This window comes from Acidovorax sp. ACV01, assembly GCF_014851495.1.
GTDB classification, from domain to species: Bacteria; Pseudomonadota; Gammaproteobacteria; order Burkholderiales; family Burkholderiaceae_C; genus Acidovorax; species Acidovorax radicis.
This window is the reverse complement of record NZ_JACUZT010000001.1, coordinates 852,612-967,954: the sequence shown is the minus strand read 5'-3', so window position 1 is coordinate 967,954 and position 115,343 is coordinate 852,612. Positions and strand designations below refer to the sequence as shown.

Below are 115,343 nucleotides of genomic sequence, written 5' to 3'. Positions count from 1 at the left end.
CCGCATCCGCTTTGGCGTGGAGCAGTGGATGGCCGCCATGGCACCCAGCAACTTCCTGGCCTTCAACGCCGAAGCGCAGAAGAAAGCCATCGAAACCAAGGGCGAAAGCATTGCCAAGGGCATGCAGAACCTGCTGCACGACATCACCCAGGGCCACGTGTCGATGACCGACGAAAGCCTGTTCGAGGTGGGCCGCAACGTGGCCACCACCGAAGGTGCCGTGGTGTTCGAGAACGAATTGTTCCAGCTGCTCGAATACAAGCCTCTCACCGCCAAGGTCTACGAGCGCCCGTTTCTGCTGGTGCCGCCGTGCATCAACAAGTTCTACATCCTCGACCTGCAGCCCGAGAACTCGCTGATTCGCTACGCCGTCGACCAGGGCCACCGCACCTTTGTGGTGAGCTGGCGAAACCCCGACGACAGCCTGGCCCACAAGACCTGGGACGATTACGTGGAAGACGGCGCCATGGCCGCCATCGACGTGGTGCAGAACATCACGGGCACCGATCAGATCAACGCACTGGGTTTCTGCGTGGGCGGCACCATCCTGAGCAATGCGCTGGCCGTGCTGGCAGCGCGTGGCGATGAGCCCGTGGCCAGTGCAACGTTCTTGACCACGCTGATCGACTTCACCGACACCGGCATCCTCGACGTGTTCATCGACGAGGCTTTCGTGAAGTTCCGAGAGATGCAGATGGGCAAAGGCGGCCTCATGAAGGGGCAGGACCTGGCCTCGACCTTCAGCTTTCTGCGGCCCAATGACCTGGTGTGGAACTACGTGGTGGGCAACTACCTCAAGGGCGAAACGCCACCCCCGTTCGACCTGCTGTACTGGAACAGCGACAGCACCAACCTGCCGGGCCCGTTCTATGCGTGGTACCTGCGCAATTTCTACCTGGAAAACAGCCTGGTAAAACCCGGCAAGCTCACGGTGTGCGGCGAGAAGATGGACCTTGGCAACCTCACGCTGCCCGTCTACATCTACGGCTCGCGCGAGGACCACATCGTGCCCATCAATGCCGCTTATGCATCCACCCAGGTGCTGCCCGGCAAGAAGCGTTTTGTGATGGGGGCCTCGGGCCACATTGCGGGCGTCATCAACCCACCCGCCAAAGGCAAGCGCAGCCACTGGATCCGCACCGATGGCAGGCTGCCCGCCACGCTCGACCAATGGCTGGACGGCGCCACCGAGCACTCCGGCAGCTGGTGGACCGACTGGGCCGGCTGGCTCAAAGGCCATGCAGGCAAGCAGATTGCAGCGCCCAAGGGCTATGGCAAGGGTGCCAAATTCAAGGCCATCGAGCCCGCACCTGGCAGCTATGTGAAGCAGAAATCCTGATACGCAAAAGTCCTGACTTTCAGCACTGCGAGAATTACCAAGCAACCAACAACCTCCAACCACAAGGACATTCCATGGAAGACATCGTCATCGTTTCGGCCGCCCGCACCGCTGTGGGCAAGTTTGGTGGTGCGCTGGCCAAGACGCCTGCGACCGAACTGGGCGCCATCGTGATCCGCGAAGCCATCGCGCGCGCGGGCCTCTCGTCCGACCAGATTGGTGAGGTCATCATGGGCCAGGTGCTGGCGGCTGGCGTGGGCCAGAACCCTGCACGCCAGGCCTCGATGAAGGCCGGTGTGGCCAAGGAAACCCCGGCGCTCACGATCAACGCGGTGTGTGGCTCCGGCCTTAAGGCCGTGATGCTCGCCGCCCAGGCTGTGGCCTGGGGCGACAGCGAAATTGTGGTGGCCGGTGGCCAGGAAAGCATGAGCCTGGCACCGCACGTGCTGCCGGGCTCGCGTGACGGGCAGCGCATGGGCGACTGGAAGCTGATCGACACCATGATCGTGGACGGCCTGTGGGACGTGTACAACCAGTACCACATGGGCATCACGGCTGAAAACGTGGCCAAGGCCCATGGCATCACGCGCGAAATGCAGGACGCCCTGGCATTGGGCAGCCAGCAAAAGGCCGCAGCCGCGCAAGACGCCGGCAAGTTCGTGGATGAAATCGTGGGTGTGAGCCTGGCGCAGAAGAAGGGCGACCCCATCCTGTTCAACGCGGATGAATACCTGAACCGCAAGACCAACGCTGAAGCGCTGGCAGGCCTGCGTCCCGCGTTTGACAAGGCGGGCAGCGTGACTGCTGGCAACGCATCGGGCCTGAACGATGGCGCAGCCGCCGTGGTGGTGATGAGCGCGAAGAAGGCTGCCGCCCTGGGCCTCAAGCCCCTGGCTCGCATCGCAGCCTTTGGCACCAGCGGCCTGGACCCCGCCACCATGGGCATGGGCCCCGTGCCCGCATCGCGCAAGGCCTTGCAACGCGCGGGCTGGAACGCTGCCGATGTGGATCTTTTCGAACTGAATGAAGCCTTTGCTGCGCAAGCCTGCGCCGTGAACAAGGAGCTGGCGATTGATCCGGCCAAGGTCAATGTGAATGGTGGTGCCATCGCCATCGGTCACCCCATCGGCGCCTCGGGTTGCCGTATCTTGGTGACGCTGTTGCACGAAATGCAGCGCCGCGATGCCAAGAAGGGTCTGGCGGCGCTGTGTATTGGTGGCGGCATGGGTGTGTCACTGGCCTTGGAGCGTTAACACGCGCCTTTTCGCACCTGTGGTTTAGCTGTTTCTCGGGTGCAAGGCCAAAATCAAAGCCGCGTTGCAACGCGGCTTTTTTGTTCCTGGTGGCGGCAGCCCCAACTTCAGGGGAGAACGTTGTCGCAAGATGTTTCTCTTTTCTGTCCGATGAACTGCAAGCTGCAGCCTGCACCAAAACCGTGATTGGAAAAGAGGCCTAGTACGTCAGGTGTGCGATGCATGGCGATATGCCAAAAAGAAAAGGGCTTCAGTGTTTTCCTTCACGGCAGTGGTTAATTTCTTCGGTAGAGTGGCTGCTGAGCAAATCACCAACAAGGAGAAATCACATGAGCCAGAAAGTTGCATACGTCACCGGCGGCATGGGCGGCATCGGGACTGCCATTTGCCAGCGCCTGCACAAGGAGGGCTTCAAGGTCATCGCAGGTTGTGGCCCTACCCGTGACCATGCCAAATGGCTGGCGGAGCAAAAAGCCCTGGGCTACACCTTCTATGCGTCGGTGGGCAATGTGGGCGACTGGGACTCCACGGTGGAGGCTTTCGGCAAGACCAAGGCCGAGCACGGCACCATCGACGTGCTGGTGAACAATGCTGGCATCACCCGTGATCGCATGTTCCTCAAGATGTCGCGCGAAGACTGGGATGCAGTGATTGAAACCAACCTCAACAGCATGTTCAACGTCACCAAGCAGGTCGTGGCCGACATGGTGGAAAAGGGCTGGGGCCGCATCGTCAACATCAGCTCGGTGAATGGCGAAAAGGGCCAGGCGGGCCAGACCAACTACTCGGCAGCCAAGGCCGGTATGCATGGCTTCTCGATGGCCCTGGCACAAGAACTGGCCACGAAGGGTGTGACGGTCAATACGGTGAGCCCTGGCTACATCGGCACTGACATGGTCAAGGCGATCCGTCCTGACGTGCTCGAAAAGATCGTGGCCACTGTTCCTGTCAAGCGCCTGGGTGAACCCAGCGAAATCGCTTCGATCATTGCGTGGCTGGCTTCGGAGGAAGGTGGCTACGCGACCGGTGCCGATTTCTCGGTCAACGGCGGTCTGCACATGGGTTGATGCCCCTGAGGCTTCAGAAAAACAAAAACCCCGCATTGCGGGGTTTTTTGTTGAAAGGAGCAAGAGGGAAGGGGCTGCCGGGTATCTTGCTTCGATGGGCCTATGAAATGGGCCATTCGGTGGAAACACATACCGTGCCTTGGTACGTTTTGTGCTTCACTTTGGTGGCGGGCATTGGATTGGCCTACGAATTTCGAGAATTGGCTGCCACGCCTTCAGAAGCGGGCTGGAGCGCGCTTGCGATCGCGTTCGTCTTCGGGCCAAGCGGACAAGATTGCGGTGGTATTCATGCTGAAAAACTCCTGTGATGTACCAACAACGCGGTCAATCCACAGTCCGTTGACAGCGCTTCGCAAAAAAATGCAACCGCAAGTGCCCGCACATTGAGAATGTAGCTTGCTACCAAAAAAGAAGCATAAAATTGTTTCTACATAAGCGAAAGGGCCACAAAATGTGGCCCTTTTAATTACATCAAATTACATTTTTATCCTGCAACCGACGCCGAAATTTCTTCCAGTGCAGAAGAAATTTCCAGCCACCGCTCCTCCAGTTGGGCCGTCTCGTCATTTCCCGCCTTGAGGGCGCGGCCACATTCTGCGATCTCGGCAGGGGCAAGGGCTTGGGTGAGCTTGTGCTCCAAAGCGGTGCGCTCAGCCGCCAAGGCAATCAGGCGCTTGTCGATGTGTTCCAGCTCTTTTTTGAGGGGCCGGGTTACTTCCGCCTGCTGTTGGCGCGCCTGGGCATCGAGCTTGCGCTGCTCTCGTCCATCCCGCGACGGTAATGCGGCCGGAGCTGGCGCAGGCACCGGTGCGGCGACAGGGGCTGGATTGGCAGTAGGTGACGGTGCAGCGGCCAATGGAGGCGCAGAACTCGCCACCGAGGTCTGTGCCTGCTCGGCCAGGCGTGCCTCTTCGCGCAGGCGCTTGGACTCTTCGAGCAGGTAGCGCTGGTAGTCGTCCAGATCGCCATCGAAGGGGCCTACAACACCTCGTCCCACCATCCAGAAGTCCTCGCAGACCGAGCGCAGCAGCGAGCGGTCGTGGCTGACCAGCATGACGGTGCCGTCGAAGTCGTTGAGCGCCATGGCCAACGCCTCGCGGGTGGCCAGATCCAAGTGGTTGGTAGGCTCGTCGAGCAGCAGCAGGTTGGGGCGCTGCCAGACGATCATGGCCAACACCAGGCGGGCCTTTTCGCCACCGCTCATGGTGCCCACGGCCTGCTTGACCATGTCGCCCGTGAAATTGAACGTGCCCAGATAGCTGCGCAGGTCCTGTTCGCGGCTCGGCTGTTTGAGGTCGGGGCCTAGCTCCTTGGCGAGGCGGATCATGTGCTCCAGCGGATTTTCTGCAGGGCGCAGCACGTCGAGTTCCTGCTGCGCAAAGTAGCCGATGTTCAGTCCCTTGCCCTCGGTCACGCTGCCGCCCAGGGCTTTCATGGTGCGGGCGATGGTTTTGACCAGGGTGGACTTGCCCTGGCCGTTGGCCCCCAGGATGCCGATGCGCTGGCCGGCCAGCACCGAGCGGTTGACGCCCGTGAGGATGGTGGTGGGCGTGCCTTCGTCGTCCACATAGCCGAACGATGCATCGCTGATGGCCAGCATCGGGTTGGGCAGGTTGGCCGGTTCCTTGAACTCGAACGTGAAGTCGGCCTCGGCCAGCACCGGTCCAATCTTCTCCATGCGTTCGAGCTGCTTGACGCGGCTTTGTGCTTGCTTGGCTTTGCTGGCCTTCGCCTTGAAGCGGTCGATGAACTTCTGCAGGTGGGCCATCTTTTCCTGTTGCTTGGAGAAGCTGGCCTGTTGCAACTCGAGCTGCTGGGCGCGCAACTCTTCGAATTTGCTGTAGTTGCCGCCGTAGCGGTTCAATTCGCCCTGCTGAATTTGCAGTGTGACGTTGGTGATGGCATCCAGAAACTCGCGGTCATGGCTGATCACGATCATGGTGCCTGCGTAGCGCTTGAGCCAGGCTTCGAGCCAGACCAGGGCGTCCAAGTCCAAGTGGTTGGTCGGTTCATCCAGCAGCAGCAGGTCGCTGGGGCACATCAGCGCGCGTGCCAACTGCAGGCGCATGCGCCAGCCGCCAGAGAAGCTATTGACCGGCTGGTCCAGCTCGCTGACCCGAAAGCCCAGGCCCAGGATCAGTGCCTGTGCGCGTGCGACCGCATCGTGCGCGCCGGCATCGTGCAGGTCCGAGTAAGCATGGGCGATGGCCATTCCATCGTCGCTGGCCTCGGCTTCTACCAGTTGGCGCTGCACCTCGGCCAAGCGCGTATCGCCCTCCAGCACAAACTCGGTGGCCGGCTGGTCGGTCTCGGGCATGTTCTGCGCAACCTCTGCCATGCGCCAGCTGGTGGGGATGTAGAAATCCCCCCCGTCTTCGTGCAGTTTGCCGCTGAGCAAGGCGAACAGGCTGGACTTGCCCGCGCCATTGCGGCCTACAAGTCCAACGTTTTCGCCAGGGTTGATGGTGGCGGAAACGCTGTCGAGCACGACTTTGGCGCCGCGTCGCAAGGTAACGTTCTTAAGGGTGATCATCCGGAGCTCAGAAAAAAGCGCACCCGCGCTGGGCGGGTGGCATGAAAAAGCAGGGGGCCAGGGCCGTTGCAAACGGTGCAACCGATGCAAAAGGCGGTGGCGCGCAACCCTCTATTGTGCCGTGAGCCGGGATTGGGCGGTCAAAGCCTGCCGGGTCACCAGTAAAACCTGGTCTTCGCCAGCACTGGTATCGAGCCAGAAAACAGGCAATTGGGGGAACGCGGCTTCGAAGTAGGCGCGCTCGTTGCCGATCTCCAGAATGATCACGGCATCCTCGCTCATGCAGGCCGGAGCCGCAGCGAACAGCTGGCGCACGAAGTCCATGCCATCGTTGCCACCGGCCAGGGCCAGCTCGGGTTCTGCGCGGTATTCGGCGGGCAACGCTGCCATGCTGGCCGCGTTCACGTAGGGCGGATTGCACAGGATCAGGTCCCAGGGCCCAGGCAGTGCAGTGAGACCATCGGAGAGTTGCAGCTGGATGCGGTCTTGCAGGCTGTGTCTGTCCACATTGATGCGTGCCACGGCCAGCGCATCGGCTGAAATGTCAGCGCCCGTCACCTGCACCTCCGGCCAGGCCATGGCCGCCAGCACGGCCAGGCTGCCGTTTCCGGTGCAAAGGTCCAACACCCGGTGGGTGTGGTCGCTCAGGTACTCGTCCGCACCACCATCGACCAGCAACTCTGCGATGAAGCTGCGCGGGACAATGGCGCGCTCATCGACGTAAAAGGGCACGCCTTGCAGCCAGGCCTCCTGCGTGAGGTAGGCGGCGGGTTTGCGGGTGCGGATGCGCTCTTCAAAAAGTATAGCTACTCGCGCTTGATCGGCGGGCGCTACGGGCTGATTTTTGATGGAATCAGGGGCGTCCGACAGGTCACTGTCCAGCGGCAGGCCCAGGCGCCACAAGACGAGCCAGGCGGCTTCGTCGTGCGCGTTGGTTGTGCCGTGGCCGAAGGAGACGCCTGCTGCCACCAGGCATTGCGCACCGGATTCCACCAGGGCACCCACGGTATTGCCCGCCGGAATGAGGGGTTGCTGCTGCACACTCATGCCGACACCTTGCCCAATGCAAGGGCCTGGGCCTGCAGGTTCTCTAGCGTGCGGCGGTAGATGTTCTTGAGCGGTTCGATGTCGGCCACAACGATGTGCTCGTCGATCTTGTGGATGCTGGCGTTGGGGGGGCCGAGCTCAATCACCTGGGGACACACCTGGGCGATGAAGCGGCCGTCGCTGGTTCCGCCGGTGGTAGAGAGTTCGGTGGTCAGGCCGGTCTCTGCCGTAATGGCCTGCTGCACGGCCGTGACCAGCTCGCCCGGGGTGGTCAGGAAGGGTTGCCCGCCGAGCGTCCAGCGCAGGTCGTATTCGAGACTATGGCGGTCCAGCAATGCGTGTACACGCTGCTGCAGGCCTTCGGCGGTGGATTCGGTGGAGAAGCGGAAGTTGAAGTCCACCACCACATTGCCTGGAATCACATTGGTGGCGCCGGTACCGCCATGTATGTTGCTGATCTGCCAGCTGGTGGGCGGGAAAAACGCGTTGCCTTGGTCCCACACCGTAGCCGCCAACTCCGCCAAGGCGGGCAGGGCCTGGTGGATGGGGTTGCGCGCCAGCTGCGGGTAGGCGATGTGCCCCTGGATGCCGCGCACGGTGAGCTTGCCGCTGAGCGTGCCGCGCCGTCCGTTCTTGATCATGTCGCCGGTTTTTTCGACAGAGGTGGGTTCCCCCACGATGCAGTAGTCGAGCTTTTCGCCGCGTGCCTTGAGCTGCTCGATCACGACCTTGGTGCCATCCACCGAGGGTCCTTCCTCGTCGCTGGTCAGAAGGAAGGCCAGCTCGATCTGCGGATCGGGCGTGGCCGCCAAAAACTCCTCCACGGCCACGACGAAGGCAGCGATGGAGGTTTTCATGTCGCTGGCGCCCCGGCCATAGAGCTTGCCGTCTTTGTGGGTGGGGATGAACGGGTCGCTGCTCCATTGGGTCAGGGGGCCCGTGGGGACCACATCGGTGTGTCCTGCAAATACTATGTTTTTGATAGCCATTTGCGCTTTTCCATCAAGCGCTACGGGCCTTTTTGCCCATAAATTGCTGACCCGGAAGTCTGCCGGGCCACTGTCCAGCCGTTCACACACAAAACCCAGTGGCACCAGTCGCGCCGCCAGCAGGTCGAGGCAACCCGCATCCTCCGGGGTGATGGAGGGCAGGGAGATGAGCTGTTCGGCGAGGTGCAGGGTGCGGGACATCAGAGGCGTCGAAAAAAGGGGGAGGGAGGGTGCCGAAGGCGACTCAGGGAGTCACGCTGCGGGCTTGACATCCAGCACGATCTCGGTGAACGAAGGTGCATCGTCGGGTGTGTCCCGCGCTTCCTTCTGAGCCTTGGCAGCGTTGGCGGCCAGGGAGAAGTCGTTTTGCAGGCGCCACATCAGGTTGGTGGGCGAATCGGCATACGACATACCTTCCTTGCGGTCGATCTTGGCATCCATGATGAGTCGGGCCAGCGCTTCCTCAAAGGTCTGCGAGCCTTCCGCCATGGATTTTTCCATGGCTTCCTTCACGCCGGAGAAATCGCCTTTTTCGATCAGGTCGGAAACGAGCTTGGTGTTGAGCATGACCTCCACCGCAGGTGCGCGGCTCCCGTCGATGGTGCGCACCAGCCGCTGGGAGATGATGGCCTTCATGGCGGATGCCAGGTCCCCCAACATGGTGGGGCGGACTTCGACGGGATAGAACGACAAGATCCGGTTGAGCGCGTGGTAGCTGTTGTTGCCGTGCAGCGTGGCCAGGCACAGGTGACCCGACTGGGCGTAGGCAATGGCGGCCGACATGGTTTCGCGGTCGCGGATTTCGCCGATCAGGATCACGTCGGGCGCCTGGCGCAGCGCGTTCTTCAGCGCTGTTTGCAGCGACTGCGTGTCGCTGCCAATTTCGCGCTGGTTGACGATGGACTTCTTGTTCCTGAACTGGTATTCGACCGGGTCTTCAATGGTGAGGATGTGGCCCGTGAGCGCTTCGTTGCGGGTATCGATCATCGACGCCAGCGACGTGCTCTTGCCCGAGCCCGTGGCGCCGACCATCAGGATCAGGCCACGTTTTTCGAGGATCAGTTCGCGCAGCACGGGCGGCAGGCCCAGGGAGTCGAATTCGGGAATCTGCTGCGAGATGAAACGGATCACCACCGCATAGCTGCCACGCTGGCGCATGGCGCTCACCCGGAAGCGGCCCACACCACTGAGCGGCACCCCCATGTTGAGCTCGCCGGTTTCTTCCAGCTCCTCAATGCGGTCCGGGGGAACCACCTCGGAGAGCAGGTTGCGCGGCGCGTCGGGCGGCAGGATCTGGTTGTTGATCGGCACGCACTCGCCGTTGATCTTGATCAGCGCCGGGGCATTGGCCGACAGGTAGACGTCTGATGCCTTCTTTTCGCTCATCAGGCGAAGAATCCGCTCCATCGTGCTCATGGTGTTTCCCTCTTGTTGTCGGTATCTGTCGGGGGGCAGGCGGGAGGGCCTGCCCCCAGGGTGCGCTGTCAGTCGCGCAGCAGGTCGTTGATGCTGGTCTTGGAGCGGGTCTGCGCGTCCACCTGCTTGACAATGATGGCAGCGTACATGCTGTACGGCGTGCCGTTGGCAGCGGTCTTGGGCAGGTTTCCGCTGACCACCACCGAACCCGATGGCACGCGGCCATAGCTGATTTCGCCTGTGGCGCGGTTGAAGATGGGGGTGCTCTGGCCCAGGTATACGCCCATGCCCAGCACCGAGTTTTCTTCGACGACCACGCCTTCGACCACTTCGGAGCGGGCCCCGATGAAGCAGTTGTCTTCAATGATGGTGGGGCCGGCCTGCAGGGGCTCCAGCACGCCGCCAATGCCCACACCACCCGAGAGGTGCACGTTGGAGCCGATCTGTGCGCACGAGCCCACAGTGGCCCATGTATCAACCATGGTGCCTTCGCCCACATAGGCGCCGATGTTCACGTAAGACGGCATCAGGATCGCGCCCTTGGCGATGAAGCTGCCACGGCGGGCCACGGCGGGTGGCACCACACGCACGCCAGTGGCCTTCATTTCTTCTTCGGTCAGGTGCGCGAACTTGGTCTGCACCTTGTCGTAAAAGCCCAGGTCACCGGCCTTGACGACTTCGTTGTCCTTGAGTCGGAACGACAGCAGCACGGCCTTCTTGATCCACTGGTGCACCGTCCATTGGCCCACGCCCTCGCGCGTGGCCACGCGCAGGGTGCCGTTGTTCAGCTCGGCGATCACATGCTCGACAGCGTCCTGGATCTCCTTGGGGGCGGCGGCGGGCGAGAGGCTGGCACGGTTGTCCCAGGCGTTGTCGATAAGGGTTTGCAGTTGTTGGGTCATGTTGTTGTCAGTCAGTCTCTAGGTCTGTCGGTCAGGCAGTACGGGATTGGATGAATTGCACGATGCGCAGCGCGGCTTCCGCGCATTCTTCGGTTTCTGCCACGAGGGCCATGCGAATGCGTTGGGCACCAGGGTTGCTGCCCTGGGCCTCGCGGGCCAGGTAGCTGCCAGGGAGCACCGTGACATTGTATTGAGCCAGAAGGGCTCGCGCGAACTCGGCGTCATCCATGCCCAGCGCGTCGGGAACCTTGGCCCACAGGTAGAAGCCGGCATCCGGAAGGGCGACTTCCATCACGCTCGCCAGCAGGGGGGTGACTTGGGCGAACTTCTTGCGGTAGCGCATGCGGTTTTCCACCACATGCTGCTCATCACCCCACGCGGCAATGCTGGCTGCCTGCACGATGGGGCTCATCGCGCTGCCGTGGTACGTGCGATACAGCAGAAAGGACTTGATCAACGCAGCGTCGCCTGCCACAAAACCGCTGCGCATGCCGGGAACGTTGCTGCGTTTGGAGAGGCTGGTGAAGGAGATCAGGTTTTTGTAGTCGCTGCGGCCGAGCTGGTCTGCAGCCTGCAGGCCCCCCAGCGGTGGTTCATCGCGGAAGTAGATTTCGCTGTAGCACTCGTCCGAAGCGATGACAAAGCCATGGAGGTCGCTCAGTTCAAACAGCTTCTTCCACTCACTCAGCGGCATGACGGCGCCGGTAGGGTTGCCGGGCGAACATACGAAGAGCAACTGGGTCCGCTGCCACACCGTCTCCGGCACTGCGTCCCAGTCCACGGCGAAGTTGCGTTCCGGATCGCTGGCCGCGTAGTAGGGTTCGGCGCCCGCCAGCAGGGCTGCGCCTTCATAGATCTGGTAGAACGGATTGGGGCAGACCACCAGTGGTCGGCCCCGCGAAGGGTCGATGACGGTCTGGGCAAAGGAGAAAAGCGCTTCGCGTGAACCATTCACGGGCAGCACCTGGGTGGCTGGGTCCAGCGTAATGGCATACCGCAAATCCAGCCAGCGGGTGAAGGCCTCGCGCAACCCCAGTTCACCTGCCGTGGCGGGGTAGCTCGCCAGTCCACTGAGGTTGTTACTGAGTGCATCCTTGATGAACTGCGGTGTAGGATGGCGTGGCTCGCCCATGCCCAGACTGATGGGGCTGTAGGCGGCTGGGGGCGTGACCCCCGCAAAGAGCTGTCGCAGCCGCTCGAAAGGGTAGGGCTGGAGATGGGAAAGCAGGGGATTCATGGGGCGCCATTATGGGCGATGGTCCCCCGATCAGTCCGGTGCTGGAGCGGGTGTGGCCTGCATGGGCTGGCCGACAGGAACCCCCGCAGCTGCGATACACCTTGTGGTCTGTCAATCCGCCGTAAGTGCATGCACCTAGGATTCGTGCCATTTGGCAAGAACGATAAGAGGAGACACGATGTCAGGATTCCTACCGCTGCGTCCGGGGCTCTGGTGGATGCGCAGGTGGCATTTGCCTGGCAAGCTGCTCTCGCTGAGCCTCCTGGTAGGGGCTGCGTTGGCCATTGCTGCGTTTGGGGCACCCTGGTGGTTGCTTGCGCTGGGTGGGCTCGTCGTGGCGTATGCGCTGCTGGTGCTTTACATCAGCCTTTCGACAGACCTCGCAGGCTTGGCACAAACCATTGAGTTGACCCAGGTCGGAGATCTGCGTGCGCAGCCCCGCCGAGACTACGGGCAAGACGAGGTGGGCGATATGGCGCAGTCGCTTGAGCGCATGGTGATCACCCTTTCATCGATGGTGGCCGATATCCGCAGCAATGCAGCGCTGGTCGCCCATGCTGGGCAGAGCCTGGCCGAGGGCAACCGCTCGCTGGCCGACCGCACCGAGCAACAGGCCGCCAACCTGGAGCAGACCGCAGCCAGTGTTGAGCAACTGTCATCTGCGGTGCAGAACAACGCCCAGACCGCCCACAGTGCGGATGCACGGGCCGCGCAGGTGCGGGACGCGGCCGACGTGGGCGCCCAGGCCATGGCGCGCGCTGTGCAGTCGGTCGAAGCCATTCAGCAAGGCGCGCGCCGCATGACCGAAATCATCGGCGTGATCGACAGCATTGCGTTTCAGACCAATATCCTTGCCTTGAACGCTGCAGTCGAGGCTGCGCGCGCAGGAGAGCAGGGCCGTGGTTTTGCCGTGGTGGCGGCGGAGGTGCGCACGCTGGCCAAACGATCCAGTGACGCGGCGCACGAAATCCGCGAGTTGATTGGTGCCTCGGTCAGCCAGGTGGAAACCAGTGCCGGCCTGATCCGGTCGGCCGGGGAGGGCATCTCCGACATGGCAGGGGGCATTCGCAGCGTTGCGGCCAGCATGAGCGAGATCTCCGGATCGAGCGCCGAGCAAAGCACGGGGCTGCGCGAGGTAAGTGCTGCGGTGCAGCAACTGGACCAGATCACCCAGCACAACGCCCAGATGGTGGGCCATGCCGTGCAACAGGCCGAGGCCCTCGAAAACCGCGCATCCACCTTGTCGCGTGCGGTCTCCGCATTCCGTTTGCAGCAGGGCACAGCCGAGGAGGCCGTGGTGTTGGTGGGCAGGGCCGTGGCATTGCACAAGAGCAGCTCGCGGGATCAGTTCCTGCGCAGCGTCACTGACAAGAACCAGCCGTACCACGACCGGGATATGTACGTGTTTGTGCTCGACACGGCAGGTACCTACCTTGCCTTTGGGGGCAACACCGCCAAGGTGGGGACGCGTGTGCAGGACATCCCCGGCATTGCGGGCGACCGGCTCGTGAGTGACATTGTTTCCCAGGCGGACCGTGAGCCGGGATGGGTGGAATACGACATCACCAATCCCTCCACGGGCGTGGTGCAGACGAAGATGTCTTATGTCAGCCGCGCAGGCGATCTGTATGTGGGATGCGGGGTGTACAAGGCACTTGCCGCACGCTGAGTTGCCGGGTCTTTGGCACGGACAAATTCACCCAAGCAGCCTGCGATACCAGGCTGCAGGTGGCGGCACAGGGTTTGTTGCGCTGGGCGCCTCAGGAGCCACTTTGGGTGTACCAATGGGCACGAGCGCTATTCGGTGAATTCCCAATCCAAGGGAGCGCTTGTCCGTGCTCTCCGGATTCAGATCGCAGGGTCGTACCAGGGATGAACCCAGGAGTGCCACCCGCACCCGGTCGGTACGGCTTCGCAAGATGGCGTCGGGAACGTGTGCCTCCAGGACGAGCGTATCACCCACCTGTTCGTGTCTGAGGGGAATCGCTTGCCCATTCACCATCAACAGAAGCTCGCTGACGGCCGCCATCGTCAGCATGTGAATGACCTCTAGCCGCAGCCGATGATCGCCGCCAGCCGTGGGGCGGAAGTCAATCCACGCCTCGGGCTCCAGACCTGTCCAAGCGAAGTGGCGTTGCCCCTGGGCCTCGCGCACATGCCAGCCCCGTCCCGGGATGGGGCGGTCAAAGAGGTAGTCTTGCCCTGGTGGCAATGAATCGAGCCAATGGGAATCGGGTTCGTCCAAGGGCGCTTGAAGGTACCGGTTGAAGCCCATGCGGTCTTCGCCCCGCAACATGACGCAGGGAAAAGGTTCGCTGACCTTTGCGATGGGGACCGTGACTCTGACAGCCAATCCAAGCCTGTGTTCCGTAGTCCGGTTGGGGTTGGAGTGATGTAGCAGCCGTTCGTTGAAGAGAAAAAACTGACCGGGTTCCAGCACCATGGCCAACTTGCTGGTCTCGTCCACGTAGTCAGGGTCTGAAGCGATGCCTCCGAACCGAAGGCTTTTGGCAGGATCGGTATCGACGGCCGGAGGGATGATCTGCCGGTGCGAACCCGGGATGATTTCCACACACCCATTTTCCAGCGTTGCCGGCGTAATCGCCAGCCAGGCTGAAATGTTCAGGATGGGTTCCATGTTCCAGTTGTAGTGATCCTGGTGCCATGGGTATTCCTCTTGCTGTTCTGGCCGGGCAGGCGGCTTGTTGAACAGGTTGGAATTCCACAGAACGAGATCCGGCCCATAGAGAGAAGCCATGCGCTCCACAATGGCCCGAGCCGAGCACATTGCATAGACCGCCTTGCTGTCGAGATGCCGCACGCGCAGGCCAAACGGGCAATAGGGCGTAGGTGTCGGCAACACCCGCTCAGACACCGTTTTGCGGAATTGTTCCATTTCGTGGGGCGTGAATGCCGTGAACGGCCCCACATAGCCCTGTGTCCGGAATTGCTCAATTTCTTCGGGAGACAAAGAGAAAGAGACTTCAGCGGTGTCTTTGTTCATGGGTGCTTGCGTAGAAATGTCAGTCAATTGCGGCGTCGCGCTGTCGTGCTGGTTGGCAGGAACGCGCTCCATCAGCTCGGCCAATCGCGCGTAGGCGGCCCGCCCCACACTGACCTGCTGCCGCGCCGCTTCCAGCAATCGCGGCCGTTCGGACACGGCTGCACCCCACACATCCTGTATGGCGGTGGCCAGGTGCGCAGCAGTGTCCTCCCGATCCAGAAATACGATGCGGCAGGCGGCGCCAAACTGGGCTTGAAGCCCTCGCATTTTCGACCGGTAGTGCGGAGACGCCACCAGCGCGATCACCGAAACGCCTTGCGATAGCGCGAACACCGCTGCGTGGTAACTGCCGGTAATGACCATTCGGCATGCACCGATCTCCCGCACCACGTCCTGCGGCGTCGAGACGAGGCTGGGGACGTATTGGATACCTGCAATGCCCTGGAGGAGAGAGGCAATGGCGTCAGGGTCAGAAGGCCCGGAAAGCGAAATGGGCACACCGGTAACGGGCACACCCAGGCGTGCAATGGCAAGGCCCAAACCTTCGCGCAGACGCAAAAGGGTACTGGCATCAACACCAGCGTAGTCCGCTTGGCGGACATTGATGCCCAGAGATTCGCCCAACATGGAAGGGCGCAAGTCAAACGCCAGTTCAATCGCCTCGTCTGCGGCCACGATAAAGCGTTGTTCTGGAACACCATAGGATCTCGCCACCATCGGACTTTGCTGGGATTCTCGGCACACGACCAGACTCAGAAGAGGAAATACGCTCACCATCTTCTGAGAAAGGCTGCGAACGCTGAGAGGTTCAAATCCACAGCTCAGAATAATTGCCGGCTTGCCAAGCTGGATACCCGCTTCCAGCGTATGCAAAATGGCTTCTGCCTGGTTGGAAAAATCATCACTGAAATATCCGCCCCCCGTCGCTATCACCATGTCGCAGTCCATCAAGGCGGACACAATGCGCGCGGTGTCAGAGGATGCTTGGGTTTCCGGGTTCTGTGAATTCGCATCGAGGCTGATCAGTGACAGGGGGGCGCGTTCCTCGGTCAGCTCCAATGCCATGACCTCGGGACAGTCCTTCTTGAGCAAGGCAGCATTGCGAGTTATCCAATGGATTTGACAATCAGGCCAGAGATACCGCAAGCGCTGAAAAATGACTTGGTAGATTGCCCTGTCTCCCAAATTGTCATTGTTGGAAAAATAGTTTCCAGAATCGACCAGAATTCGATGAGATGCCATTTTATGGTGTCGAAACTAATTTGAAATCAGTGTTTCATCATGGATCGATACCAAACCGAGTATGGTTGGGCGATCCACCACTTTAGGGGCAATCGACCATAATGTCGACGCACTACGCCCATGGCCTCCCGATAATGCTCCTTGCGCCGAGTGCTGGTCTTTGTGGCATCGTGCTCACGGTTGGTTGCGACAAAGGAATCCACAAATTTCAATGGCCCCAATATTTTGTAGAGGCGCCACCAAAGGTCGTAGTCCATGGTCATATGCAATGACTCGTCCACGCCTCCAACGGCATTCCATGCCGTTCGGCGAATCAATGCCCCGGGTTGCGAAACAATACAAAATTGAGCCATCCACCACTCGCTAAAAGGTCGGACCAGCACAGGGCGGGTTTTTCCGGTACTTTCCGCATAGTTCCACACCCGCCCATAGACCATTGGAGCGGCAGGGTTCAATTGCAACGCTTCGACCAGATTTTTCAGAGCACCTGGCAATAACCAATCATCGCTATTGAGCCAGCACACAAAAGGCGCGCTTCCTTTTGCAATTGCCTCATTGATGGCCGATGATTGCCCCATATCCTTGCAACTTCGCCAACCCGCAAGTTGTGTTTCCCAACGGCGGATGACCTCGATCGATTCGTCGGTGGAACCGCCATCTGCGACATAGACCTCGACCGGGACGTTTTGCGCAAATATGGACTCCAGCGCCGCATTCAGGTAGCGCCCCTGGTTATAGGAGGGCACGGCTACCGTCACCAAAGGCTTATCCACAGGATCATCCATTGGCACGTTGCAGCGTTGAAACGTAGTCCTGATAGACCATGGTCAACCCGTGCTGTAGCCCAACCTGGGCACGCCAGCCCAATCCTTGCAAGCGGCTCACATTCAGGAGCTTTCGCGGCGCGCCATCCGGCTTGGCGGAGTCAAATTCGATCTTCCCTGTGTATCCCACCACTTCGCCGATCAACTGGGCAAGCTCTCGAATGGGCAGGTCTTCGCCAGTCCCTAAATTGATGTGGGACAACCGGGGTTGTGTGCAGGCGTTATAAACCGATTGATCCAGATTCATGACATGGATGCAGGCTGCTGCCATGTCGTCGACATAAAGAAATTCGCGTCGCGGCGCACCAGTTCCCCAGATCACAACACTGGAGGATCGGGCTAATTTTGCCTCGTGAAAACGACGGATAAGTGCCGGTATGACATGGCTGTTTTCTGGATGGTAGTTGTCGCCCGGGCCATAGAGATTGGTGGGCATCACGCTGCGATAATCGGTGCCATATTGCCGGTTGTAGGACTCACACAGCTTGATGCCTGCAATCTTGGCGACGGCGTAGGGTTCGTTGGTCGGCTCCAAAGTACCGGTCAGCAGCGCCTCTTCAGCCATAGGCTGGGACGCAAGCCTGGGATAGATGCAACTGGACCCCAGGAACATCAGGCGTTGAATACCCGCACGCCATGCCTCATGCACGACATTGGCCTCAATCATTAAGTTTTGGTAAATGAATTCTGCGGGATAGGTATTGTTGGCATGTATGCCCCCCACCTTGGCCGCCGCAAGATAGACATGAGCGGGTGCTTCAGCCTGGAAAAAGGAACGCACATCGGCCTGACAGGTCAGATCGAGTTCGGCATGGGTGCGTGTGATGATCTCGACATTGTCCCGTTGCTCCAGCGCCCGCACGATGGCTGAGCCGACCATGCCGGAGTGGCCGGCCACATATACCCTCTCGGACCGGGTCGTTGGGCTTAACTTGATCGCGTTCATAGGCCGGACCCCGGTGCTTCTTCTCCAGATTGGAGCAGTCCAGTCATCTTCCAATTTGCTTCACTTCTCATTTCCAATTCCTTGGTCTTGGACTCCGTCCAATTCGCCTATCACTGCGTTGATGTCCTGCAACGACTGGAACAAACACTGCCGTTTTGATGGGCACCCAGATCAGCGCACCCGCTTGAGAGGTTGGCGTACGCGGAACGCCAAATCTCGAAGCATGTGCCTAGACAGATAAGGAAGCACCGCACTTCGTATCTCCTTATAGTCAGGAACTCTGCCGAGAATTTTCTCGCGTATCCGATTCATTTCCTGCTGGCCAATATCGTTGATATTGGCAGAGGTTTTTTGGTGCTCATGAACCCGAAAGGCACCCAGAAAAAGGGGTATGTGAGCAAACTTCGCTCCAGCGTCTCGAAAGCGTATCAGCAAGTCCCAATCCATCGCGAACCTGAATGATTCGTCGACTTGGCCTCCAGCCTTGTCCCAGATATGTCGCCGCCAGAAGAGTGTCTCCTGCGGAATATAGTCTGCCCATGACAACACGACACTGTCATGCCCAGGCATGATCCAACGGCCAATCTCCATCCCATTCCGGTCGATGAGCAGTCGGTCACCATAAACCACATCTACCTCTGGATGGCGCACGAAGTAATCCGCGACCGTATTCAATGCGCCCGGCAAAAGCAGGTCGTCAGAATTAAGCCAGGCCATGATCTCACCCTCAGTCCGGGCAAACCCTCTGTTGATCGCTTGCGACTGCCCTGTGTCTTTTTCTGATACCCATCCAGATATTTTTCCTTCGAATTTTTCCAGGATGGAAACGGTTTCATCTGGAGATCCGCCATCTTGAATGAAGTATTCCAAATTTGAATATCTTTGATCAAGAACACTGGTTATTGTTTTTTCAATAAAAGTGCCTTGCTTGAATGAGGGTGTAATCAATGAAATTTTTGGTGCAGTTGGAAGTTGCTTTGCATTTTGGCAGAATTTCAAATGCATCATTGGCCGCGGTGGATACTGGTTGAGATTGCCCAGTCTCGGCATGAAGGGGGTCGTGATATATCGAACAATGGGGTTTGAAGACCCAAATGCTGACGAGGCGATATGCAAAATTGCGCGACAAGCCCCAAGCATTTGACGGTAGATTTTAATTATTATCATTATTTTGCAGATTTCAGTTTTATGCTTGGGAAATTGACGGTTTGCTAAAATTATTTGAATTCCCATCAAGCGCGATGAGGACTTCTATGTATTGGTGAATGTCGCTATGGATAAAATTCCTGCTCGCCGCAGCTTGCTATGAATTCGCCGCTTGCCGGAAGTCCAAACATGCCCAAAAATGGGGCTGATTCCGTCTCATAGCTCCAGTCAATTCGAAATGGCCCAAACCAGCCGGTGGTATCAAGTTCTCGACCTTTGTTGATTTCAGTGGGTTGATGAATTCCGATTTTCAAGGAATAAAGTCCCGCCTCGATATTCAATGTTACCTTGAACACAAAGACCGCGTTGCGCCCGTCTTCTGTGTCGCAGTTTTCTATGCCAAGACGGCGCGCATTGGTTACAAAGATGACTTGATCAAACCTATTTTTAATGGCCAATGCAACTGTCGTTCCCTCATCGCCTACAAGGCTGTGATAATATACTTTGATGTATATATCAGAACCCATTTGAGTGCGTTCAGTTTTATTATTATTCTGATCCTGGATGCTCACTGCAATCAGGCGGCCCGGATGGTTTTGAGGTCTAGACCACAGCGCATCACTGAAAATTGCAGCGAATCGAACATCAGAAGACTCCGGGACGTAAGAGAGAGGTGCGGGTATTTCTGCTGTATTGGCGGGCTGGGATGGTGCATCCTCGTTGAAATAATGCCGTATTGCAGACCCGCTGTCCCCAGTGAATTCAGCCGAGCCGTGGCGTAAATAAATGGCTCTCTTGCAGAGATCGCGCACCGTGCCCATGTCGTGCGACACAAAAAGCAGGGTCAAGCCGTCCTCTCGCATCTTGCGAAGGTGCCCAAAGCACTTTTGCTGGAAAAAATAGTCTCCCACGCTCAATGCCTCGTCGACGATCAATATGTCGGGTGTCAGTGCCACCTGCACAGCAAAGGCCAAGCGTACGAGCATGCCACTGGAGTAGGTTTTGACTTGCCGATCCAGCACATCGCCAATGTCTGCAAACGCAGCAATATCGTCGAATCGGTGCTCTACCTCTTCCCGCGCCAAACCCATCAGCAGGCCATTCAGGAGGACGTTCTCCCGTCCTGTGTACTCTGGGTTGAAACCGCTACCCAGTTCCAGCAATGCCGCCACACGGCCATTCACCTGCACTTCGCCGGTTGTCGGCGTGAGGGTCTGGGTCACTATTTCCAGTAATGTGCTTTTCCCGCTGCCGTTGCGACCGATCACGCCCAGCGATTCTCCTCGAGCGACTTCAATGTTAATGTCCTTCAGGGCCCATATTTCCTGCATTCCTCGGGTGTGTCTGGGGGTCAGTGCATGCAAGAGGCGTGAGCGCTGATCGTCGAATATTCGATAGCACTTACTGACGTTTTTCACGGAAATGACAATATCCGACATTGCTCAAACCATATCCGCAAATGTGGTGCGCAGGCGCCTGAAGAGCGTTAGCGATGCCCATGAGAAAACACTGGCGAGACCGATATAGACGGCAAGTCCCAAGAAGGAGGGCATGCCTCCCGCCAGAAGTACGAGGCGAAACTGCTCCACAATGAAAGTCAGGGGATTCAGCATCAGCAAATTCTTGATCACGTCAGGGGCGGAATCCATGCTGTAGAAAATGGGGGTCAAGAAGAGAAGGCTGTGGCTGAGCATGCCTGTGAGTTGACCGATGTCTTTCACCGCGACACCAATGGCCGAGAGAAGCCATGCGAGTCCGAGCAGTACGGGAGCAAAGCACAGCAGGACGAGCGGGAAAAGAAATACTGTGGGCCGGGGCATCCCCACGAAGATCACATACCCCGCCAGCAAAATCCCCGTGCCCAATAACGCCTGCAGGTAGGCAGCGGCCACCGTGACGATGGGCAAAAGCTCCAGTGGAAAAACCACTTTTTTCACAAAATTGGGGTTGCCGGTGATCAGGAGCGGAGATTTGCTCAGGACCTCAGAAAATGCGTTGAACACGATCAGGCCAGCGAACAGCATCAACGCATAGTCCACCGCACTGCCCGAGTTGTTCCAGCGGGACTGGAGAATTACCCCAAATGCGATGGTATAGATGCCTAGCAGAAAGAGGGGGTGGGCCAGTGACCAGAAGACTCCACCCAAAGAACCCCGATATTTGCTGGAAAATTCGCGTTTGACCAATTCAAAGACCAAACTGCGGTGGCGCCACAATGTGAAGGCAAGGCTAGATTGCATTGATTGCACATCCCTTGTGAAACTCTCGGTGCGGCAGTATTTTTTTCTTCGGCACGGGCGGTCATCCACACTGGGCTATTGCGCGATGCGCATTGTTGAGAAGATCCATGCAGGATTGTCTTCTGGGAGGGCACTTATTGAAGCATTGCACATTAACTTGCCCGGAGGCCCGCATGTAGGGCACATGGGCTGAATGTGAAAATTTGCACCAATGTGCTCGATTTTGAGGTGTTTGTCTTCTCTGAACTTGCACCTGAGGGCTTGGCCTCAGGGTCTCCTGGTCTCTGAGGGGCGTGGGCCGGGAGTCAAACCTCCCAGAAGCCACGCCTAGTGCGGTGCTTGGGATCGGCGCTGACGGGCCCGCTCCAGAGCCGCTGCAATGGTGGCCTGGCGGGTGGCCTGAGCGGCTGTGGGATCGGCGGGGCCCATGGGTACGGAGCCGTCACCAGTGGAGACTGGCGCATCGATGGCTGCTGTTTGAGAGGTTTCATTATCTCCGTCCGCGGCGGCCTCCAGCGGCAGGCGCCCACGGTGCGCGTGGTAGCGCAATTGGGACTGCAGCGCCAATGGAGCGGACCATGCGGCCCAGCCGGTGGCGTTGCCGCTGACGTTCTCAAGCTCAATGCAATCCACGGGGCACACCGGGATGCACAGTTCACAGCCGGTGCAATACGGCTCGATGACGGTGTGCATCTTCTTGTGGGAGCCCACGATGGCATCGGTCGGACAGGCCTTGATGCACAGCGTGCAGCCAATACACCACGCTTCGTCGATATAGGCCACGGCGCGCGGTGCTTCCAGGCCGTGCTCAGCGCTCAGCGGCAGCGGCGCCTGCCCCGTGATGGCGGCAAGGCGGGCAATGCCCTCGGCGCCTCCTGGAGGGCACTGGTTAATGGGCACGCCGTCCTTGGCAATGGCCCGGGCGTACGCGGAGCAGTCCGGGTAGCCGCAGCGCGTGCACTGCGTTTGGGGCAAGGCTGCGTCAATCCGCGCCGCAAGCGTCGACACGGCGGCGGATGGCGTAGAAACCGGCGGCTGGGGCTCGGTCAAGCCTTGCGCGCCGCACTGCGGCGGGTGCGGGAAGCGGCTGCTGCTGTCACCGTGGTGGCCTTCGCAGGCGTGGCCGCGACCACCTCGGCGGGCGCGGCAGCCCCGGTGGCGGGCTTTTTGCCCGTGCTGGCTGGTGTCGGAGTCACCCAGCGGGTGGCCACAGCCGCCGTCGCCTGGGTTGGGGGCTTGGCGGCCACTTTGGCGGCCGTTTTAGCTTCCGGTTTGACGGCTGCTGCTTTGGCCACGGGTTTTGCGACGGGCTTGGCCACAGCCTTGGGGGCGGGGGCTGTGGCTTTTGGGACTGCGCGCAGAGGCGGGTTGTCGTCCGGGGTGTCCATCACAGGTGCTGCCGCCTTCGTCTGCGGCTTTTCGTGCTGCAGGATGAAGGAGCGTACCTGGGGGTAGACCACTTCGCGCCAGCGCCGGCCGCTGAAGATGCCATAGTGGCCTGCGCCCTTGGCCTCCAGGTGGCGTTGCTCCTTGCGCACGATGCCGCTGCACAGGTCATGCGCGGCTTCGGTCTGGCCTGAGCCGGAGATGTCGTCGAGTTCGCCTTCCACCGTGAATAGTGCGGTGGTGGTGATGTCCTGTGGGCGCACGCGCTCGATCTTTCCGTCGGGGGAGCGCACATCCCAGGTGCCGTGGACCAGCTTGTACTCCTGGAACACGGTCTCGATGGTCTCCAGGTAGTAGTCCGCGTCCATGTCGAGCACGGCGTTGTATTCGTCATAGAACTTGCGGTGGGCCTCGACGCTGGCATCGTCGCCCTTGATCAGGTCCTTGAAGTAGTCGTAGTGGCTGCTGGCGTGGCGGTCAGGGTTCATGGCCACAAAGCCGGTGTACTGCAGGAAACCAGGGTACACGCGCCGCCCCGCGCCCGGGAAGTTCTCGGGCACGCGGTAGATCACATTGTTCTCGAACCACTCGAAGCTGCGATTCGTGGCCAGGTTGTTCACCGACGTGGGTGATTTGCGGGCGTCGATGGGGCCGCCCATCATGGTCATGGTCAGCGGTGTGGTTTCGCCCCGGCTCGCCATCAGGGACACGGCTGCCAGCACGGGCACCGTAGGCTGGCACACGCTGATGACGTGGCAGTTGCCGTAGATGCCTTGCAGGTGGCGGATGAACTCCTGCACATAGTTCACGTAGTCGTCCAGGTGGAACTCGCCATCGGCCAGGGGCACCAGCCGTGCGTTCTTCCAGTCGGTGATGTAGACCTTGTGGTCCTTGAGCATGGTGCGCACGGTGTCGCGCAGCAAGGTGGCGTAGTGGCCCGACAAGGGGGCCACGATCAGTACCACGGGCTGTTCCTTGAGCTTGGTCAGGGTGGCGGTGTCGTCCGAGAACCGCTTGAAGCGGCGCAGTTCGCAAAACGGCTTGTCGACCTCGATGCGCTCGTGCACTGCCACACCGACACCGTCCACATCTACCGAATGGATCTCGAAGGCAGGCTTTTCGTAGTCCTTGCCCAGGCGGTACAGCAGTTCGTAGCCCGCAGACATGCGCTGCGCCAGGGGGCTTTCGCTGAAAGGCGACATCGGGTTGCTGAACAGCTTGGCAGCAGCCTGTGCGAAATCGGTAAATGGCTCCATCAGGGAGCGCTGGGTTTCGTAGATGTGATACAGCATGGGCGAAACTCCGTTATGTTGCAGTGCAATATAGCAGCACTTGGTAACAAGCGCATGGAGGAAAACCACCAGTCCCTAGTCACCTATGCGACAAATTGGTGTAGCCGGCAGGTGCCTTGCCCCACAAGAGGGGGAAATTGAGTTGCTATAAAATAAATAGCAATAAATCAAATATAGATAAGCGATAGGGCCTTTTTAAAGCAAACTATTGCAGCTTTGATTCGGTCTGCTCCTGCAGCCATGCCTCGAAAGACTCCCGGGCCGAGTTGCGCAGTGCGGGGCGGAACGCAGCCTTGTTACTCAGGTACAGGCAGTGGCGGATGACCGTGTACGGATTGAAGCTGGCCTGGGGGTTGTGTTCTTCAAAGTGCTGCTTGTAGCGCTTGACCACGCCCACGGTCTCGCGCATCAGCGCATTGAAGCGTGCCCGCGTCATGCCACGGGACCACGCCTGGATGTCGTCCACAAAACCGTCCACCTTGGAGGGCTCGAACTCAAAATCCTTGAAGAAGTGCGTCGCAATCTTGAGGAAGGTGAACGCATTGAGCTCGCTGCTGGGAGCCTGCGCCTTGCTGGGGGCCTGGGGGTTGTCGACGGCAGCGGGGTCGGGCAGCGGCTCTGCGGTTTCGTCGGGTGCCTGCAGCAATTCAGCGGCCGTGGCGTCGCGGATCTGGCGAAACTCGCGGTCGGCCAGCTCGAACAGGGCAGACAGCACGTTGATGCGCCGCTTGAGTTCGCTGGGAATCGACTTCTTGTATTTGATCCGGTGGTCCAGCACGCTCCAGGAGTCCTGGATGATGGTGCGCACCTGCAGCTCGAAGGGCAGGTGGGCATAGGCTGCGTGCTCGGGCTGGGTGCGCTCCGTGGTGCTGAGCTTGAGGTCCAGGTGCAGGCCCTTGTAGCCAAACGAGGCCTCGGTGCTCTCCACCGCCGTCACTTTGTCGGTGACATCGATCACGGCAAAGTGCCCGCGCACGATGGCCGCGATCTTCTCCAGCTCGTCCTCGTACAGGCATACCACCCGCACGCCGACCAGGTCGGTGATGTAGCTCTGGATCTCATAGGGCGTGTTGTTTTCCTCCAGTGCCGGGCGGTACTTGCGCACAAACTTGCGGATGCACTCGTCCGCATCCTTGACGCGGCCCTCCACCTTGGCGACTTCCACGCCGCCCGCACGCGTGACCACGGCGGCGACCATGTCGGTAAGGGCGGCGCAGGCCGCGTCCAGCGCCACAGACTGCTGCGCGTAGAACGCACGGAAATGGGATTCCTCCAGGTCGAAATCAAGCGATGGCATGCCAGGTCTTTGGTGTGCGAGGGTGGTTGGGGGGAGCCGCGCTCAGGCTCCTGGAAAGTGTTGACGACGTGCGAAGGAAGCATATCCAACAATGCCGACCATGCGCTGCGCCTGGGTGAAAAGTGTGTGCGCAAATACTGCTTTTTTGTGCGGGACAGGTGCTCATAATGGTGGAGTTCGCCCACGGTGGCGGCTTTCGCTGACCGCAGCGGAATCACCCCCCAGAACGCCATGACGCAACATTCTCACCAAGGGACCGAGGTAGCCGCTGAGTCGGCGCGAGCCGTACCGTCCCCGGATGGATGGAGTGGGGCCACCAACCATCGGTGGCTGCCCGTGTTGCTGCCGCCCCTGGTGGGGCTGCTCACCCTGGGATTGACCTTTCTTTATTGGCAAAGCGAAGAAGGCGGCGCCCGCGCCAAGCGGGAGCAGAACTTTCAGGCCGCGGCCGACCAGATCGCCTACAACCTCAAGGACCGAATGGCCACTTACGAGGTGGTGCTTCGTGGGGTCAAGGGGTACTTTGAAGGGTCCGAGCGCATCGACCGGGCCGAGTTCCAGGCCTATGTGGGCGCCCTGCAATTGCGGGAAACGCGCCCGGGCCTGCAGGGCGTTTCACTCATCCTGCAGTTGCCTGCGTCCGCGCTGGCTGCGCACCTGGATGACATGCGCCAACGTGGGTACGCCCAATACACCGTGCGCCCCGAAGGCGCACGCGAGGTGCTGGCCCCCATCACCCACATGGAGCCCCTGGAGGGCAACAACCTGAAGGCGCTGGGGTTTGATGTGCTGACCCTTCCCCCCGCCAAGGAAGCGCTGGACCGCGCCCGCGACACCGGGATGCTGGCGTTGTCCGGCCAGCTGACATTTCTGCAGGACAACAGCCCAGGCCTGGTGATGTACATGCCGCTGTATGGCGCGGGCGCCGATGCGCGCACGGTGGATGGCCGGCGCACCGGGCTGGCCGGTTGGGTGTCGGCGCCGTTTCGGCTGGAAGACGTGGTCCGCGGCATGTCGCGCGAGTTCGATGCCGACATCGGTTTCCGGATCTCTGACGGCACCCAAGCTGGCGCCGCCGAGACCCTGCTTTTCACCAACGTTGCGCGGCCGGCGAAGGGCACAGAAACCGCCACCCCGGCTTTGCAGGCCCGGCGTGTGCTGGAGCTGGGCGGCCGGCGCTGGGTACTGCACATGTCGCCCCAGCCAGCGTTTGCCGAACGCTTCCAGGACGAAGGCCACCACCCCGTGGCCCTGATGGGCTCGGTGCTGAGCCTGCTGCTGGCCTGGTTCACCTGGCTGCTTGCCACCGGGCGCGAGCGGGCTGTGGCGCTGGCGCGCGACATGACGGCGGAGCTGCGCGCCACGCGCGATGATCTGGAAAGCACGCTCAACGCCATCCCCGACCTGCTCTTTGAGCTGGGTCTGGACGGACGCATTCACCACTACCGATCGGCACGCTCTGAAGAGCTGGCCGTGCCCCCTGACATGCTTCTCGGACGGCTGCTGCGAGACGTTGTGCCCCCCGAAGCCGCCGCCGGTTGCCATGCAGCGCTGGAGGCCGCGCACCGCACGGGCTATTCGGCAGGCCACCAGTACCGCCTGGAACTCCATGGCGCCACACACTGGTTCGAGCTGTCCATTGCCCGCAAGGAAAGCGCTGCGCCCGGCGACGAACCCCGGTTCATCGCGCTCTCGCGCGACATCACCGAGCGCAAGCGGGCCGAGGCGCGCACGCACCAGCTGGCCTATTTCGACGCGCTCACTGGCCTGCCCAACCGGCGCATGCTGCTCGACCGCATGGAGCACGCTTTGTTCAGCGCCCAGCAAACGGCGCAGGTCGGCGCCGTGCTGTACATCGACCTCGACAACTTCAAGCAGATCAACGACGCGCGTGGGCATACGCTGGGCGACACGCTGCTCATGCAGGTGGCGCACCGCCTCACGCAGCAATTGCGCCCCGGCGACACCGTGGCCCGCCTGGGCGGGGACGAGTTTGTGGTGCTGGCGCACAACGTGGCGTCCGACATGGAGGCCGCTGGGCGCCAGGCCTTGCTGGTGGCCGAAGAGATCCGTACTGCGCTGGAGGCCCCGTACACCATCGACACCCACCTCTACAGCACCACGGGCAGCATTGGCATCACGCTGTTCCCCAAGCGCGGCGAGGGTGTGGAAGACCTGGTGCGCGAGGCCGACACCGCCATGTACCGCGCCAAGGACCTGGGCCGCAACCGCATCCGCTTTTATGAAGCGGCCATGCAGGCCGACGTGCAGGAGCGACTGGCGCTGGAGCAGGACCTGAAGAAAGCCCACGCCCTGGGCCAGTTGGCCGCCTTTGTGCAAAACCAGGTGGACGCTGCGGGCACCGTGGTGGGCGGCGAGCTGTTGATGCGCTGGGACCACCCCGTGCGGGGCAACGTGCCGCCCAGCCGCTTCATCCCCATCGCCGAGGCCTCGGGCCTGATCCTGCGCATGGGCGACTGGATGATCCAACAGGCCTGCGAAACCCTGGCGCGCTTGCAGGCTGCGGGGCGCAAGCTGTCGCTGTCAGTCAACGTCAGCGAACGGCAGTTCCGCCAGGACGATTTTGTCGAGCGCGTGCGCCATGTGCTGGCCCACACCGGCGCCCATCCTGCCAACCTGATCCTGGAAGTGACCGAAAGCCTGCTGATCGAAAACCTGGATGACACCATTGCCCGCATGACCGAGATTGTGGGCCTGGGCGTGCGGTTTTCCATCGATGACTTTGGCACCGGCTATTCGAGCCTGGCCTACCTCAAACGGCTGCCACTGTACGAGCTCAAGATCGACAAGAGCTTTGTGGATGACACCCCCGACGACCCGAGCGACACCGCCATCGTGCAGTCCATCATCTCGGTGGCCCGCCATCTGCACCTGCGTGTGGTGGCAGAGGGCGTGGAGACACGCGCCCAGGCGGATTTTTTGGTGGAGAGCCAGTGCGAATGCCTGCAGGGCTACCTGTTCGGTCGGCCGGAGCCGCTGGCGGTATGGCTGGGGCGATTGACCCCACCACCCTGAGCCGCAGAGCGCGCTGAATGAGGGGCTACACCGTGCGATCAGATGTGCGAAGTGGCCCCATCGGCCACGATGGCCCAGCGCTCATGGTCGCGCCAGCGGCCGTTGATCTTGAGATAACGGCGCGAAAAGCCTTCTTGTAGAAACCCACAGGCTCGAACCAGCGCGATGGACGCTTCGTTGCCGGGCTGGATGTTCGCCTCCAGCCGGTGCAGCTTCAATGGCCCAAAGGCGTGGCGCAGCAGCTGTTGCAAGCCTGCACGCATCACACCTTGGCGCTCGCAGCCTGCAAAGACGTAGTAGCCCAGGTAGGCGCTGCGAAAGTTGCCCATCACGATCTGTGAGAGATGGAAGGCTCCCGCGATCTGATCCCCACCGCCATCCTTGTCCGGCAGGCACACCAAAAACCCCTGGTTCGCAGGCGCGTCCATTTGCGCCAGGTAGGCGGCAAACGCCTCGGGGGTTGATGGCGCCGAGGTCCAGGGCGCATGCAGGACGCGGCTGCGCTGGGCCAGCGCGATAAAACGCTCTTCATCGGCCGCTACGGGGGCGCGCAGGGAGACGGGCACGGGGGGTTTTACGCGCATCTGCTCGCGCTTGTGCATTTGCTCTGTACCTCGGCGGCCACCGCAGGGCGGCGTCAGACCGGCAAGGCCTGGGCTGTTTGCTCGGACGCAGGCTCAGGTGCAGCGCTGGCATACGACTGCACCGCCAGCACATGCACCTCGCGCGCAGGGCGGTCCTTGAGCAGATGGTTGCTCCAGACCTGGCGCCAGATGCGGGCGCCGGGCAGGCTGTGGCGCAGGCCCAGCATATGGCGGGCAATGTGGGGCCAGGGCGTGCCGTACTGGGCGGCCTCACGTTCCATGTATTCGACCATTGCCAGCTCCACCTCCTCGCGGGTCAGAGGGCAGGGGGCGCCGCCGTAGTAGAGCTGGTCCCAGCGGGCCAGCCACCAGGGGTTGTGGTACGCCTCGCGGCCGATCATCACGCCGTCGAGATGCTCCAGCTGCTCCTGCACCACGGCATCGGTCGCGATACCGCCATTGATGGCGATGGTGAATTGCGGAAACTCGGCCTTGAGCTGGTGCACCACTTCATACCGCAGCGGTGGGATGTCGCGGTTTTCCTTGGGGCTCAGACCTTGCAGCCAGGCATTGCGCGCATGCACGATGAACACGGTACAGCCGGCGTCGGCCACGGTGCCGATGAAGTCGCGCACAAAGCCGTAGTCCTCCACCTTGTCGATGCCGATGCGGTGCTTGACCGTGACGGGCACGTCGACCACGTCCTTCATGGCCTTCACGCAGTCGGCCACCAACTGGGGCGACTTCATCAGGCTGGCACCAAACGCGCCACGCTGCACGCGGTCGCTCGGGCAGCCGCAGTTGAGATTGATCTCGCCGTAGCCCCACTGCGCACCCAGGCGCGCGGCCTCGGCCAGCCTGTCGGGCTCGTTGCCGCCCAGTTGCAGGGCCACGGGATGCTCTTCGGCGTTGAAACGCAGGTGCCGTTCGGTGCCGCCATGGATGATGGCACCCGCGTTCACCATCTCGGTGTACAGCAGGGTCTGGCGGGTCAGCAGCCGGTGAAAATAACGGCAGTGGCGGTCGGTCCAGTCCATCATCGGGGCGACGGACATGCGCCAGGGGCTCAAAACGGGGGATTCCACAGCAGGCAAAAGGGGCAAACGAAAGACAAGTACGGGCTGCAGCGGCGCGCCCTGGTCGGGCCCGCCACGAGGCTACAGGGGAGGAGGGCCCGATTATCCCATCGACCCACAAGCTGCGCCAGTCTGTGGATATGGGGGAAAATAAGCCCTTCCGCTTGATGGATAAGCACTGATAGCTATAAAAATAATAGTAAAGCAGTGTGCTCGTTCTGGGAATGGCGCCAGCCCTTGTCCTGCCGCAAGGCAGGGCCAAGGCGGCATCGGCGATACTCGCGGCGCTTTTCTGATGTGCGACCCGATGCCGATGTGGCCGGTCGTGCTGCCGCGTCCTGCGGGCCCTGTCTGCCGCTGTATCCCCCATGCACCACACGATTTTTGACACGCCGGTTGTCAACACCTTGCTGCGCGCCTTGTCGCGCGCCACCTTGCGCCTGACGGGCTGGACGGTGGAAGGCGCCTTGCCCGCCCACGCCACCAAAAGCGTGCTGATCGCCGCCCCGCACACCAGCAACTGGGACCTGCCGTACACGCTGATGCTGGCGTTTTCGCTGCGCCTGCGGGTGTACTGGATGGGCAAGCAGAGCCTGTTCCGTGCGCCGTTTGGCGGGGTGATGCGCTGGCTGGGCGGCATTCCGGTGAATCGGGAGCAGGCGAACAACCTGGTGGCCAGCTCCGCCCAGGCCATGCGGGATGCGGACGGGCCCATGCAGCTCATCGTGCCGCCCGAAGGCACACGCGGCAAGACGCGGCATTGGAAGACGGGCTTCTATTTCATCGCCCAGCAGGCGGGCGTACCCATCGTGCTGGCCTTTGTGGACTACGGCCGCAAGGTGGGCGGCCTGGGCCCGGTGTTCGAGCCCACGGGCGACCTGGACAGCGACATGGTGCGCATCAAGGCGTTTTATGCGCCGATCCAAGGGAAAAACCCGAAGCAGTTCGAGGCCTGATACTGGCGATCGAAATTTGAATTAGATTGGCCTCTGGCGCTTATCCCTCAAGCGCTAATAGCTATAAAAAGTGGAGTGAATGCGGGGCGCAACCCGTCCTCATGCACCCACACTGCGCCGGTCAATCTTGCGGCTGAGCACGATGCTGGTCTGGGTCTGGTGCACGCCGTCGAGTTGCCCCACCTTGTCGAGCAGCGCATCAAGCTGCTCATGGCTCGTGCAGCGCAAGAACACCAGGTAGTCAAACGGCCCGCTCACGGCAGACACCTCTTCGACCTCGGCCATGGCCTCTAGCGCGCGCAGCACGGCGGGCGCAGTTTTGGGCAACACGCTGATGGAACACCAAGCGCGCACGGTGGTGGCGTCGAGCCGGGCGCCCAGCCGCACCCCATATCCAGCGACCACGCCCGAGCGCTCCAGCCGTGCGATGCGCGCCACCACGGTGGTGCGGGCCAGTCCCAGCTTGCGCGCCAGCTGTGCCGTGCCCTCGCGGGCGTTGGCCTGCAGCAGGCTCAGCAGTTGGCGGTCGGTGTCGTCCAGGGCCTGGGTCATGGGCAATTCCTCAAAAAGTCATAACGGCCATCATATTCGCCGTTGTGGCGAGACAAAGAGCGGTTTTCGACGCTATAGGTGCTACACATTGACAGCATCATTGCCTAGCATCAAGGCATCTACAACACCTATCACCGCTGCACGCAGTGAGCACTACCGGGAGCGCCGCCATGACCACCTTTTCCACCCAATCCCACAGGACTGTTCGCCGCGCCATCACCATCCTGGGCGCAGGCCACATCGGCTTTGCCATGGCACTGCTGCTGCAGCAGGCCGGCGACTACGACACCCTGGTGGTGGACCGCGACCCTGCACGCCTGGCCGAAGTGGCGGCTCTGGGCGTATCTACCCAGTTGGCCACCGACGATGCGAGCTTGCAGGCCGCTATCGACGGCCGTTTTGCCGTGCTCAATGCACTGCCGTTTCACCGCGCTGTGCCGGTTGCGACGCTTTGCGTCGCAGCGGGAGTGCATTACTTTGACCTGACCGAAGACGTGGCCAGCACCCAGGCCATCCGCGCCCTGGCCGCCAACGCCCGCAGCGTGCTCATGCCGCAATGTGGCCTCGCCCCGGGCTTCATCGGCATCGTGGGCAATGACCTGGCCCGGCGTTTTGACACGCTGCACACGCTGCGCATGCGCGTGGGGGCGCTGCCCCGCTACCCACAGGGTGCCCTGCGCTACAACCTGACCTGGAGTACCGAGGGCCTCATCAACGAGTACTGCAACCCCTGCGAAGCCATTGTGGACGGCGTGCGCACCACGGTGCCTGCGCTGGAGGGGCTGGAAACCTTTGCGCTGGACGGCGTGGAGTACGAGGCCTTCAACACCTCGGGCGGGCTGGGCACGCTGACAGAAACGTTGGCAGGCAAGGCGCGGCAGGTGGACTACCAGTCCATTCGCTACCCGGGCCACAACGCCATCCTCAAGCTGCTGCTTAACGACCTGCGCCTGCGCGACCGGCGCGATCTGCTCAAGGACATTCTCGAAACCGCCATCCCCACCACGGACCAGGACGTGATCGTGGTGTTTGCCACCGCATCAGGCCTCAAGGGCGGGCGGCTGGTGCAGGACTCGTACTCGGCCCATATCGTGGGCACGCAAGTGGCCGGGCACACGCTGAGCGCCATCCAGCTCACCACGGCCGCAGGCATCTGCACGGCGCTGGATCTGGTGGCACAGGGGCAGTTGCCGCAGCAGGGGTTTGTGGGGCAGGAGGCGGTGGGGCTGGCGGATTTTGTGGCGAACCGGTTTGGGGTGGTGTATGCGGGAGAGGGCGAGCTGGTGCTTTGACTTGACACCCCGGGGTTCAGCGCCCCGGCTTCTGGTACATCCCGTCAATCGCTTGCGCAAAGTTCGCCATCAGGTTGTTGCGCTTGAGCTTGAGCGTCGGCGTCATGAAGGTGTTCTCAATCGTCCAAGGGTCCAGCGTCAGGTGCACGGCGCGCGGCACGGCATAGCGGGCGAAGCTGGCGGTGTTCTTCTCGATGCGCGCCAGCACGGCGCGGTGCACGCTGGGGTGGTTCAGGCTGTCGGTATCTTGCGCAGACAGGCCCAGGTCCGCCGCCAGACGCTGCCATTCACCCGCATTGAGCACCGCCACGCAGGCGATGAACGGGCGGTTTTCGCCCACCACAAAGGCCTGCTCCAGCAGCGGGTCGGCCAGCAGTGCCAGCTCCAGGTCGCCCGGAGGGATCTTTTCGCCGGTGGATGTGACGATGATTTCCTTGATGCGGCCCTTGATATAGATGCGGCCGTTCACGAGCTCAGCCTGGTCGCCCGTGCCCAGCCAGCCGTCGGGGCTCAGGATCTTGGCCGTGTCTTCGGGGCGCTTCCAGTAGCCCTTCATCACGATGGGGCCACGCACCTGCAGCTCGTGGTTCTCGCCGATGCGCACTTCCACGCCCGGCAGGGCCTTGCCCACGCAGGCCGGGTCGTTGTCATCGAGAGAGTTCACCGACACCACGGGCGCGGTTTCGGTCATGCCGTAGCCCTGGATGAGCGGCAGGCCCAGGCCCAGGAAGCACTTGGCAATGGTGGGTGACAGCGGCGCGCCACCGCTGACCGCCACGCGCACGCGGCCGCCAAACTGGGCCAGCAGCGGCTTTGCCACCAAAGCCTGCAGCACCGGCCAGGGCAAGGCGGCCATCCAGCCTGCGGCGCGGCTGTCCTCGGCCGCAGGAGCGGGCAGCCCTTGCATGGCGCAAAAACGCGCCCAGCCCCTGTGCTGTGCGGCTTCATACAGTTGCATCTTCCAGGGCGTGGGTGACAGCTTTTCCAGCAGCTTGGCGTGGATGCGTTCGTAAATGCGCGGTACTGACACCAGCACCGTGGGGCGCACGGTCTTCAGGTCTTCGGCCAACTGGGGCACCGAACGGGCATAGGCCACGCAGCTGCCGGCGGCAATCGGCAGGTAATAGCCGCCCGTGCGTTCAAAGGTGTGCGACAGCGGCAGGAACGACAGGAACACGTCGTCCACCGTGGGTGCAATGCGGTCGAGCACGGCCTTCACGTCGCTGACCACGTTGTGATGCGTCAGCATCACGCCCTTGGGTTTGCCGGTGGTGCCGGACGTGTAGACGATGGCAGCCAGGTCGTCCGCATCCGGGGCCTTGGGTGCTGGAGCGCCGTCTGCATGTGCCGCGCCCGCCAGCCACTGGGCGAGCGAGCCCACCGCAGGGTCTTCACCAGAGCCGGCTGCGGCCTTGACAGATGGCGTGTCGTCATCGGTGATCACCACCGCGCGCAAGGCCGGAAACCGCGTGCCCACGGCGCGGATCTTTTCCCACTGCTCGGCGTGACTCACGATCAGCATCGATGCTTCGCAGTCGGCCAGGATGTAGGCGATGCTGCCGGGGTTGTCGATGGCATGCAGGGGCACGGGAACGCAGCCAGCGGCTAGCGCAGACTGGTCGGCGCACATGGCGTTCAGCCCATTGGGCAGCAGGATGGCCACGCGCGCCGCAGCCGGAAGCTGCATGGCCGCCAAGGCCTGTGCCCAGGTGCCGACGTGCTGTGCAGCTTGCGCCCAGGTCAGGCTCATCCAGGATTGGGTGGTGGGGTCGAAGGCGCGGTACGCCTCGGCGTTGGGGGTGCAGGCAGCGCGGTAGGCAAGGAGCTGGGGCAGCGTGTGGACGCTGGCGATATCGGAGGGGATGGGAGACATGGAACCTGCGGTGAAGGCTGTGCGCGCCAAAGGCGCACAGCCTCAGTGAAAACCCGCAGAATCATACCGATCGAACCTGCTGGAAACGCACGCGCCGAGACCTCTTGTGTTGCAAATGGTGCGGTCCGATTTTCGGAATGCTCCGCGCCTGTGCTTTGGCGCGCTGTGGGGCGGGTCGCTGTGCTTTCTCCGTAGTGCGTTGGGTGACGCCAAGGGGTTCGGTCGACCCCCGGAGCCGGGCTGCCGAAGGGCATTCGCACGATGCGCGGGCTGATTGCAAGCCGGGTCGGCCACAATGTCCCACTTTCCGCCGATATCAAAAGGGGAAGCCACCTCGTCGTTCGCCACCCCGCCGTAAACCGCCATTTCGCTCCCGCCGCCATGGATCCCGTCACCATTTTCATTGTTGCCACGCTGATGATGCTGGCCAACGGGTGGGTGCTGGGCCTGATGCGCAAGAGCTTCCCTGTGGCCTTGCGCACCTGCACCGAAACCTGGCGCATCGCTACGCTGCTGCTGGCGGGCAGTGCCGTGATGTACGCGTCGCGCGACCATATGCCCCTGGGGCTGGCGTCGCCGCTGGCCAACGGGCTGGTGCTGCTGGGGTGCACGGGTTACTGGCGTGCGCTAAGGCAGTTTTATGGCCTGCCGGATCTGCGCTGGATGTTGGCCCCGGCTGCGGTGGGCATCCTGGGAATACTCTGGTTCGCGGTGCTCCGGCCGGACACGCGCATGCGTGTGTTCATTCTTTCGACCTGCTGCGTGTTCTTGCTGCTGGCAAGCTTTGTGTTGCTGGTGTCGCAGAAATCACCCGATGGTGCGCACAGCCGCCGCGTGATGGCGAGCCTGTTTGCCTTTGTGGCGGGGTTCACAGTGTTTCGGGCGGCTTATTTTTTGGGGCGTGGCATCAGCCCGTCCTTTGACATCACGGGCGACGGGGCCTGGATCAACATGGCCAGCCCCATGATCACCGCATTGCTGCCCGTGGTGGGGACGACGGCCTTTTTGCTGATGTGCTCCGAACGCATTGGCCGCCAGTGGGAGCTGGCAGCCTCCACCGACTACCTCACGGGCCTTCCCAACCGCCGCACGCTGGTCACGGTGGGGGAGCGGCGATTTGCAGAGAGGCCACAACAGGCTCGGGGTCTTGCCCTGGCTGTGATCGATATCGATCACTTCAAGGCCATCAACGACTGCCATGGACATGAAGTGGGGGATGTGGCGCTGCGGCATGTGGCCGTACACCTGCGCACAGCATGCCGGGGCAGCGATCTGGCGGCACGCCATGGTGGCGAGGAGTTTGTGGTGCTGTGGGAGGGGCTGGACACTGCTGCCGCCCTGACGGCTGGCGAGCGCCTGCGTGCGCTGGTGGCTGGGGAGCCTCTGTATGCGGGCGGGGTGTTCATCCCCATGACCATTTCCTTGGGGGTGGCCGCGGCGGGCGAAGGGGATCGCAGCTTTCACGACCTGCTTCGCCGCGCCGACGAGGCGCTCTATGCCGCCAAGGCCGGTGGGCGCAATCGTGTGGAGCCGGCCAAAAACTGAGCCGACACAGCTTAAGCCCGCGACAAGCCGGCTTGTGCTGGTGGCTTTCAATCAGGTCGCCGCTTCCAATCCCTGCGCAAAATGCGCCTGCATGGCCTTCACCGTGCCCTTGGCATCGCGTGCCACCATCGCAGCCAGGATGGTGCGGTGTTCGTTCAGCGAGTCTTCAATCCGCCCCTGCTTGAGCAGCGAGTTGTGGCGGTTGAGCTTCATCACCTTGCGCAGGTCAGCCACCATCTGGCTGCGCCAGCGGTTGTCGGCCAGCTCCAGCAGCAGCATGTGAAAACGCTCGTTCACCGCAAAAAAACGCTCGCGTTCGCCAGCGGCGGCCTCCAGTTCAGCATGCAGGTCTTGCAGCGTTTGCAGCTGGGCCGGTGTGGCGGTGGTGGCCACCACGCCTGCTGCATCACTCTCTAGCAGGCTGAGCAGGTGGTACACGTCGCGCAGGTCTTTTTCGCTCATTTCGGTCACATAGGCGCCACGGCGCACCTTCATCGTGACCAGGCCTTCGGCCGCCAGCACCTTGAGCGCCTCGCGCAGGGGGGTGCGGCTGATGCCGAATTCTTCGGCAATCTTCAATTCGTCGATCCAGCTGCCGGGCTCCAGTTCGCGGCGGAAGATGCGCTGGCGCAATTGCTCCGCCACTTCTTCGTAGAGTGCACGGGGCGTGAGGGTGAGGGCAGACATGGGCGGATTGTAAGCTGTGTGGAATATTTTGAATCAATAATTATGAATGATGTAAACTCGCCGCCACATCAATGCAAGTGGGCGGCAGCCGCCCGCGCGTCGTGTTTGACGCACTAACTTGACGCACCAACGCCATCTTCGGAGAAGCCTTCGCCATGAGTGACACGCCCCCCAACAATGCTCCCGAGTTCGCTGCCGCTTCGCTGGAGGCATGGGCCAAGGCCGCAGCCAAGTCCGCCCCTGGTGGCAATGTCGAAGCGCTCAACTGGGTGACGCCCGACGGCATCACCGTCAAGCCGCTGTACACGGCCGAAGACACCGCCAGCCTGCCGTACGCCAACACGCTGCCGGGCTTCGAGCCCTACCTGCGCGGCCCCCAGGCCACCATGTATGCCGTGCGGCCCTGGACGATTCGCCAATACGCCGGTTTTTCGACCGCGGAAGAGTCCAATGCCTTCTACCGCAAGGCACTGGCCGCAGGCGGGCAGGGCGTGTCGGTCGCTTTCGATCTGGCCACCCACCGGGGCTACGACAGCGACCACCCCCGCGTGACCGGCGACGTAGGCAAGGCCGGCGTTGCCATCGATTCGGTCGAGGACATGAAGATCCTGTTCGACCAGATCCCGCTGGACAAGGTCAGCGTGTCGATGACCATGAACGGCGCCGTGCTGCCCGTGCTGGCGGGCTACGTGGTGGCAGCCGAAGAGCAGGGTGTATCGCAAGACCAGCTGTCGGGAACCATTCAGAACGACATTCTGAAAGAGTTCATGGTGCGCAACACCTACATCTACCCGCCAAAGCCCTCGATGCGCATCATCGGTGACATCATTGGCTATACGGCACGCAACATGCCCAAGTTCAACTCGATCTCGATCTCGGGCTACCACATGCAGGAAGCCGGTGCCAACCAGGCGCTGGAGCTGGCCTTTACCTTGGCCGACGGCAAGGAGTACGTGAAGACCGCCATCGCCTCGGGCCTGGACGTGGACGAGTTCGCCGGGCGGCTGAGCTTCTTCTGGGCCATCGGCATGAACTTCTACCTTGAAGTCGCCAAGATGCGCGCCGCGCGCCTGTTGTGGTGCCGCATCATGAAAGAGACCGGCGCCAAGAACCCCAAGAGCCTGATGCTGCGCACGCACTGCCAGACCTCGGGCTGGTCGCTGACGGAGCAGGACCCGTACAACAACATCGTGCGCACCACCATCGAGGCCATGGCGGCCGTGTTTGGCGGCACGCAGAGCCTGCACACCAATGCGCTCGACGAAGCCATCGCGCTGCCCACCGAGTTCAGCTCGCGCATCGCGCGCAACACGCAGCTCATCATCCAGGAAGAGACGCACATCACCAATGTGGTCGACCCCTGGGCCGGCAGCTACATGATGGAAAAGCTCACCCAAGACATGATGGACGCCGCCTGGAAGATCATCGAAGAGGTCGAGGCCATGGGCGGCATGACCCAGGCCGTGGACAGCGGCTGGGCCAAGCTCAAGATCGAGGCTGCTGCGGCAGAGAAGCAGGCGCGCATCGACAGCGGCAAGGACGTGATCGTCGGCGTCAACAAGTACAAGCTGGCCAAGGAAGACCCGGTCGACATCCTGCAGATCGACAATGTGAAGGTGCGCGACGGGCAGATAGAGCGCTTGAAGAATATCAGGGCAAAACGCGATCCAGCGCTTGTCCAGCAAGCGCTGGATGCTCTCACTTCTGCAGCAGAAGATGGCAGCGGCAACCTGCTGGATTTGGCCATCAAGGCGGTGCGCCTGCGCGCCACCGTGGGCGAAGTGTCTGACGCGCTCGAAAAGGTGTTTGGGCGCCACCGCGCCGATACGCAAAAGGTGACCGGTGTGTATGCAGCAGCCTATGACTCGGCCGAAGGCTGGGACAAACTCAAGACTGAAATCAACGCCTTTGCCGAAGAACAAGGCCGTCGCCCCCGCGTCATGATCGCCAAGTTGGGCCAGGACGGCCACGACCGGGGCGCCAAGGTGGTGGCCACCGCGTTTGCCGACCTGGGCTTTGACGTGGACATGGGCCCGCTGTTCCAGACCCCCGAGGAGTGCGCGCGCCAGGCGATTGAAAACGACGTGCATGCCGTGGGCGTGAGCACGCTGGCCGCGGGGCACAAGACACTGGTGCCCGCCATCATCCAGTCGCTCAAGGACCAGGGTGCCGACGACATCATCGTTTTTGTGGGCGGGGTGATTCCGGCGCAGGACTATGAGCACCTGTACGAAGCGGGCGTGAAGGGCATCTATGGCCCTGGCACACCGATTCCGGCCAGCGCCAAGGATGTGCTCGAACAGATTCGCAAGGCTGTGGCTGCGTGAGTTTGGTGGAGTCGTCCATGTTGAGCTTGGGCAGCGTCGCCGCCGGGGACTTCGAGTCCATGGCCGCTCTTCGCGCCGAAGCCCTGCGCGAAAGCCTGGAGCGCCTCGGCCGTTTTGACCCGGTGCGCGTGCGGGAGCGCTTGCGCAGCGCGTTCGAGCCTGCGTGCATGCGGCACATCCTCATCAGCGGCGAGCGTGTGGGCTACCTCACGCTCATTCCGCACGCAGGATCAAACAGCCTGCGCTTACATCACCTCTACATCCACCCGGCTTCTCAGGGGCAGGGTGTGGGCGCCTGGGCGCTGGAATGGGTCAAGGCACAGGGTCGGGCTGCGGGTCAGGACATCACGCTGGGTGCGCTGCGCGGCAGCGACGCCAACCGCTTTTATCTGCGCCATGGCTTCCGGCTGGTGGAGGAGCAGGAGTTCGATCTGGAGTACCGGTGGAGCCCGGAGTTCGATGCACGCACGGCGGAGGTTGCACCATGAACCTCTACCAAGGAGTCGTGGGCCAACCCGGCCCCCTTCAACGCCGCGCCATGTCCAAAGCCATCACCCTGCTCGAATCCACGCGGGCAGACCACCGCGCGCAGGCCGATGAGCTACTCACCCAATTGCTCCCCCACACCGGCAAGGCCTTCCGCCTCGGCATCAGCGGTGTTCCCGGCGTGGGCAAATCCACCTTCATCGAAGCCTTGGGCCTGTACCTGATCGCCCAGGGCCATCGCGTGGCCGTGCTCACCATCGACCCCTCCAGCACCGTCTCGGGCGGCTCCATCCTGGGCGACAAGACGCGCATGGAACACCTGTCGGTGCATGAAAAGGCCTACATCCGCCCCAGCCCGTCGAGCGGCACCCTGGGCGGAGTCGCAGAGAAGACCCGCGAAGCCATGCTGGTCTGCGAGGCGGCGGGTTACGACGTGGTCATCGTTGAAACCGTGGGCGTGGGCCAGAGCGAGATCGCGGTGGCGGGCATGACGGACATGTTTGTGCTCATGCAGCTGCCCAACGCGGGCGACGACCTGCAGGCCATCAAGAAGGGCGTGATGGAGATAGCGGACCTGGTGGTCATCAACAAGGCCGACATCGACAAGAACGCCGCCACACGGGCCGAGGCGCAGATCACATCGAGCCTGCGCCTGCTCAGCCAGCACGGCAACCCCGAGAACGCGCACCACAATGAAACTTTGTGGCACCCCAAGGTCGTGCAGATGAGCGCGCTGCTGGGCCAGGGCGTGGACAGCTTCTGGGCCGCCGTCGCGCAGTTTCGCCAGCTGCAAACCGCCAATGGCCGCCTGGCCACGCGGCGCGAGAAGCAGGCGCTGTCCTGGATGTGGGAGCGCATCGACGCGGGCCTCAAGCTCGCGTTTCGCCAGCATCCGCAGGTCAAGGAGCTGCTGCCCCAGATGCAGGCCGATGTGGCAGCCGGGCGCATCGCGGCATCGACTGCAGCACGAAATTTGCTGCTGGCGCAATCCCATCAAGCGCAAGCAGCTATCAAATAAATAGTAAACAAACCCATTCACCAAAGGACGACCATGCAAGACATCCTGGATCAACTGGAGAAAAAGCGTGCGCTGGCACGCCTGGGCGGCGGGCAAAAGCGCATTGATGCGCAGCACGCCAAGGGCAAGCTCACGGCGCGCGAGCGCATTGAGCTGCTGCTGGACGACGGTACGTTCGAGGAATGGGACATGTTCGTCGAGCACCGCTGCACCGATTTCGGCATGGAGGACAACAAGATCCCCGGCGACGGTGTGGTCACCGGCTACGGCATGATCAACGGTCGCCTGGTGTTCGTGTTCAGCCAGGACTTCACGGTGTTCGGCGGCGCGCTCAGCGAAACCCATGCGGAGAAGATCTGCAAGGTGATGGACCAGGCCATGAAGGTCGGCGCACCGGTCATCGGCTTGAACGACTCGGGCGGCGCGCGCATCCAGGAAGGTGTGGCGTCGCTCGGCGGCTATGCCGATGTGTTCCAGAAGAACGTGCTGGCCAGCGGCGTGATTCCGCAGATCAGCATGATCATGGGCCCGAGCGCCGGCGGCGCCGTGTACTCGCCCGCCATGACGGACTTCATCTTCATGGTCAAGGATTCGAGCTACATGTTCGTGACCGGTCCCGAAGTGGTGAAGACCGTGACGCACGAAGAAGTGACTGCCGAAGAGCTGGGCGGCGCCGTGACGCACACCACCAAGAGCGGTGTGGCCGACATGGCGTTTGAGAACGACGTGGAGGCGCTGATGATGCTGCGCCGCCTGTACAACTACCTACCGCTCAACAACCGCGAAAAAGCCCCCGTGCGCCCCAGCAACGACCCGGCCGACCGCATGGACCTGAGCCTGGACACCCTGGTGCCCGAGAACCCCAACAAGCCCTACGACATGAAGGAGCTGATCCTCAAGACCGTGGACGACGGGGACTTCTTCGAGCTGCAGCCCGAATACGCCAAGAACATCCTCATCGGCTTTGCCCGCATGGAAGGCCAGACCGTGGGCATCGTGGCCAACCAGCCGCTGGTACTGGCGGGCTGCCTGGACATCAAGAGTTCCATCAAGGCCGCGCGTTTTGTGCGCTTTTGTGATGCGTTCAACATCCCGGTCGTCACGTTTGTGGACGTGCCCGGCTTCATGCCCGGCACATCGCAAGAGTACGGCGGCATCATCAAGCACGGTGCCAAGCTGCTGTATGCGTATGCCGAGTGCACGGTACCCAAGATCACCGTCATCACCCGCAAGGCCTACGGCGGTGCGTACGACGTGATGAGCTCCAAACACCTGCGCGGCGACGTGAACCTGGCCTGGCCCAACGCCGAGATCGCGGTGATGGGCGCCAAGGGCGCGGTGGAAATCATCTTCCGCGAAGACAAGAACGACCCGGTGAAGCTGGCCGCGCGTGAGGCGGAATACAAGCAGCGTTTTGCCAACCCGTTCGTGGCCGGTGCTCGCGGCTTTATCGACGACGTGATCCTGCCGCACGAGACACGCAAGCGCATCTGCCGGTCGCTGGTGATGCTGCGCGACAAGAAGCTGGAAAACCCATGGCGCAAGCACGGGAACATCCCGCTGTAAGCAGGGCATCGGCAGCAGGCAAATGGCACAGACCCGCGCGTTCTTCCCATCCAGAGTGGACTCATGGCTTGTCGCCATCGGCCCACTCGCTGCGTTGACGGCGACAACCGCAGTAGCAGGGATTACTGGGCCGTTGGTGCTGAATTCGGGCGCCACGCCACCGGTGCTTGCGCTGGTGGCGGTGATCTTGGCCTGTGCGCTGGTACTGCCGCTGTGGGTGGCGCTTGACACCAACTACACATTCACGGCGGAGGAGTTGCTGGTTCGCAGTGGTCCGTTCCGCTGGCGCATAGCCTTGGGCGATGTATGCGAGGTCTCGCCATCGCGCAGTTGGATTTCCTCGCCCGCCCTGTCGCTGGACCGCTTGTGCATTCGCTATGGGGCGGGTCGAAGCGTTTTGGTGTCGCCGCGTGAAAAGCAGCGCTTCATTGACACGTTACTTCAGCGCTGTCCTTCCGTCCTAGTTACTGGTTTTTGAAATTTCCTTTTGAGGAACTTGTTATGTTCACCAAAATCCTGATCGCCAACCGTGGCGAAATTGCCTGCCGAGTGATTGCAACGGCCAAGAAAATGGGTATCGCCACCGTCGCCGTCTACTCCGACGCCGACAAGGAAGCCCGCCACGTCAAGCTGGCCGACGAGGCCGTGCACATCGGCGCCGCGCCCAGCCGCGAGTCGTACCTGCTGGCCGACAAGATCATTGCCGCCGCCAAGCAGACTGGCGCACAGGCCATCCACCCCGGCTATGGCTTCCTGTCGGAGAACGAAGCCTTCGCCAAGCGCTGCGAGGACGAGGGCATTGCGTTCATCGGCCCCAAGGCGCATTCCATTGCTGCCATGGGTGACAAGATCGCGTCCAAGAAGCTGGCCAACGAAGCCAAGGTCAACACCATCCCTGGCTACAACGACGCAATTGCAGGACCAGAGCAGGCGGTGGAGATCGCCAAGGGCATTGGCTACCCCGTGATGATCAAGGCCTCGGCCGGGGGCGGCGGCAAGGGCCTGCGCGTGGCGTTCAACGACAAGGAAGCGTTTGAAGGCTTCACCAGCTGCCAGAACGAAGCCCGCAACAGCTTTGGCGACGACCGCATCTTTATCGAGAAGTTCGTGCAGGAGCCGCGCCACATCGAGATCCAGGTGCTGGGCGACAGCCATGGCAACGTGATCTACCTGAACGAGCGCGAATGCTCCATCCAGCGCCGCCACCAGAAGGTGATTGAAGAGGCTCCGTCGCCCTTCATCAGCGACGCCACCCGCAAGGCCATGGGCGAGCAGGCCGTGCAACTGGCCAAGGCCGTGAAGTACCAGAGCGCGGGCACGGTGGAGTTTGTGGTCGGCAAGGACCAGGACTTCTACTTCCTCGAAATGAATACCCGCCTGCAGGTGGAGCACCCGGTGACGGAATGCATCACCGGCCTGGACCTGGTGGAGCTGATGATCCGCGTGGCAGCAGGCGAGAAACTACCCCTGACGCAGGCCGATGTGAAGCGCGACGGCTGGGCCATCGAGTGCCGCATCAACGCCGAAGATCCGTTCCGCAACTTTTTGCCGTCCACGGGTCGCCTCGTGCGCTTTCAACCACCCGAGGAGAGCATGTTCCAGGGCGACGCCGACAAGAAGCACGGTGTGCGTGTTGACACTGGCGTGTACGAAGGCGGCGAGATCCCGATGTACTACGACTCGATGATCGCCAAGCTCATCGTGCACGGCACGGACCGCAACCATGCGATCGCCAAGATGCGTGCGGCGCTCAATGGCTTCGTGATCCGCGGCATCAGCAGCAATATTCCGTTCCAGGCGGCCCTGCTGGCCCATCCTAAATTCGTGACCGGCGAGTTCAACACCGGCTTCATCGCAGAGCACTACGGCAAGGGCTTTCACTCTGAAGACGTGCCCCACGAGGACCCTTTGTTCCTGGTGGCGCTGGCGGCCTTCATGAACCGCCGCTACCGCGCGCGCGCCTCGGGCATCAGCGGCCAGCTGGCTGGGCACGAAGTGAAGGTGGGCGAGCAATTTGTGGTGGTCACGCTGGGAGCCGAGGGCCAGAACGAGCACCATGCGGTGTCGGTCACCGACTTCCAGGACAAGTCGGGCTCCAGTGTGGTGGCCGTGGGCAACAAGAGCTACCAGATCAGCAGCGCCGCCACGCTGGGCCAGATCCGTGTGCAGGGGCAGTGCAATGGCGCGGGTTTCACCGCCCAGGTGGAGCGGGGCGCTGGCAAGAACCCGCTGGCCCTGCGCGTTGCGCACAACGGCACGCAGATTGACACCATCGTGCTGTCGCCGCTGGGCGCACGCCTGCACCAATTGATGCCTTTCAAGGCACCGCCGGATCTGTCCAAGTTTCTGCTGTCGCCCATGCCTGGCCTGCTGGTGGATGTGGCGGTGCAGCCCGGCCAGAAGGTGCAGGCTGGCGAGAAGCTGGCCGTGATCGAAGCCATGAAGATGGAGAACATCCTCTTTGCCGCGCAAGATGGCGTGGTGGGCAAGGTGGTGGCGGGCAAGGGCGAGTCGCTGGCGGTGGACGACGTGATCATTGAGTTTCAGTGATGCGGCAACGCACTGCGGCTGCGGCCCGAACAATCCGTCACCTGGGTCCATTCCCGCAATGACGAGGGCCTTGCGCATGCTGCTCGCGCTGGCTGGCGGCGCGCTGGTGTTGGATGGTGCGGTGCTGATGGTTCTGGGGCACTTCAACCTGGGCACCATGCTGCCCGTTGCGCTGGGAGCACTTTTTCTGGCTTTGGCGGTGTGGTGGGCTCCGCTGGAGCGCTGGCGGCACCATGACCGGCGGCGCCAGCAGTGGTGGTATGCCGGCTGGTGTGGTCTGGCGGCATGGATGCTCAGCGTGGCGGTTTTCTGGGCCTTTTTGCTGGATGCTGGCGTGTCTCCGGCCGAGGCGCCGCCGGTGCAGGCCATTGTGGTGCTGGGGGCTGGCATCCAGAACGGGCAACCGCGCCCGGCGCTGGCAGCGCGGCTGGACACGGCGGCCGCGCTGGCGCGATTGCAGCCCGCCGCCCTGATCGCGGTGTGTGGTGGCCAGGTCTGGGGCGCAACGGACACGGAAGCCGAGGTGATGGCGCGCTACCTGCAAGAACGCCACGGGATTTCACCTGAACGCCTGGTGCTGGAAAAGGCAAGCACCAGCACCGAACTGAATCTGGCATGGAGTCGCCCCTTGCTGCAGGCGCGCGGTGTGGCCGCCACGGCCCCCTTGGCGCTGGTGACCAGCGACTTCCATCTGCCGCGCGCCCTGCGCATTGCCCAGCGCCACGGCTTTACCCACATGGTGCCGGTGGCAGCACCCACGCCCCTGGCCACACGCTACAACGCCTGGCTGCGCGAATACTTCGCCACGCTGAGCAGTTGGGTGTTGCGCGAGGGGTAGGCACCAGGTCGCAAGCCACTCAAGTCGGCCATTTTTTGAATGAAATTGGCCCCTGGCGCTTAATGGGACTCTATTTTTAGCTATCAATCAAGGAGCAATCAGCATGACCGCATCCCACAGGCCCTTCCGAGTCCTGGGTATCCAGCAGGTCGCCATTGGCGGCACCGACAAGCAGCGCATGAAAACCCTGTGGGTGGACATGCTGGGCCTGACGCAGACCGGCACGTTCCAGAGCGAGCGCGAGAACGTGGACGAAGACATCCTGGCCATGGGGCAGGGCGTCCACAAGGTCGAGGTGGACATCATGCAGCCACTGGACATTGACAAAAAACCCGCCGTGCACGCCACGCCGCTCAACCACATCGGCCTGTGGATCGACGATTTGCCCAAGGCTGTGGAATGGCTGACTGCGCAGGGCGTGCGTTTTGCGCCCGGCGGCATCCGCAAGGGCGCGGCGGGTTACGACATCACGTTTTTGCACCCCAAGAGCAATGACGAGTTTCCGATTGCGGGCGAGGGCGTGCTGATCGAGCTGGTCCAGGCCCCGGCCGACGTGATTGCTGCGCTGGGCTGACGGAGGGCTGCAGGCAAAAGCCTGAACGTCGGCCATCTTCAGGCGTATGTCCGGCAGATCGCGCGCCTGTTAGGTACAGATAACGACCGCCGCCGGAATTTTTATGCAGGCAAAAAATTCAACGCACGAAAACCTGGCAAATATCTCCAAATCACCGTCTTCTGTGCTCAAAAAATTCTGAATTTGACGGCTATTGGCACCACGGTTTTCTTGGCACCTTTTGTGACCCTGTGGTGTGTGTTTGTGCCTTTTTCTCGTCCAGAATCCGCCCACCTCGCTGCGCACCGTGTGGGACCACCCCGTTTCGGGCGGTGCGCGCTGTGTAACCAACCTCTTGCTCCCTCGCGGCCCCGTGCCACGTTGGGGCAGACGCCTTGAAGGGAATTGACCGCCATGTCCTCCACGACCCTTGCCGCTCCCGCCGCGCAACCTGTGCAACCCCTGCACCTGCACCGGCGCGCCACACCCGTCCCCGCGCCGCAAGGCCCCTGGACGGTGAATGCTATCCAGGCGTTGCTGGACAAGCCGCTGATGGACCTGCTTTTTGAGGCGCAGACGGTGCACCGTCTGCATTGGCCCGCAGGAGACATCGAGCTGGCCACCCTGCTGTCCGTGAAGACCGGCGGCTGTCCAGAGAACTGCGGCTACTGCCCGCAAGCCGCCGAGTTCGACACCGGTGTGAAGGCCGACAAGCTGATGGAGGTGGACGAAGTGGTGCGCGCCGCCCAGGCGGCCAAAGACGCCGGTGCCACACGGTTTTGCATGGGGGCCGCCTGGCGTGCGCCCAAGGACCGCGACATCGAAAAAGTCAGCGCCCTGATCGGCGCCGTGAAGGGCCTGGGCCTGCAGACCTGCGCCACGCTGGGCATGCTCGAATCGCACCAGGCGCAGGCGCTCAAGGACGCGGGCCTGGACTACTACAACCACAACCTGGACACCGCCCCCGAGTACTACACCGATGTGGTCAGCACCCGCGCCTACCAGGACCGGCTGGACACGCTGCAGCATGTGCGCAGCGCGGGTATCAGCGTGTGCTGCGGCGGCATTGTGGGCATGGGCGAGGCGCCGGTGCACCGCGCTGGCCTGATCGCCCAGCTGGCCAACCTGCAGCCGTACCCCGAGTCGGTGCCCATCAACAGCCTGGTGCGGGTGCCCGGAACGCCGCTGGCTGACAGCGAACCCATCGACCCGCTGGACTTTGTGCGCATGATTGCCGTGGCCCGCATCACCATGCCCAAGGCCCGGGTACGCCTCTCTGCAGGGCGCCAGCAAATGGGTGAAGCGGTGCAGGCGCTGTGTTTCCTGGCTGGTGCCAATTCGATCTTTTATGGTGACAAGCTGCTGGTGACCGGCAACCCCGATGTGGAAGCCGACGTGCAACTGCTGGCCAAGCTGGGCCTGAATGGACACCGCACCACCACCACCTCGGAGGGTGGGGCGGTAGAAAGCGCAGCAGGCGCCTGCGGCTGACCGCCTGGTGGTTAACTAACCGTCGCTGCCACTGCGGTCGCCGCCTTCGCCGATGACCGCACTGTCGGTGGAGAGGTCTTGGGCAATGCGGTCGAGCTGCGCCTGCAGGGCATGCTCCCCGTCGGCAAAACGCTGCGCGATGCGCCGGAACTCTTCGGACAGTGCCAGGAAGGCGTCCACCATGTCGGGGTCGAAGTGGCTGCCCCGGCCGTCGCGGATGATCTCGACCGCGTGTTCATGGGTGAAGGCGGGCTTGTATACGCGCTCAGAGATCAGCGCGTCGTACACATCCGCCACGGCCATGAGCCGTGCCGACAGGGGAATTGTGTTGCCCACCAGCCCTTCGGGATAACCTGAGCCGTCCCACTTTTCCTGGTGGCTGTAGGCGATTTCTTTGGCGTAGCGAAAGAACGGGTTGTTTTGAGTGGTTTCGGTTTCTGCCGCCACGATGGCGTCCCGGCCCAGCGTGGTGTGGGTCTTCATGATCTCGAACTCCTCCACCGTGAGCTTGCCCGGCTTGAGCAGGATGCGGTCGGGGATGCCCACTTTGCCAATATCGTGCAGCGGGGCGGACTTGAAGATCACCTGGATGGCGTCTTCCGTGAGTTCGTCGCGAAAGCGCGGATGGTCTTGCAGCTTGCGGGCCAGTGCTTCCACATAGTGCTGGGTCCGACGGATGTGATTGCCCGTCTCGTTGTCGCGTGTTTCGGCCAGCGATGCCATGGCGCGGATGGTGGCGTCCTGCAGCTCGGCCAGGGCGCGCGTGCGGTTGGCCACTTCCTGCTCCAGAAAGTGGTTGTGGTGGGCCAGCAGATCCCGGGCACGCTTGAGCTGCAGGTGGTTGCGCACCCGCGCCATGGTGATGGCGGGGTTGACGGGTTTTGTGATGTAGTCCACGGCGCCCAGCTCTAGCCCCACGGTTTCGTCGTCGGTGGCACTCATGGCCGTCAGGAAGATCACCGGGATATCCTCGGTGTCGGGGTTGAACTGCAGGCGCCGCAGCACCTCGTAGCCGTCCATGTCCGGCATCATGATGTCGAGCAGGATCAGGTCGGGTTTTTCGGCCGCCACGATTTGCAGCGCACGCTCGCCGGTGGGGGCCAGCTTGACCTTGTAGTCGGGGCGCAGGAGGTCGCTCATCAGCGACAAATTGCCGGGTGTGTCATCCACCACCAGCACCGTGCATTTGCCGCTCAATTCCAATGGACTATTCATGAACTGGGTCCTCCTTGTGTTGTGTGTTGTTGTTCCCCGCCTTGCGCAGCACGTCCAGCGCATCGGCAAAGAGGTAGTTGTCCAGCCGCTGTTTCATGTCGACGTAGGTGGGGCCCAGCAGGGCCTTCAGGCTGGGGCCGGAGTCCTTGAACAGCTCTACGGCTTCGGAATCACTGTCTGCCAGCAAGGCGTCCAGGCGGGCTACCAGCTCTCGGGTGCGCGCCTCGTCCACCAGGGCTCCCTCAGCTCCCGCCGCGTGCTGTGTGTCAGGCTCGGGAGGTAAGGCCCCTTGCAGGGCAACCACCAGGGCCCGGCAGGCATCGTCCACAGGCTGCAGCAGGACATCCAGGGCCTCGGTCACCGCCTTGTGCGCAATGGCCTGCTCCGCAGCATTGGCCAGTTCGGCCAGACGCAGCGCGCCAATGGTGCCTGCCGCGCCTTTCAAGGTATGCATGGCCCGCTGCGCTGCCTGCGGCCGGCCTGAGGCCAGATGCGCCTGCGCTTCCTGCACTGCTTTGGCCTGGCCGGTGACGAACGTGCGCAGCAGGCCTTCGTAGGCGGCGCGTTTGTCCAGCACGCGCCGCAGCCCGAGGGTCGCATTCAGGCCTTCGATGTGTGCAAGCGGGTCTGCTGTGCCCGGCGTTGCCACTGCAGGGGCGTCAGCGACCGCAGGCTGCGCTGCAGCGTTCATGCCGCCGGAATCTGTGCCGGTGTGCGGCAGCGCGATCCACTGCAGCAGTGCTGCAAACAGGGCCTCGGGGTCAATGGGTTTGGCGATGTGCCCGTTCATGCCCGCGTCCAGGCACTGCTCGCGGTCGCCGCTCATCGCGTTGGCTGTCATCGCCAGCACCGGCAGGCGCGCCCAGGTGGGGTTTTGGCGCAGATGGCGGGTGGCGGTGAGGCCATCCATCACCGGCATCTGCATGTCCATGAGCACTATGTCGTAGGTACCGCGGGCCAGCATGCCAAGCGCGGCCTGGCCATTGTCGGCCACGTCCACCACCAGCCCGGCGCTGGCCAGCAATTCGCGGCCCACTTGCTGGTTCAGGTCGTTGTCGTCCACCAGCAGCACGCGCGCACCCCGGATCGACGCTAGCTCTGCACCCCGTGGTGGGGCCGGCAGGCGCCGCCCATCCTCCGCCCGCTCAGCACCGCCCAACGCGCGCATGGCAGCATCAAAAAGCTGCGATGGGTTGACAGGCTTGGTCAGCATCAGCCCGATGCCTGAGCGTGTGAGTTCATTCAGAACGTCGTCGCGGCCATGCGCGGTGACGATGACGGGGCGGGGTGGGTGGGGCAGTTGGGCCAGCTGGCGGGCGGTTTCAAAACCGTCCATGCCGGGCATCTTCCAGTCCAGAAAGGCAATTTCGCAGGGCCGGCCGGCCTGATCGGCGGCTCGCGCCAGGTCCACGGCCTGTGCTCCTGAGCTGGCCAGCGTCACCGAAAAGCTCATGCTGGACAGCAGCTCCGCCAGGATCTGCCGCGCCTGTTCGCTGTCGTCTACCACCAGAACGCGGCGGCCGCGCAGGTCCGGCTCCGGCAACAGCGGCCGCTGTGTGGAAGCGCCCAGGCCCAGCCGGGCCGTGAACCAGAACGTGCTGCCCCGGCCCGGCACACTTTGCACACCCACGTCCCCGCCCATCAGGCTGGCCAGTTTTTTGGAAATGGCCAATCCCAGGCCGGTACCGCCGTATTTGCGTGTGGTGGAGGTGTCAGCTTGCTCGAACGAGCGAAACAGCCGTGATTGCTGTTCTTCGGTGAGGCCGATGCCGGTGTCTTGCACCTCGAAACGCAGCAGGACACCCTGCGCATCCCGCGCGGCTTCGCGGACCCGCACGATGATCTCGCCCTCGTCCGTGAACTTGACGGCGTTGTTGGCGTAATTGACCAAAATCTGCCCCAACCGCAGGGGATCTCCGCGCAAGTCGGCGGGCAGGTGGGAGTCTACGTCGAACATCAGCTCCAGCTCTTTGCTGGCGCATTTTTCGCCCAGCAGGTTGGCCACGTTATCGAGCACGCCGTGTAGGTCGAAATCGACCACCTCGACTTCCAGCTTCCCCGCTTCGATCTTGCTGAAATCCAGGATGTCGTTGATCAGGCCCAGCAGGTGCTGACCGGACCGCTGGATCTTTTGGATGTAGTCGCGCTGGCGCACGGTCAACTCCGTGGCCAGCGCCAGGTGGCTCATGCCAATCACGGCGTTCATGGGCGTGCGGATCTCGTGGCTCATGTTGGCCAGAAAGTCCGACTTCATGCGCGAGGCGTCTTCGGCCTTGGCCTGGGCCACCACCAGTTCGTCCTCGTGTTCCCGCAGTGCGGCGTTGACCTGCTGCAGTTCTGTAGTGCGCTGTGCCACCCGGGCCTCCAGGGCCTCTTCATTGCGCTTGAGGGCATCCACCAGTTCGGCCTGGGCCTCCATGGCCTGGGAAGTGGCCTTTTCACGCTGAAGAAACTGGCGCGCCATGGCAAATGCCAGCAGGAAGGTCAGAATGGCCTGGAAGGCGGTCAGCCCGGTGGTCAGCAGGGTCTGGTGCTTGACCTCTTCGTTGCGCCGGTCGCCCAGCAGTGCGGAGATGCGCGAGGCCTGGAGCGACAGTTCCTGAACAATGTCGCGCAGCTTGTTCAGCTCGGCCCGCAGGAGCCGCATGTTCGTACGGCTGGACACCGTATCCACGCTTTGCCCGAAATGCTCATCGCCTGCGGCGACAAATTTCTGCAATGCGTCCAGGGCGGTGCCGTAGATCGGCTCCTCCTGCATCAGCGTGCGGGCGGTGCCACTTTCGAGCGCACTGAAGCGGCTCAGGAACAGGTCGTAGCGCAGCTCCAGCCGGTCCATGGGCAGGCTGGCCGGGTCCATCTCGAACTGGTGAAGCGCGTGGTCCAGCTTCTCGTACTCCACGTTGAGCTGCAGGAATGACCACAAGGCATTGACGTCGCCCCGGCGCATGACCGCTTCCACGCTGCGGTACTGGTGGTATTGCACTCCTGCAATGGCCACATACGCTACCACCAGGCCCGCAATGATCAGTCTCAGAACGTTTTTGCCCCGGATCATGGTGGAGTGCCTGTAAGGAGTGCGTGTGGACTAGCGGATTCGCAGGATGTGAAGTTGCCAGGCCGCGCGGTTGTAGTACAGCTCGCTGCGCAGCTCGGCCTTGGTATCAAACGGGTAAACGATGAAAAGCGGCCCCTTTTCGCGCACGCGCATGGGGCGGTTGTTCATGAGCCGGGCAACGATGACGTCGTGGCGTGTGGCGTCATCAATGGGGATTTCTGTCTTGTAGTCATTGAGCGCCACCGCCGTGATGTTCTTGCCCTTGGCACCGACGGCCGCCAGCACATCGCGCAGCAGCGGACCTGTGAAAGTGACTGCGCTGGGGTACCACGGGGTCTGCGTGGAAAAGCTGTGTTGGGGCAGTTTCTCCAGCATCGCCATGTCGAACTGGGCTTGTGAGCCGTTGTTCGTCTGGCTGATCGCACCATCGATGGTGAGCACCACGGTGCCCGTAGGTTTGTCCAGGGCTTGGGCCTGGGGCAGGGTCATCGCAACAGCAATAACCGCCATTGCCAGCCCTCGGGCGACGAGGCGTGCCACTGAAATACTCGTGTGCATATCGACCCTCTCTTTTTGCAACAGTCTCAAAGACAGTTGTTCAAAATGTAAATAGGTTTATAGCAGGACTGGTCTTGTGGTGCTGCTACGACGGAGCGGCGCGCCCCATATCAAGGGAGAACCACGGGTATCCCGGCATTGCAGGAGGGGACCCCATGCGCACTCGCGGCAATGTCGTGACAACCGGCAACTGGATAGGTACAGTGGGCCGCAGACTCGACGCTCCAGGGCAGGCGGGCAAACTGCGCAAATGAATCGGGAGGAGGCCACCGGCTGACGGAAGCCCTGCAACCATCGACACCATTCTTCGCGACGCAGTGCCATAGGGGTGAAGGCAAAGGCGGCCCAAGGCAAGCCTGAAGCCCCGCCATCGATGGGCTTCGTTGCATCATTTCCGTGTTAGCCAAGGCTTATCACAATGGATAGTCACGATACTGAAGACCGTTCGTTTGAACAGGAGATCGCGCTGTCTGAAGCCGACTATCGGCTGCTGGTGGAGCAGGTGCAAGCGGCCGTCTTTGTGATTCAAAAGGGTCGATTCCTTTTTGTGAATCCAAAGCTTCTGGAACTGTTTGGGTACACGCAGGAAGAAATGCTGGGAGGCATGGACCCCATGCTGCTGTGCGTGCCCGAGCATCGGGACATGGTGCGGGAGCAGGCCAGCGCCCGGGTGGCGGGCGTTCCTGGCAAAGCCTATGAGATCGAATGCCAGCGCAAGAATGGCGAACGGTTCGGTGCCCAGGTCTGGGGGGCGCGAATTTTCCTCTCGGCGCAAGCCGCAGATCTGGTCACGTTGCATGACGTCAGTGCCATCCAGGCGGCGACACGCTACGCCCAGCAGCGCGTCCAGTTGTTTCGCAACGCCGAAGAGCTCGCTCGCATAGGTTCTGCCGAGGTGGACCTGGTTTCTGGCTCCGTCACCTTGTCGTCCGGCATGCACGCCATCTTCGGCATCCCGCAAACCGAGGATTCCCCCGACAAAGACTGGCTGCTGGCCAAAGTTCCCCCCGTGGAGCGGCCGTATGTCCAGGCCATCAGCGAGGGCGTTTCTCCCGATGACGTTTGCGAGTTTCAGCACCGCATTGTTCACGCCGACGGCAGCTTGCGCACGGTGCTGCACCGGGTCCTGGCCGAAGCCGATGAAGATGGCAAAGTGGTCAGAACGGTTACGCTTTTGCAGGACATCACGCTGCAGCGCGCGGCGGAACAAAAACTCGACAAGCTCGCCAACACCGACGAAATCACCGGACTGCCCAATCGCAACGCACTGACGGAGTATCTGGATACAAAAATGCGCGAGGCGGCGCGGCAAGGGCGGCAAATTGCGGTCCTGAGTGTCGAGATCGACCGGCTCAAGCTCGTCAGTGAATCGCTGGGCTACGCAGCCGGGGACCAGTTGCTCATGGAGGTAGGAAGACGGCTGCAGCCCCAGGTGTCGCAGGACGACTTGCTGGCGCATTTTGGCAGCGGCGAGTTTTTGCTGGTGCTGGCGCGGGAAGAGACCGTGGATGAGACCCTGGCTCGGGGCGTCGCGGCTTCATTGGTGGACGCACTGTCCCTGCCGGTCGCCATCGGCGACAACGAGATCAAGGTGACTTGCGATATCGGAATATCGATCTATCCCGTGCACGGGGAAGACCCGGAAAAGCTGCTCCAGCAGGCCCAGGCTGCCATGTATCGCGCCCACGAACTGGGCAAGAACCAGATCTGCGTTTTCAGTTCGGGCATGCATTCGAAGGCGATCTCCAGGCTCGCCATGGAATCTGGGTTGCGTCGGGCGCTGGAGCGCAACGAGTTCGAACTGCATTTTCAGCCCAAGCTCGAATTGGTCAGCGGCACCGTCATTGGTGCCGAGGCCTTCCTGGAATGGAATTCCCCTGACGGAACCTTGATACCCCGGTCCAGCTACATCCGGGTTGCAGAAGAAACGGGCCTGATCGTACCCATTGGCGAATGGGTTTTGCGTGCGGCCTGCCTGCAGGCACTGGAGTGGCAGCGCGCGGGTCATGTCATGTGTCGGGTTGCCGTCAACCTGTCGGCTCGCCAGCTTCAACAGCCTGATCTGACCCAGAAAATACAGAAAATTCTCATTGAAACCGGCCTGGACCCCAGGCTGCTGGGGCTGGAGATCACCGAGGGAGCACTGATGGGGGAAAGCGCCCGCATAGCGCGCATTCTGGGCGACCTCAAGGCGCTGGGCATTGAAATTTCGCTCGATGATTTTGGTACCGGCTATTCCAGCCTGAGCTACCTTCGCACCCTGCCCATTGACGTGGTGAAAGTGGACCGATCGTTTGTTCATGACGTCACGGCGGCATCGCAGGATGTGTCCATCACGCGCGCGATCATCAACATGGCGCACAGCCTTCAGATGAAGGTGCTGGCGGAAGGCGTGGAGACTGAGGGGCAACTGGCATTGCTTATCGCCAACGGCTGCGACCAGATGCAGGGCTACTATTTCAGCGGCTTGCTCACAGCCGATGCCATGGGGGCTCTACTGCGTGAGAGCAAGGCGCTGCCAGAGCACTTGCTGCTGCGCCGCACCCACCAACGCACCTTGTTGTTGGTTGATGACGAAGACAGCATTGTTTCTGCGCTGCGCAGATTGCTGCGCAGGGATGGCTATCACATCGTGACGGCCAACAGCGGAGCGCAAGGTTTGCAAAGGCTGGCCGAAAACTCGGTGGATGTGATTGTTTCGGACCAGCGAATGCCCGGTATGACCGGGGTGGAGTTCCTGCGCCGGGCCAAGGAGCTGTATCCGGACACCGTGCGGATGGTGTTGTCTGGCTACACGGAATTGCAGTCCATCACCGACGCGATCAATGAGGGTGCCATCTACAAGTTCCTCACGAAACCGTGGGACGACGAACGGCTTCGCGGTCACGTCGCCGAAGCATTCACTCAAAAAGGGATGGCTGATGACAATCGGCGCCTTGCGAATGCCGTTCTCAGTGCCAACGAGGAACTCAGTGCCGTGAACGACCGCTTGCAACAGTTGCTCACGAATCAACGGGAGCAAATTCACCGCGAAGAGAGTAGCCTGAGTGTTGCACGGGAGGTCTTGGACCATATTCCTGCTGCGGTCATCGGGGTAGACCTGGAAGGCATGGTGGCCTTTGTGAATGCAGACGCCGAAGCCCTGTTTGGCAGAAACACGGCGTTGTTGGGACAGGATGCTGACGAGGTATTACCGGCCGATTTGCGCCATGTGTGGCGGGCCGCGGACCAGAGCTATCACGACGTGCAACTGGCTGGAGGGACTTTTCGCGTTGTCTGCCGCTCGGTAGGAGGGGAGAATCATTCACGAGGTCGTCTGCTGGTCCTGGTCCCCAGCAGTGTGACCTGAACCATATGGGCGCCCATGCAAGCTCTTGCCACAACGACTGAACTGCTCCCCGAAGGACTGCTTCTGGCGCAGCCAGTGCTGGATGCGCATGCACAGCTTCTGTTGCCAGCGGGTACGCCTGTCACGCGCGGGATTCTGAACAGCTTGCAGCACCGGGGAATCGACACCATCTTTGTGAATGCCCCCGAAGAGGCAGAACACCGGGGCGAGACGCTGGACGCTGCCGCTCAGCAGGCACAGACTGAAAAGCGTTTGCTGCATCTGTTCAGGCCCGCCATGCAGGTCGGGCAACTCAACCCGTTGCTGCACCTCATCTTGAGGTATCGGTCGGGGGAGAGGCCATGAAGCAACTCACTACGGATGCCATCCTGCGCAGCGTCCATGAACTGCCGGCGCTGCCAGCGGTGGTATTGGAGTTGATCCAGTCCTTTGGTGACAGCCATATTTCTGCCGAGCAACTGGCCGTGAAGATATCGCACGACCAGGCCATTGCCGCCAAAACCCTTCGGCTTGCGAATTCGTCTTTCTATGGCCTGCCGCGTCAGGTCACCTCCATCGCCGAGGCGACTGCGATCCTGGGGCTGCGCACGTTGCGCAGCGTGGCAACGGCCGCCGGCCTGGTCGGCGGGTTTTCCAAGTCACGGTGCCAAGGTTTCGACTTTGATGCATTCTGGCGCCACTCCATCGGGACGGCGCTTACCTGCCGAGCCCTGGCGCAGCGCACCCGACTGGACGAGGACGCTGCATTTACGCTGGGTCTGGTACACGACATCGGGCGCCTGGTCCTGGTCAGTTCCTATGAGGAGGAATATGCCCACGCCATTGCCTACCGGGCAGAACATGACTGTCTTATGCATGCCGCGGAGCGACACCATTTTGGTGTGGACCACGCGGAGGTCGGCGGTGTTATTGCAGAGCATTGGCACTTTGCCCCAGAGATCGTCACCGCCATCGCATGCCATCACCGGCCGCCTTCCACGCGCAACAGGGGGCTCGCAGACCTCGTCCATGTTGCCGACAACATTGCACACGGCCTCGATCTTTCGCACAAGGAAGACGATATGGTGCCGCTGCTGTCCCTGGATGCGTGGGGCAGGCTGGCACTGGGCGACAAGGACTATGCAGAAGTTTTTGATGCGGTGGCTGAACAACACGAAGTGGTCTGCCACGCATTGCTGGCCTGAAGAGGGGTTGATATGAGTTCTCACGATCCACTATTGGCTGATGCCATGAACACCACATCCTCGCTCTCTGCCATCGATGTCACGGCGGACAGGGTCAAGGAGCTGTTGCGCTCCAATGAAGAGCTGATGCAGCTCAACGCCAAGCTTTCGGATGCGCAGGACAAGTTGATGCAGTCTGAAAAAATGGCCTCCATCGGGCAATTGGCCGCAGGGGTTGCCCATGAAATCAACAACCCGATTGGATTCATATTTTCAAATTTCGGAACCCTTGAGCGCTATTTGGGCGATCTGTTTCAGATGCTTGCCGCTTACGAAGAGGCCGAGTCCGCCTTGGCGGGCACTCCCGTCGCCGCACGCTTGAAGGCCTTGCGCGAGAAGATTGAACTCGACTTCCTGAAAGAGGACATTCCCTCGTTGATGGCAGAGTCGAAAGACGGCATTACCCGGGTGCGCAATATTGTCCAGAACCTGAAAGACTTCTCCCGTGTGGACACCTCGCAAAAGTGGGTTCTGGCCGATTTGCACCACGGCATCGATTCCACGCTGAACATCGTCAACAACGAAATCAAATACAAGGCAGAGGTTGTCAAGGAGTACGGAGAAATACCGGATATCGAGTGCTTGCCTTCTGAGCTCAACCAAGTGTTCATGAACCTTCTGGTCAACGCCGCGCATGCCATCCAGGCAGACAGAGGCACTATCACCATTCGCACCGGCGCTGGCGACAACCAGGTGTGGGTGGAAATACAGGACACAGGGGAGGGCATCGCCAAGGAAAACCTGGGAAGAATCTTTGATCCATTCTTCACCACCAAAGCGGTGGGCAAAGGCACAGGTCTTGGACTGTCTCTTTCCTATGGCATCGTCAAGAAGCACCTTGGAAGCATTGACGTGTTCAGTGAGCAGGGGGTTGGGACACGTTTTCGTGTCACGCTGCCGATTCGTCACCCGCAGGAGGCTTGAGGTGTGAATTCCCCTATCGACGTCACCGCCTTGTCAGGGGCGGCTTTGCAAGAGGAGGGCGCCAGCCTAGAGCAGGACGGTGGTCAGCGCGTCTGGCGCATTCTCTGCGTGGACGACGAACCCAATATTGTGGCTTCGCTCAGGCGGCTGTTCCGTGGCAGCGGATACCAGGTGGCAACGGCCACGAGTGGTGCAGAAGCCATTGCGCACCTGGAGCAAGAGCCTGTGGACCTGGTCTTCTCCGACATGAGAATGCCCGGCATGAGCGGGGCCCAGTTGCTGGAGCAGATACGGGAGCGGTGGCCCAAAACGACGCGCGTACTGCTCACGGGCTACGCGGACATTGGTTCAACCATCGCGGCCATTAACAGCGGAGAAGTCTATCGGTACATCACCAAGCCGTGGGATGACGGTGAGGTGCTTGCCACGGCGCACCAGATTTTTGAGCGCCATGCCCTGGAAAACGAAAAAGCCCGGTTGGAGGAACTGCTCAGGTCCAAAAACCAGGCCTTGATGGAATTGAATGAAACTCTGGAGGAAAAGGTCGCGGCGCGCACCAGCGAATTGCTCCAGCTCAGTCAAAAAATCAAGAAGAACTATCTCACTTCCATCAAGGTGTTTTCAAACCTCATGGAGTGGCGTGGCGGGCAACTCTCCGGTCATTCACGCCGTGTGGCGGACCTGGCCCGCCGCACCGCACGGGCCATGAGTATGGCGGAGGCGGATCAGCAAGACGCATTTATCGCAGGGCTCATGCATGACATTGGGCAGATTGCCTTGCCCGACACCTTGCTGGCCAAGCCCGTGCCCAAGCTTTCCGAAGAAGAAACGGCACAGTACCGACGGCATGCGGTGTTGGGGGAGCAGGCACTGATGGCCCTTGATGACATGCAGACGGTCTCCAACATTATCCGAAGCCATCACGAGCGGCACGATGGTCTGGGCTATCCAGATGGCTTGGTCGGCGAGATGATTCCCATGGGGGCCTGCATCCTCGCAGTGGCAGATACCTACGACGATCTGCAAATCGGCCACCTCAGCTCCACACCCTTGAGTGCTGCGGATGCCCGGTCGATGATTGCCCGGGGCCGGGGAACTCAGTTTCATCCTGAGGTGGTGGACGTGTTTTTACAGATGCTTCTGAAGGCCGCGCCCGGAGCAGAAATTCCGCCGCGCATGCTGCGCACCGAGCAACTTCGGCCCGGCATGGTCTTAGCGCGAGACCTGCTGTCCAGCGAAGGCGCTGTGTTGCTGGCCGCCGACCACGTGCTCACTGCCGAACTGATCAAGCGGCTGCGATTGCGCGAGGGACGGGACGACGTGGAAATGATCTTGCCGATAAAACCGTAACGGAGGGAGCCGTCCATGCAGAGAATTCTTTTACTGGATGATGAACACCATGTCCTGGCAGCGATCAAGCGAAGCCTCCGTGCCGGACTGGGCTCCGACCTTCGCATTGAAGAGACCGTAGATCCAGAAGTCGCTTTGGCCAGGCTGAGGGAGGTTGCTTTCGATGTGGTGATCTCGGACTTTCGAATGCCGCTCATGACCGGCGTGGAGTTTCTGGGCTTGGTCCGGGCCATTCAACCCAAGGCCGTCAGGATGGTTTTAAGTGCATCCTCCGATTCGGAGAACCTGATGCGCGCAGTCAATGACGCCGAAGTTTTCCGTTATCTGTTGAAACCCTGGGACGAAAAAGACCTGCTGGGTCATGTCCGCTCTGCCCTCGAAAGGGCGGACCAACTGCGCCATGAAAGCGAACTGGCCGACGTCGGACGCCATGAATTCGGGAAGTTGAATGCGACGGAGCTGGAACGCCGCCGCCTGGAAGCGCTGGAACCGGGGCTGACCCAAGTAACGTGGGGGCCCAATGGCGAAGTCTTGGGACCCGACGGCTAAAAATTACGATTTTTGCGCCGTGCCGCGCCATGGTGCCTAAACGCCTCGCGAATATTATCCCGCAGCAGTTCGTCATCCCAGGGTTTTGTCAGGAATTTATAGATTGCGCCTCTGTTAATAGCATCCGAAATGGATTCCAGATCTGTATACCCTGAAAGAACTATTCGAATGGTATCAGGATAAAGCTCGCGCGCCCTGGAGAGAAACTCTGTTCCTGACATCTCTGGCATTCGTTGATCCGAGAGGATGACCTGGATTTCATGCTGTGCCAGGATCTCGAAACCCTCTTTTGCGCTGTTGGCCGTCAATATGTCATATCCATCACGCCTCAATAGTCGTCGCATGGATGCAAGAATGCTCGGTTCATCATCCACGATCAGGATTCTCTTGGCAATTCCAGAGGGCTGCGCTGCGATTTTCAGCCCGGCCCCATCTGCAAGCAGTCGACCAAGACTCGTAGCCTCTATCGGTTTGCTAAAGAAATACCCCTGAATTTCATCGCAATTTTTGCGCTGCAAATAATTCATTTGCGCTTCGGTTTCCACACCTTCCGCTATCACTTTTAGTTTGAGATTATGGGCAAGGTCAATGATTGCATTGCAGATTGCAGCTGCATCAGGATCATAGATTATTTCCTTTACAAAACTTTGATCGATTTTGAGAAAATCTACAGGAAATCGTTTCAGGTATGCGAGTGAAGAATAACCTGTTCCAAAGTCGTCAATGGACAAGCGAACACCCATTGCACGGATGTCATGCAGTCGTTGGATGTTGATATCCACATCCTCCATGAAAAGGCTTTCGGTGATCTCAATATCAAGAGGCACCTCCGTCCTTTGATATCCTTTCAGGCAGGTTTTCAAAACACTGGAAAATTCTGATCGGCGTATCTGGACAGCCGAAACGTTGACAGCGATTCGCGATGGAGCCAGACCCTGGCTGCGCCATCTCTCATAGTCCTGAATAGCCCTTTGTAAAACCCATTGCCCAACGTCGATGATCAAACCGGTTTTTTCAAGAACGGGAATGAACACAGCGGGCGACACAAGTCCAGCGTCGGGGTCGTTCCAGCGAATAAGCGCTTCCATTCCAGTAATTTTTCCATCCCAAAGCGAAACTTTGGGTTGATAGTGCAATACGAACTCTTCATTTTTGAGCGCCTTGTGAAGTTTGCTCTCCATGTTGAGTTGATCGTGCACGCGAGAATTCATGGATGGCGTGTAGAACTGATACCGGCCGCTGGCCGCACCGGCCTCACGCGAGGCCGCTTCAGCGTGTGCAAACAATGTGTCTGCATCCTTTCCATCGTCGGGGAAAAGGGATATTCCAGTCCGGAATGACAAATACAGTTCTTTCCCCTCAAAGATGAAAGGACGGTCCATCAAAGGGAATATTTTTTCAGTCAGAAGATGGGCGATTTCTGCAGGAACGCTCTGATACGTTGCAATGATTCCAAACTGATCCGATCCCATTCGTGCTATTTTGTCGCTGGAACCCAGTGCTTCTACCAGTCGCTTGGCTACCGATTGAATCAGTGCATCTCCGGCATGCCGGCCCAAGGTGTCATTGATATTTTTGAATCTCTCAATATTCATCCATACCAATGCGATGCAGCCCTCGCCTTCTTCTCGAATGGTATTTCTTATCAGCTGATGCAAGCGGTCTTGTAGCAGGCTCCGGTTAGGAAGTCCTGTCAGGGCATCATAGTAAGCCAGATAGTTGAGTCGTTCTGATTTTTCAAGATGATCCAGAGAGAAGGCAATGTCAGATGCAAGCTCCTCAAGTAGTCGAATTTCAGCATCATCAAAAAAATCCTGATCGGAAGCATATAGAGCTATGAGTCCAATAGGCTTTTTGTTGACGAAAAGTGGGAAAAGACCAAAACTCTGAAAACCTCGGGCGATGGCCTGCTGTCGCAATAAAATCCTGGTGTCACTCTTGACATCTTGAACCAAAATGGTTTTTGCATTTTCAATGCATTCACCAATAAGACCATAATCTGGGCCATTCGATCTGATTCCCATCGGGATGTGATCGATGTAGTCCTCTCCTGCACCTGCCCATGCGACAGCCGTAATTTTTTGTGGATCAATTTCGGTGATCCCAATCCAAGCAAGAAAAAAGCCACCGGCATTCACAGCAATTTGACAGGCCTCCTGGAATAAACCCTTGCGATCTTGTGTCCTCACAATCAAAGAATTGATGCTGCTCAATACCGCATAAATCCGGTTGAGGCGCTTGACTTTGAGTTCTGCATTCTTGCGCTCAGTGACGTCAACGACAGAGCCGGCCATATAGGTCGCCAAGCCATTGTCATCCCACACCGCCTGGCCCTTGGCGTGTGACCAGCGGTAGGAGCCGTCTTTGGCCAATGCCCGGTATTCCACATCGTAGGGAACACGGTTTTTGATGTGGGCGGCAAAAGCGCTCAGGACCATCTGTCGATCGCTGGGCTCCAATAGATTGAGCCATGCCGTTGCCGTATTTTCAATTTCTTCGTCTGCATAGCCCAGGCGAAACTTCCACTGCGCCGAAATCTGCGCAATGCCCGTGTCGATATTCCAGTCCCAGACATCGCCCGTGGAGGCCGCCAGACGAAACCGCAATTCGCTATGCCGCAAAGCTTCCTGAGTGCGCTTTTGCTCCCGTACCAACTCCGCATCGTTGAGAGCGCGATGGATTGCCGGGGCAAGACGCCCCAGGTCATGCTTCAGGATGTAGTCCGTTGCACCGCTTTTGAGAGCACTGATCGCGTTCTCTTCTCCAATCGTTCCAGATACGAAGATGAACGGAACGTCTGGACACATCTCCCTGACCACTGACAGCGCGTCGATGCCATTGAAGCGGGGCATGCTGAAATCTGAAAGGACGATGTCCGGCACGCTCGCACGCAGCTCGTGGCGCAGCCGTTCTTCGTTGTCTACCCGGCGGCTCGTAAAGTGCAACGATGCACGCCGCAAGGTATGTGCGACGAGTTCTGCGTCGTTGGGCTCATCCTCGACCATCAGGATGTTCAGGGGGGCGGCTTGCAAGTATTCCTCCTTCCGCAGGACGATGCCTGCGGAACACTGCCGTGCTGAAAGTAGTCTAGGGTGCAGCACCCTGGGCATCAAGAAATTCTTAATTTCCGTCGTTTGGGTGCGCAACCCCCGTTGAAAGGTTTGCACCAAAAGGTTTTCAACCTACCATGCTTTGAATGGCAGGCTACGAAAGCTTGCCACGCAAACGCGGGGGAGGCTGGCCGTGATACAGATCCGAACATACCTGACAGCGTGGTTGACCCTGTCTTTGCTGCCTTTGTCTTATGTGCAGGCACAGGATAACAAGGCCTCCTTGCTTGCCGAGCTTTCCATCGAAGAGCTGGCCAACATTCAGATCACTTCCGCTGCGAGGCATCCCGAGTTTCTGGGGGACGCTTCCGCCGCGATTTTTGTGATCACTTCCGACAGTATCCGCCGTTCGGGTGCTGCCACCCTTCCGGAAGCTTTGCGCTTGGCGCCCAATCTTCAGGTCGCCCGCCTTGACGCAAGCCAATATGCAATCAGTGCACGTGGCTTTAACAATGCCATTGGGAACAAGCTCCTGGTCTTGATCGATGGGCGCACGGTCTACACACCTTTTTTCTCAGGGGTTTTTTGGGACCAGCAGGACGTCATGCTGGAAGACGTCGATCGAATAGAAGTCATCAGCGGGCCTGGCGCCACTCTGTGGGGCGCCAACGCAGTCAACGGTGTGATCAACGTGATCACCAAATCCTCTGCCCACACCCAAGGGGGACTTTTGGTGGTTGGCGCGGGCAATCAGGGGCGGGAAGCGTCTTTCAGATACGGTGGCGTGCTGGGCGAGGGCGCTACTTTTCGCATCTATGCAAAGGGGGATGTGACGCGGCCGGTTGTGTCGATAGGGAACGCAGCAGCCACGGATGGCCGTTCGCGTGGGCAACTGGGGTGGAGGGCTGATTGGGCGGATAAAAACACCGAACTGACCTTGCAAGGCGACGTGTACGAGGGCGCCACAGACAACCGCGGGTTCTTTGGGCGTTTTGATATAGGGCGGGTGGAAGCATCCGGTGCCAACATCCTCAGCCGCCTGACGCGAAAGCTGGAAGCAGGGCAGGACGTTCGCCTGCAGGCCTACTACGACTACACGGACCGGAAAGACGCGTTTCTGTACCAACCACGGCAGCGTGTTCTTGATGTGGAGTTTCAGCACGGTGTGCCACTGGAGTCGCACCGGCTGCTCTGGGGCGGCGGTTACAGGCAGGCCAGTGATGTCATTCGTCCAGGCGTGATTTTCGGGTTTGCTCCGGCACAAGCGTCGCTGCACTGGGCGAATCTGTTCGTGCAAGACGAATTCAAGGTGACCGAGCATCTCAACCTGACGGTTGGCACCAAACTGGAAAGAAATGATTTCACAGGAATGGAGTCCCTTCCAAGCGCGCGCTTTGAGTGGAAACCTTCTCCACACCAGCTTTGGTGGGGCGCTGTGTCACGGGCAGTGCGAGCGCCAGCGCGCCTGGACCGCGACATACGGCTGCCGCCCAACCCCCCATTCATCATTGCTGGAGGACCGGACTTCGAGTCTGAAGTCGCCAAGGTCCTGGAGCTTGGATACCGGTCCCAGCCATCGTCAACATTGTCCTATTCGGTCACTGCATTTCAGCACCATTGGGACAAATTGCGCAGCGGGCAGCGAGCGCCTGGTGCGCAGGTGCAGAACATGATCGAAGGAAAGACCTGGGGATTGGAAGCCTGGGGCGAGTGGCACGCGGCACGCAATCTGCGGTTGGCGGGCGGATTGTCGGTATTGCGCAAGAACCTGCGCGTCATGCCCGGGAGTACCGATCCAGAAGGGCCCCGCGCGCTGGGCAACGATCCTGGCCACCAGTGGATGCTGCGTGCCGGATTCAATCTGCCCCATCGCCAGGAACTCGACGTCATTGTGCGAAGGGTAGGGGCGTTGCCCGACCCCGCGGTGCCTGCATACACGGCCTTGGATGTGCGTTTTGGCTGGACAGTGCGGCCCGGGGTCGAATTTTCGATCGTGGGTCAGAATCTGTTTGATGGCGCGCACCCGGAGTTCAATGCGCCGATGAACCGCAAAGAAATCCCCCGCAACGTTGCCTTGCGAATCAGGTGGACTTTGTGAAAACCTGGCTGTCTTCGCTGCTGTTGAAGCGGGGCTTGGTCCTTGCATTGCTGCTGCTCGGTGTGCTCATCAACCCGTGTGCAGCTCAGCCAGACTGGCCGAACGATGAGTTCCAAATCAAAGCAGCTTTTCTCTATAAATTTGCAGGCTACGTTGAGTGGCCTGAAGGATCTCCGGGCCCCGTGGACGCACCTCTCACGATTGGCGTCCTGGGAGCCGATCCCATTGCCGAGGAACTGATGCAAATCGTTCAGGGCCGCAAGATTCAATCTCGGGGCCTTGCGGTTCGCCGCCTCAAAGCTGGAGACTCCCTGGACGATGTCGCCATCCTGTTCGTTGGCAAGGGTGATGCCACACAGCTGAAACCCTTGAGGGGCGCCTTGCAAGCCCGGCCGGTACTTGTCGTCACAGAAGAGCCAGCAGGGCTGGCGCTGGGAGGCATGATCAATTTTCTGCCCGTGGATAGAAATGTCCGCTTCGAGGTCTCGCTCGATTCCATCAAAAAAGGTGGACTGCGCCTGAGCTCCCGATTGCTCGCGGTGGCCCAGAAGGTGCATGGCGAGGGGCGCTAGATGTGGAACGCCATCGCTCGCTCACTCCGCTACAAGTTCGCGTTGGCCATGCTCGCGGCCACGTTCGTTTCACTGACAGTGGCAGGCGCCGCGCTCGCCTGGTATGAACTTCAGACGTACAAACAAAATGTGGTCAGCGATCTACAGACGCAGGCAGAAATCCTGGGCCGAGCGACCGGTCCCGCCTTGGCTTTTGATGATCACAAATCCGCAGAGGAAAACCTCTCCCTGCTGAAAACCCGGCGCCAGATTCGGGCGGCTGCGATCTACAACGCGCGCGGAAAGATGGTGGCGCAATACCGAGGCGAGGGGAGTTTCACGGGGCACAAAAACCCTGCGCTGCCCCAGTCAGACGGGGTGCGTTTGGAAGACAACGAACTGGCGGTTTTCAAGAGAATTCTCGAAAACAACGAGATCGTGGGCACCGTCTATATGAGCGCGGACTACGAACTCGTCCAGCGGTTCTGGAGCTACCTGGGCATCCTCGCCAGCGTGATGGGCCTGAGCTTGCTCGTGGCCAGCGGCATGTCGGTATGGCTGCAGTCGGCCTTGACGAAGCCCATCCTTGCCGTCACAAAACTGGCACGGCAGGTCACTGAGCAAAAGGACTTTTCGCTGCGGGTGGAGAAGACCACGAAGGACGAGCTGAGCTACCTGGCGGATGCGTTCAATGACATGTTGTCAGAGATTGGGCGGCGCGCCGAAGATCTGCAGGCAGCCAACAAGGCCTTGGAACGCGAAGCCCAGGAACGTGAACGGGCTGACCAGGAAATCCGCGAACTCAACGCCGAGTTGGAACAACGCGTCTCCCAGCGCACAATGCAATTGCAGACAGCGAATCAGGAGCTTGAGAGCTTCAGTTATTCCGTCTCTCATGATTTGCGTGCGCCACTTCGATGGATAGTCGGTTTCTCGGAGGCCCTGGTCGAAGACCATGGCGAGAGTCTGGACGATGAAGCCCGGCGAAAAGTCCAGATCATCCAGAACGAGGGGCGGCGCATGGGGGTGCTGATCGATGATTTGCTGGCGTTGTCACGATTGGGCCGCCGGGCACTCAAAGTAGGGGAGTTGGCGATGGGGGAGCTGGCTCTCACCACCTGGAACGCACTGAACGAACACGAGGACTTCAGCCGCGTGAACCTGCATATCGGGGCAATGCCTGTCGCGACAGGCGACCGCGTGCTTTTGGGGCAAGTGTGGACAAATCTACTGTCGAACGCCCTCAAGTTCAGTTCGAAGCAGAGCGATCCTCGCATTGAGATCGGGGCTATTTCTGATGACCAGGAACACACTTTTTTCGTGCGTGACAATGGAGCCGGATTCAACCCAAAGTACAAAGACAAGTTGTTTGGGGTTTTTCAGCGGCTGCACGATGCCCAGGAATTCCCAGGAACCGGCGTGGGTCTTGCCTTGGTCCAGCGGATAGTGCACCGCCATGGCGGGCGCGTCTGGGCTGACGGAAATGTGGGTGAAGGCGCCACGTTTTATTTCACCGTCCCACGGGAGGGCTGCAATGAAGCTGTTTGAAGAAGTCGATATTCTCTTGGTGGAGGATAGTCCCAACGACGCAGAACTCGCGATTCGCGCGCTGAAGAAGCGAGGGTTCGCCAGCAAGATGCTGTGGGTCAAAGATGGCGAACAGGCCATCAACTACCTGTTTCGGCTTGGAGAATATTCGCAGCACGATGAAGCCAGCCCGAAGCTGGTGCTTCTCGATCTGAAAATGCCGCGGGTGGATGGCATGCAGGTACTGCGCACCATCAAGGGTGACCAGCGGACACGGCGGATTCCCGTGGTGATACTGACGTCTTCCCAGGAAGAGCGGGACGTGGTGCAGTCGTACGACCTGGGTGCCAACAGCTACGTGGTCAAACCCATGGATTTCGATGTGATGGCGGACATGGTCTGCCAGGCTGGCGCGTACTGGCTTTGTGTCAACAAGACGCCTTGGTGAAAGCTGTCCGACATGAGTTTCCCTGTCCATCCACAAAGGAGCAACTAATAAAAACAATCACTTAGCTGCTGCTGTTACTTACGGAAGAGGGTGAATTCTGTCGCGATCAGCGACATAAGAGTCCTATCGGAATGACACGCGTCACGATTGTCCTTGCGGATCCGACTCTTTTCCCATCAAAGGCAGCTCCCACATGTTGCGGTGCATCGGTTTCCCGACGCGGTTTTTGAGTGAAGGCACAATGAATTAACAAAGAAAACCTAATTTGAGGGATCAACCCACATGCCCCATCAGCTTCGCCGCATCATCGCGATCAACATCAGGAACCCCAGCGACAGCAACCCTTCAGGGCGGATCTCGGAGCTGGACCCACGCGGCGGTGTTCTGGCGGTGGGCGACAACGGGGTGGGCAAGACCACTTTTCTGCGTCTGATCCCTCTCTTCTACGGCGCAACCCCCTCACAGGTCCTGAAGGGCTCCGGGAAGGCGTCCATGATCCGGCACACGCTACCCGACCCCAGCAGCGCGGTGGCCTATGAGTACGAGCGCGAGAGCGACTCCCATCTGCGCACGGTGGTGATGTACGCCAAGGATGGCGAGGACATCCCGGATTTTCGGATCGTCTCAGCCGGGTTTGATGAAACTTTTTTCTACGACGAGAACAACACGTTTGTGACGCGCTCGGAGTTCGCCCAACGGCTCCACGCGCGCAACATCAATGTCTCGCCCGTCCTGCAGCTCAACGAGTACCGCAGCGTCATCCTGAATGAGCGCATGAGCAGCAAGAACGCCAAGCAGATGATGCTGTTGGCCCGCGATCACTCTTTGGGGCCACGCCCCCTGCGCAATCTCAACCAGATTGCAGCCGCCATGGCCAACGAGAAGATCAGCTTTCGGGATCTGCAGAACATCGTGCTGGAGCGCGTGGCCGAGGACCAGGCCACGGAATCGAAGCGCCAGAACGTGCGCGAACTCAAGCAGCGCCGGGAGGATGTGACCACCTGGTTGGACAGTCGCACCCACATGGCCGATATCTTGAAGCGCAAACCCGACGCTGACCGGATGAAGGAACGCATCGGCCGCATCAAAGGGGTCCACATGGAGCTGTGCTCGCTCCATGTGGCCGTCAAGGCAGCACTCGCCCAGGCGGCAACGGACCAAGAACGGTTGACCAGTGAGCGCACGTCCCAGGCAGAGGCCTTCGATCTGGCGCTTGGTGCTTTGGGCAACGAAATCACTGAGGCCGAGCAGAAAAAGGACGATGCCCATGGCGATTGGCAGCGCCTCAATGAAGCGTTTCTGGCCGTGAACAGTCGCCAGAATCACTTCGACCGGATCGATGCGAAGACCCTTGCGGCCAATGAATCCAGGGAAGCCGCACTTCGGCAGCAGGCGCGGGACAAGGAGAAAGAGCATGAGCGCCTTACCTCTGAATCGGGTTCTCTCCTGATCGAATACGAGAGGCGCTGTCTCGAAATCGAGCAGTCCGCACAGCGTCAGCAAAATGAGATCGCAGAGCGCAAAGCCACAGCACAAAGCGCGGGGGTCAAAAAGCGTTTGGCCCTTGGTGAAGCCAAGGACGCGGACTTGCAGGCGCTGGAGGAGCCCCCCAGGCTCGCCGAGATCGCCGAGGAGCGCAACCGCCTGGCCACCCGCGAAGGCGAGATCACCCAAAAGATCAAAAACCCCTCAGCCACGGATGAGACCCTTGCTGCACAAGAGGAGGCTGAGGCCATTCTCGAACAGCGCCGCAAGGATTTCGACACAGCCAAAGACGCAGCCTCTGACCGTGAAAAAGATGAAGGTCAGGCTCGCAGTGAGCTTGAAGCGGCTATCAGGGCCGTGGAGGGTCTTGAGGCCAGTCAGAAAGCGCTGCTGGCCCACATTGAAGCCCTGACCGCCAAGGTCACCCCGGAACCCGGTTCCTTGCTCGCCTTCATCCGTGCAAGCGACGACCCTGTATGGCCCTATGCCAGCAAGCTGATCGCGGAGGCAGTGATCCACCGCACCGACCTCTCCCCTGCGATGCTGGACATCCCAGCCGCACAGAGAGGCGAGGAGGGGGCCGTGGTGGTCGGCAATGCCACGGTGAGCACTCAGGAGCTACCACTGCCTGAGTGGTTCTCGATGGATACGGTGCACCTGCAGCTTGAAACGGCAAAAGGCCAGCTCGCAAACATCAACGAGTCGGTGGACAAAGCGGCAGACCACGCGGAAAAAGCCCGACTGAAGCTGAAGCAAGCCGGTACCGACCACGGCAGGGCGGCAGCTAACCTTGGTTTGGCGAAGTCGGCCTTTGACGCTGCGGTCAAAGACAAAGGACGCCTCGACAGCCTTGTGAAGACCGAGCGTAGCGCTGCAGAGGTCCAGGCTCGGAAGGATCTTGATGGCTTGAGGGCGGCTCTGAACGTGCTTGGCAATGAAGAGCGTGCCCTGCGCGAAGGCGTCAAGAATAAGCGTGAAGCGATCAACGCCGGGTACAAGCTCAAGGCTGAGGTCCTGGAGGCCGAGTCGAAGAGCGAGATCAACAAGCTGGATGCCGAGGCACGGGCAGTTGAAGCGACACTGCAGACCGACCTGACCAACGCACGACAGGACTACGAGCGCAAGCTTGCTGGCATGGGGCTCGATACCGTGCGCATCAATGCCGTGGAGGAAGAACTGAAAGGGCTGCGGGACCAGCTTGATGCGATTGCCAACAACCGGCATGAGGTGGCCGCGTGGAAGAAATTCTGCAAGGACGAGCTACCGCACTTTGAAACCACCCGGCGCAAGGTGGGAGAACTGCACACCGCTTATCTCAAGGCGTCACAGAACCTTGGGAGTCTGGAAACCCGCCGAAATGATCTGAGCAAGAAGGCCAAGGAGGTGCTTGATGCCCTCGACGGGCAGATTTCAACCGCCGCCAATGACGCACAGCGCTTGGAGGAACTGCGCGACCAGAAACTCAAGGACTTCCTCGACTTTGTGCCCAGCAGCGCCTACATCGGGCGCTCCATGCTGGAACTCGACCAGGAGGTGACCCGCAAACTCCGCACGCTGGTGGATGAGGCTGCGGTCCTTCGCAACGAGGTCCTGTCCCTGCGCAATGAGTTTGAGAAGAAGGAGGGCGGGCCCAATGACTGGCTCAAGCTCAAACGCAAGGAGCTGCCTGACCGGCAGACCCGTCTGGAGCACGAGTACCTGTGGCTAGAAGCGGAGCAGCTGTGCGACTGGTTTGAGCGCACTGAATGCGGGAGCTACATCGAGCAGCTCACCCACCAAATGAACGGCTTCTTCGAAAACGCCAGTGTGTTCGTGAGCCGTCTGGACACCTTCGACCGCCTGGTGGCGACGTTCAACACCGAGCTGGGCAGGGCGCTGTCCACGGCCGAGCACTTCGAGCGCTTCAAGAACCTGAGCGTGCGCGTCACATCGAGCGTGGGCCAGCAGGCGTTCCTCTCGGTGCTGCGCAAGATGCGGGACAAGAGCCCCACGATTTCGCTCACTGGGCGCGCGTACTCCCGTGTCGGCATGGAGCTGCCCTCGGATGAGGATACCGCCTTGGTGCGTGAGTACAAGGAGATCCTGCGCTCCGATGGTGGGGTGCAGGTGGACCTGAACGAGCAGGTGCGCCTCGAATTCAGCCTCTATGAGAACGGCAAGCGCTCCGTCATCAGCAATGAGGAGGAGTTCCGGGCGGTGTCGTCCAACGGTAATTCCGCCCTCATCACGGCCATGTTCCTCATGGGCTTCGTGCAGATGATCCGGGGCTCCTCGCCGGTCCGGTTGGTGTGGGTGACCGACGAATTGGGCCGGTTTGACGCCAAGAACGTCGGCGCGTTCCTCAAGACCCTGGCCCTGAACAACATCGACGTGATCAGCGCCAGCCCCAGTGTCGATCCGGCGCTCGCGCGCCACTTCCCGCGCCTGAGCCTGTTCGAGAACACCGGGGCGATCTTCACCAACGAGACCCACGAACTGGAGGCCGAGCATGAACTCGCTTAAATCCGCGCTCAAGCTGCTCGCCAAGGGTGAGTTTGTCTGCAAAGTCCGGTTTGAGAGTGAGTACGAGGCACTGGCGACACAGGAAGGCCAGCAGCAGGCCCAGGAATGGCTGTCGGCCGTGGGGTATCGGCTGGCTCGTCTTCATGACGAGGGGGCGTTCTTCATGGCCTATGACGAATCGCCCACCACCGACACCCGTGCTCGCATCCGGGAGGAACTCAAAACGGTGCGCCACCGGCTGATGCCCTACGTGGGCTTCTTCAACCTGCTGCGGGAAGCGCAAGGGAGCGATCCACAGCTCCACGCGGGCGACGTGGTGTGGTTGACCGAGATCAGCGAGGCGGTGCGCAACTCCTCTGCACTGGAGCGGCGCCTGGCCGACATGCGAGAACTCGCCGATAACCGGGTGACGGACAGCGGTGCAACGGTCTTTCGCGTCCAGAAGATGTTCAAGATCCTGGAGGACGCGGGCTACCTGCAGCAGACCAACGAGGTGAGCAAGGGCTACACCTTCACCGGCAAGGTGGACTACCTGTTGCAGCTCATTGCCTTCATCAACGAAAACACCCCGCACATCTCCGATGACCAGGTGGTGGACCAGATCGACCCCCAGGCGCGGCTGGAAGAGGCTGAGGCTCCCGAGGCGGGGGCTGCATGACCTCCTCCCCAATCAAGGATGTACTGAAGACGCTCTACCAGCATGCCGATGTGGTGGAGCAAACCCGGCGCGACGGCATCATCGTGCCGGCGCAAGATGCCCCGCAGGCGTCCGTGGGGGCTCTGCGGCAGGCCAACGCCTTGCGCCCTGCGGGGGAGGATGGGTATCGGCTGCACCCCAAGCTGCGCGACTTCCTGAACGACCACCTGCAGCTCTTCCCGGCCTACCAGACCCTGGCAGAGATTGGCTCGCGCATCAGCCAGGCGCATCAGCTCTGGAACGATGTGGACGATCTGTACCGAGCCAAGGACTACAGCGCGGTGGAGAACATCGTGGAGACCATTGAATCCACGGTCTTCGATATCGGTGACAGCGTGGATCGCAACCTGCTGTACCTGCACACGCTCCTGTCCACTCGCTACGGCAATGTGCGCACGCTGGAGGCCAAGAAGTCGCAGAACCGCTTCTACCAGCGCGAAGCCAACATCCTCGCCCAAGACATGTCGCGCATGGCTGGCGTCTTTGACAAGATAGAGAGCGAGGCAACCGCTCGCGGGATGCCCGAGCTGGCCAAGTTCGTCCGCATGAACCTTCAGGCTCACCTGCAGACCTGGCAGCATGCCATGTCTATTCAAAGAAGGCTTCGAAGGCGAGATGCAAGTTGAGAACCGCTGGCCTGCGTTAGCCCCGTGCGGCCATCGATCAAAAACAACGACTTGCAGAACGGCCGATAGAGCCAAGATCGGTCATCGAGGGCCACCCAGTTGCAATGTGGAAGGTTGTTAGCCCAAAGCCAGGCATGGCACTCCGCCTCTCGCTCGTATCCCACCAGCGTATTCGGGACGCAAGTCAAGTCGCGATATCTGGGGGTGACGCCTTCGATAACAGTCGCAACGTCCGGAGAGAATTTTTGCACTAGCGCCTCGTAGGATTTCTCCAGACGCCAGGTGCTGGTGATAACGACCCGGCACTCCGGCACGTGCCGAAGCGCATCTTCCAGGATCGATAGGCAGCAAAAATGCTTGGACTCATGGCAATGCTCTGGGTGCAAGACCCCGTCAAAATCAAGAAAGAGTATTGGCACCGCGCTACTTCAGAAACAGATTTCCAACAGGAAGTGAGTCTTCTGCTGAGTTACCACGTCAATGAGACTAGTTGGTCGTGGTCTTTTTAGTCTCATTGAACGGAAATCGGGAGGATGTCTTCCCGAAAGAGTGTTCAACCCCAAGCCGACTTTGGTCGGGCGCTGCGGCAATTGCGCACTGCACAAGGCTTGGTTCAGGAGGACATGCTGCTGGCGACGAGCCGCCGACACATCAGCCGTATCGAGCAGGGTCATCAAGTTCCCAGTATCCGCACCATTGAGGTGTTGGCCGAGCAGATGCAGATCCACCCTTTAACGCTGATTGCTGCTGCGTACTGCCCTGATCTGGACACGACCTTGGTCAATGAACTCCTCAAGACCGTCAAAGCTGACTTCAAGGGCATCATTTCCGATTAGGCGTGGCATTCGGAGTCAGTTTGCTCGATGGCGTGCTGAACCAGCATTTGCAGACCTTGAATCAGTCCAGTGCCAATGGGGGCGGCATCTTGGCGCTGCAACATCCGATTGACGATCTCCCGATCAACAGCAGTGCTGAGCAGGCACAGTGCTTCTTGCAGAGTTTCCAGGCCGACCTCCAGGCTGTCTCCTGAACGTTTGGCTCCCGCCTTCGAAAGCAGCAACAGGGTGAGCGGCAAGGCTGCAGGTGCGGGGTCATGACCCCCGTTCCAGCCAACGCCCGAAAGAAGGTCTCTGAACTGGTCTGACACCAGCAACAGGTGGTTGTCATCAAGCGCATCCGGCAGGATGGCTTCCCATCCCCGTGACGTGATCAGGTCCATCATGTCCTGTGCTCCAAATTTTCCGAGAGTCGCTTTTTCCAAACGCAGCATCATTCGCCATTCAAGTTAATATGAGACCAATTGGTCCCTTTCGAGACCGTGGCGTGCGAAGATAGCCGAACAGGCATTACGTTTTATCGTTCCAAGTGCGCTCGTCTCCAATGGAAATAAACCGGTTGCCCCAATGTGCTTGAAGAGGCAACCAGCCGGTTGCCTTCTGCGTTTGCTTCCCTTGAAAAACCGCTTAGATCTCACCCGCTTGGCCGAACTTGACCGGCAGTTTTGCGATTTCGCACAACTGCAGCGGAACGCCACGCCCAGGTGTGGCTGGACCAAGACGCTTCGATTGGCATTGGGTACCAAAGAGGGCCGCCCGTCGCGACTTGTCTGGAGGATGCTTGGTAAACGTATTCAGCACTCAGGCGGCGTGAATGGTTGACCAGTGCGCGGACGTAAGGCAATCGCGCAGACTGATAGTTCTGCAAAGCCGCGGAAACGGGCTCTTCGTCGTTCCGCTCCGCCAGCATGCGGGAGAGCACCGCAGCATCATCCACCCCTGACGCGAAGCCACTCCCAGTCATTGGTGAAACCACGTGAGCAGCATCCCCCACAATGGCCAACGGTCCAGCGGCCAGTCTTTCTGGCACGTACTCTGCGATAGGCGCACCACTCAGTGAGGCTGTCGACAGCACGCCGAGTGCTACTGCCTCAGCCCACATTTCGGGCCAAAGGCCATGAATCATGGACAGGAGCTCGGAGCGTACTTCCGTGTCGATGCTGCCTCTTCCGAGTGTGCCAACCAGAAAACCCTCTGGGGTCAAGCGATTCGTCGCACGCAGCAGTTCATCTCGATGTGCATCAAACCATGCGAACGTCACCTGGCGGTGTCCAATCTCCATGGAGCCATCCCGACCTGGCAGCACAGCCGCCACCAAGCGATAGCCACGCACGATATCAATCCACAATCCGCCATTGGATGGCCAGGAGACAGGTCGCGTCAGCGCTTGCTCGTCTACCAGACCTCGCCACACGAGATAGCCTGCGTAGCGTGCATATGGCGCGTCTGGCGCAATCGCGCGGCGGACAACGCTGTGATAACCATCGGCGCCGACGACAGCATCCGTCTGCATCTTCGAGCCGTCCTCGAACACAACCTCCGCCTTGTCGTGCAGGGCCTGTACTGATGCGACGGACATTCCTTCCTGGAGAGAGATGCTTGGCGTCTCTTTAACCCTATCGCGCAGCCAGCCATACAGAGCCGGCCATGTAGTGAGGTGCCTGTCCCTGTACGCAAAGACAACAGGCAGTCGCGGAGAAACGCGGGGGTCATAACCCACAGTCCTCGCAATCGCAGCCAAGTCGACGCTCAAGCTGTCGCCACCTTGCGTTCTCTGCGACGAGCGCTCCAGCACCTGAACGGGCAAGCCACGTGCGGCACTTGCCAGGGCGAGGGTCAGTCCCGCAAGGGAGCCTCCCACCACAACGATGCCAGATTCATTCAATGGCATACGGAGAAATTTTCAGTGTTGGTATCGCAGCATGTGGGCCGTAGCAAGCCTAGCTCCGACTCACATGCATTCCATCAGCCTTGCGTAATGCCTGCGCCGAGTGCAGGGAACACGTCGGTGAACAGCAGCGTAATCAGCTGTTGGCCGGTCGGCGTGGACCAGTCCTGTGCGATTTCAGCCATCAGCGTGTTGGTGGCTGTGAGCACGACGCCAGCGTCGCGCATGCGCTGGCGCGAGAACTCTTCGGACAGGTCGCTTGGAGAGCCAGATGCATCCATCACGGCCTGCACGCCAAAGCCTTCCTTGGCTGCGTCAATGGCCGGGAAGATGAGACACACATCGGTAGTCACACCAGCCATGATGAGGTTCTTCTTGCCGGTGGCCAACACAGCCTTCTTGAAATCGGGGTAAGCCCAGGCGTTGACCACACCGGGACGCTTGATGCGCGCCTCGTGCGCTTCTGGCAGGATTTGTGCGATTTCGGGGAGGATGGGGCCCTGTGCACGATCTTCCTGGCTGGACGTAATGACGACCGGCATATTGAGAATCTTTGCCATCTTGGCCAAGGCAATCGACTGCTTGGCAGCGAGTTCCTTGTCGATGTTCTTGATGAGCTGCATGGTGCCGACCTGGTGGTCGATGAGCAGCAGTGCAGTGTTTTCGGCGGTAAATTGTGCAGACATGATGTAGCTCCTTTGGGTTGGTTTTGGGGCGGGTGGGTCACTTGCCCCGAAGTGCGTGGCGGCCTTTACAGGCTTCCCATTTCTCCACGGTGGTAAGCGGCGGCCGCAGCGGCAAGGCTCTCCTTGTTCGCAAAGGCCATGGGGCCATTCGAGAGAATGGGTTGGTGCAGTGGCTTGCCAATGAAGACGGCAACCTTGGCGCCATCGGCCTTGGCCACGAGCTTGTGGGTCGTTGCATCGGGAACGGTCGGCATGACAGGTGCACCGAGGTCTTCCAGGCCAAAGCTCTTGCCGTCGATTTCCGCACTGCCGAACACCGGCATGAAGAAGGCACGTTGTCCCGCTGGCACCGGCACTTCAAGTTCAGCCATGGGCTCCAACGTCACGTCCATCAGCGTGACCTCGGTGGGCGGCGTCAGCGGCGAGCGAGCGTCGCCAAAGGCTCCCAGAGGAACCCGTACCCGTGCACCTGGGCGTTGCACAACTGGCACGTCCTGTGGGCGCAACGTCAGTGCGAACGGCGCTGCGTTCTGGCGGTCCTTGGGCAAGTTGACGAAGATTTGCAGCAGATGCGTCGTACTACCGAGCACTGCAGGGTTCTCTTCATGAACCACACCACGTCCCGCTGCCGTCCAATGCAGGCCTCCGGGTTCAATCAGTGTCCTGTTACCTTGAGAGTCGCGGTTGGCGATGCCTGCTTCCGAATCGAGAAACAGGTAGGTCACTGCAGAGAAGCCCGCATGCGGATGGGGTGGGAAGGTGGGCGCGCTCATCCAGGCATGGTCGATACCCATGAAGGGGTCGAGTAGCGCGGGGTCGGAACCGTGCAGGCGGTAGGCGCGGAACTGGGTTCCCCGGTTGGCGCGTTGCATACGAGCGATAGTGGTCATGATGATTTCTCCTTGTGGCGCTACGCCACTTCAGTCAGTTTCTGCGGGCACCAGTGCGGGGTAGTCGATGTAGCCCTTGGCGGTGGGTGGTGCGAAGAACGTGCTCCGGTCAGGCGTGTTGAGCTCGGCACCCACGCGAAAGCGCTCCGGCAGGTCAGGATTGGCAAGGAACGGCGCGCCAAAGACGGTGGCATCGGCCTTCTTCTCTTGAAGCAGCTTCTCAGCACTCTCTTGGGTCAGACCGCTACCAATCAGGTAGGCACCGTTGAACAGCGGGCGCAGGAGAGCGTGGTAGTCCACGGCGGAGTTGCCGAACAGTGCGACGTGCAGGTAGGCCAGGTTCCATTCGCGCAGTTGGCTCACGAGGTACTTGTAGGTCTCTTCAGGAGCCGCATCGGTGATGCTGTTGTAGTTCATCTCCGGTGAAATCTTTATGCCCACGCGGTCCGCGCCTGCTTCAGAAGCCATGGCATCCAGTACATCCAGGACGAAGCGGGCGCGGTTCTCCACGGAGCCGCCATACAAGTCCGTGCGCTGGTTGCTTCCAGAGGACAAGAACTGCTCCGGCAGATAGCCCGAAGCTGCGTGCAACTCCACGCCGTCAAAGCCTGCTTCGATAGCGCGGCGGGTCGCTTGGCGATAGTCATCAACCACGCCAGCAATCTCTTTCAGGCTCAGTGCACGAGGCGTCTCGAAGTCGACTTGACCGACGGGCGTCCAGGCCTGCCCCTCGGGCTTGATGGCGGAAGGAGCGACGGGTGTCTGACCGTTCAGCAGCGAGGGGTGCGAGACCCGTCCACAGTGCATGAGCTGCATGAATATGCGGCCACCGCGTGCGTGCACGGCTTCGGTCACCTTCTTCCACGCTGCAACCTGCTCTTCCGTTTCGATGCCGGGGGTGTTCACGTAACCCTTGCCCCAGGCCGACGGGAATACGCCCTCGGTGATGAGAAGGCCTGCACTGGCGCGTTGGGCGTAGTAGGTCACCGTCATGTCGCCGACAACGCCGTCTTCGTTTGCACGGGAACGTGTCATGGGGGCCATCAGAACGCGGTTGGGGGCGACAACACGGCCGATGCGGACGGGGGTCAGAAGTTGGCTCATTGCGAATCCTTGGAAAGTGGATGAGAGGTAGGGGGAGGTGCCTGAATCACAGGCGGGCTTGCCCACCGTCGGCGACGACGGTTTGACCCGTTACAAAAGCGGAGTCCGGGGAGCACAGGAACGAGACCACGCCGACTAGGTCCGTGGGTTCCAGCGTTCGGGGAATGGCTTGCAGCTTCGGGAGGAATTCGAAAATTTCCTCATTCGTGCTGCGCATCGATTTGGTGTTCGTCAGGCCGGGAGCGATGACGTTGGCCGTGATGCCAGAGGCGCCGAACTCGCTGGCCAGCGCGCGGGTAAGACCAATGACACCGCCCTTGCTGGCGATGTAGGCAGACATGTCGGGCACGTTCAGCCAGAGCGTGCTGCTGGCCACATTGACGATGCGGCCGAGCTTGCGCTCCTTCATGCCTGGAATGAACGCCTTGCTCATGAGGAACGCACCGTCGAGGTTTACGCCCAGCACCTTGCGCCACAGTGCGTAATCAGTGTCCGCAAAGGACTTCCAGGGGTAGATGCCTGCGTTGTTCACCAGAGCTACGACTGGTGGCAAGTTGGCCGCGACGTCGGCGGCAAACTGGAGTGTGGATTCGGGCGACGTCACGTCCACTAGAGCCGAGAAGAACCTGCGACCCGTGGCTTCAATCAGGCCTCTGGTTGTGGATGCATCGACCACGTCTGCGACGGCAATGTCGAAGCCGTCGGCAGCCAAGCGCTGTGCATACGCTTGGCCGATGCCGTTGGCGGCGCCGGTGATAACTGCAGTTCCTTTGGACATCGAATCTCTCCTGTGAATGCGATGTCGTTATTGTTTATTATTCCTCCTTGGAGATAAATATATGAAAATGGCAAACATTGATTCATAAATGGAGCAATTGGAATGGAGCTGTTGAATGACATGGCACTCTTCGTCGAGGTGGCGCACGCACGCAGCTTCAGGGGCGCGGCTGATGTGACGGGGGTGCCGAACTCAACCCTGTCGCGCCGCATCAGCGCTCTGGAAAAAGCCATTGGCTTGCGGCTGCTGCATCGCACGACACGCAAAGTGGAGCTCACGGAAGCTGGGCAGCTGTACTACGAGCGCAGCCGGCGCATCGTCGACGAGGCACGCATCGCGCATGAGCAACTGAGCGAGATGCTCGCGCAGCCCAGTGGCGTACTCCGCGCCTCACTACCAGTCGACTTCGCCACGATTTACATGGCCCCGCTGGTGGCGGAATTTGCACGCCGCTATCCCGGCATCACCTTCGATTTCGACCTCACGCCGAGGCGGGTGGATTTGGTTGCAGAGCCGTTCGATGTAGCCATCCGGATGGGTGAACAGGGCGATTCGAACCTGATTGCCCGACTGCTGGCTCGCTTGTCCGTACAGGCCTATGCGTCGCCGGGCTACCTGAAAACATCCAGCGCTCCTCAGCATCCGTCGGAGCTGTCCCAGCACGAATGCCTCGGGTTTGCCAAGGCCGCGAAGTGGGAGCTGCACAGAGCAGAAGAAACTGTCCAGGTGGACGTGGGTGGGCGGTTCCTGGTCAACAGCGTCGGGATGTTCCGCAGCTTGGCCACCCTGGACATGGGCATCGTTCTTCTGCCTGTGGAAATCGTGGCAGAAGATGTGGCCGCAGGACGCCTGCAGCGGGTTCTGCCAGAGTGGGAAGGTAAGCCGACGCCGGTCTACGCTATGACGGAGACACGTTTGCTTCCGGCCAAGGTACAGCGCTTCATCGAGTTCTTGCAGGAGCGGTTGGGTCAACGTAGCGACGCGGTCAGAGGATGAGTGCGCGCCTCAGGGCCGCGCTCCCTGGATGGCTGGCGGCAGATGGGCAACCAGGTAGTCGATGAGGCTGCGCACCGACGGAAGCATTCCGCGAGGTGGCGGATACACGAGGTGAATTAAATGTTCCGACGCTGTCCATTCGGACAATACCTGCACGAGCATACTACTTCGCAGGGCATCGGCCACGATAGGGGTTGGCATAAGTGCGATGCCAATACCGTGCAGCGCTGCTTGATGCAGAACGCGCAGGTCACTCGATACCAACCGAGGATTTAGCTTCGCTTCGAGTGACTTGCCGTTGTTGTCGGTGAGGTTCCACAAGTTGGCCCCGTTTGGTTGGTCGCTGAGCGGACTTACCACGTCATAACGTGTCAATTCATCAAGGCTGCTCGGTGTTCCGTTCGCCTGTAGAAAGGCAGGACTGGCCACTAGGATGCGCCGTGCCGTGCCCAGGGTCTTCACCACCATGCCGCCATCGCCATCCATTTGCGGGCGGGCGCGCAGCACTAGGTCAAACCGCTCTTCAATCTGATTGACCGCGCGGTCCGTGGCCTCCAGGAACACCTTCACCTTCGGATGCAGAGAAAGGTAGCCCGGCAAGATAGGAGCGATGTAGCTCTGTGCCATCACTACGGGGCAACACAGGCGGACAGTCCCTGCAGGCTCCGTTTGCAGTTCAGCGATGCTCTCGTATGCAGCGGCAGCGCCTTCAACCGCTGCAGAGCACAGAACATGAAACCGTTGCCCGGCCTCGGTAAGAGCCAGCCGGCGCGTTGAGCGCTGTAGCAGTCGTACGCCGAGGCGCCGTTCCAGCTCGGCCACCCGTCGACTCAATCGCGTCTTCTCCACCCCCGTCGCACGTGCTGCAGCCGAAAATCCGTTGTGCTGCACCACTGCCGCGAAGTAATAGAGGTCGTTCAGGTCTTCCACGGATTGATTGGTGCAATGTTGCACTAGTTCTTTGCTAGATTGTCATCTTATCAATCCATTGGTGCATCCATAAAGTCAGAGGATGTCCTCCCATACGGCTCCCGCCCCCATCCCTGCCACCCAAACTGCACCGTCATTCGCGTTGCTGGCCACCATCTTCCTGCTGACTCTGCTTGAGTTTCTCCAGTCCGGGATGATTGCCTTCGCAGCAGGTCCCATCATGGGTGAAATCGGAGCGTCGCCCGAAGAGTTCAGTCTGACCACGGTGGCTTACGCGGCGGTGGCCATCTCGACCATATCCAAGCAGCGCTGGCTCGCCGAGCGCCTTGGGTGGAGAAACTTTGTCTTGGCCTCGCTTGGCCTCTTCATCCTCGGATGCTCGATCTGCGCTACCAGCGACTCATACCCTGCATTCATGATTGGGCGCGTCATCATGGGCCTGGGGGGCGCTGCGTTCATGACGACGGGGCGCGTACTGGTGAACCTGATTCCACCCAGTCCCCAGCGGTTTGTTGGCATCAAGTATTTCGCGACAGGCCTGGCAGCTGGCATTGCTTTCGCCCCCGGCCTGGCGTCGCTGACGGTCGCGCAGGATGAGTGGAATGGCATCTTCGTACTGCTGATGCTCGTGGCTGCCGCCGCCGCAGTCGTCGCCACGCTATCTTTGCCAACAGCGCTGGTCTCGGACGACCTGCGAAGCCAGAGCAATCCGGTGCTCTTCATGAGTCTGGCCGGCGGTAGCTTCCTGATGCTGTATGCCATCCAGCGAAGCCAGTACGACTTTTTCACCGACGCCACGATGCTTCTCAGCATCATTGGATGCGGGGCGGTGGCAATGTTGTACTTCTTCCGCGCCATTCGCCAGCATGACCGGCCGCTACTAGGCCTCCAATCTCTCAAGCACCCGCGATACATCGTCGGCGTCGCTGTATTCATGTTGTGTTACGTGCTGCTCGGAGCGAACAACTACATCCTGCCGATGATGCTCCAGCGGGGACTTGGCGTTCCATGGGAGATTGTTGGGAGGGTGCAGACGCTGGGTCTGTCAAGCGCGCTGGTGGCCTGGCTGGTGATGATGTGGGCACTGCCCAAGTGGCCTGGCCCAAAGAAGTTTCTGATGGCTGGCTTTGTCTCGCTGGCCGTATTCGGCATCCTGCTGTCGCGGCTCACAGGCGATGTGCATATCTGGGCCGACGTCCTGCCCGCTCTGGCCTTCAACGGCATCTTTCTGATATTCGTGATGGCGACCACGGCGATGCATACCTTCCGCGATGTGCAGCACCACGACACCGTTCTGTCGCATGCACAGCAACTGAAGAACATGCTGGCCCAGTTCGGCACCGCGTTAGGAGTCGCTTCGTCGGCGTTGATGCTCCAGTGGCGTAGCACTGAACACTACACCGTGCTCGTCAGTCGCTTTGAAAACAGCAATCCGATCTACGTCCAGACGCTGCAAGCGGTAAGCCGGGCCTTGGCCGCAAACGGTGCCGGAGCCAATGCAGACGCTTTGGCAGTGGCCCAGCTCGCGCAGATGGTCACGCAGCAGGCAACGCTGATGGCATGCGTGGACTACTTCGCAGTGGTGGCGGCGGTTGGGGTGTTGGGAGCGATTGCCATGGCGGTGCAACGTTTGATGAAATGATGGCATCGCAACAGCTGCAATTCTTGCAAGCGTCTTTAACGCCGTCAGCTGGCGCGGTAGAAACGTGAGTCAGGTACCCGCCCTTGCCGCGCTGATCTTCATTGAATGCCGTCAGTGGCCGCGCAAAAAGCTCTGCTCGCAGAAGTCTCCCGCCTTCTTCAGCATGGACCGGTTGAGCGCCTCGGCCAGGCGTGCGTCGCGGTCGAGGTAGGCGTCGGCCACGCGCAGGCGGTCTGCGGACAGCATCTTGAGCTGTTCACGGCTCAGTGCTCCCAGCCGTCGGAACCAGGCGATGCGCCACTGCAGTGAATCGAGTACGCCAGCGACCACCTCGTTATCGCCCAAGCGCACTTCTTCGGCCAGGTAGGCCTCCACCTCCACCAGGTGGGCTTCGGTGGAACGGGTGTCGAAGGCCTCGATCAGTGCCACGGCCTGGGCGCGCAGCGCGCGCAGCGCGGCTTCGGGGGCCGCCTGCACGATGGCTTGCGAGAGGTAGGCGTGCAGGGCCGTGCGTAGCGCATACAGGTCGCGGATGGCCTTGGCCGAGACCTCTGACACACGGGGCCGACGCCGCGCCGCCAGGGTGACCAGACCGTACTGGCTCAGCAGCAACAGGGCCTCGCGCACGGGTGTGCGGCTAGTACCGAAGTGGGAGGCGATCTCCACCGAGTTGATAACCGAGCCGGGCGCGATTTCGCCCGAGACGATGCGCATGCGCAGCGATTCAAAGATCTTGGCAACGGTAATGTCGTCACTGGCCCGTTCTTCAATGGGCCCTGTCTGGGGTGTGGATGTCATGGTGATCCAAGTTTTTATGCACTTAGTGTCGACAGAAATGCGGGATAACACCATGTTTCTCGCGCAGATTTGTGGAAATAGAATTAAGTGTGGACACTTTTATTGATAAAGAGAGAGATTTGATCGCGACTTTTTATTGATCTACAGCCTCGAACCTCCAAAGTGTGCACACTTTTCCCAAAACATCTCGCCCGGAGACACTTATGCAGAGCCCTTTCATAACCCGCCGAGCCTCGCTGCTCGCCACCGCCGCCCTTGCGCTGTGCGGACCTGCCCGGGCTCAGTCGGCCCGACCTTTGCGCGTTGTGGTACCCGGCCCGGCGGGCTCGGCCATGGATGCTTTTATGCGCGTGGTGTCGGCACCGCTGGGGCAGCGCACGGGCCACCCCGTAGTGGTGGAGAACCTGCCGGGTGCCGGCGGCACGCTGGCCACGGCGCAGGTGGCACGCGCGGCACCCGACGGGTTGACGCTGGAGATCGTGTCTTCCAACCATGTGGTGAACCCCAGCCTGTTCAAGTCGCTGCCCTACGACACAATTCACAGCTTCACACCCATCACTATCATCGGCGTGGTACCCATCGTGCTGGTGGTGTCCAACACTGTCACTGCGAAAAGCGTGCCGGAGCTGATTGCCCAGATCAAGGCACGCCCATCAGGCGATTTCAACTACGGCTCGCTGGGCATTGGCACTGTGCTGCACTTGGCGGGCGAGTTGTTCGATGCCGAAGCGGGCGTGAAGACCACGCACGTGCCTTACAAGGATGCAGGCGGCCTCACGGCCGACCTGGTGAGCGGGCAGGTGCACATGGCCTACTTGGCGCTGCCTTCGGTGGCGCAGCTCATCAAGACCGGCAAGCTGCGCGCGCTTGGCGTGACCACGGGCAAACGCTCGCCAGCGCTGGCCGAGGTGCCCAGTATCAGCGAGACGTTGCCCGCTTACAGCTTCGACGCTTGGTTGGCCCTGATCGCGCCCAAGGGGATGTCCCCCGACTTGGTAGGCAAGTACTACGAGCACCTTAAGTCATCCATGGACGAGCCCGCAGTGAAGGAGGCGATTGCCGTCCAGGGCCTAGCACCGGTGCTGATGCCGCCGGCCCAGGCAGCGCAGTATTTCCAGAGCGAGCTGGCCAAGCACGCGGCGCTGGTCAAGCGCTCCGGCGCCACGCCGCAGTGAGGGGGCAGGCCGCATGAGCGTTCCCCTTTTCAGCATCGACCAGGCCACTGGGGTCTTTCCCTTCCAGGCGTGCCGCTTCGACCGACGTTTTTCGTATGGGGTTTACGTGCCACCGGGTTACACGCAGGAGCTGGCCAAGGGATTTCGCGTCCTGGTGGCCGTGCATGGCTCCGAGCGTGCGCCCGAGACGGCACGTGCGCTGTGCAGCGAGTTGGCGGACGAAACCAACTGCATCGTGCTGGCACCGCTGTTCCCGGTGGCCATGACCGATGACGAGGAACTGCACAACTACATCTACCTACAGTACCGCGGCATCCGCTACGACCAAGTGCTGCTGGCCATGGTGGACGAGGTGCGTGCGCGCTTTGGCCTGCCGACGCACCGGTTCTGGCTAGCGGGCTTTTCGGGCGGCGGGCAGTTTGCGCACCGCTTCATGTACTTGCATGCGGCGCAACTGGCAGCGGTATCTGTGGGGGCGCCCGGCATCGTTAACACACTGGACGAGTCGCGCGACTGGTTCGTAGGCGTGCGCGACGTACCCGCCCTCTTCGACACGCCGGTTGACCGCGCCGGCTTGCGCGGTCTGCCAGTGCAGGTGGTGGTAGGCGCTGAGGACACGGGCACGGACATCGTGGTGCAGCCGCCCCATGTGCTGTACCGCGAGGGCGTTAACGACGCGGGCGGCACGCGCGTGGAGCGTGCGCGCACCCTGCACCGGCTGCTGTGTGAGGCCGGCATGCATGCCTTCCTGGACGTCGTGCCCGGCGCTGCGCACAGTGCGGCCCATGTGCAGCTGGCTGTGAACACGTTCTTTCGTCGCCTTCACGGCGTGCGCAAAACTAGTCCACCTTGATATTCCGCGACTTTACAAGCGCTCCAATACGGCTTACTTCTGCGGTCACAAATGCCCCGAATTGCTCTGGTGGCGAACCAGCTGGTTCCAAGCCTACGCCTTGCTTATTTCACCCTTGACATCATGCAGAGTATTTTGCGCAGAGGCTCTCAGTCGCGCTACGACGGCGGGCGGCGTACCTGCCGAAATCGTAGCTGGGCTGCGCATGCAAGGTGACTATGGTGGCCGGGCTGGCAGGCCCTGAGGCCGGCTTCTTCACCTTTGCGATGCATACGATCAACGGAGCTTTCGGCCCCTGAGTCGTCAGAGGGCTGTCGGCATAGGCGTCCGCTTTTGGCCCCATAGCTGCCACAGGAGCCTCGTCCGCGACTGTCGGCAACCGCTGCCAAGCAGTTGCAAAAGGAGCCGCCGACACCACTCGTCAAAGCAGCTCCGCAGCTGGGTTGTCATTGGAAGGGCGGTAGTAACCCACAACGCTCGCAACACTCCTGTGTCCTGTCATCGCCATGGTGTCGGCCAGCGGAACCTTCTGCACCGCGGCTTCGGTTACGAACCCTGACCGCAGTGAATGCGCAGAACACACGTCCGGCAGCCCGGCAAGTTTTACTCGCTCCCGAACAATCTGTGTCTTGACTCTTTACCACCAGTAGCCTCGGCGAACGATTGTGTTTCTATTTGAAACGACATGAGCCCTTGGGGTCCGTCTTTGCGCCTTTGATGAGGAGTCATTGCTGTGCAGGTGCAGCGCTGGCTACGAATGTCTTCAACAATCGAGAGGGTGAATCCATGGGTACGAGACTGGTGACTTATGCGGTGACTTGCGGCGTTGCCGCGTTGGCGCTTGCTGGTTGTGGCGGAGGTGGAGAAACCGGGGTGGCGGGCAGCGGCGAGTACGCGCAGCAGTCCCTGTCCACGGTCTCGCTGAAAGCGGAGGCGGCCAATCTCGTTGTGCGGGCCCGCGCCAGTCTGGCCGGAAATGCCGGTGCTCTGATGGAGATTCGCGTCAACGGTGTGCTGGTGGCAGACACCGAGGTTCGTGAAACAGCCTACAAAGACTACGGTTTCACTGTTCCCTCCATTGCCAACGGGGACAAGATCGATGTGGTCTTTACCAACGACGGAACAGTCAACGGCGAGGATCGAAACCTCTTTGTTGAGTCCATCACCGTCAACGGCACCACGATAGCGGCCACAGCGCCGGGAGTTACTCTGGATCGGGGGACGGGAGCCAAGGCCTTTGACGGACTCGACGTTCTTCCAGGCCAGCGCTCTTTGTTGTGGAATGCTGCTCTGCGCTTTGCTGTCGGAGCGGGTAGTGCTTCGGGTTTGAGCCCGGCATGTGAGAAGTTCTATGCAGCCAACTCCGGATTTTCCTTGAATACGGATCGAACCGTGGTAACCCCTGCAGCCGTGGCCAAACCCGCCAGGGGAGTTGCATTCTCAGAGCCGAACTACAAGACCTGCGTGACGCGTGCCACGGACCACACTGCTGACGGATTGCATGTCTATGGCCGCACCGAGTACTCGCGTCGGCAGATGTACAACGCCGACAACACGCTGCAACTGGTGCTTGATAAGGAAGGTTTCTTCTACCTGTACGACGCCAACACGCATGCTTTGGTGAAGAAGTTTCCAAGCTTCGGCGAGGATCCTGAGCTTCAGTGGCATCCCACGGATAAGAACTTGATCTACCTGATGCCAAGTCGGGGAGTGGAGTTGCAGCAGAAGGTGATGAATGTGTTGACCGGCGAGACCCGGGTGGTGGGGGACTTCAAGGAGCGCCTCAAAGAGCGGTTTCCCAAGGCCACGCCCACACATGCCAATACGGGCGCTGAGGGTTCGCCGTCGAAGGATGGCCGGTATTGGTGCTACATGGTGCGTGATTCGGTGAACAGTGTTGGCGGAAACTGGGGGGCCGTCGGTGTGTTCACCTGGGACCGTGACACGAATAAGATCTTGGGCTCGATGGATCTGAATGGCGAGCTGCCAGACCATGTCAGCATGAGCCCGAGTGGTGAGTATTGCGTGGTATCAAGCAACGGATCGATTGGCACAACGGCCTTCTCTCGGGACTTCACGCAGAAAAGACGGTTGGCCGAAAAATCTGAACACTCCGATCTGGCCATCGATGCCAGTGGAAAAGATGTGTATGTCTACGTAGATTCCAAAGAATACACAGACGTCTACATGAAGCGATTGGACTCCGGAGAGCGCACGCAGCTCATGTCCGGCATCCGAACCGCCGTGCATTTTTCTGGCAAGGCCTTCAATAAGCCCGGCTGGATAGCGATGACCACGCAGGCCACCACAAACGATGGCGCAGGCAAGCAGTGGATGCAGAACAAGGTCATGGCCGTCCAGCTCAAGGCGGCACCCACGGTGTACAACCTTGCATTTCATCGGACGGTCTATTGGGACTTGGATACGGCGCCGACCTCCAGTGTTAACCGTGACTTCACCCGCATTGCTTTCAACTCCAACTGGCACGTCAACAGCCCGACGGATGTAGATACCTACACCATCGAAATCCCGGCCAACGCGCTGAAGGAGATTGTGACGCCAACGACGCCCACCACGCCCACCACGCCCACCACGCCAACCACGCTTTCCATTGCGGTGGGCGCCGTCAAGCGAGACAACTATCTCGTCACTTTCCAGGCAACCACCAGCGCTCCAGCCAAGTGCGGGTCCTCATGGACGCAAGGTCAGCCCTTTGCGTACCTTTATGACTTTCTTGCCTCCGCCGCGGGTGGTTTGACACACAACGCCACGGTGTACCTGGACAGCCCCACGGCTGCCCGGACCATCTATCTGGTGTGCAAGGCCAACGGATCGGAGGCTGAGAAAGAATTTGTGGTTCAAGTGAAATGACTTTGCGGCACCGGAAGCTCTTGTTCGAGGTGCTTGGCGTCAAACGTCAACCCAAAACCTGAACGAGTTCTGCTCATCGCCGTGCGCGAGCCAGGCCCGAGACTCCGTGTCGGACTACCTGCCATTGTGGAAGGTGGCACCGAGGTGCTTGTTGATGTCAGTGTCCTCAACGCCACGACATCAGAGTCTCTGGCAACTGCACAAACCTTATGGAGAAATGGGGGCACGTTCGTGATCAAGGGAGTCAAGACACTCGACCAGGACATGAGCGAAGCATTGAGTTCTGCTCTCATGCTCGAAACGGTTGCCAAGTGAAGAAAGCTCCTTTTCTATTCGGACAATGCCTTCCGGCTGGTTTCACCAGCAAGCAGTGCCGCTGACATCAAGTATTGCGTTTGACGTTTCGTATGAATTTTCTGCAAGAGAGGATTTGATGTCGCTAGACCATCGCTATCTCTGGAGTACTGCTTTCGTCCGCGAATTGTTGCGTACGGAGCGGCTGTCGGAGGCCGCCATGTTTCGCTACTTCCTGGTAATCATGGCCTTCGATTGGCTGCAATTCACGCTCATCGCTACAACACCAACGCCCCGCATTAGTACCTCATCGAATGCAGGTTCTTGGGTCACATTTGCCATTACGGTGCTGGGGCTGCTGTACCTCTACCGCAGAAATGGCGGTGGAATGGGTAAGCAGTTTCTTCGGCGCTACTTCCCATTGTCTGTCACCGTGGGTTTGAAGTTTGTTGCTGCAATGCTTGTCGTTGGGTGGTGTACCCCTGTCGTTTTGGCTGATCAAGGCAAAGAAATTGTGGGTTGGGGCAGTGCGCTAGCACTCGCGGCCATCAATATCTCCATGATCTGGCGTATTGGCTTTCATCTCAATTTGCTCTCACGTGAAACAAGAGATTAAGACTTCCTTTTTGCTTGTCACTGCTGATCGGTCCCATCCATAGCGGTTGCCAGCGTCTCCCTAGCTCCCTACAAAGACCTGTCTGTTTTCCCCTTGGTACAGATGGCACGGTCGCGATAGTGACCCGGGAGCTTCTCGCAGAGGACCTCTCCATTGTTAGCGTTTGGCGGGGGTTACACAACTTGTACTCCGTTGATGATCACTTCACTGTCTTTACCTCAACTGACCACATGTAGGCCATGAACCGTCCGTCCACCAGTCCAGCATCGGATGTCTTTCAGATAGGCATCACGTCGTTCGCTTTTGCGGCGGATGCGAATGTCGAGTTTGTCGATGGAGGCATGCGGTTCGACTTGAAGGCGGTTCCGATGCCTTTTGACGCCGCCCACCATGAAGGTGTCTTTGAGGTAGCGGCAGGGAAGATCGCTCCCCGATTCTTCTCCGCCACCTTTCATTTCGATGACCGCTCGAAAGAGCCGCACCGTGTGTTTGCCTATCCGGCCGAGAAGCCGCGCGTCGATTTCGGCCTGTTCTCAGATGGGCTGAAGCATGGCCTGCGGTTTTTCGGGCAAGTCGACCTCGCGCCCGACCGCCTCGCGCTGAGCGGCGTGCTGCGCCAAGACTACGAGGGCGACGCGCAGGGTGTGGCGCTGCGTCTTGTTCTGCACTTCCCCCGCGGTGAAGTGCGGTTGAGGCCACGCAACTTCGAGAGCATCGAAGCCGGCCTGGCGGTGCCCCCGAAGCAGGTGCGCCACCTTCACTGGTTTCAGGAGTGGCGCGATACGCCGAAGGTCGACACGTTTCCATCGGAAATATTCCGCTGGACAGAGTTGGAATGGCTTTCGATGCAGTACGCCTCCCAGGATCACGCACGCTTCACCACGCTGCCGGACGAGATAGGCACATTGCAGAAACTGACCCGTCTGCGCCTCACCAACACCAGCGTGCTACACCTGCCCGATGCCATCGCGCAGTTGCGAGGCTTGCGCCAACTGAGCTTCACGGGCGGCGCGCTCAAGAGCATCTCCGCACAGGTCGCGCAGCTCGGGCAGTTGGAAGAACTCGACCTGTCATACAACCGGCTCACCTCGTTGCCCGAGGGCATCGGCCATCTGCCTGCGCTGAAGACACTGGATCTGCGCGGCAACCCGTTCGAGTCTTTGCCCGCCTCGATCGGCCGCATCGAGAATCTCCGGATCGACCCACGCCACCGGGCGCTGTACCGTGACACGCGCTACCGTCCCGAGATCGACGTGGCGATGGACGGTGAAGTGTTTCTGGCGCGCAGCAGCCCAACGCACCTGGCGCTGCTTCAAGCCGCCTTGACGCGGCACGGCTTCCTTCAGCATGAGCCCGCGCTGCGCCGCCATGCCCGCCAGGCGCTGCGCTGGCGAACTACGACGCCCGACGAGCCCCCGGTGCTTGGCGGCACCCGCTTCGGCGGCGCCCCGGATCTGCCGCCCAGTGTGGACTATCCCATGACGAACGGCCGACACTGGCATTTCTATGCCCAGCTCGACCTCGAGGCCGTGGCCGGCTTGCAGTCATGGCTGCCGCGCACCGGGTGGCTGTACTTTTTCGCCGAAGGCCAGGACGGATCCGACCGGACCCTGGTGATGTACGACACATCGCCCCGCGCGTCCCTGCAGCCCTATGAGTGGGGCCACGATGCACGTTTTGTGGACGGGGACAATGTGCCCGAGGCCTATGCGGCCTACCGCGCCACGGTGGATGCCACGGTGTCCGTGCCTTGCCTCTATGGGGCATCGCACCGCTACACGGGTGACGACGCCAGCCTGATGGAGGTCTGGGACGACGATCAGTGCGAGGCCTACACGGCCCTGGAGACCGAGCTCGCCGGCAGTGACGATTCGCAGCACGGCGTGCACCTCCAGAACGCCTTCGTGTTCACCCAGCAGCAGAGTCCGGAGGAACAGGCGATGGACACCCAGGGTGGGAAGCTCGAAGAATGGGTGAATCTGCTGACGCTGTACTCCGACAGGCATCCTGGCTTCAGCTTCTGGGATGCCGGCACGCTCACCTTTACTATCCACCGTAAGGACCTGGCCCTGCGCGACTTCTCCCGGGTCCGTACTTCGCTGGAAAGTTCCTGACGGTGCACAACCTGACAGCCATGCGGTCCACGTACAAGAACAAGGTGTCTTTCGAATCGTTGTGTCGCAGAACACTGTTTGCCATGGTGCCAATGCTTGCTTCCACACTCATCCTTGCAGTGCCAGTCAATCGTCCCGCCTCCGGCATTGACGTGGATGAGATCCGCACGGTCGTCCAGCGTCCCAAGCCACCTACGGATTGTCTTTCGATCACGTTAAGCGGCGTCACAGTGCTTCTCGATCGGCAGGAGCTGGCCAGGAAAGCAGCCTTCCAGCCTTTCCCATGGACGACGGAGGCCGAACGGCTGGCACTGATCGAAAGTCGGCGGGCATCCGCACTGCTGTCGGCTGCTGCCACCGTCAAGGGCGAGAACGGCTGTAGGCAAGTCAACGGGGTCTTGGATGGCGAGGCGACGGCAATGGTTTTGGTCGCTCTGGAAAGTGGCTCCTCCGCGGTTCTCTTGGACGGTTCGAAGGCTCCTGTGACCGCAGTGACCATCCGCTACCTGGGTACTCGCTGCGGCCCACTGTGTGGACGAGGGCACATCATGGTGTACGTACCGGGGCAGAGCAGGCCATTTTTGGTGCAGGATTGGTGGGTTTCTTGAGGAGAAGATTTCGTGCGTGTGATGGCCTTGTTGATCGGAGCCAGCGCTCTCGGGTGTTTCGGTATTGCCTTCTGGCTACTGATCGTTACTGCAAAGTTCTACTTTGGAGCTGAGTACGCGCCGTCTTCCGCGGGAATGCCGGGATACACGGCCGGCGGTGTGGAGGCCGATGGGGGCGGGATCTTCGCTCCCTGCATTCTTCTTCTGGCTATCGGCGCTTTCCTGGGCAAGTTTGCGTTCAACCTATGGCGCAGGCCGTAGGTGTTGATTTCCATCCAGAGATACATGCGGGCAGTTCGGCTTGGTCAACGATCCGGTCGACATGGCGCAGAAAGTGCCTGAGCCGAACAACCGGCGCGCATGCGACAGAGAATTCAGTAAAGGAGACCATGGCGAATCGTCCCCCCAAAACGCCACTCGACTTTGGCGTCAAGTTTTCGTTTGCGGCCATCCGCGAGAAAAATCTGATCTATGTCGGTGCGTTTTCACCCGAAATCCAAGCCAAGGGCCTCCCTTACACCGAGTTTTACGGCCACGATGCTGAAGATGAGGATGAAGAGTTTGAAGATGAAAAGTTCGGCCTGATCGGAGATCCTGTGCGATGGAACTGCGTGTCTGTTTGCGCAGCCGATTTCCCCCACCCACAGATGGTGGCACTGGGCGAGTACGGTCAGGTACGCGTGTTTGGCACAAAAGATGACTTCGAGAGCCGGATCGTCCCCGAAGACCTGCGGTTCCGCGAAGTGCGTTCTATCGCCGGCGTCGCCTACGCCTGCGCAGTGGACCGCAAGGTCTTCCGTCGTGATGGCACGGACCAATGGACGCCCATCCACGGCGACATGCCCTCGCGCCCGGGCCCCGACGTCGTCCTTGTCTTTGAATCCATCCACGGCTTCGGGCCCGACGATCTGTACGCCGTGGGTTGGCACGGCGAGATCTGGCATTTCGATGGCCGGGACTGGCACCAGGAAAACAGCCCCACCAATCGCATCCTCAACCGCGTCTATTGCGCACCGGACGGATTCGTCTACGCCTGCGGCCTAGCCGGCACGCTCCTCAAGGGGCGGGACGGTCAATGGACCTTGATCGCCGCCGATGCCGGCGGCGTCGACTACTGGGACCTTGCATGGTTCGGTGATCGCCTCTGGGTTTCCTCGTACGCTGGCCTCTTCACATGGGACGGCGACACGCTCAAGCCCGTCCTGTTCGACGACGACGCCCCCGTCACTTTCGGCCTTCTTGACGCCCGCCACGGCATCCTTTGGACGGTCGGCACAGACGACATTCTGCAGTTCGATGGCCACGAGTGGGAACGCATCGCGTGATCCCTTCCCTCTGCCCCATGCACCAACCGTCACCTCAGCCCGCCTTGCGTCGGTCATTTCCTCATGGACGCTCACTACACCTATCTATGTGTATGGCGGGGCGGTAGTCGGTGGTAGTTTGCCGAACTGCCAGGTACTTGTACGCTACCCCTACGCGGGATCGATGGTAGAAGTACGAGCAGTTGAAGGATGGGTCGCCTGATGCGTTTGCCGAGCTTGATTTGGCGCTCAACGGCTCGAATTCTGTCTTCGCAGGAAGACATGACTACCTCTTGATAGGCCAAGTTTTGTCCGCATCCCCAGCTGGTCAAGATTGCATCGGCACCAACAACCTACGACGCGCTGGGCCGTGTCACGTCCACGTCCGGCGCCCAGGCCGCATCGGTCAATTTCGTGCGTGATGCCGTTGGCAATGTGATTGCGCTCAATCAAGAGGGCCGAGTGACGCTGACGATGTACGACAGCCATGGCCGTGCCATCCAGGTCGCACGGGCAGACTCCGTGAACGAGTTCCGCTCCTACGATACACGCGGCCTGCTGGGCAGGGCCTGGCAAAGCGTTGGAAGCGAAGAAAGCGGCACCCAAATCCTGTTCACAGCGTACCAATACGATGCGCTGGGACGCAGGACCCACGTCATCAGCCCGGCCAGCTCCAGTGCCCTCTCTACTGCGAATGCTGCCCTGGCGGTGCAGCAGGGCGCAGGGATGGTAGTGCAAGACCTGGAGTACAACGCCTTCGGGGAGGTCATCTCCAAGGGCACCAACGGCTATGCCGAACGCGAAAAATATGCCTACGACAACGCCGGTCGCCTGGTTCACAGCTACGCATCGCGCGGCCAGGACAGCGACGCGGGGGGCATCTGGCAGTTCCAGATCTATGACCTGCTGGGGCGGCAACGTGCTCAGGCAGCAAGTGCAAAGCGGCGTGCCCCTACCCAGCACCACCGAAGGGTTGCAGCTGACCGAAGTAGGCAAGGCCTGGACCCAGATCGGCACCCAGACCGTGCCCGTGCTCGACCCGGCCACGGGCAAACCCAAGATCGACCCCGCCACCGGCCAGGTCATCACCCGCGAAGAACCCGTGTACGGCTGGAAGCCCTTCAAGGAACTGCGCAACCAGATCACCACAGAGGAAGGCACGCGCAGCACCCAAACGCAATGGTTTGCCTACGACAGCATGAACCGCCAGATCCTGGTGGACGGGGCAGTCAACGGCAACGCGCAAGACCAGGCCAACCTCACGGCCGACCAGGGCCACATCCTCACGTACGACCTGAACGGCAGGCTTGACGGTAAAGGTGGGGACCGGCTGCGCTGCGGTGTTGCTGGCCGCCCACGCGCCGGACACGGCTAGGGAAAGCGCTGCGGTCAACAGGGTCAGGGACGTCATGGCGGCTCCAGGGAATCTTTGTTAGATTGATTGCTTAACTAATCAGCTAATTTGTCAAAAATGTATCATTTGCTCCCAATGCACGGAGATCCCGCGATGAAAGAGATGCCCCCCGAAGCCCTTGAGCAGGTTGCTGCCTACTTCCAGGTTCTCGCCGAACCCACGCGGCTGCGCATCCTCAATTTGCTGCGGGATGGAGAGAAAAACGTGGGAGACCTGGCGCAGCAATGTGGCTACACGGCGGCCAATGTCTCCAGGCATCTGTCGTTGATGACCAAACACGGCCTTGTGGCCCGCGAGGGGAGGGGGACCAGCGTGTACTACCGGCTGACCGATGAGTCGGTCTATGCCTTGTGTGATCTGGTCTGTGGCAATATTGCACGCCAGCTGGAGCGGGACTCGGCGGCGCGTGCCGCGTTTCAGGTGGTGCGCTGAGCTTCTCCAGCACTGGGCCGCTAGGGACGGAGATAGATAGCATGGCGCGCTATCCGCAGAAGCATCGTGGATTGGTACATCCAACCGGCCTCTCAGAACCGGCAGCTCAACGAAATCACCGACGATGACTTGCGTACTTTGTACGCCGGGGAGCACTGCGGTGCCTATCCGTGAGATCGTGAAGCAAGTCTATGACCTTGCCATCGTGCGGGGTGAGGAGATTGACAACCCGGTAGCCGATGCGGGCACCGCGCACCATAACACTCCAACTATGACGTGGAATCGAGGCCGCCGAGCACTTGGATCAATGATGTGCAGATTGGAGTCTCTGCCCACGCAAGCTTCTGATTGCAGCTTCCGACCGAACCACTCGAGCATTCTCAAAATGGCCAGGAGTGCGGTGATGGCGATCACACTGCTCGTCGCCATGGCAGGCTTTGCCCGGACGGCTGATCAGTTGATGCAATGGCGGCTCGAAACTGACAAAATCCGTGCCCTTGCTGAGAACGACGCAACGCGCGCTTACCTTGAGGCGCAGCGGCTGCAGGCAGAAATCCCTGACGGCGCGCTACCGCTGGACCGTGCTCAGGTTTTCAATCTGCTGTCGCGCTGCGAGTTGTATCTCGCACTTCTCGAAAACGCCAGCCAGCACGCCAATGAGGCACTTGTGCTGGCCAAACAGCATAGCGACCCTACAGGGCAAGCGCAGGCCTATCTCAATATCGCCCTGATTGCCGTCAATCAGGGGCGTCTGGAAGCGATGGAGGTCGCAACGTCGAACGCCCTGACGATCCTCGAGGGTACTGATCGGCCAGACCTAGTGGGTGAGGCCATGTTGCGTGCATCCACCATGTATCGCCGCAACGGGCAGTTCGATGCATCGGTGGCGATCGCCACGCAAGCCATGGAGATCGCTCAGCGAAAGGAAGAACCTCTCCCCTTGGCTTATGCACACCAGGGGCTGGCCATTTCGTACGAACTGAGCGGAAACAATACGGAGGCCTTGGATCACTTTTCTCGAATGCTGGAGCAGGCACGCAAGGCGCAATCCCGGCAGCTTGAGGCCTATGCCCTGCTCGGCATCGCAACGACGAACTCCAACCTGGGAAACCACTCCGCTGCAGAACCCTCGGTCAGGCAAGCCATCGCGTTGTTTCGCTCCACAGGCGCGCCATTCAATCTCAATCTCGGTCTCTTCGGACTCGCCAACGTCTTGCGCAAGCAGGGAGACTTGGTGCAATCCGTGGCGCAACTCAATGAAGTTGAGTCCACCTACCGGCGCTATCCCAATCCACTGGGCATGTGGTGGATGCTCCATCTTCGCAGCAGCGACCTTCTCTCCCTGGGCCGCATTTCCGCTGCGACCACTGACGCCGAGGCTGCCCAGGCGCTGGCAAAAAACATCGGACTGCCCCTGTACCTGAGTGAAAGTGCCAAGCGCCGGGCTTCAGTCGCTGCAGCGCGGGGCGAGCACAAGAGGGCTTACGAGCTGTTGCTGGAAGCGGCCTCCATCACCACTGCGGCGGAGCAGAAGAAACTGAGCGAGCGCATGCTGGAATTGGCCGCGCGCTATGAATCCGAAGGTAAGAGACGGCAAATCGACGAGTTGACCCGCGATGCGCAGCAGCACGAACTGGAACACCGTTGGCTTTGGACCATCCTTGCCGCTAGCGCGACCTTGCTCGTGATGGCCGCCTATTTTCTATATCGCCAGTTGCAGTCCCACCGCACGCTGCACGCACTCAACGGGGAGCTTCAACGATCCACCAGCAAGCTGAAGGCGACTTTGGATGCCATGCCGGATCTCCTGTTCGAGCTGGGGGTAGACGGCCGCTACTACGACTACCATTCCCCGCGCACGGACCTGCTCGCAACGCCTGCCGCCGAACTTCTGGGTAGGACAGTGGCCGATGTCTTGCCCCCGCGCGCCGCCCAGGTGTGCCTTGCGGCCCTGCAGGAGGCTCATGAAGCGGGGATTTCAACCGGCCGGCAATTGAGCCTGAAGCTGCCTCATGGCAAGGCTTGGTTTGAACTTTCGGTCGCAAGGAAATCAGTAGGACCGGATCAGGCGCCTCGCTTTATCGTTCTGTCGCGGGATATCACCGAGCGCAAGCGGTTCGAAGCGCGCGAGAAAGTTCGCCTGGAGATTTTTGAGTTGCTCGCGCAGGGGGCTGGCCTCGACGTGGTTCTCGTCCATGTCGCGCAGTATGTGGAGCGGGAGAGGCCTGAGCTGGCGTGCAGCATCGTGCTGCTCGATGGTGACGGCCAGCACCTGTACGCTGGTCGCGTATCCACGGTGCACCATGCGCTTTGGTCCGAACCCATCACGGGCGCCGGGGGCGCCCAGTTGGGGCTCCTGGCCATTGGCGCAAGCCAGGGGGGAGGCCACAGCGGTGTGGACCGAGAACTGGCGCGCGAGGCTAGCCATCTGGCTGCCGGTGTCATCGAGCGTATCCAGATGGAGTCGGCGTTGGCGGCCAGCGAACGGGAATTCAGGACACTTGCGGAAAACACGCCTGACAACGTGGTCCGCTACGACACCCGGTGCCGCAGAACCTACGTGAACGGTGCCATGGCAAAGCTGCTGGGTACCGATGCCGTGGTCCGGCTGGTGGGGGCGACGCCTTCTGAATCGTTCTCCGGAAACTGCCGGGGGGCCGTTGAATACGAGGACAAACTGCGCCGCGTCCTGGCCACCGGTGAGCCCGAAGCCATCGAAGTGACGACCCGCAAAGGAGTAAACCAGGGCAATACCTACAGCGTGCGCCTGGTGGCCGAGCGCGACAGCGAGGGGCAGATCGTGGGCGCGCTCGCGATCGGGCGGGACATCACTGAACACAAGAGAAAGGAAGCCCTGATCGAGGAATCGCGCGACATGCTGCGTGAGCTGGCGGTGCGAGGCGATACCGCGCGCGAGGAAGAGCGCAAGCGCATCGCCCGCGAGATCCATGACGAGCTGGGTCAGATGCTCACGGCCCAGCGGCTGGACATCTCCACACTCAAGCTTCAGTTTGGCAGGGACAACCCGGTTCTTGCGGAGCGCTGCCAGAACCTGAAAGACATCACTGACCACACCATCCAGGTCGTGCGCAGCATCGCATCCGCCCTTCGCCCTGCTAGTCTTGACATGGGGATCACGGCGGCGCTGGAATGGCTCACCGCCGACTTTCGCATGCGCACCGGTCTGGTTTGCGAACTGCTTGCGCGCGAAGAGGACCTGGATTTCAGTGAAGACCAATCGATCGCAGTATTCCGCATCGTCCAGGAATCCCTCACCAACATCGCCCGCCATGCGCAGGCGCGGGCGGTTGAGGTTGCCATCGAAGCCACCGAGGATCGCTATCGCCTGTCGATCCGCGATGATGGCGTGGGATTCGATCCCGAAAGCGTCCGGTCCCGTTCCTTTGGCCTCGTGGGCATCCGCGAACGAGCTTTGATGCTGCATGGGGAGGCCCGCTTCGTCAGTGCCTCAGGAATGGGCACCAGCGTCGAAATCCACATCCCCCGCAGGCTGCCCAAACAATCCATGCCTTGAGCGGGGCGCTGGCCAGCGGAAGCCCAAAGGGCCCTTACACCCCGGAGGGGGGGGCGGCGGGACCCGTTTGTCGGGCTTTGCCGACGATGCTTCCTGCTGCTGCGCAGGGGACCAACCCTTGCGTGCCGCCGCGCATGTGGCAGGCGGCAGCCCAAGGGCTGCGCTGGGCTTGCTCTCCCGGCAGCAGCGGGCAGCTTCTCCCAATGGGCACAGTCTTGTGCGACCTTGCCCGTGCCCTCCGCAATGCATCCCCGTTTCCGTGCCAACCATATCTACAGGGGTCGTGGCTGCAGGAATTTGGTCCCCTCATTCTCCTGCAGCCGGTATCGGATGTGGTAGGTAAAACCTGACACGGCGAATCAGTCAAGCCTGAAGGCATTTGAAGTTGTCGCCGATTTCCCGAATCTAGCAACTGAGAGATGTTACGGGGTGCATCAAACACAGCAGACAAAAGGAGTACCGATGGCCAAGACCATCCTGATCGTGGACGACTCCGCCAGCGTGCGGCAGGTCGTGTCCATCGCGCTCAAACAGGCCGGATACGACGTGATCGAGGCCATTGACGGCATGAACGCGCTGGCCAAGCTGGACGGGCGCAAGCTGCATCTGGTGATCAGCGACGTGAATATGCCGCGCCTGGACGGCATCGGCTTTCTCACGCAGATGAAGGCCAATCCGGCCTATAAGTTCACGCCGGTGATCATGCTCACCACCGAGGCGGGCGAAGCCAAGAAGCAGGAGGGACGGATCGCCGGTGCGAAGGCCTGGGTGGTCAAGCCTTTTCAGCCAGAGCAGCTTCTGGGGGCGGTCGCCAAGCTGGTATTGCCCTGATGGGTGCAGCCATGGACATCACTTCCGAACGAGATGGCGATGCGCAATGCCTGCGCCTGCAGGGGGAGCTGACCATCTACAGCGCGATGGCCGTGAAAGAAGCGCTGGTGGATGCCCTGGTCGATGCCCCCGAACTGGTACTGGACCTGCAGGACGTGATCGAAATCGATACCAGCGGCGTGCAATTGCTCGCCGCCGCCGCGCGCGAGGCCACGGATGCGGGAAAGCGGTTGCGTTTAAGCGGTCCGAGCGCCGCAGTGCGCGGCCTGATCGAACTCTACGATCTGGGTGCCTGGTTCGGCGATTCCCTGGTTCTTGCGGCCGAGCCCCCTGCGCATGAGGGGAGTGAAACATGGGTCTGAACCTGAAAGACGCCCTGCAAACCTTTTTTGCAGAAGCTCGCACGCTCTTGCATGACATGGAGGATGCACTCCTGCGCCTGGAGACGACGGTCGATGACGCCGACGCACTGAACGCAGTGTTTCGCGCCGCCCACACCATCAAGGGTTCGGCCGGGCTATTCGGATTGAATGGAATTGTTGCTTTCACGCATGAAGCCGAAAGCGTGCTTGATCTGGCACGCGCCGGCCGCCTGCCCGTGGACGAGCAGCTGTGCGGCCTGCTGCTGTTGTGCAAGGATCACATGGAGCAGCTTCTGCACGCCGTGGAGAGCTGCGAAGAACTCGCCGCGAATGCGCTCCAGCATGGTGACCTGTTGATTGCGCGCCTGCAACGGTTGCATGGCGCCCATGCGGACGGGGGTGCGCAGACCAGCTCCGCGCCGGCCGCTGTCGGGCAGCCGCAGAGCCACGGCGCAAGTAGCGCAGATGGTGTGGGCAATGCGGATGGGGCAACTGGCAAGCCGCTTGGCAGTGACTGCTGGCACATCTCCTTGCGTTTCGACACCGAGGTTCTGCGCCATGGCATGGACCCGGCTTCGTTCATCCGCTACCTGGGTACTTTTGGCAGCATCGTGCACGTGGTCGCTGTGCTCGACGGGTTGCCGCCACTGGCTGAACTGGACCCGGAGTGCTGCCACATCGGCTTCGAGCTGCAGTTCCGCAGCGATTGCGATAAGGATGCCATCGAGGCCGCGTTCGAGTTCGTGCGTGAGGACTGCCAACTGCGCATCCTGCCCCCCGGAAGCCGCGTGGCCGACTACATCCGCCTGATCCAGGAACTGCCCGAAGACAAGGTGCGGCTCGGAGAGTTGCTCGTCTCCAGCGGCGCGGTAACGCAGCGCGAAGTGCAAGAAGCGCTGCAAGGCCAAGAGCAGCACACGCGCTTGCGCGCCCCGCTGGGCCAGATACTGATCGACGAGCAAGTCGTGCGGCCGGAGGTCGTCGATGCGGCGCTGAACCGGCAAAACGAGGTTCGTGCACGCCAGTCGCAAGAGGCGATGTTCATCCGCGTGCATGCCAACAAGCTCGACAGCCTGATCAACCAGGTCGGCGAGCTCGTCATCGCGGGTGCCGGCGCCGGATTGCTCGCACAGCGCAGCAAGGACGCCGCGCTGCTGGAAGCCATGTCGTTGATGTCGCGTCTGGTCGAAGACGTGCGGGATGGAGCGATGCGGCTGCGCATGGTCGAAATCGGTGAAACATTCAGCCGCTTCCGTCGTGTCGTGCGCGACGTGTCCAAGGAGCTGGGCAAGGACATCACCCTGACCATCAGCGGTGCCGACACGGAGCTCGACAAATCGGTGGTCGAGCGCATCGGCGACCCGCTGACCCATCTTCTGCGCAACGCAATGGACCATGGCATTGAGGCCGCGGACGTACGGACCGCGCGTGGCAAGCCGGCAAACGCCACCGTGGCGCTGAAGGCCTACCACGAAGGAGGCAGCGTGGTCATTGAAGTGGCCGACGACGGTGGTGGCCTGGACCGCGAGCGGATCCTGGCCAAGGCAGTCGCGCGGGGCCTGGTGCCTGCCGACCGGGAGCTTGGTGATGGGGCAGTGTGGAACTTGGTCTTCGAGCCAGGATTTTCCACCGCCGAGCAGGTAAGCAACCTTTCGGGCCGCGGCGTCGGCATGGACGTTGTCAAGCGCGGTATCGATGCGTTGCGCGGCTCGATCGAGATCGAGAGCCGGGCAGGGCAGGGGGCTACCTTCCGCATACGGTTGCCACTGACGATGGCCATCATCGACGGGTTCCTGATGGCCGTGGGCGATACCCATTTTGTGGTTCCCCTGGACGCAGTGCTCGAATGCGTCGAGATCCAACACACCACGGCGGATACCGACCGTGACTATGTGGACCTGCGTGGCGAGGTCCTGCCGCTGTTGCGCCTGCGCCAGCACTTTGGAGTGCCGGGAACTCCAAGCCGCCGGCAGAACATCGTCGTGGTCCACATGGGAGCGCGCAAGGCCGGCCTGGTCGTAGACGTGCTACGGGGTGAATTCCAGGCCGTCCTCAAACCCATGGGCCAACTGTTTTCCCATGTGCATGGATTGGCGGGCTCCACGATCCTGGGGTCCGGCGAAGTCGCGTTGATGCTCGACGTCCCGGCACTGCTGGACCAGGCGGCGCAAGCAAAGGGTGGGGGTGCCTGGCGCCCGTCGGAAGTGACCCATTAATCAAGTGAATCAAGGAGCAGCAAGCATGGGAAAAAATCTGAAGATAGGCACGCGTCTTGGTATTGGCTTTGCACTGGTATTGGTGCTTCTGGGCATGGTCGCGTTCATCGGCATCAGCCGGCTGGGTAATCTCAACCAGGCGTTGACGGTGGTGGTGGAAGATCGGTACGCCAAGGTCGAGATGGTGACCCTGGTTGGCAATCGCACGGACGAGGTAGCCCGGCTCCTGCGCGACCTGATCATCACCACCGATGAGGCCAGCATGACGAGGATCAAGGAGCAGATCGTCGACAGCCGCAAAAAGATCGCGGACCTGCTCGACAAGATGGACAAGGGTATGACCCAGGAAAAGGGCCGCGACCTGCTCAAGGTCACGACGGATGCGCGGGCGCGGTATGGAGTATCGCTGGGTCGTGTGATGGATTTGGCGCTGAAGAACCAGAACGAAGAGGCGATCAAGATTCTCTACGGTGATTTCGCCTTGGACCAGGCTGCTTACTTCAAGGCCCTTGAAAGCATGAGCGAATTCATGGTGCAAACCATGTCCAAGGCGGCCAAAGACGCCGACCAGGAGTACGACGCGGCACGTAGCCTGATGATTGCGCTGGCGGCGGGCGCCGCCCTGATGGGCATTGTCGGGGCCTTCCTGATCACGCGCAGCATTACGCGGCCAGTGGCGCAGGCTGTGGCTGCCGCGGAGCGGCTCGCGGCAGGCGACCTGACCGTGGCCATTGAGGTGAAGTCGCGCGACGAGACCGGCATGTTGCTGGCTGCCATGCAGACGATGGTTGCCAAGCTGACGCAGATCATCGGGGACGTGCGCAGCGCTGCCGATTCCCTGAGCTCTGCGTCCGAGGAGGTCAGTGCCACCGCGCAGACCCTGAGCCAGGGCGCCAGCGAGCAGGCTGCGAGCGTGGAGGAAACTTCCGCATCCATCGAGCAGATGAGCGCCTCCATTTCGCAGAACACCGAAAACGCCAAGGTCACCGACGGCACCGCCGCGAAAGCGGCTGGGGACGCGACGGAAGGTGGCGAAGCCGTCAAGCAGACCGTGGCAGCAATGAAGAGCATAGCCGGAAAGATCGGCATCATCGACGACATCGCCTACCAGACCAACCTGCTGGCGCTCAATGCGGCCATCGAAGCGGCACGGGCAGGAGAGCACGGCAAGGGCTTCGCGGTGGTGGCAGCCGAGGTACGCAAGCTGGCCGAACGCAGCCAAGTGGCCGCGCTGGAAATCAGCGAGCTGGCCTCGGGCAGTGTCGAAAAGGCCGAGACCGCAGGTACGCTGCTGTCCGAAATGGTCCCCAGCATCCGGCGCACATCGGAGCTGGTGCAGGAGATCGCCGCCGCCTCGCAGGAGCAATCCAGTGGCCTGGGCCAGATCAACAGTGCGATGGACCAGCTCAGCCAAGCCACGCAGCAAAACGCTTCGGCGTCCGAAGAACTCGCGGCGACTGCGGAAGAAATGAGTGGCCAGGCCGAGCAGTTGCAGTCCCTGATGCAGTTCTTCGTCCTTGACGGTTCGGCCTCGGAGCGCAGCAAGCCTGCATCGGCCAAGCCCGTGCGTCTGGCCGTCCCGGCGCTGAAGAGCTCGGTGGCGGCGGTCGGCGCAAGCGGCGATTTCGTACGCTTCTGAGAGGCCTGGCCATGAACGCAGTGGTCCAGGCAGCAGGCCAGGCAGCGGCGAAAGACGCTGCCCAGGAGCGCAACCAATACCTCACCTTCATGCTGGGCGGGGAGATCTTCGCCATCGGCATCCTGCACATCAAGGAAATCATCGAGTACGGGCAGCTCACCAGCGTGCCGATGATGCCTGGCTTTATCCGCGGCGTGATCAACCTTCGCGGCGCCGTGGTGCCGGTGATCGACCTGTCCAGGCGATTTGGGGGGGCGGGCAGTGAGATCACCCGCCGCAGCTGCATCGTCATCGTCGAAGCCCATGTCGAAGACGACACGCGCGTACTGGGCGTTGTGGTGGATGCCGTCAACGCGGTGCTGGAGATCAGCGCAAGCGAGATCGAGCCAGCCCCGGCGTTCGGCGCCAAGATCCGCACCGACTTCATTGCCGGAATGGGAAAGATCGGTGACCGCTTTGCGATCCTGCTCGACGTGGACCGGGTGCTGTCGGTCGAGGAAATGGCCGCGTTGTCGGGCGCGGCGGGCGACGCGCGACCGTCGTTCCACGAACCTGTCTGAGTGCTGCTGTCCCGTCCTGGCAGTCCAGGGTGCGCCGCCTCGCAATGGATCCCTGCGCGCCGGTGTTTGCCAAGAGGGCCGAAGAAGCCAAGGCGGCCGACCGCAGCCCCTGCTGGCCCGAAGTGTCGGTCCAGGCCATGGCGGTGATCGGGTAGGTGCAGTAATCACCTGCTCGGCTGCGGCTTGCCGCTACTGAAGATTTTTAAATGAAGCCAATGTGAATGGAACGCACGCATGAGCCTACTGAGCCATTTGTCATTGTCCCGAAAGCTGTCGCTGCTTGCACTGCTCGCCCTGGCGCTGGTCAGCCTTCCGACCGCGCTGTACGTGCAAAAGTCCTTCGAGGTGACCCGCCAGGCCGTGCAAGAGGCACATGGTATTGAACCCATAGAAGCCCTGCTCAAGGTGGTGCAACTGGCGCAGCAGCACCGTGGTATGTCATCCGGCGTGCTGGGCGGCAAGCAAGCGATGCGTGAGCCACGCCAGGCAAAGGCCGCCGAAGTGAACCGCGCGATCGAGGTGGTGGACGGCCATCTGAAGGCCGGGCAGGTTCCGGCGGCGCTGCTGCCCGCATGGCAACAGGCCAAGGACCAGTGGCGCATCCTGGAAAGCCAGGTCGGGCAAGCGTCCATCAGCGGTGAGCAGAGCCTGGCGCTGCACGCCCAATTGGTGGGAGTCTGCCTGCAGTTCGAAGACGTACTGCTTGATCACTTCGAGATATCTCTGGACCCGGTCTTTGAAACCTACTATTTGCACGTGGGTGCCCTGGTCTATCTGCCGGAGACGGCCGAACTGCTGGGGCAGATGCGGGCCAGTGGCGCACTGATGCTGTCGCAAGGCAAGCTCGAACCCGAGGACCGCGCGGCCCTGTCCGGGCTGACGGGGCAGGTGGTGGGGCGCTTTGCAAAAATGGTTCGTGCCTTCGAAAAAGTCAGTTCGGCCAGTCCTACCTTCAAGGCGGGGCTGGATGCGCCGCTGGCCATGTTGCGTCCCCAGCTCGACCAGGTGCTGGCGCTGACCGACAAGCAACTGGTGCACACGACGGAACTGAACTATCCCGCAGCCGACTACATCGCGGCCTACACCCGGGTGATCGATGGCCTGTTTGCTTTCAACGTGACCGCCACCAACCTGCTCTCCTCGGAGCTGACGGCAAGGCGCGATGGCGGGCAGCGGGACGTGGCGCTGATGCTGGCAGCGCTGGCGGCCTTGCTGGGGGTTGGTGGCGTGCTCGCGGTCCGGACGGTACGCAGCATCACGGGCCCGCTGCGCCAGGCCATCGGCGTGGCGCAGGCGGTGGCGCAGGGAGATCTGAACGTGGAGATCCCTGCACACAGTGCCAATGACGAAGTAGGCAAGCTGCTGCAGGCCCTGGGCGCGATGCAGTCCAACCTAGCGACCATTGCGCGCGGCGTGCGCGCCAATGCAGAGAGCGTCTCGATTGCCTCCTCAGAAATCGCCCAGGCCAACGACGACCTGAGCGCACGCACCGAAAGGCAGGCCAGCGTGCTGGAGAGCACCGCCTCCTCGATGGAGCAGTTGGGCTCCGCAGTGCGCCAGAACGCCGACAACGCACAGCAGGCCAACCGGCTGGCGCTGGGCGCCTCCAGTGTGGCGGTCAAAGGTGGCGTGGTGGTCGAGCAGGTGGTCGACACGATGCGGGGGATCAATGACAGTTCCAGGAAGATCGCCGAGATCATTGCGGTGATCGATGGCATTGCTTTCCAGACCAATATCCTCGCGCTCAATGCGGCGGTGGAGGCTGCGCGGGCCGGCGAGCAAGGGCGTGGCTTTGCCGTGGTGGCGGCCGAAGTGCGAGGGCTGGCACAGCGCAGTGCCAACGCGGCCAAGGAGATTAAGGGCCTGATCACGGCCAGCGTGACGCGCGTAGAACAAGGCTCGGAACTGGTCGATCAGGCAGGCGAAACGATGCGCGAGATCGTCGGCGCGATCCAGCGCGTGACGGACATCATGGGGGAGATCAGTGCAGCCAGCAGCGAGCAGACCAAAGGGGTTGAGCAGGTGGGAGCCGCCGTCAACCAGATGGACCAAACCACCCAGCAAAACGCCGCGCTGGTGGAGCAAGGTGCGGCCGCTGCACAGGGCCTGAAGGCGCAGGCGCTCCAGTTGGTCGAGGCGATGGCGGTATTCAAGCTCTCGGGATCGCAGCAGGCCTGGGCCGTGGCCGAGGCCACCCGCAGGCAAGCCAGCCCGGGGGCGCCAGCCGCAACCCCGTCGATTGCTTGGCGCGCAAGCGCCCCCCCTGTTTCAAGGAGTCGATAACCCATGCTCGACAACATCAAGCTGAGCGTCAAGCTCTACTGTGGGGCCTTGGTTTTTGTGCTGCTGCTGGCCACGGGTGCAACGCTGATCTGGTCGGCGATGAATGGACTGGAGCGCAACGTTGAGACCTTCGCTGGCGACCAGTGGCCCAAAGTCAAGCTGTCGCACCAGATCATCACGAACGTCCATGAAAGCACGGAAGAGGCGTTTGCCTTGATGTATGTGAACGATCCCCGGGAGATCCGGGAGGTGGCGGCGCGTCTGGGCGAACGCACCAAGGCGGTCGACGGCTATTACCAGGCGCTCGAACAGAGCATGAAAAGCGATGAAGAAAGGGTGCTGCTGGAGGACATGGTGGAGGCGCGCAAGGCGCTGCAGGCCAGTTTTCGGGTCGGCCTGGGCCTGCTTCTGGCAGGCAAACGCGACGAAGCCCAGACCCTGCTGACCTCGAAGGCATTGCCGCTGCAAAGACGGTACGTCGACGCCGTCAACGCCAGCATCCTCTGGGAGGAGCGCAAATTCGAGCGTACGACGCAGGCGCATCGCACCGAAGTGGGTACCGTGCGCAGGTCGTTGCTGTTGACGACGCTGCTGGCCATTGCGATCGCCCTGGTTGCTGCGCATCTTCTGACACGCAGCATCGTGGGCCCGCTGGCCAGCGCGGTAGCGGTCTGCCGCCGCGTCGCCGATGGGGACCTGACGGTGAAGCTGCGCACGGGTGGCCGAGATGAAGTGGGGCAACTGCTGCTCGCATTGCAGCAGATGGTGACAAAGCTGTCGCAGGTCATTGGCCAGGCGCGCACCTCGGAGCAGGCGTTGTCCCATGCCTCTGAGCAACTGTCAATAACGGCCCAGTCCCTGTCGGGCTCGTCGCTGGCCCAGGTGGGCCAGGCAGATGAGACCAGCACGGCGGTGCACGAGATGCTGGCCAGCATCCACCAGAACTCCGACAACGCCCGGGTCACTGACGAGATTGCTGCACGGGCCGCGCAAGAAGCTGCCGAGGGCGGCGCAGCGGTCCGTGACACGGTCGAGGCAATGCAGCAGATTGCCGCCAAAGTCAGCGTCATCGACGACATCGCCTACCAGACCAATCTGCTGGCCTTGAACGCGGCGATTGAGGCGGCGCGCGCAGGGCAAAACGGCAGGAGCTTTGCCGTGGTGGCGTTGGAGGTGCGCAAGCTCGCCGAACGTAGCCAGGTGGCGGCACAGGAGATCGGAGGCCTGGCCAGCGCATCGGTGGCCAAGGCTGAACGCGCCGGGGTGTTGCTGGACAACATGGTGCCCACTATCAAACAGACGTCCGAGCTGGTGCAGCAGATCGCCGGTGCGTCGCGTGCGCAATCGGTCGGGGTGGAGCAGATCACCAGGGCCATGGCGCAACTGCATGCGGCGACCCAGCAGAACGCAGGTACCTATGAGGAACTGGCCACCACCGCTGACGAGATGGACACCCAGGCCAAAGAGCTCCAGCAGCTCAGCGGGTACTTCACGGTGCCACCGGCGGGTGTGGCTACGGTGCCGGGGCACGTGTCGGCCCGGCGGGCCCGGCCGGCGCAGGCACCGGCAGGCAGCAAGATCGCGTTGCGCACCGGCTGATCCATGAATGCATCGATCATGACCATCAGTGATGGTGAATTTGTCCGATTTCAGCAGCTGATCCTGCGCTGCGCAGGCATCAGTCTGACTGCATCCAAGAAGGCACTGGTGGCGGGCCGCCTGGCCAAGCGTCTGAAGCACCATGGCCTGTCCACCTACGCAGACTATTACAGGCTGCTGTCCACGCGCGACGACGAAATGCAGATGGCGATAGACCTGCTCACTACCAATGAGACCTACTTCTATCGCGAGCCCAAGCACTTCGACTGGCTGCGTGATCGCGTGCTGCCGGCGCATCCGCAGGGCCGACCGCTCAGGGTCTGGAGCGCTGCCTGCTCAAGCGGCGAAGAACCCTACACCCTTGCCATGCTGCTGGGCGAGCAGTGGGGCGAGCGCGCATGGGAGGTTTTCGGTTCGGACATCAGCTCCCGTGTGCTGGACAAGGCCCGCAGCGGCCTGTACCCGCTGCAGGGCGCGCGCGGCGTGACGCCAGCGATGCTGCGCAGCCATTGCCTCAAGGGCGTGGGTGCCCAGGACGGGTGGTTCCTGATCGATCCCGCGCTTCGACAGCGTGTGCATTTTGCACAGATCAACCTCAACGAGACATTGCCGGAGGTAGGCGAGTTCGACGTCATCTTCCTGCGCAATGTGATGATCTATTTCCAGGCCGAGACCAAGCGCCAGGTTGTGTCCCGGCTCCTGGCGAAGCTGCGCAGGGGCGGCACGTTCATCATCGGGCATTCCGAAAGCCTCAACGGTATTGCCGACGGATTGGAACTGCAAGCGCCTTCGGTGTACCGCAAACCGTGACGGGGTCTGATCCAGCGTGAGGAAGCCGCCCCACATCATCGAGATCTTCCTGCAGCCAGGGGAGCTGTGGTTCGGCGACCGCCATACGCGCGTGCGCACGATCCTGGGTTCATGCGTGGCGGCAACGCTCTGGCACCCGGACTTGCTGGTGGGCGGCATGTGCCATTACATGCTGGCCGCGCGGCCTGGGGTGGGAGGGCCGCAGCCGGATGGGCGCTATGGAGACGAGGCACTGGCCGTGCTTGCGGAGCAGGTGCGGGCCACGGGACGACCGGTGCACGAATTCGAGGCCAAGCTGTTCGGTGGGGGAAACATGTTTGCGCACGCCGCGCGCCCAGGCACCGGTGCCGCCCTGCGTGTATCCGATGCGAACGTAGTGGCCGGGCGTGCGCTGCTGCAGCGCCACGGTTTCCAGCTCAAGGCTGAGCATGTCGGGGGGGATGGCCACCGCGAAGTATTTCTCGATCTGTGGAGCGGGCACGCCTGGGTCAAACATTCGGCGCCGAGCGCCTGCGGGGGGCTCCCCGCGGCTGAGACGGCAGCGCAGAAAAGGAATCTGTGAAGCAACGTCTCGCACTACTGGATTTCGCGCTCAATCAGGTGCACGAGGCGGTTTATCTGATAGACCAGCATGGCCGCATTCAGTATGTGAACGATGAAGCCTGCCGTGCATTGGATTATGCACGCGAAGAACTGCTGGGTCTCACGGTGGCGGACCTTGACCCGGACTGGCCGCTGGCGCGTTGGGTTGTTGCCTGGGCCAGCTTCCGCTCGCAACGCCCCGTCACGATGGAGACTACACACCGCAAGCGGGACGGGAGCCTGTTTCCGGTCGAGATCACTGCCAGCTATTTCGAATACCGGGGCGCCGACTACAAACTCGCGCTGGCGCGCGACATCACTGAACGCAGGCGGACCGAAGGCCTGTTGCGCCAGCGCGAACAGGCCTTCCGCACCCTGGTGGAGCACGTGCCTGACATCGTCATGCGCTACGACCAGCACTGCAGCCGCGTGTATGTCAACCCGGCCTACGAACGAGAAATCGGCATGGCAGCTCCCCAGGCGCTTCAAGCCGGGCACGACCCGCTGTGGTGGGGCGACCTGCCGGTGGAGGACTGCAAGGCGGTGCTGCGCAAGGTGATGCAGACCGGTGTCGCCATGCAGCTGTGCGTGGCGTGGCGGGATACCCAGGGGCAGGCCGTGCAATACCAGCTCCACGTGGTGGCGGAACCCGACCTGGAAGGCGTGGTCTGCGGTGCGCTCGCCATTGGCCGCAACATCACCCCCTTGAAGGACGCTGAACGCCGGCTGGAAGCCTCCCATGTCCAATTGCGTGAACTGGCGGCGCATGCAGATTTGGCGCGGGAAGAGGAGCGCAAGCACATCGCACGCGAATTACACGATGAACTGGGCCAGTACCTGTCTGCGCTGCGGATGCAGATATCGGTGCTTCGGATGCGATTTGGGCAGGACAACCCCGCCGTGGTAGAAATAGCCGAGAGCATGCTGACCTTGGTGGACCGGGTCATCTGGGTCGTGCGCGACTTGGTGTCCAGCCTGCGTCCGGCGGTGCTGGACATGGGGATCGGCTCCGCGCTGGAATGGCTTGGCGACGAATTCACCAGGCACACCGCGGTTGCCTGTCGCGTCTCCCTTGATGAGGCCGCCCTCGAAATCGACGCGGACCAGACCATCATTGTCTTTCGCATGATCCAGGAGTCGCTGACCAACATCACCCGGCATGCGCACGCGAGCCGGGTGGAAATAGGGTTGGTGCGCCGCCGCGATGCGTACGTGCTGAGCGTGCGCGACAACGGCAGGGGCTTCGATCCCGCACAGCAGAAACCCGACTCCTTCGGCCTGCTTGGCTTGCGCGAGCGGGCGCAGATGCTCCATGGCCACCTGGACATCCGCAGCAGTTGCAACGCCGGCACCTCGATCTCCGTCACCTTTCCGATGGGGGGAGGGAAGAACTTGCGTGCCAAAGCGGCCGGCGAAGGCGCGCAGAGGGCTGCCTGGAGCCCGCTACGCCGTGTAGGGGAAGCCTGACAGGATGAATCGGATAAGCCTGAATTTATTTGCAATGGTTCCCGATTTCCAGAAAAGGCCGTCCGACCGAAGGTACGGGGTATGAGAAGCCAGGTTTCCAATCACATTGTTTCAGCGGTGCCGCGCGCAGCTGCATGGGTTTCGCCGCTGTGCGCACTGCTGGCGGGGCTGCTGGCTGCGGGCACGGGTCCGTCCTTGACCTCGTTTTTGCTCGCAGGGATGCTGGCCGTCGTGGCGCTGTGGTTGACCTGGCGCAGCGCGCCCGCACCACAGGCCTCGGTGGCAACGCCTGGCATTGTCGGGCTGGAAGAACTGTGCCTGCAGGTGCTGCCGATCTGGAACGCGCAGATCGAATCTTCGCGCGCGCAGACCGAGCAAGCCATCGTCGGCTTGTCATCCCGCTTCTCCGCCATCTGCGAGCGCCTGGAGGCTACTGCCGATCTTTCCCACCAGGGTGTGGGTGAGCAGGGGGTGGTGTCGGTGCTGGGCACGAGCCGGGAGGCGCTGAGCGGCCTGGCTGCCGAAATCCGCAATTCGGCCGATGGCAAGAGCGAGGTGCTCGGCACCATCGACCAGCTGGCCGGCGTCGGGCGCGAGCTCAAGGAGATGGCCGCCGAGGTCGCCTCCATCGCGCACCAGACCAACCTGCTGGCCATCAATGCAGCGATCCAGGCGGCGCACGCTGGCGAGGCCGGCCGGGGCTTTGCGGTGGTGGCGCAGGAAGTGCGCATGCTGTCCAACCGGTCGGCCGCCACCGGCCGGCAGATTGCCGCACGTGTCGAGTCTGTCGATGCTGCCATGCAGGCCATCCTGGTGGCGGTGCAGGGGTACGTGGCGCACGATGTGCAGATGGTCGCCCAGTCCGAGAGCGCCATCGGGCAAGTGCTGGGCGAGTTTGAGCGTGTGACGGGCTCCTTGAGCGGCAGCACAGCGCTGCTGCAGCGCGAAAGCGAGACCCTGCGCGTCGAGATCGCTCAGGTGCTGGTCGAACTGCAGTTCCAGGACCGTGTCAGCCAGATCCTGTGCCACGTGATGCAGGATGCCGAGCGGCTGCACATGGTGCTGGCCGACGCGGTCGCGCGTGGACAGGCTGGCGAGGTGGCTGATCCGATGGACGCAACTGCGTGGCTTGAAGCGCTGCGCAGCACCTACACGACACCTGAACAATTGCGCCTGCACGGTGGCGGCACACCAGCGCCCGGCGCGGCGGCGGCCGCCAGCGACATTACGTTCTTCTGACGCGGCCGCGATATGAAGCCCGTGCGCGTGATCATCGTCGACGACTCTGCTACCGTGCGGCAGGTAGTTGCCGCCGTCCTCGGCGCTGCACAGGGCATTGAAGTGATGGCGGTAGCCTCCGACCCCCTGTTCGCGTTGGGCAAGATGCAGCGCGACTGGCCAGACGTGGTACTGCTGGACGTGGAGATGCCGCGCATGGACGGCATCACCTTCCTGAAGAAGATCATGGCCATGCGGCCGACACCGGTTGTGATCTGCTCCACGCTGACCCAGGCGGGAACCGCGACGGCCATGGAGGCGCTGTCAGCCGGTGCCGTGAGCATCGTGACCAAGCCCCGTCTGGGGCTCAAACAATTCTTGCTGGATTCCGGAGAAGATATCGTCAGTGCGGTGCGGGCGGCCGCACAGGCGCGTGTACGCCGGCCGCTGCCCTCGGCTGCGGTGGCTGCCGTGCCCCCGGCCTTGCCGATGGGGCCGGCCCACGACACGCAGATGCGCGCCATGCACGAAACCACCGACAAGGTGGTCGCACTGGGGGCTTCGACCGGCGGTACACAGGCCCTGGAGGCGGTGTTGAGTGCGTTGCCGCGGGTGTGTCCTGGCATTGTGGTGGTGCAGCACATGCCTGAGAAGTTCACTGCGGCGTTTGCCGCACGGCTGGATGCCGTTTGCGAAGTCGAGGTGCGCGAGGCCAGGAGTGGCGACCGCGTGCTGCCCGGGCGGGTGCTGATTGCGCCAGGCGGGCACCACATGCAACTCGTGCGCAGTGGCGCGCAGTACCAGGTTGCGGTGCTCGATGGCCCGCCAGTTAACCGCCACCGGCCTTCGGTCGATGTGCTGTTCCGTTCTGTTGCGCGCTACGCAGGTGCCAATGCCCTGGGCGTGCTGATGACCGGCATGGGCGATGACGGTGCCCGCGGACTAAAGGCCATGCGGGATGCAGGTGCCACGACATTGGCGCAAGACGAGGCCAGCAGCGTGGTCTACGGCATGCCCAAGGAGGCGGTGAAGCTTGGTGCGGCGCAGCGCAGTGTGCCGCTGGGCGCGATTTCGCTGGAGGTCGCGCGGTTCGGCGCACGGTAAGCAGCATGATCCACTTGTTGATCGCCGATGATCATGCAGCCGTACGCCAGGGGTTGAGACTGTTGTTCGAGCTGGTCGACGATGTTGTCGTCGCTGCGGAAGCGGTAGACGGTGACGAAGCGTTGCAGGCAGTGGAGCGTGGTGGGATCGACCTGGCCTTGATCGATTTGAGCATGCCCGGTCTTAGTGGGGTGGAACTGATCGAGAAGATCCATGTGTTTAACGCACGCCTGCCCATCGTGGTTTTGAGCATGCACAGCGAGCTTCAGGTGATTCAGCGTGCCCTGGTTGCCGGTGCCAGTAGGTACCTGGTTAAAGGCTGTGACAGTGAGGAAATCGTTGACACGGTGCGGCGCTTGTGCCGGCCTGCGAGGCAAGCAGGTTGACGGGGCAGAGCACTACGTAGAATTTTGCAGCGCAATTCAATCCGTATCGGCTCCCGGAACGGAGCGTTCTGATGACCAAAAATAAGCAAGAGTAGGAGATAGATGATGGTTCGTATTTTGGTCGCCGACGACCATGCACTGGTACGGCAGGGATTGCGCCAGGTGCTTGCGACGACGCCAGATCTGAGCCTGGTGGATGAGGCCAAAAATGCATGGGAAGTGATCGAGCGTGTGCGCCAGGGCGGCTTCGATGTGTTGCTGCTCGACATGAGCATGCCGGGCCCCAGTGGGGTGGAGCTGATCCGGCGCGTGCGCAGTGAGGCGCCACGTGTCCATGTGCTCGTGCTCTCAATGCATGCGGACGTGCAGATTGCTTCCCGGGCGATCAAGGCGGGTGCCAGCGGCTATCTGACCAAGGACAGCGAACCTGAAGTTCTGATTGATGCTATCCGAAAGGTGGGAAGCGGGGGCAATTTCATTGATCCCTCTTTGGCGACACGCCTGATCTTCGAGAGCGGGAGCACGTCCAACGAGGCTCCGCACTCCAGCTTGTCCAACCGCGAGTACCAGGTTTTCCTCGCGCTCGTGCACGGCCGAGGCCTGGTGGATATTGCGGAGGAGCTGCGGCTTTCTCCTAAGACGGTGAGCACGCACAAGTTTCGGTTGATGCAGAAACTGGGGGTTGACAGTGTCAGCGACCTTGTCCGCTATGCCATGCGCCAGGGTTTGACGGAATGACGGAAATCCATTCCTTCGATGCTGGGCAGCGACAGGAGCCAGTGGCAGTGGTGCTTGGCTCCAAAGAGGTGGCACGCTGTGTGCTGGAGCATTCGCCGGATGGCATTGCACTGTACGACCTGGCGCTGCGCTGCGTCTACGCCAATCCCCGTTTTGAGCAACTCGCTGGACTCGCTCCATCGCAGTACCTGGAGAAAATGCCCAGTGAATTGTTCAGGATTGTTCGCGCTGAAGTAGATCTGAGCCAGTGGGGGTGCGGACAAAAACTTGGACTACCAGGAGGTAGTTCATGTATTCCTACGAAGACAGAATCCGAGCAGTTGAGCTCTACATCAAACTGGACAAGCGCACCGGTGCCACTATCCGCCAGTTGGGATAGCCAAGAACTTATCCACAACGTGAGCGTGAAGCTCACGAACCAGGGTGGGTCAGATCGAGATGGAAATGGTGGGTTACGGTTGCATGGAAATCAACAGGTTGCGGTCATACAGTGTCCGCCTGCAACTGAGCACTATCTTCCAAGAGCAGTCATCTACAGCAGCGGCCGAGTATCGAGCATGCTTGACACGGACTAAGAGGATCACGAGTGAACGAATACATACTTTTGATGCATCAGGACGCTCCCGACACGGAAGCCGCCGACGACTCGAAATGCTGGGCGCAGTACATTGCAAAGCTCCGCAGCACCGGCCAATTCGATGGGGGTAGCTCGATAGGACGTGGAGAGCGCCTCAGGAAAAATCATTCGGGTCAACCGACCGACAATGATCTCGGCGGCTTCATCCGAGTGCGTGCAGCCAGCCTCGAAAGCGCCAAAGAGTTTTTGGCAGGCAATCCAGTATACGAGGCTGGCGGCACGGTGGAGATCCGAGAGCTGCCCCAAACCTAGTGGTACAGGTGCCGCAATACGGGGGCCGCTTTGGGGCCCTGGCTGCCGCTGATGCGATGGCTGTCATCGGCCAGGAGCGGATGTTCGCCGCCTTGCCC

At 61.0% G+C, this 115,343-nt stretch carries 93 protein-coding genes and 2 pseudogenes (2 of these 95 cut by a window edge); 61 read left to right on the top strand and 34 right to left on the bottom strand.

What is annotated here, in order from left to right:
* The 4 genes from IB243_RS04390 to IB243_RS04375 form a co-directional block, all read left to right on the top strand.
* Window positions 1–1,339, top strand: partial view of an alpha/beta hydrolase gene (locus IB243_RS04390; protein WP_192425231.1) — the 3' portion only. It extends 362 nt beyond the left edge of the window; the window shows 1,339 of its 1,701 coding nt (coding positions 363–1,701); its start codon lies beyond the left edge, outside the window; its stop codon occupies window positions 1,337–1,339.
* A 74-nt stretch (window positions 1,340–1,413) separates the two neighbouring features.
* Window positions 1,414–2,592 (top strand): acetyl-CoA C-acetyltransferase, encoded by a 1,179-nt coding sequence (locus IB243_RS04385; RefSeq protein WP_010458922.1) that lies wholly within the window; start codon window positions 1,414–1,416, stop codon window positions 2,590–2,592.
* A gap of 329 nt (window positions 2,593–2,921) precedes the next feature.
* Window positions 2,922–3,659: an acetoacetyl-CoA reductase gene (gene phbB / locus IB243_RS04380; protein ID WP_010458920.1), complete on the top strand. Its 738-nt coding sequence runs from the start codon at window positions 2,922–2,924 to the stop codon at window positions 3,657–3,659.
* Window positions 3,659–3,967: a hypothetical protein gene (locus IB243_RS04375; RefSeq protein ID WP_192425228.1), complete on the top strand. Its 309-nt coding sequence runs from the start codon at window positions 3,659–3,661 to the stop codon at window positions 3,965–3,967. The genes phbB and IB243_RS04375 overlap by 1 nt, the downstream gene beginning before the upstream one ends.
* A 176-nt stretch (window positions 3,968–4,143) precedes the next feature.
* Here IB243_RS04375 and IB243_RS04370 read toward each other — a convergent pair whose 3' ends face one another.
* From IB243_RS04370 to dapC, 6 genes are all read right to left on the bottom strand, one after another.
* The gene (locus IB243_RS04370; protein WP_029413097.1) at window positions 4,144–6,192 is read right to left on the bottom strand and encodes an ABC-F family ATP-binding cassette domain-containing protein; all 2,049 of its coding nucleotides are present in this window, start codon (window positions 6,190–6,192) and stop codon (window positions 4,144–4,146) included.
* A gap of 111 nt (window positions 6,193–6,303) precedes the next feature.
* A complete protein-coding gene (gene prmB, locus IB243_RS04365) occupies window positions 6,304–7,239 on the bottom strand; it encodes a 50S ribosomal protein L3 N(5)-glutamine methyltransferase (protein WP_010458916.1) in 936 nt (311 codons plus the stop codon).
* Window positions 7,236–8,429 carry a succinyl-diaminopimelate desuccinylase gene (dapE, locus tag IB243_RS04360; RefSeq protein WP_192425226.1) on the bottom strand — a complete coding sequence of 398 codons (1,194 nt, stop codon included), beginning with the start codon at window positions 8,427–8,429 and terminating at the stop codon, window positions 7,236–7,238. The genes prmB and dapE overlap by 4 nt, the downstream gene beginning before the upstream one ends.
* Window positions 8,430–8,480: 51 nt before the next feature.
* Window positions 8,481–9,644 (bottom strand): PilT/PilU family type 4a pilus ATPase, encoded by a 1,164-nt coding sequence (locus IB243_RS04355; RefSeq protein WP_010458912.1) that lies wholly within the window; start codon window positions 9,642–9,644, stop codon window positions 8,481–8,483.
* A 68-nt stretch (window positions 9,645–9,712) separates the two neighbouring features.
* The gene (gene dapD / locus IB243_RS04350; protein ID WP_010458910.1) at window positions 9,713–10,546 is read right to left on the bottom strand and encodes a 2,3,4,5-tetrahydropyridine-2,6-dicarboxylate N-succinyltransferase; all 834 of its coding nucleotides are present in this window, start codon (window positions 10,544–10,546) and stop codon (window positions 9,713–9,715) included.
* A 31-nt stretch (window positions 10,547–10,577) separates the two neighbouring features.
* The gene (gene dapC, locus IB243_RS04345; RefSeq protein ID WP_192425224.1) at window positions 10,578–11,783 is read right to left on the bottom strand and encodes a succinyldiaminopimelate transaminase; all 1,206 of its coding nucleotides are present in this window, start codon (window positions 11,781–11,783) and stop codon (window positions 10,578–10,580) included.
* 178 nt (window positions 11,784–11,961) lie between these two features.
* On the opposite strand from dapC, the gene IB243_RS04340 reads away from it, so the two are divergent.
* Window positions 11,962–13,452 carry a methyl-accepting chemotaxis protein gene (locus tag IB243_RS04340; protein ID WP_192425222.1) on the top strand — a complete coding sequence of 497 codons (1,491 nt, stop codon included), beginning with the start codon at window positions 11,962–11,964 and terminating at the stop codon, window positions 13,450–13,452.
* Window positions 13,453–13,479: 27 nt separating this feature from the next.
* On the opposite strand, the gene IB243_RS04335 is transcribed toward IB243_RS04340, so the two are convergent.
* The 9 genes from IB243_RS04335 to IB243_RS04295 form a co-directional block, all read right to left on the bottom strand.
* The gene (locus tag IB243_RS04335; protein WP_192425220.1) at window positions 13,480–16,029 is read right to left on the bottom strand and encodes a phytanoyl-CoA dioxygenase family protein; all 2,550 of its coding nucleotides are present in this window, start codon (window positions 16,027–16,029) and stop codon (window positions 13,480–13,482) included.
* A 26-nt stretch (window positions 16,030–16,055) separates the two neighbouring features.
* Window positions 16,056–16,814, bottom strand: coding sequence for a glycosyltransferase family 2 protein (locus IB243_RS04330; protein ID WP_225584695.1), 759 nt, complete (start codon window positions 16,812–16,814; stop codon window positions 16,056–16,058).
* Window positions 16,807–17,799: a GDP-L-fucose synthase gene (locus tag IB243_RS04325; RefSeq protein ID WP_192425218.1), complete on the bottom strand. Its 993-nt coding sequence runs from the start codon at window positions 17,797–17,799 to the stop codon at window positions 16,807–16,809. Before IB243_RS04325 ends, IB243_RS04330 begins: the two co-directional genes overlap by 8 nt.
* 171 nt (window positions 17,800–17,970) lie before the next feature.
* Entirely contained in the window at window positions 17,971–19,032 is a 1,062-nt protein-coding gene (locus IB243_RS04320; RefSeq protein WP_192425216.1) for a glycosyltransferase family 2 protein, read from the bottom strand.
* A 38-nt stretch (window positions 19,033–19,070) separates the two neighbouring features.
* Entirely contained in the window at window positions 19,071–20,384 is a 1,314-nt protein-coding gene (locus IB243_RS04315) for an ABC transporter ATP-binding protein (RefSeq protein ID WP_192425214.1), read from the bottom strand.
* A gap of 3 nt (window positions 20,385–20,387) precedes the next feature.
* Entirely contained in the window at window positions 20,388–21,185 is a 798-nt protein-coding gene (locus IB243_RS04310) for an ABC transporter permease (RefSeq protein ID WP_225584694.1), read from the bottom strand.
* Window positions 21,186–21,512: 327 nt separating this feature from the next.
* Entirely contained in the window at window positions 21,513–22,160 is a 648-nt protein-coding gene (locus IB243_RS04305; RefSeq protein WP_255509264.1) for an RnfABCDGE type electron transport complex subunit B, read from the bottom strand.
* A gap of 71 nt (window positions 22,161–22,231) precedes the next feature.
* On the bottom strand, window positions 22,232–23,863 hold the full coding sequence (locus IB243_RS04300; RefSeq protein WP_192425210.1) for a polyhydroxyalkanoate depolymerase: 1,632 nt from the start codon (window positions 23,861–23,863) through the stop codon (window positions 22,232–22,234).
* 205 nt (window positions 23,864–24,068) lie between these two features.
* The gene (locus tag IB243_RS04295) at window positions 24,069–25,160 is read right to left on the bottom strand and encodes a GTP pyrophosphokinase family protein (RefSeq protein ID WP_192425208.1); all 1,092 of its coding nucleotides are present in this window, start codon (window positions 25,158–25,160) and stop codon (window positions 24,069–24,071) included.
* Between the two features lie 231 nt (window positions 25,161–25,391).
* Here IB243_RS04295 and IB243_RS04290 point away from each other — a divergent pair, with 231 nt between their 5' ends.
* Window positions 25,392–28,196 carry an EAL domain-containing protein gene (locus IB243_RS04290; protein ID WP_192425206.1) on the top strand — a complete coding sequence of 935 codons (2,805 nt, stop codon included), beginning with the start codon at window positions 25,392–25,394 and terminating at the stop codon, window positions 28,194–28,196.
* A gap of 38 nt (window positions 28,197–28,234) precedes the next feature.
* On the opposite strand, the gene IB243_RS04285 is transcribed toward IB243_RS04290, so the two are convergent.
* Both IB243_RS04285 and dusA read right to left on the bottom strand, forming a co-directional pair.
* Complete coding sequence (locus IB243_RS04285) at window positions 28,235–28,798, bottom strand: GNAT family N-acetyltransferase (protein WP_192425204.1); 564 nt, start codon at window positions 28,796–28,798, stop codon at window positions 28,235–28,237.
* 35 nt (window positions 28,799–28,833) lie between these two features.
* On the bottom strand, window positions 28,834–29,865 hold the full coding sequence (gene dusA / locus IB243_RS04280; RefSeq protein WP_370540310.1) for a tRNA dihydrouridine(20/20a) synthase DusA: 1,032 nt from the start codon (window positions 29,863–29,865) through the stop codon (window positions 28,834–28,836).
* Between the two features lie 359 nt (window positions 29,866–30,224).
* Here dusA and IB243_RS04275 point away from each other — a divergent pair, with 359 nt between their 5' ends.
* Window positions 30,225–30,812 carry a lysophospholipid acyltransferase family protein gene (locus IB243_RS04275; RefSeq protein ID WP_192425200.1) on the top strand — a complete coding sequence of 196 codons (588 nt, stop codon included), beginning with the start codon at window positions 30,225–30,227 and terminating at the stop codon, window positions 30,810–30,812.
* Between the two features lie 99 nt (window positions 30,813–30,911).
* On the opposite strand, the gene IB243_RS04270 is transcribed toward IB243_RS04275, so the two are convergent.
* Complete coding sequence (locus IB243_RS04270; protein WP_010458880.1) at window positions 30,912–31,364, bottom strand: Lrp/AsnC family transcriptional regulator; 453 nt, start codon at window positions 31,362–31,364, stop codon at window positions 30,912–30,914.
* A 170-nt stretch (window positions 31,365–31,534) separates the two neighbouring features.
* Between IB243_RS04270 and IB243_RS04265 the strand changes: the two genes are divergently transcribed.
* Window positions 31,535–32,656, top strand: a complete 1,122-nt coding sequence (locus tag IB243_RS04265) for a saccharopine dehydrogenase family protein (protein WP_192425198.1) — start codon at window positions 31,535–31,537, stop codon at window positions 32,654–32,656.
* Between the two features lie 16 nt (window positions 32,657–32,672).
* Here IB243_RS04265 and IB243_RS04260 read toward each other — a convergent pair whose 3' ends face one another.
* Window positions 32,673–34,529 (bottom strand): long-chain fatty acid--CoA ligase, encoded by a 1,857-nt coding sequence (locus IB243_RS04260; protein WP_192425196.1) that lies wholly within the window; start codon window positions 34,527–34,529, stop codon window positions 32,673–32,675.
* A 381-nt stretch (window positions 34,530–34,910) separates the two neighbouring features.
* Between IB243_RS04260 and IB243_RS04255 the strand changes: the two genes are divergently transcribed.
* Window positions 34,911–36,074: a diguanylate cyclase gene (locus tag IB243_RS04255; protein ID WP_010458875.1), complete on the top strand. Its 1,164-nt coding sequence runs from the start codon at window positions 34,911–34,913 to the stop codon at window positions 36,072–36,074.
* Window positions 36,075–36,125: 51 nt separating this feature from the next.
* On the opposite strand, the gene IB243_RS04250 is transcribed toward IB243_RS04255, so the two are convergent.
* Window positions 36,126–36,761, bottom strand: a complete 636-nt coding sequence (locus IB243_RS04250) for a GntR family transcriptional regulator (protein ID WP_010458874.1) — start codon at window positions 36,759–36,761, stop codon at window positions 36,126–36,128.
* A 155-nt stretch (window positions 36,762–36,916) separates the two neighbouring features.
* Between IB243_RS04250 and scpA the strand changes: the two genes are divergently transcribed.
* The 9 genes from scpA to bioB all read left to right on the top strand — a co-directional run bounded on the left by scpA (window position 36,917) and on the right by bioB (window position 47,590).
* Window positions 36,917–39,088, top strand: coding sequence for a methylmalonyl-CoA mutase (gene scpA / locus IB243_RS04245; RefSeq protein ID WP_192425194.1), 2,172 nt, complete (start codon window positions 36,917–36,919; stop codon window positions 39,086–39,088).
* A gap of 17 nt (window positions 39,089–39,105) precedes the next feature.
* Complete coding sequence (locus IB243_RS04240) at window positions 39,106–39,576, top strand: GNAT family N-acetyltransferase (protein ID WP_225584691.1); 471 nt, start codon at window positions 39,106–39,108, stop codon at window positions 39,574–39,576.
* Window positions 39,573–40,592, top strand: coding sequence for a methylmalonyl Co-A mutase-associated GTPase MeaB (gene meaB, locus IB243_RS04235; RefSeq protein WP_192425192.1), 1,020 nt, complete (start codon window positions 39,573–39,575; stop codon window positions 40,590–40,592). The genes IB243_RS04240 and meaB overlap by 4 nt, the downstream gene beginning before the upstream one ends.
* A 33-nt stretch (window positions 40,593–40,625) precedes the next feature.
* Window positions 40,626–42,158, top strand: coding sequence for an acyl-CoA carboxylase subunit beta (locus IB243_RS04230; RefSeq protein WP_056062687.1), 1,533 nt, complete (start codon window positions 40,626–40,628; stop codon window positions 42,156–42,158).
* 22 nt (window positions 42,159–42,180) lie between these two features.
* The gene (locus tag IB243_RS04225) at window positions 42,181–42,636 is read left to right on the top strand and encodes a PH domain-containing protein (protein WP_192425190.1); all 456 of its coding nucleotides are present in this window, start codon (window positions 42,181–42,183) and stop codon (window positions 42,634–42,636) included.
* A gap of 23 nt (window positions 42,637–42,659) precedes the next feature.
* Complete coding sequence (locus IB243_RS04220; protein ID WP_192425188.1) at window positions 42,660–44,708, top strand: acetyl/propionyl/methylcrotonyl-CoA carboxylase subunit alpha; 2,049 nt, start codon at window positions 42,660–42,662, stop codon at window positions 44,706–44,708.
* Window positions 44,709–44,766: 58 nt separating this feature from the next.
* The gene (locus tag IB243_RS04215; RefSeq protein ID WP_225584690.1) at window positions 44,767–45,546 is read left to right on the top strand and encodes a YdcF family protein; all 780 of its coding nucleotides are present in this window, start codon (window positions 44,767–44,769) and stop codon (window positions 45,544–45,546) included.
* Window positions 45,547–45,649: 103 nt separating this feature from the next.
* The gene (locus IB243_RS04210) at window positions 45,650–46,120 is read left to right on the top strand and encodes a VOC family protein (protein WP_192425186.1); all 471 of its coding nucleotides are present in this window, start codon (window positions 45,650–45,652) and stop codon (window positions 46,118–46,120) included.
* Between the two features lie 384 nt (window positions 46,121–46,504).
* Window positions 46,505–47,590 (top strand): biotin synthase BioB, encoded by a 1,086-nt coding sequence (gene bioB, locus IB243_RS04205; RefSeq protein WP_192425184.1) that lies wholly within the window; start codon window positions 46,505–46,507, stop codon window positions 47,588–47,590.
* A 15-nt stretch (window positions 47,591–47,605) separates the two neighbouring features.
* Here the strand turns inward: bioB and IB243_RS04200 are convergent, their stop codons facing one another.
* From IB243_RS04200 to IB243_RS04190, 3 genes are read right to left on the bottom strand one after another with little or no spacing between them, the layout of a single operon-like run.
* Window positions 47,606–48,805 carry a two-component system response regulator gene (locus tag IB243_RS04200; RefSeq protein ID WP_192425182.1) on the bottom strand — a complete coding sequence of 400 codons (1,200 nt, stop codon included), beginning with the start codon at window positions 48,803–48,805 and terminating at the stop codon, window positions 47,606–47,608.
* Window positions 48,798–51,860 carry a response regulator gene (locus IB243_RS04195; protein WP_192425180.1) on the bottom strand — a complete coding sequence of 1,021 codons (3,063 nt, stop codon included), beginning with the start codon at window positions 51,858–51,860 and terminating at the stop codon, window positions 48,798–48,800. The genes IB243_RS04200 and IB243_RS04195 overlap by 8 nt, the downstream gene beginning before the upstream one ends.
* Window positions 51,861–51,890: 30 nt before the next feature.
* A complete protein-coding gene (locus IB243_RS04190) occupies window positions 51,891–52,418 on the bottom strand; it encodes a molybdopterin-dependent oxidoreductase (RefSeq protein WP_140426789.1) in 528 nt (175 codons plus the stop codon).
* Between the two features lie 418 nt (window positions 52,419–52,836).
* On the opposite strand from IB243_RS04190, the gene IB243_RS04185 reads away from it, so the two are divergent.
* Genes IB243_RS04185 through IB243_RS04160 form a run of 6 tightly spaced genes read left to right on the top strand, consistent with a single transcriptional unit; the run spans window position 52,837 to window position 59,813 of the window.
* On the top strand, window positions 52,837–55,767 hold the full coding sequence (locus IB243_RS04185; RefSeq protein ID WP_192425178.1) for an EAL domain-containing protein: 2,931 nt from the start codon (window positions 52,837–52,839) through the stop codon (window positions 55,765–55,767).
* A 15-nt stretch (window positions 55,768–55,782) separates the two neighbouring features.
* Window positions 55,783–56,112 carry a hypothetical protein gene (locus tag IB243_RS04180; RefSeq protein ID WP_192425176.1) on the top strand — a complete coding sequence of 110 codons (330 nt, stop codon included), beginning with the start codon at window positions 55,783–55,785 and terminating at the stop codon, window positions 56,110–56,112.
* On the top strand, window positions 56,109–56,951 hold the full coding sequence (locus IB243_RS04175; protein WP_010458856.1) for an HDOD domain-containing protein: 843 nt from the start codon (window positions 56,109–56,111) through the stop codon (window positions 56,949–56,951). The genes IB243_RS04180 and IB243_RS04175 overlap by 4 nt, the downstream gene beginning before the upstream one ends.
* A 45-nt stretch (window positions 56,952–56,996) precedes the next feature.
* Window positions 56,997–57,914: an ATP-binding protein gene (locus IB243_RS04170; RefSeq protein ID WP_370540309.1), complete on the top strand. Its 918-nt coding sequence runs from the start codon at window positions 56,997–56,999 to the stop codon at window positions 57,912–57,914.
* Between the two features lie 3 nt (window positions 57,915–57,917).
* Complete coding sequence (locus tag IB243_RS04165; protein WP_192425174.1) at window positions 57,918–59,264, top strand: HD domain-containing phosphohydrolase; 1,347 nt, start codon at window positions 57,918–57,920, stop codon at window positions 59,262–59,264.
* Between the two features lie 15 nt (window positions 59,265–59,279).
* Entirely contained in the window at window positions 59,280–59,813 is a 534-nt protein-coding gene (locus IB243_RS04160) for a response regulator (protein ID WP_010458853.1), read from the top strand.
* Here the strand turns inward: IB243_RS04160 and IB243_RS04155 are convergent.
* On the bottom strand, window positions 59,810–62,845 hold the full coding sequence (locus tag IB243_RS04155; RefSeq protein ID WP_192425172.1) for an EAL domain-containing protein: 3,036 nt from the start codon (window positions 62,843–62,845) through the stop codon (window positions 59,810–59,812). The two genes, IB243_RS04160 and IB243_RS04155, sit on opposite strands and share 4 nt — an antisense overlap.
* A 244-nt stretch (window positions 62,846–63,089) precedes the next feature.
* Between IB243_RS04155 and IB243_RS04150 the strand changes: the two genes are divergently transcribed.
* From IB243_RS04150 to IB243_RS04120, 7 genes are all read left to right on the top strand, one after another.
* A complete protein-coding gene (locus IB243_RS04150) occupies window positions 63,090–64,961 on the top strand; it encodes a TonB-dependent siderophore receptor (protein WP_192425170.1) in 1,872 nt (623 codons plus the stop codon).
* Window positions 64,958–65,533 (top strand): YfiR family protein, encoded by a 576-nt coding sequence (locus tag IB243_RS04145; RefSeq protein WP_192425168.1) that lies wholly within the window; start codon window positions 64,958–64,960, stop codon window positions 65,531–65,533. Before IB243_RS04150 ends, IB243_RS04145 begins: the two co-directional genes overlap by 4 nt.
* The gene (locus tag IB243_RS04140) at window positions 65,534–67,060 is read left to right on the top strand and encodes an ATP-binding protein (protein WP_192425166.1); all 1,527 of its coding nucleotides are present in this window, start codon (window positions 65,534–65,536) and stop codon (window positions 67,058–67,060) included. It begins immediately after the preceding gene.
* Window positions 67,047–67,487, top strand: coding sequence for a response regulator (locus tag IB243_RS04135; protein ID WP_010458845.1), 441 nt, complete (start codon window positions 67,047–67,049; stop codon window positions 67,485–67,487). The genes IB243_RS04140 and IB243_RS04135 overlap by 14 nt, the downstream gene beginning before the upstream one ends.
* A 282-nt stretch (window positions 67,488–67,769) precedes the next feature.
* Complete coding sequence (locus IB243_RS04130; protein ID WP_192425164.1) at window positions 67,770–71,474, top strand: ATP-binding protein; 3,705 nt, start codon at window positions 67,770–67,772, stop codon at window positions 71,472–71,474.
* Complete coding sequence (locus tag IB243_RS04125) at window positions 71,461–72,132, top strand: hypothetical protein (protein WP_192425162.1); 672 nt, start codon at window positions 71,461–71,463, stop codon at window positions 72,130–72,132. The genes IB243_RS04130 and IB243_RS04125 overlap by 14 nt, the downstream gene beginning before the upstream one ends.
* On the top strand, window positions 72,129–72,797 hold the full coding sequence (locus tag IB243_RS04120) for a hypothetical protein (protein WP_192425160.1): 669 nt from the start codon (window positions 72,129–72,131) through the stop codon (window positions 72,795–72,797). Before IB243_RS04125 ends, IB243_RS04120 begins: the two co-directional genes overlap by 4 nt.
* Here the strand turns inward: IB243_RS04120 and IB243_RS04115 are convergent.
* Entirely contained in the window at window positions 72,764–73,216 is a 453-nt protein-coding gene (locus IB243_RS04115) for an HAD domain-containing protein (protein WP_192425158.1), read from the bottom strand. The genes IB243_RS04120 and IB243_RS04115 overlap by 34 nt on opposite strands.
* Before the next feature lie 114 nt (window positions 73,217–73,330).
* On the opposite strand from IB243_RS04115, the gene IB243_RS04110 reads away from it, so the two are divergent.
* Complete coding sequence (locus IB243_RS04110; protein WP_108616423.1) at window positions 73,331–73,633, top strand: helix-turn-helix domain-containing protein; 303 nt, start codon at window positions 73,331–73,333, stop codon at window positions 73,631–73,633.
* Here IB243_RS04110 and IB243_RS04105 read toward each other — a convergent pair.
* The 6 genes from IB243_RS04105 to IB243_RS04080 all read right to left on the bottom strand — a co-directional run bounded on the left by IB243_RS04105 (window position 73,630) and on the right by IB243_RS04080 (window position 78,979).
* Window positions 73,630–74,070, bottom strand: a complete 441-nt coding sequence (locus tag IB243_RS04105) for a hypothetical protein (RefSeq protein WP_192425156.1) — start codon at window positions 74,068–74,070, stop codon at window positions 73,630–73,632. The two genes, IB243_RS04110 and IB243_RS04105, sit on opposite strands and share 4 nt — an antisense overlap.
* Window positions 74,071–74,267: 197 nt before the next feature.
* Window positions 74,268–75,212 carry an FAD-dependent monooxygenase gene (locus IB243_RS04100; protein ID WP_225584689.1) on the bottom strand — a complete coding sequence of 315 codons (945 nt, stop codon included), beginning with the start codon at window positions 75,210–75,212 and terminating at the stop codon, window positions 74,268–74,270.
* Window positions 75,213–75,598: 386 nt separating this feature from the next.
* Window positions 75,599–76,207 carry an isochorismatase family protein gene (locus IB243_RS04095; protein ID WP_225584688.1) on the bottom strand — a complete coding sequence of 203 codons (609 nt, stop codon included), beginning with the start codon at window positions 76,205–76,207 and terminating at the stop codon, window positions 75,599–75,601.
* A gap of 65 nt (window positions 76,208–76,272) precedes the next feature.
* Entirely contained in the window at window positions 76,273–77,097 is an 825-nt protein-coding gene (locus tag IB243_RS04090) for a pirin family protein (RefSeq protein WP_192425152.1), read from the bottom strand.
* A gap of 30 nt (window positions 77,098–77,127) precedes the next feature.
* Window positions 77,128–78,201: an alkene reductase gene (locus IB243_RS04085; RefSeq protein WP_192425150.1), complete on the bottom strand. Its 1,074-nt coding sequence runs from the start codon at window positions 78,199–78,201 to the stop codon at window positions 77,128–77,130.
* A gap of 46 nt (window positions 78,202–78,247) precedes the next feature.
* Complete coding sequence (locus IB243_RS04080; protein WP_192425148.1) at window positions 78,248–78,979, bottom strand: SDR family NAD(P)-dependent oxidoreductase; 732 nt, start codon at window positions 78,977–78,979, stop codon at window positions 78,248–78,250.
* Window positions 78,980–79,081: 102 nt separating this feature from the next.
* Here IB243_RS04080 and IB243_RS04075 point away from each other — a divergent pair, with 102 nt between their 5' ends.
* Window positions 79,082–79,975 (top strand): LysR family transcriptional regulator, encoded by an 894-nt coding sequence (locus IB243_RS04075; RefSeq protein WP_192425146.1) that lies wholly within the window; start codon window positions 79,082–79,084, stop codon window positions 79,973–79,975.
* Between the two features lie 9 nt (window positions 79,976–79,984).
* On the opposite strand, the gene IB243_RS04070 is transcribed toward IB243_RS04075, so the two are convergent.
* Window positions 79,985–80,905, bottom strand: a complete 921-nt coding sequence (locus IB243_RS04070; protein ID WP_192425144.1) for a LysR substrate-binding domain-containing protein — start codon at window positions 80,903–80,905, stop codon at window positions 79,985–79,987.
* 82 nt (window positions 80,906–80,987) lie between these two features.
* On the opposite strand from IB243_RS04070, the gene IB243_RS04065 reads away from it, so the two are divergent.
* The gene (locus IB243_RS04065; protein ID WP_192425142.1) at window positions 80,988–82,547 is read left to right on the top strand and encodes an MFS transporter; all 1,560 of its coding nucleotides are present in this window, start codon (window positions 80,988–80,990) and stop codon (window positions 82,545–82,547) included.
* Window positions 82,548–82,658: 111 nt separating this feature from the next.
* On the opposite strand, the gene IB243_RS04060 is transcribed toward IB243_RS04065, so the two are convergent.
* Window positions 82,659–83,345 carry a GntR family transcriptional regulator gene (locus IB243_RS04060; RefSeq protein ID WP_192425140.1) on the bottom strand — a complete coding sequence of 229 codons (687 nt, stop codon included), beginning with the start codon at window positions 83,343–83,345 and terminating at the stop codon, window positions 82,659–82,661.
* Window positions 83,346–83,677: 332 nt separating this feature from the next.
* On the opposite strand from IB243_RS04060, the gene IB243_RS04055 reads away from it, so the two are divergent.
* Together IB243_RS04055 and IB243_RS04050 are read left to right on the top strand one after the other, a co-directional pair.
* Window positions 83,678–84,520, top strand: coding sequence for a tripartite tricarboxylate transporter substrate-binding protein (locus tag IB243_RS04055; protein ID WP_225584687.1), 843 nt, complete (start codon window positions 83,678–83,680; stop codon window positions 84,518–84,520).
* Window positions 84,521–84,533: 13 nt separating this feature from the next.
* A complete protein-coding gene (locus IB243_RS04050) occupies window positions 84,534–85,373 on the top strand; it encodes an alpha/beta hydrolase (RefSeq protein WP_192425136.1) in 840 nt (279 codons plus the stop codon).
* Between the two features lie 421 nt (window positions 85,374–85,794).
* Here IB243_RS04050 and IB243_RS27065 read toward each other — a convergent pair.
* Window positions 85,795–85,995, bottom strand: a pseudogene (locus IB243_RS27065) (integrase); the annotation flags it as partial.
* Window positions 85,996–86,159: 164 nt separating this feature from the next.
* Here IB243_RS27065 and IB243_RS04045 point away from each other — a divergent pair.
* The 25 genes and pseudogenes from IB243_RS04045 to IB243_RS03925 form a co-directional block, all read left to right on the top strand.
* Complete coding sequence (locus tag IB243_RS04045; protein WP_192425134.1) at window positions 86,160–88,244, top strand: carbohydrate-binding domain-containing protein; 2,085 nt, start codon at window positions 86,160–86,162, stop codon at window positions 88,242–88,244.
* Window positions 88,245–88,548: 304 nt separating this feature from the next.
* Window positions 88,549–89,154: a hypothetical protein gene (locus tag IB243_RS04040; RefSeq protein WP_225584686.1), complete on the top strand. Its 606-nt coding sequence runs from the start codon at window positions 88,549–88,551 to the stop codon at window positions 89,152–89,154.
* A gap of 239 nt (window positions 89,155–89,393) precedes the next feature.
* Complete coding sequence (locus tag IB243_RS04035; protein WP_192425130.1) at window positions 89,394–91,268, top strand: DUF1963 domain-containing protein; 1,875 nt, start codon at window positions 89,394–89,396, stop codon at window positions 91,266–91,268.
* A gap of 2 nt (window positions 91,269–91,270) precedes the next feature.
* Window positions 91,271–91,876, top strand: coding sequence for a hypothetical protein (locus IB243_RS04030; protein ID WP_192425128.1), 606 nt, complete (start codon window positions 91,271–91,273; stop codon window positions 91,874–91,876).
* A gap of 389 nt (window positions 91,877–92,265) precedes the next feature.
* Window positions 92,266–93,201, top strand: coding sequence for a hypothetical protein (locus IB243_RS04025; protein ID WP_192425126.1), 936 nt, complete (start codon window positions 92,266–92,268; stop codon window positions 93,199–93,201).
* 925 nt (window positions 93,202–94,126) lie between these two features.
* Window positions 94,127–94,555 (top strand): hypothetical protein, encoded by a 429-nt coding sequence (locus IB243_RS27265; protein WP_255509262.1) that lies wholly within the window; start codon window positions 94,127–94,129, stop codon window positions 94,553–94,555.
* Between the two features lie 132 nt (window positions 94,556–94,687).
* The gene (locus tag IB243_RS04015; protein WP_192425122.1) at window positions 94,688–95,026 is read left to right on the top strand and encodes a helix-turn-helix transcriptional regulator; all 339 of its coding nucleotides are present in this window, start codon (window positions 94,688–94,690) and stop codon (window positions 95,024–95,026) included.
* A gap of 403 nt (window positions 95,027–95,429) precedes the next feature.
* A complete protein-coding gene (locus tag IB243_RS04010; protein WP_192425120.1) occupies window positions 95,430–98,561 on the top strand; it encodes a PAS domain-containing protein in 3,132 nt (1,043 codons plus the stop codon).
* A 462-nt stretch (window positions 98,562–99,023) separates the two neighbouring features.
* Window positions 99,024–99,392, top strand: coding sequence for a response regulator (locus IB243_RS04005; protein WP_192425118.1), 369 nt, complete (start codon window positions 99,024–99,026; stop codon window positions 99,390–99,392).
* Between the two features lie 11 nt (window positions 99,393–99,403).
* A complete protein-coding gene (locus IB243_RS04000) occupies window positions 99,404–99,754 on the top strand; it encodes a lipid asymmetry maintenance protein MlaB (RefSeq protein ID WP_192425116.1) in 351 nt (116 codons plus the stop codon).
* A complete protein-coding gene (locus IB243_RS03995; RefSeq protein WP_192425114.1) occupies window positions 99,745–101,970 on the top strand; it encodes a chemotaxis protein CheA in 2,226 nt (741 codons plus the stop codon). The genes IB243_RS04000 and IB243_RS03995 overlap by 10 nt, the downstream gene beginning before the upstream one ends.
* Before the next feature lie 25 nt (window positions 101,971–101,995).
* Window positions 101,996–103,609 carry a methyl-accepting chemotaxis protein gene (locus IB243_RS03990; RefSeq protein ID WP_192425113.1) on the top strand — a complete coding sequence of 538 codons (1,614 nt, stop codon included), beginning with the start codon at window positions 101,996–101,998 and terminating at the stop codon, window positions 103,607–103,609.
* An 11-nt stretch (window positions 103,610–103,620) separates the two neighbouring features.
* On the top strand, window positions 103,621–104,169 hold the full coding sequence (locus IB243_RS03985; protein ID WP_192425111.1) for a chemotaxis protein CheW: 549 nt from the start codon (window positions 103,621–103,623) through the stop codon (window positions 104,167–104,169).
* A 234-nt stretch (window positions 104,170–104,403) separates the two neighbouring features.
* Window positions 104,404–106,452, top strand: coding sequence for a methyl-accepting chemotaxis protein (locus IB243_RS27345; RefSeq protein ID WP_192425109.1), 2,049 nt, complete (start codon window positions 104,404–104,406; stop codon window positions 106,450–106,452).
* A 3-nt stretch (window positions 106,453–106,455) separates the two neighbouring features.
* The gene (locus IB243_RS03975) at window positions 106,456–108,051 is read left to right on the top strand and encodes a methyl-accepting chemotaxis protein (RefSeq protein WP_192425107.1); all 1,596 of its coding nucleotides are present in this window, start codon (window positions 106,456–106,458) and stop codon (window positions 108,049–108,051) included.
* 3 nt (window positions 108,052–108,054) lie between these two features.
* The gene (locus IB243_RS03970; protein WP_192425105.1) at window positions 108,055–108,861 is read left to right on the top strand and encodes a protein-glutamate O-methyltransferase CheR; all 807 of its coding nucleotides are present in this window, start codon (window positions 108,055–108,057) and stop codon (window positions 108,859–108,861) included.
* A 16-nt stretch (window positions 108,862–108,877) separates the two neighbouring features.
* Window positions 108,878–109,423 carry a chemotaxis protein CheD gene (locus IB243_RS03965; protein ID WP_192425103.1) on the top strand — a complete coding sequence of 182 codons (546 nt, stop codon included), beginning with the start codon at window positions 108,878–108,880 and terminating at the stop codon, window positions 109,421–109,423.
* Window positions 109,420–110,910 (top strand): PAS domain-containing sensor histidine kinase, encoded by a 1,491-nt coding sequence (locus IB243_RS03960; RefSeq protein ID WP_192425101.1) that lies wholly within the window; start codon window positions 109,420–109,422, stop codon window positions 110,908–110,910. The genes IB243_RS03965 and IB243_RS03960 overlap by 4 nt, the downstream gene beginning before the upstream one ends.
* 81 nt (window positions 110,911–110,991) lie before the next feature.
* Complete coding sequence (locus IB243_RS03955; RefSeq protein ID WP_192425099.1) at window positions 110,992–112,149, top strand: methyl-accepting chemotaxis protein; 1,158 nt, start codon at window positions 110,992–110,994, stop codon at window positions 112,147–112,149.
* Window positions 112,150–112,161: 12 nt separating this feature from the next.
* The gene (locus IB243_RS03950) at window positions 112,162–113,232 is read left to right on the top strand and encodes a chemotaxis response regulator protein-glutamate methylesterase (protein WP_192425097.1); all 1,071 of its coding nucleotides are present in this window, start codon (window positions 112,162–112,164) and stop codon (window positions 113,230–113,232) included.
* A 5-nt stretch (window positions 113,233–113,237) separates the two neighbouring features.
* Window positions 113,238–113,618, top strand: coding sequence for a response regulator transcription factor (locus tag IB243_RS03945; protein ID WP_192425095.1), 381 nt, complete (start codon window positions 113,238–113,240; stop codon window positions 113,616–113,618).
* 105 nt (window positions 113,619–113,723) lie between these two features.
* Window positions 113,724–114,356: a response regulator transcription factor gene (locus IB243_RS03940; protein WP_192425400.1), complete on the top strand. Its 633-nt coding sequence runs from the start codon at window positions 113,724–113,726 to the stop codon at window positions 114,354–114,356.
* Window positions 114,353–114,586 (top strand): annotated as a pseudogene (locus tag IB243_RS27055) (PAS domain-containing protein); the annotation flags it as partial. The gene IB243_RS03940 and the pseudogene IB243_RS27055, both read left to right, overlap by 4 nt.
* A gap of 356 nt (window positions 114,587–114,942) precedes the next feature.
* Window positions 114,943–115,245, top strand: coding sequence for a YciI family protein (locus IB243_RS03930; protein ID WP_057271056.1), 303 nt, complete (start codon window positions 114,943–114,945; stop codon window positions 115,243–115,245).
* 56 nt (window positions 115,246–115,301) lie between these two features.
* On the top strand, window positions 115,302–115,343 hold the start of the coding sequence (locus IB243_RS03925; protein ID WP_192425091.1) for a hypothetical protein. The gene runs 279 nt beyond the window's last position; 42 of the gene's 321 nt are visible here — the first part of the coding sequence; it begins with the start codon at window positions 115,302–115,304; the stop codon falls past the right edge of the window.

Excerpts from the sequence above, each read along its gene's own strand:
- IB243_RS04385 (WP_010458922.1), top strand. The coding sequence starts at position 1,414 with ATGGAAGACATCGTCATCGTTTCGGCCGCCCGCACCGCTGTGGGCAAG.
- phbB (WP_010458920.1), top strand. The coding sequence starts at position 2,922 with ATGAGCCAGAAAGTTGCATACGTCACCGGCGGCATGGGCGGCATCGGG.
- IB243_RS04375 (WP_192425228.1), top strand. The coding sequence starts at position 3,659 with ATGCCCCTGAGGCTTCAGAAAAACAAAAACCCCGCATTGCGGGGTTTT.
- IB243_RS04370 (WP_029413097.1), bottom strand. The coding sequence starts at position 6,192 with ATGATCACCCTTAAGAACGTTACCTTGCGACGCGGCGCCAAAGTCGTG.
- prmB (WP_010458916.1), bottom strand. The coding sequence starts at position 7,239 with ATGAGTGTGCAGCAGCAACCCCTCATTCCGGCGGGCAATACCGTGGGT.
- dapE (WP_192425226.1), bottom strand. The coding sequence starts at position 8,429 with ATGTCCCGCACCCTGCACCTCGCCGAACAGCTCATCTCCCTGCCCTCC.
- IB243_RS04355 (WP_010458912.1), bottom strand. The coding sequence starts at position 9,644 with ATGAGCACGATGGAGCGGATTCTTCGCCTGATGAGCGAAAAGAAGGCA.
- dapD (WP_010458910.1), bottom strand. The coding sequence starts at position 10,546 with ATGACCCAACAACTGCAAACCCTTATCGACAACGCCTGGGACAACCGT.
- dapC (WP_192425224.1), bottom strand. The coding sequence starts at position 11,783 with ATGAATCCCCTGCTTTCCCATCTCCAGCCCTACCCTTTCGAGCGGCTG.
- IB243_RS04340 (WP_192425222.1), top strand. The coding sequence starts at position 11,962 with ATGTCAGGATTCCTACCGCTGCGTCCGGGGCTCTGGTGGATGCGCAGG.
- IB243_RS04335 (WP_192425220.1), bottom strand. The coding sequence starts at position 16,029 with ATGGCATCTCATCGAATTCTGGTCGATTCTGGAAACTATTTTTCCAAC.
- IB243_RS04330 (WP_225584695.1), bottom strand. The coding sequence starts at position 16,814 with ATGGATGATCCTGTGGATAAGCCTTTGGTGACGGTAGCCGTGCCCTCC.
- IB243_RS04325 (WP_192425218.1), bottom strand. The coding sequence starts at position 17,799 with ATGAACGCGATCAAGTTAAGCCCAACGACCCGGTCCGAGAGGGTATAT.
- IB243_RS04320 (WP_192425216.1), bottom strand. The coding sequence starts at position 19,032 with ATGGGAATTCAAATAATTTTAGCAAACCGTCAATTTCCCAAGCATAAA.
- IB243_RS04315 (WP_192425214.1), bottom strand. The coding sequence starts at position 20,384 with ATGTCGGATATTGTCATTTCCGTGAAAAACGTCAGTAAGTGCTATCGA.
- IB243_RS04310 (WP_225584694.1), bottom strand. The coding sequence starts at position 21,185 with ATGCAATCTAGCCTTGCCTTCACATTGTGGCGCCACCGCAGTTTGGTC.
- IB243_RS04300 (WP_192425210.1), bottom strand. The coding sequence starts at position 23,863 with ATGCTGTATCACATCTACGAAACCCAGCGCTCCCTGATGGAGCCATTT.
- IB243_RS04295 (WP_192425208.1), bottom strand. The coding sequence starts at position 25,160 with ATGCCATCGCTTGATTTCGACCTGGAGGAATCCCATTTCCGTGCGTTC.
- IB243_RS04290 (WP_192425206.1), top strand. The coding sequence starts at position 25,392 with ATGACGCAACATTCTCACCAAGGGACCGAGGTAGCCGCTGAGTCGGCG.
- IB243_RS04285 (WP_192425204.1), bottom strand. The coding sequence starts at position 28,798 with ATGCACAAGCGCGAGCAGATGCGCGTAAAACCCCCCGTGCCCGTCTCC.
- IB243_RS04275 (WP_192425200.1), top strand. The coding sequence starts at position 30,225 with ATGCACCACACGATTTTTGACACGCCGGTTGTCAACACCTTGCTGCGC.
- IB243_RS04270 (WP_010458880.1), bottom strand. The coding sequence starts at position 31,364 with ATGACCCAGGCCCTGGACGACACCGACCGCCAACTGCTGAGCCTGCTG.
- IB243_RS04265 (WP_192425198.1), top strand. The coding sequence starts at position 31,535 with ATGACCACCTTTTCCACCCAATCCCACAGGACTGTTCGCCGCGCCATC.
- IB243_RS04260 (WP_192425196.1), bottom strand. The coding sequence starts at position 34,529 with ATGTCTCCCATCCCCTCCGATATCGCCAGCGTCCACACGCTGCCCCAG.
- IB243_RS04255 (WP_010458875.1), top strand. The coding sequence starts at position 34,911 with ATGGATCCCGTCACCATTTTCATTGTTGCCACGCTGATGATGCTGGCC.
- IB243_RS04250 (WP_010458874.1), bottom strand. The coding sequence starts at position 36,761 with ATGTCTGCCCTCACCCTCACGCCCCGTGCACTCTACGAAGAAGTGGCG.
- scpA (WP_192425194.1), top strand. The coding sequence starts at position 36,917 with ATGAGTGACACGCCCCCCAACAATGCTCCCGAGTTCGCTGCCGCTTCG.
- IB243_RS04240 (WP_225584691.1), top strand. The coding sequence starts at position 39,106 with ATGTTGAGCTTGGGCAGCGTCGCCGCCGGGGACTTCGAGTCCATGGCC.
- meaB (WP_192425192.1), top strand. The coding sequence starts at position 39,573 with ATGAACCTCTACCAAGGAGTCGTGGGCCAACCCGGCCCCCTTCAACGC.
- IB243_RS04230 (WP_056062687.1), top strand. The coding sequence starts at position 40,626 with ATGCAAGACATCCTGGATCAACTGGAGAAAAAGCGTGCGCTGGCACGC.
- IB243_RS04225 (WP_192425190.1), top strand. The coding sequence starts at position 42,181 with ATGGCACAGACCCGCGCGTTCTTCCCATCCAGAGTGGACTCATGGCTT.
- IB243_RS04220 (WP_192425188.1), top strand. The coding sequence starts at position 42,660 with ATGTTCACCAAAATCCTGATCGCCAACCGTGGCGAAATTGCCTGCCGA.
- IB243_RS04215 (WP_225584690.1), top strand. The coding sequence starts at position 44,767 with ATGACGAGGGCCTTGCGCATGCTGCTCGCGCTGGCTGGCGGCGCGCTG.
- IB243_RS04210 (WP_192425186.1), top strand. The coding sequence starts at position 45,650 with ATGACCGCATCCCACAGGCCCTTCCGAGTCCTGGGTATCCAGCAGGTC.
- IB243_RS04200 (WP_192425182.1), bottom strand. The coding sequence starts at position 48,805 with ATGAATAGTCCATTGGAATTGAGCGGCAAATGCACGGTGCTGGTGGTG.
- IB243_RS04195 (WP_192425180.1), bottom strand. The coding sequence starts at position 51,860 with ATGATCCGGGGCAAAAACGTTCTGAGACTGATCATTGCGGGCCTGGTG.
- IB243_RS04190 (WP_140426789.1), bottom strand. The coding sequence starts at position 52,418 with ATGCACACGAGTATTTCAGTGGCACGCCTCGTCGCCCGAGGGCTGGCA.
- IB243_RS04185 (WP_192425178.1), top strand. The coding sequence starts at position 52,837 with ATGGATAGTCACGATACTGAAGACCGTTCGTTTGAACAGGAGATCGCG.
- IB243_RS04180 (WP_192425176.1), top strand. The coding sequence starts at position 55,783 with ATGCAAGCTCTTGCCACAACGACTGAACTGCTCCCCGAAGGACTGCTT.
- IB243_RS04175 (WP_010458856.1), top strand. The coding sequence starts at position 56,109 with ATGAAGCAACTCACTACGGATGCCATCCTGCGCAGCGTCCATGAACTG.
- IB243_RS04170 (WP_370540309.1), top strand. The coding sequence starts at position 56,997 with ATGAACACCACATCCTCGCTCTCTGCCATCGATGTCACGGCGGACAGG.
- IB243_RS04160 (WP_010458853.1), top strand. The coding sequence starts at position 59,280 with ATGCAGAGAATTCTTTTACTGGATGATGAACACCATGTCCTGGCAGCG.
- IB243_RS04140 (WP_192425166.1), top strand. The coding sequence starts at position 65,534 with ATGTGGAACGCCATCGCTCGCTCACTCCGCTACAAGTTCGCGTTGGCC.
- IB243_RS04135 (WP_010458845.1), top strand. The coding sequence starts at position 67,047 with ATGAAGCTGTTTGAAGAAGTCGATATTCTCTTGGTGGAGGATAGTCCC.
- IB243_RS04130 (WP_192425164.1), top strand. The coding sequence starts at position 67,770 with ATGCCCCATCAGCTTCGCCGCATCATCGCGATCAACATCAGGAACCCC.
- IB243_RS04125 (WP_192425162.1), top strand. The coding sequence starts at position 71,461 with ATGAACTCGCTTAAATCCGCGCTCAAGCTGCTCGCCAAGGGTGAGTTT.
- IB243_RS04120 (WP_192425160.1), top strand. The coding sequence starts at position 72,129 with ATGACCTCCTCCCCAATCAAGGATGTACTGAAGACGCTCTACCAGCAT.
- IB243_RS04110 (WP_108616423.1), top strand. The coding sequence starts at position 73,331 with ATGTCTTCCCGAAAGAGTGTTCAACCCCAAGCCGACTTTGGTCGGGCG.
- IB243_RS04105 (WP_192425156.1), bottom strand. The coding sequence starts at position 74,070 with ATGATGCTGCGTTTGGAAAAAGCGACTCTCGGAAAATTTGGAGCACAG.
- IB243_RS04100 (WP_225584689.1), bottom strand. The coding sequence starts at position 75,212 with ATGTCCGTCGCATCAGTACAGGCCCTGCACGACAAGGCGGAGGTTGTG.
- IB243_RS04095 (WP_225584688.1), bottom strand. The coding sequence starts at position 76,207 with ATGTCTGCACAATTTACCGCCGAAAACACTGCACTGCTGCTCATCGAC.
- IB243_RS04090 (WP_192425152.1), bottom strand. The coding sequence starts at position 77,097 with ATGACCACTATCGCTCGTATGCAACGCGCCAACCGGGGAACCCAGTTC.
- IB243_RS04085 (WP_192425150.1), bottom strand. The coding sequence starts at position 78,201 with ATGAGCCAACTTCTGACCCCCGTCCGCATCGGCCGTGTTGTCGCCCCC.
- IB243_RS04080 (WP_192425148.1), bottom strand. The coding sequence starts at position 78,979 with ATGTCCAAAGGAACTGCAGTTATCACCGGCGCCGCCAACGGCATCGGC.
- IB243_RS04075 (WP_192425146.1), top strand. The coding sequence starts at position 79,082 with ATGGAGCTGTTGAATGACATGGCACTCTTCGTCGAGGTGGCGCACGCA.
- IB243_RS04065 (WP_192425142.1), top strand. The coding sequence starts at position 80,988 with ATGTCCTCCCATACGGCTCCCGCCCCCATCCCTGCCACCCAAACTGCA.
- IB243_RS04060 (WP_192425140.1), bottom strand. The coding sequence starts at position 83,345 with ATGACATCCACACCCCAGACAGGGCCCATTGAAGAACGGGCCAGTGAC.
- IB243_RS04055 (WP_225584687.1), top strand. The coding sequence starts at position 83,678 with ATGGATGCTTTTATGCGCGTGGTGTCGGCACCGCTGGGGCAGCGCACG.
- IB243_RS04050 (WP_192425136.1), top strand. The coding sequence starts at position 84,534 with ATGAGCGTTCCCCTTTTCAGCATCGACCAGGCCACTGGGGTCTTTCCC.
- IB243_RS04045 (WP_192425134.1), top strand. The coding sequence starts at position 86,160 with ATGGGTACGAGACTGGTGACTTATGCGGTGACTTGCGGCGTTGCCGCG.
- IB243_RS04035 (WP_192425130.1), top strand. The coding sequence starts at position 89,394 with ATGAACCGTCCGTCCACCAGTCCAGCATCGGATGTCTTTCAGATAGGC.
- IB243_RS04025 (WP_192425126.1), top strand. The coding sequence starts at position 92,266 with ATGGCGAATCGTCCCCCCAAAACGCCACTCGACTTTGGCGTCAAGTTT.
- IB243_RS04015 (WP_192425122.1), top strand. The coding sequence starts at position 94,688 with ATGAAAGAGATGCCCCCCGAAGCCCTTGAGCAGGTTGCTGCCTACTTC.
- IB243_RS04010 (WP_192425120.1), top strand. The coding sequence starts at position 95,430 with ATGGCGATCACACTGCTCGTCGCCATGGCAGGCTTTGCCCGGACGGCT.
- IB243_RS04005 (WP_192425118.1), top strand. The coding sequence starts at position 99,024 with ATGGCCAAGACCATCCTGATCGTGGACGACTCCGCCAGCGTGCGGCAG.
- IB243_RS04000 (WP_192425116.1), top strand. The coding sequence starts at position 99,404 with ATGGACATCACTTCCGAACGAGATGGCGATGCGCAATGCCTGCGCCTG.
- IB243_RS03995 (WP_192425114.1), top strand. The coding sequence starts at position 99,745 with ATGGGTCTGAACCTGAAAGACGCCCTGCAAACCTTTTTTGCAGAAGCT.
- IB243_RS03990 (WP_192425113.1), top strand. The coding sequence starts at position 101,996 with ATGGGAAAAAATCTGAAGATAGGCACGCGTCTTGGTATTGGCTTTGCA.
- IB243_RS03985 (WP_192425111.1), top strand. The coding sequence starts at position 103,621 with ATGAACGCAGTGGTCCAGGCAGCAGGCCAGGCAGCGGCGAAAGACGCT.
- IB243_RS27345 (WP_192425109.1), top strand. The coding sequence starts at position 104,404 with ATGAGCCTACTGAGCCATTTGTCATTGTCCCGAAAGCTGTCGCTGCTT.
- IB243_RS03975 (WP_192425107.1), top strand. The coding sequence starts at position 106,456 with ATGCTCGACAACATCAAGCTGAGCGTCAAGCTCTACTGTGGGGCCTTG.
- IB243_RS03970 (WP_192425105.1), top strand. The coding sequence starts at position 108,055 with ATGAATGCATCGATCATGACCATCAGTGATGGTGAATTTGTCCGATTT.
- IB243_RS03955 (WP_192425099.1), top strand. The coding sequence starts at position 110,992 with ATGAGAAGCCAGGTTTCCAATCACATTGTTTCAGCGGTGCCGCGCGCA.
- IB243_RS03950 (WP_192425097.1), top strand. The coding sequence starts at position 112,162 with ATGAAGCCCGTGCGCGTGATCATCGTCGACGACTCTGCTACCGTGCGG.
- IB243_RS03945 (WP_192425095.1), top strand. The coding sequence starts at position 113,238 with ATGATCCACTTGTTGATCGCCGATGATCATGCAGCCGTACGCCAGGGG.
- IB243_RS03940 (WP_192425400.1), top strand. The coding sequence starts at position 113,724 with ATGGTTCGTATTTTGGTCGCCGACGACCATGCACTGGTACGGCAGGGA.